This is a genomic window from Pseudomonas bohemica (assembly GCF_002934685.1).
GTDB lineage: Bacteria > Pseudomonadota > Gammaproteobacteria > Pseudomonadales > Pseudomonadaceae > Aquipseudomonas > Aquipseudomonas bohemica.
Genome location: NZ_NKHL01000115.1, coordinates 56,710 through 170,700, shown reverse-complemented (window position 1 = coordinate 170,700; position 113,991 = coordinate 56,710). Strand labels below are relative to the sequence as shown.

Sequence of the window (113,991 nt, the reverse complement as noted above, 5' to 3'; positions counted from 1 at the left end):
TCGCTGTGTTCTCGCAGATGGCCTACGCCGAGCTTAAGTTTCCGGCGTTGAGCGGCCGGGTGGTCGATACCGCCGATATGATCGACAACCCGAGCCGGGAGCATCTGGCGCAGATGCTTCGGGCTCACGAGGAGCTGACTACCGAGCAGGTCGTGGTGGTCACCGTGCCCAATCTGCAAGGCAGCACGATCGAGGACTATGGCTACCAGCTCGGGCGCTTTTGGGGCATCGGTCAGCAGGGCAAGGACAACGGCGCGCTGCTGATCATCGCCAGGGAAGAGCGCAAGGTACGCATCGAAGTGGGCTACGGCCTGGAAGATCGCCTCACGGATGCGCAGTCTTCGGTGATCGTCAATCAGATCATCATCCCGTCATTCAAGCAGGGCGATTTCGTCGGCGGCATTAATAAAGGCACCGAGGCGATTGTGCAGGTGCTTGGTGGCGATCCGTTGGCCGAGCCAGTGATCGGGGCGTCGGGAGGGGATGATGTCACTGACTGGCGGATGAGCCTGCTGTTTCTCGTGCTGTTCGTTGTCGCTGCATACATCAGCGTGCGCTGGGGCGGCGGCATCGGCTTCATCGGCTCGGGAGGTTCTGGAGGCGTCGGAAGCTCGGGCGGCTTTGGCTCGGGCGGGTCGCGTTCAGGCGGCATGAGCGGTGGCGGTGGCAGTTTTGGCGGCGGCGGTGCCTCTGGTGGCTGGTAAGTCGATGGCTCAATAAGGGATGTAACAATGGCATTACTCACTGAAGACGAACAGCGACAGGTGGCCCAGGCCATCGAAGCCGTCGAGCGTAGTACCGACGCCGAACTGGTGACAGTGCTGGCGGCCAGCGCCGATGACTACGCTTACGCGCCGTTGATCTGGGCCGGCTTGGTGGCGCTGTTAATGCCGGGGCTGATCAATTTTTATCCTGGCTGGCTCAACGCCAATGAATTGCTGCTGACCCAGATCGCGACGTTCATTGCGGTGGCGCTGTTGTGCAGGCTCCCTGCGATCAGTACGCGCCTGGTCCCGGCTTCGGTTCGGCACTGGCGAGCCGGGAGCCTGGCGCGACGGCAGTTTCTGGAGCAGAACCTCCACGCGACGGTAAACGGCACTGGTGTGTTGATCTTTGTCAGCGAGGCCGAGCGCTACGTCGAAATCATCGTCGACGACGGCATCGCCCGTAACGTGGACGACATGGTGTGGCGATCAATGGTCGACGTGTTCACCCGACAAGTCAGCGAGGGCAGGATTCTCGAAGGGTTTCTCGGTTGCATCCGGTCGTGCGGCGAGGTGCTGAGCAATCAGGTACCCCTGACGCAGCCGCGCAATGAGTTGCCGAATCGGTTGGTGGTGTTGGAGTAAAGGAATCCGATCTACGGGATTGTGGTAGTAAATATTTATGTCCACCTCAACCCCGCAACCCGCCTAAAATATCGCCCTCGCATTTTCCGCTGCCCGAGGCTTCACCCGATGTCCGCCACTGCACCCGCCGCCCCGTCAGCGCAGGATCACCGCGCCCAGTTCCTGAGCCTGCTCGACACCTGCCTGACGCAGAACTCGCTGATCAAGCTGGTACTGGCCAAATATGTCGGCAGCGAAGCGGAGCTGCAGCGGATCATCATCAAGCCCACCACGATCAAGAACCAGCCGTGCCTGTCCTTCGTGTACCGCTACAAGACGCGCGACATCACCAAGAATCATCCCCTCGCCCAGGCACAGGAGCTGATCGCCAGTCTGTTGCCCGAATCCTTCAAGAACGCCCATTTGCTCTCGCTCACCGACGAAGTGCAGCTGGAGTTCGGCAAGAAGGGCAAAAGCACGCTGTTCCGCAATAAATCACAGCAGGAGCGTGAAGCGCCCTCGGCCGGGCATGATCGAGAGAAAAAACGCTATCTGGAGTTGAGCCGCCCATTCCTCACCGATCTGGGCGTGACCAACCAGCAGCATGAGCTGATTCCGGCCATGTCGCGCAAGTGGAAGCAGATCAATAAATTCATTGAAGTGTTTTCGCACGCCCTGGCGACTTCGCCCATCAAGCTCGACAAGCCAGTGACCGTCGCAGACTTTGGCTCGGGCAAGGGCTATCTGACTTTCGCCATTCACGACTACCTGCGCAACACCCTGCAGGCCGAGGGCAATGTGACCGGCGTCGAACTGCGTGAGGACATGGTCACCCTGTGCAACAGCGCGGCGGGGCGGCTGGAGCATCCGGGGCTGGTGTTCAAATGCGGCGATGTGCGTTCGGTGGCGCCCAGTGAACTTGACGTGATGATCGCGCTTCATGCATGCGATATCGCCACGGACTACGCCATTCATACCGGTATTCGTTCCGGGGCCTCGATCATCATGTGCTCGCCGTGCTGCCACAAACAGATACGTTTGCAGATCCAGAGCCCGACGCTGCTCAAGCCGATGCTGCAATATGGTCTGCACATGGGCCAGCAGGCGGAAATGGTCACCGATGCCTTGCGCGCGCTGCTGCTGGAAGCCTGCGGTTACGAGACCAAGGTGTTCGAGTTCATTTCGTTGGAGCACACCAACAAGAACAAGATGATCCTGGCGGTGAAACGTGCAACACCAGCCGATCCTGCCGAGTTGCTGGCGAAGATCCAGGAACTGAAAGTCTTCTACAACATTCAGGAACAGTGCCTGGAGACGTTGCTTCAGGCAGATGGGCTTCTCGGTTAGGTCCGCGTTGCCACGACGGGCTTGGGGGCGATGACTGCAGTCTTGCGGCCGATGGCCAGCGTCACCACGACCGCTGCGGCAAAGATCCAGGTGATCGGGTCGATATGTTCGCCGAAGAACAGCGCCGAAAACGCCATGGTGAAGAACAACTGCACCAACTGGATTTGACTGACCCGCGCGATCCCGCCCAACGCCAGCCCTGCATACCAGGCGAAGAAGCCGATGAACTGGGAAAACAGCGAGACATATGCGAACGCCCACCAGGCGCTCGCGGAAATCGGCCCTTGGTGCTGGGAGGCCAGATAAACGACCGGGATGATCAGCACCGGAGCCGAAAGCACCAGTGCCCAGCAGATCACCTGCCAGCCACCCATCAGCTTCGCCAGCCTGCCGCCCTCGGCATAGCCCAGTCCGCCCACCGCCACTGCACCGACCATCAGCAGGTCACCGGCCTGCAGATTGCCCGCGCCGCTGATCAGTGCGTACCCAAGGACCAACACGCTGCCCATTGCCGCACATAGCCAGAATGCCCTGGAAGGACGTTCGTGGGACAACCATGCCGCATAGATCGCCACTAGCAAAGGTTGCAGCCCGTTGACCAGTGCGCCGTGGGAAGCCGGCAGGGTTTTCATTGCCCAGGCTGAGAGCACCGGAAAGCCGATGATCACGCCCAGTGCCACGACCATCAGCGCCTTGAACTGCGCCCGGGTTGGCCGCTTCTCGCGACGCCACAGCAACAGCGCTGCCGCAGGAATCGCCGCGAACAACGCCCGGCCCAGACCGTTGAGCAGTGGGTGGATCTCCTGAACGACGATGCGGGTCATGGGCAGGGTCAGGCTGAAGATCACCACCCCGATCAGTCCGAGGGCCATGCCGGTATTTTCGCGAGAGGCCATGTTCAATCGTGCCTTGTTGTTATGGATGGAAAGAGGGCATTCATTCAGCCACAGATTGCTGGACATGCCCCTTAACAGCTACCGATAGAATCAACCGTACACTTTGCTTTCAGGGGGGAAACGCCGTTTCCGAGGATTTTTTTGCAACGCGTGATTTGCTCACAGATGTTGGTGCGGAACTTGAATGCCATCTTCCTGCAACAGTTTGAAGGTCAAATTGCTGCCATCGCATTCAGCCAGGAGAACTATCATGTCGGTCATTGGAAAGTGGGCGTTGCAAGGTGTCGTTGTGTTCGTTTTCGCGTGGCTGGCGACCGTAGCGGCTCAGTGGTCGACGAGCGTGGTCAGATCGACCAGCAGCGAGCGTCTTGCTTCCCTCAGCAGCGTCCGGCTGTCGACTGAATCGGCGACTTCCGACGTCAGCAAGACAGCGGGGCGCGACAAGGTCGTGGTGGGGGCGTTGGCGGAAAGTAACGAGTAAAAACGGTGGGTTGGGAAGATTGGAAGCGTCAGAAAGCTGAAAGGAGTCTGGGTTCTTCGATTGAGGTTGATCCGGCAGCGCAGCCGGGCGATGCAAGTTCTGCCAGTTGCCGATAAAAGCCGCCTTCACGCGGCTTTGCTATAAGTGGAGGGCTCAACCCTTCTTCTGCTCCACCGTCTCCTTCAATCGCGCCACCGATACTGACAACGTCGGATCCCCGAGCGGATGGGTCGTAGCATCGAAGAACTTCAGCTCGATATTCTGCCCCTCGAACAGCGCGCTGTAATGTCGCTTGCGGTGCTGAATGAACGCTTCGCTACGGGGCAGAACGGAGATGGCCAGCGTCTTCGGTCGCGCCTGGAGCACGGCGTTCAGAATATGTCGATCCTGTTTACCCAGCCCGTGGCCAAAGACACACAGGGCACCCTGGTGCTGTGCCAGCTGCGCATGGCAGAACGACAAGTAGTCCGAGCTGCGGATGATCTTCATCTTGTCCTCGCTGCGGCCTTCGCAGACGAACAGCGGAACATCTTCCAGCGCGTTGACGGCGAAACTGCCCAGCAGAGTGCTTGCCGATGACTGCAGCTTGCGCGCAGTACCGTCGAAGTTTTTCACCAGATGCATGCCGCCGTGCAGATAAAGGATGCGCGTCGCGTGACTAGCGGTGCGATGCAGGTTGAATTCAGCATCTTCGTCGAACAGATCGTCGAACGGCTGCGCACCGTGCATCACGGCCCAGTAGGCAAGCAGATCGTAATTGGTCGAATAGACCGTCGCGTACTGGCTCAGCGCTTTGCTGATGTGGGCGATGCTCGACGCCTCCATCAATCGCCAGGGAATGTGCGCCGAGCGGATGCCATGAATCAAGGCTTCCTTGATGGCGAAATAGCGATTGCGCGGCGACGAGGAACTGATGGTCAATGCTGCATTCACCCGCATCGCAACCTTCAAGCCGCTGAGCACCGGCTCGAAGTTCTCGGTGTCCATCGACTTGAACAGCGCAAGCTCGGTCGGGCTCAGCGGCTTGTTGCGAGTGGTTTGCGCCAGTTCGAACAGCGAGTCGTAGGCGAAGTTTTTCCAAACCGCCAGGCTTGCGCCATTGCCCAACAGCAACCCGGAGCAGGGGTGGGTCGTCTGCAGCAGGTTCCAGTCGGCAAGTTCGGTATCAAAGTCAGTGAATTCCATCATCTCGCTTCGCTTTCAGGTGAAGGTACTGACCGAGGCCAGAACGCAGTGGACTTATAGAAACACGGGCTGGGCTTGTCAACGACACGTCCTGCGATCCACCGCCCGGCAGATATTTCGAACCCGTGGGACACCTCCTTCTCTAATCCATGAACCCTAAAATCCGGTTCGCTGAGAGGTGCATATGACAACCGAGCCAGTGAATACCCCCGCCGCGCAAAGCCCCGGCCCCAATCCAAATCCCATGGAAACCACGCGCGGCCGCGTTGCCGAGCGTCAGGCGCAAGAGTTCCAGCGGGTCGAAAACTCTGCGGACGAGGATCCCGAAACCCCGCCGCCCCAGACCTGGAAACACCCGGACGACGGCAAAAGCCTGTCCGAGAAAGACGAAGAAATACCTCTGAAACCTTGAGTACCTTCTGTCCACCGGTCATTCACATGACCGTTATCGGGTGTAAGGTTTTCGAGGAAACAACCCATAACACTCTCTTTAATGAGAGGGGAGGTACCCATGCACAACGCGATGCTCAGCAAAACGCATCTCAATGGCTACGACGTGATCAACGTCAACAACGGCCCATGGCGGGTCTGTACCCATCACGACCGACTTGGTTCGTTCCAGACGCGCGAGGAGGCCATGGCATTTGCTGCGTCACTTCCTGCTTATAAGGAGCGTACGGCGATGAGAGCGGCAGGTGGTGACACATCGGCGCAGAAGAACGTGCCTGATGTGAACGCGAAAACCAGGCATTGAGCCACAGACGCCACGCAGGCCTTGCCGCTGTCGGTTGCCGTGAAGAGCGATACTGATGACGGCGCGCCAAGCGCAGCGCCTGGGTTGTCACCTGCCTTTACCTGTTCTGATCTGATGCCTGCAAAACGAATGCGCGTGCGTCCGGCCCAAATGCCAGGCGCACGCGTAGTCTTGTGATTGATCATTGCCAGGCTTAATCTCAAAAAGAAATGACCAGCCAGGCTGGTCATCACTATTTGAAATAGCAGGTATAGCAATGGACGTGATCGATCTCAAAGTCATCGACGCCGTAGCCCGGCACGGCAGCATGAACAAAGCCGCCGTTGAGCTTAATACGGTGCAGTCCAATGTCTCCTCGAGGATCCGCTCGCTGGAAGACGAACTCGGTGTTTCATTGTTTCAGCGCAGCGCAAAGGGCGTGCAGATCACCCCGGCCGGCAGACGCGTCCTGCCTTACGCCGCAAGGCTCTCCAAACTCCTTTCAGACGCATCGGCCGCTGCCCGCGATGATGGGAAACCCTCTGGCGTGCTGGAAATCGGCACCTTGGAAACCACGCTCGCACTTCGCCTGCCGCTGCTGATCGCGCGCTTCGCCCAAGCATACCCCGACGTTCGCCCCCTGGTACGCACCGGCACCACCAGCAGCCTGATTCAGGGGGTTGTCGAGTGTAAGCTCGAAGGCGCGTTCGTCGCCGGGCCCGTCAGCCATCCCGAGTTGCAAGTCGAAACCGTGTTCCATGAAGAACTGGTCCTGGTGACCTCCCGCGCCGTTCGCGCGCTGGAAGCGGTAAAGGCGATTACTCAGCTGAAGACTGTGGTGTTTCGCGTGGGCTGTTCTTATCGTCAGCGTCTGGATGCGCTGTTGGCGAGCTTGGGTATGCTCGCACCCGAGCCGCTGGAGTTCGGATCTATCGATGCAATCATCGCCTGTGTCTCGGCGGGTGTCGGCGTCACGCTGCTGCCCAGAGGCGTCGTCGCCACTGCCTGGCGGGAAGGACTGATCGCCGTTCACGAAATCCCGTCGGTGTTTGCCCAGGTCGAAACGGTTTTCGTGCGACGCATCGATGGCCATTTCTCCAGTGCCCTGGCGACCTTTCTCGACAGCGTGCATGCAGAAAGCGAGGCCCGGTCCCTTAACGTCAGGCAGCTGGCTTGAGTCAGGCGGCGGACTTGTCCGAATGCTTTGCTGCAACCAGGTCGATCAGAAAAGCCAACGCGATTGCCCCGGTGCCGATCATGAACAGCAGCCCATAATTGCCGCCACTGAACGAAAACAGATACGAAAACCCGTACGCCGCCGTCGCCTGGAACAGCGCAAAACCAACCGTTGCCTTGCGCCATGCGGCGCTTTGCTGAACCGGGTGATGCGCCAGTAATTCCTGAACCCGGCCGAGCACCAATGGCACCGTCCCGGTCACGAACGCGCCGACCACAATGCTCGACATTATCAACCATGGGGTGCCAACACCGAGCGCCGGAATGCACACGCACATTCCCTCCAGAATGAACGATAGGCGCAGTGCGAGCCCGAAACCTACCCGATCCGCCAGCACCCCGGCCAGCAACGGTCCCAAGGTCGCCCCGACGCCGAACAGCACCCAATACTGTGCCCCAACCTCAAGCCCTTTGCCCAATCCATGAGCAACGAACGCCACAAGAAAAATCATGTGCGGCACCCAGCCCGCCGCGTTCAGCGCGTACTCGGCATACAGGGCTTTTAGCGTGTGATTCTTCGATTTGCGCGGATGCTGGCTCGCCTGCGCTGGCGCGGCCGCCTGCTTCGGCCAACCCTTCCAGGCAATCGCGGTAAACAATAGGGAAATCACACCCAGGCCCAGCCACGTCTGCCGCAGACCCTGTTGCAACAACAGCGGGACCAGCGTGCCCGACGCCGCGATACCGACCCCCACACCCATAAAAATCACCCCACCCGCCAAGCCTCTTTTCGACGGCGAGACGTACGCCAACACCGCAGGCGCGGCGAGCACCATCAAAGCGCCTCCCGAAATCCCCGAGAGCAGACGCCAGAAAAAGAACCACAGGTAGGAGACCGGAAAAGCACAGGCCAGAAATGCCACGCTCGCCAGCAGCATCATGGCTCTCAACGTCAACGCCGTAGACGACTTCTGAGCCATTACCTGACCCGCCAAGGCACCCACCAGATACCCCGCCAGATTCGCTGCGCCCAGATACGCCGCTTTCGACGAATCGAACCAGTCTGCATCGACGATCGCCGGCAGCAACGGTGTATATGCAAACCGCGCCAGCCCAATGCCGACAAGACTCGCGGAAAACCCTGACACGATGCCCCATCTGGTGTTGTGGGATTGGATTTGAGGTGCGGGGTGGTGAGTGGTTGAGTGGGCCTTTTCCATCTTCATCGCCGAGTGATTTCAGGTGGGTCTACGCTACGCGCGTATGGGATATCTGAAGAAGCGAAAAGAAGTGATCGGGGGTATCTCGATAAAAGCTAGCAGGGCTGGTAGCTCGTTATCGATCTGATTTCTGGTGCTGGTCAAAAGCCAGTCTTTCGGTCACGGTATACATCGCCGAATTATGCTCAGGGAGCATTACCGATCATTAAACTCATCGCACTTGTAGGGATACTCTGCCTCGTCGGCTGCAGCGCCTATTCGCAGCCCGGCCCCTATCGACCGGTAAAAACCGGGCCGGATTTCAACTGCTCGATGGACCCACCCAACCAGCCTGACTGCCCATGAAGGACGTGGCGGCCGCATTTGTCGATTGAATGAAAGAAGATAAATGAGCGGAAAACGCCCGAGACAAATCCATGCACGCAACAGGCCTGGCGTTTATCGATCGGGAAGGGATTTGTTCAGAAGGGAGGGGCTGGAGCGGGTGAAGGGAATCGAACCCTCGTTATCAGCTTGGGAAGCTGGAGTAATGCCATTATACGACACCCGCTTTTGACGCTTTCAGCGGCTGACGTTGTACCAGATGCGGGCGGTGAATTGAAGCGTTAAATGTCGCGCGGGGGAATTCGAGGGTTACAGAAAGGCTTGGGATTCATTCGCCGGTGGCTTTGGGCGGCCCGAGGGCGAATGAATCCGTTCCTTGAGACCATCACGGTCAGATTGCAAATGCATGGTGCGTCTGTACCTGTCGATAGCGGGTTCGGCTGGGTTCGGGCGTGGGGGTAAGGAAGTTCATCAGGGCGTTGCGCGAGTCCAGGCATGCGGTCTTGTGTTCCATGTCCAGGAAGTGTCCGGCGCTTTTGATGGTGGTGAAGCGGCAATCACGGATGTGGTTGCTGAACAGCCGGGCGTCGGGGGCGGCGGTGTATTCATCCCATTCGCCGTTCATGAATAGCACCGGCACGTTGATGCGTTTGGCGGCCTTCAACTGGTTCTGCGTGGTGATGTCCAGCACATGGTTGATGTGGTGGTGCATCTGCGCGTATTCGTGCAGGTCCAGGGAGCTGACGTGTTTGTAGTTGAAGCGCTTGAACAGCGACGGCAGGTGTTTGCCGATGGTGTTGTTGATCAGCGTGCCCACTTCGTACCGATCGAACGCCCCAAGGTGCCGCTGACCTTGGACGAGGTAGTCGTGCATGTGCTCGTTGATGACGGGGGAGAACGAGCTGATCACGGCTTTCTCGATACGCTTTGGCCTGTGTGCCAGCGCGACCAGCGCCGCCGCGCCACCCCATGAAAACGACATGATGTGTTCGGCGTTGAAGTGGTCGATCAGCTCCAGCAGGATCTGGCCTTCGACTTCCTTGGTCAGCGGTTTTTCGTGAACGTTGTGCGGCTTGGATTTACCCGCGTAGGGTTGGTCGTAGAGCACTACGTTGAATTTGGGGTGCAGGTTGCGGACGGTCTGGGCGAAAGATGCTGTCGTGGCCAGTGAGCCGTTGACCAGGACGATGGTCTTTTCTGCGGCATCTGCGCGATAGAACTCCGTGTAAACCCGAAACTGACCCTGTATATCAAGCACAGCTATTTCTGGCCTCATATTCCATGTCTCCTGACGTTAAAACAGGTGTGCGCACAACCACGTTGCACGAGTTTCGTGACAGGTAGGCAATGCCTGAGAAGGGGGCCCATGTCGGTCCGGGACGATCTGTCCGACAGGTGTTGTTATTGGCGGGCGCTCTACCGCCCCACCGCCAGAGGCGCCTGGGAGCGACAGAAAATTTCTTGAAATGCGAGCGTGACTTTCCGGTCACTTGTGGACCGACGTTTGGATTCAAGCAGGCGATCCGGGAACCCGCAAGTGCCATTCGTGAATTGCCTGGATGATCTGCCGGGCGGTCGGACGACGTCAGATGCGGTGGATTTCTTCAGGCGTCAGCGGACGGTATTGACCCGGTTCAAGCGCAGGATCCAGCACCAGCGGACCCATGCTTTCGCGATGCAGGCGCAGTACTTTGTTGTCGAAGAAGCCGAACATGCGTTTGACCTGGTGGTAGCGACCTTCGACGATGCTCAGGCGCGCGTGATGGCTGTCGAGGATAGTCAGTTGTGCGGGCAGGGTGGTGAGCTCTTCGAAGGCGAAGTAGAAGCCTTCGGTGAATTTCTCGAGGTAATGCTCGCCGATTTCCTGCTCGGTTTCGACGTGGTAGACCTTGGGCAGTTTGGTGGTCGGCTGAGTCAGGCGGCGCGACCACTGGCCGTCGTTGGTGATCAGCATCAGGCCCGAGGTGTTGAAGTCCAGGCGTCCGGCGATGTGCAGTTCGTGCTTGTCTGGCTCCTGCAATAGATCGAGAACGGTCGGGTGTTGCGGGTCGGTTGTTGCGCTGACGCAGCCGGGCGGCTTGTGCAACATGAAGTATCGGGCGGGTTTGCCGGTTTGCAGGATCTCGTTGTCGACCATGATTTGGCTGAACTCACGGACTTCATGCAGCGGGTCTTTGAGCGTCTGACCATCGACGCTGACACGACCCGCGAGCAGGGCCAGACGCACGTCCTTGCGGCTGAAGCGCGGCAGATTACTGAGGAAGCGGTCCAGGCGCATGGCAGGTCAGCCTGGACGCTGGTTGGACGTTATTTCGGCGTGGTCCACCAGCCCCGCACATCGCGGGCACAGACAGGCTTTATCGCGCAACGCTTCTGGCAATGTGGCAAGCACGGCAGGGTCAATGGTTTCAGTGAAGCACCAGCAAGGCCGATCGACAGTACGTGGATCGGCCAATGTGCAGCGGTTGCTCTGGCCGCAGACGGGGCAGATGTCGGGGCCGTTCGAGGAAGTCGTCATGCAGGTTCTGCCATTTCCGTACAGACCCGATTGCGGCCGTTCTGCTTGGCGCTATAGAGCGCCTGGTCGGCACGGGCAATCAGGCTTTGCAGGGTGTCGCCGGGGTGCAGCTCGGTCAAGCCCAGGCTGACAGTTACCTGTAGGGCAGAGCCTGTGAACACGTAGGTGTGCTGCTCGGCCAGCAGGCGAATCTTCTCGGCGACGCGTCGGGCACCGCTGCTGTTGGTGTCCTTGAGCAGGATGATGAACTCCTCTCCGCCCCACCGGCAAATGATGTCGCTTTCCCGCAGACAGCGCCTGACATCGTCGGCAAACCCCGTGAGCACTTGATCGCCCGCGAGGTGGCCGTAGGTATCGTTCAGGCGCTTGAAATGATCCAGGTCAAGCAGCATCGCCGATAACGCCTTGTGGTCGCGACGTGACTCGACGATGGCGTTCATCGCGATCCGGTCGAAGCCGCGACGATTGGGCAGACCGGTCAGGCTGTCGACCATCGCCTGGGTTTCGATGCGCAGCTGGAAGCGCCGGATCACCCGGTGGAGCAGAACCAACACCAGCACCATTACCGCCAGGCAGATCGACAGGTTGACGTACAACGATTGACGAATCTCGCTCAGGGCTCCGTCTTCGCGCTTGTCGACGAACAGGTACCAGTTCAGCTCCGGGATGTAGCGTACGTTGAGAAAGTGCGCGTTGCCCAAGGACTCGTATTGATAGCTGCCACTCTGCGGTTTGGGCATCTGCGCTTGCAGGTCTTTGAGGTCGGGTAGCTCGCGCAACACTTGGCCAATCTTTGCGCCTTCCGGGCCGCCACCGGCACCGGTCAGCACCAGTCGCCCGAATCCATCGACGAAATACACGCTGCGTTGGTAGCGTTCCTGATAGCGGTCCATCAGTTTGATGACGGCGTTGACGGTCAGCCCGACACCCGACGCACCGATGAAGTTGTCGTCGTAATCGAAAACCTTGTAGTTGATGAAGAAGGTCAGTTTGTCCTTGTTCGCCAGATCCGGATCGACGTTGATTTCGTACGGGACGGTCATGTCGCGCACGCGGTAATACCAGGTATCGCGCGGCTCATCCGGGCGGATCTTTTTCAGCACGCCTTTGGCCTGGTAATAGGTCAGGCTGTGGTTGGACACGAAGAACGAGGTGTAGGTCCCGTAATGATCCATGACCTCCTTGAGGTAGCGGGTCATCTGCTGTGGATCGTTTTCGCCGGCCACCACCCAGTCGCGCACGAAGGTGTCGCGGGCCATCATCGAGGCGATCAGCACCGGGCGGACCAGGTCTTTCTGGATTTCCGAATAGACCGTGTCCGACGTCAGCGGCAGTTCGGTGTTGACGATGCTGTCGCGAATGGCATTGCGCGAAGCGAAATAGCTGAGCAAGGATGTCGCAAGAAAGCCGCTCCCCAGGAGAATCACCAACGTCAACAGCAGGGAGCGTTGTGAATGGAGCGTGGAACGAAGGAGCATGACCAGTCCGCTTGAATGAATAATCCATTGATCGAGACATGCTAGCCTGATGCCACCCAGTTGCGCCATGAGCGTCTGCAGTTTGCGGCTGACCGGTCAGCGCAAATCCGAGGGCGACGGCTTGCGCACACATCGCCCTCGCGGTCAGTTGCGTCAACCAGACACGTCCAACGCCTGCAGTACCACCACTCTTTGTCCCGCGCGTACTGCCGAACCCGGTTGCACGCGAACTTCGCGGACAACACCTGCCATGGGCGCAAGCACTGGGATTTCCATTTTCATCGACTCCAGAATCACCAGCGTCTCGCCGGCCTCGACCTGTTGACCGACGCTGACCTGCACTTGCCAGAGGTTCCCGGCAATGTGGCTGTCAACGCTGGTCTGGCCACTTTGCAGGGCGGACTCTTCAGAGGCTTCGACGACGGCCTCATCGCTCTCGAACGTCGCCTGACCGCTGGCAATCCAGCGTTCGCGCTCGGCGTTGAACGCGCCCTGTTGCTGGGCACGAAAGGCGGCGATGCTCTGGGCCTCGTTCGCCAGGAAGGTCTGGTAATCGGCGAGGTTCAGCGTGCTGTGTTCGATCTGCAGCGTGTAACGCCCGAGGGGAAAATCGCGACGGATCTTCAGCAGTTCGTCAGCGCTGACCGCGTGGAAACGGATCTGGTCGAAAAACCGCAGCAGCCACGGTTTGCCGTCGAAAGCCTCGACGGCGCGGTAGCGGTTCCACATCTGCAAGGTGCGCCCCACGAACTGATAGCCGCCGGGGCCTTCCATGCCGTAGACGCACATATAGGCGCCGCCGATGCCCACCGAGTTTTCCGCGGTCCAGGTGCGCGCCGGGTTGTATTTGGTGGTGACCAGACGATGGCGCGGGTCCAGCGGCGTGGCGACTGGCGCGCCGAGGTAGACATCTCCCAGGCCCATCACCAGGTAGCTGGCGTCGAATACCGTGCGCTGCACTTGCTCCAGGTTCGGCAGGTCGTTTATGCGCCGGATGAACTCCAGATTGCTCGGGCACCAGGGCGCGTCCTTGCGCACGGTGGTCATGTATTTTTCGATCGCCAGCTGACAGGCCGGGTCGTCCCAGGACAGCGGCAGATGGACGATGCGCGACGGCACTTCAAGGTTCTTGCGGGCGCAAACTTCATCCCATTCACCAGAGACGATCTGCAACAGATCAGCCAGCGGTAGTCGTTCCGGCTGGTAGTGCACTTGCAGAGAACGAATGCCGGGAGTGAGGTCGATCACGCCTTGCAGCTGTTTGCTTTCCAGCGCCTGCATCAGGGCGTGACCGCGAAAGCGCAGCACCAGATCCAGTTCAGGGGCGCCGATTTCCAGAAGCAGATGGGTGTCGCCGGACAGGCGGGCGACAAGGCGGGTGCGGTTTTCCCCGATATCAAGAACGATGGGCGACTTCACGAGCGCGCTTGCCTGCGAGGGCGGTGTTTCGGGCGGTGAAGATGCAGCGGGCGTACCGACCTCATCGCGGGCCAGCGCGCTCCTGCAAAACGCGCTGCGGGCGGTTTCGAGGCTGACCGGCCGAAACCGCACTTTATCCCCTGCCTTGAGCTGCCCCAGTTGCCACAGGTCCGCCTCGATGATTGTCACCGGGCACACGAATCCGCCCAGACTCGGCCCATCCGGCCCGAGGATCACGGGCATATCGCCGGTGAAATCCACAGCGCCGATCGCATACGGATTGTCGTGAATGTTCGAAGGATGCAGCCCGGCCTCGCCCCCGTCAGCCCGCGCCCATTCCGGCTTCGGCCCGATCAGGCGCACGCCTGTGCGGCTGGAGTTGAAATGCACTTCCCAGTCAGTGGCGAAGAAGGTTTCGATGTAGTGTTCCGTGAAGTATTCCGGGGCGCCGTGGGGACCGTAGATCACGCGGATATCACGCACTTCAGTCAACGCCGCAAGCTGTTCGACCGGCACTTGCCGACCAGCGCTTCGATCGGTCAATGCTGCCATGTGCAACACATCCCCGGCGCGCAATGCCCGCCCGCCATGACCGCCAAACTGTCCCAGCGTGAACGTACTTTTGCTGCCCAGGTAATCCGGCACATCCAGCCCGCCGCGCAGGCACAGGTAACTGCGCGCACCCGCCCCGACGAGGGTGCCAAGCGTCAGGGTCGAACCGGCGAGCACCAACAGCGCCTGATTCATCGGCTGCGCCTTGCCGTCCAGCGTCACCGGAATGACTGCCCCGGTCACCGCGATCACTGCATCGGTATTGAAGCGCAGCGTTGGCCCGCTCATGGTGATTTCCAGCGCGGCGCAACCTTCCGGATTGCCCAGCAACCGATTACCCACTCGCAACGAGCGACTGTCCATCGGCCCGGAAGGCGGCACGCCCACAGCCCAATAACCCAGACGGCCCGGATAATCCTGCACGCTGGTCTGTGTGCCGCCGCTCAGCACTTCGAAGGTGTCGGCGCGGTACACCAGGCCCTCCAGGCAGCGCGTCCACGGCTGGCCGCTGGCGAACGGTACATCTTTGATGATCTGCCGCAAGTAATCGCGATTGGTTTCCACCCCGTACAAACGGGTTTGGCCCAGCGCCTGCTCCAGCCGTCGAGCAGCAGACGTTCGGTCCGGCGCCCAGCTGATCACCTTGGCAATCATCGGGTCGAAGAACGGCGCAATTTCGCAACCCGCCTCCACCCAAGTGTCGATGCGCAGGTGTCTGTCGTCGGCAGCAGGGAAGTGCACCGAGGTCAGCAATCCCGGACTTGGCTGGAAATCCCGGCCCGGATCCTCCGCATACAAGCGCGCCTGAATCGCATGGCCCTCGGGCTTCAGGTCCGCCTCAAGCTCATGCAACGGCGGCAGATCACCTGCAGCCAGCTGCACCATCCAGCTCACCAGATCCACGCCCCAGACCTGCTCGGTTACGCCGTGCTCGACCTGCAGGCGTGTGTTCACTTCCAGGAAATAGAAGCGCTGATCGTCGCTGTCGAATACGAACTCCACTGTTCCCGCACTTCGATAGCTGACGGCCTTGGCCAGCTTGATCGCCGCTGCGCACAACTCATCGGCCATGCCCTGGGGCAAATTTGGCGCAGGGGTTTCCTCGATGACTTTCTGGTTGCGACGCTGTACCGAGCAGTCGCGAACGCCCAGAGCGATGACGTCGCCACGACCATCGCCAAACACCTGTACTTCCAGATGCCGAGCGCGCTGGATGTACTTCTCGATGAACACACCAGCGTCGCTGAAATTGTTCTGTCCCAGGCGCTTCACCGCTTCGAATGATTCGCTCAGTTCGCTGGCGCTGCGGCACACGCGCATGCCGATCCCGCCGCCGCCTGCGGTGCTTTTCAGCATCACTGGGTAGCCGATGGATTGGGCAGCGGTCAGCGCCGCTTCAACGCTGTCGAGCAGTTCGGTGCCTTCGAGCATCGGCACGCCATGCTGTTTGGCCAGTGCGCGGGCCGTATGCTTGAGGCCGAAGACCCGCAGTTGCGCAGGCGTCGGCCCCACAAAGGCGATGTCTGCATCTTCGCAGGCCTGGGCGAACGCTGCGTTTTCGGAGAGAAATCCGTAGCCAGGATGAATGGCCTTCGCACCTGTGGACCGGGCGATGGCAAGCATCTTGTCCACCGCCAGATAGGTGCCGGCCGCGCCACCTTCACCGAGGCTGTGGGCCTGATCGGCTTCGAGGATGTGCAGGCTGGCGGCATCAGCTTCGGAGTAGACCGCCACGCCTTGCACGTTCAACGCGCGCAAGGTGCGCAGGATGCGGCAGGCGATGGCGCCGCGGTTGGCGATCAGCAGTGTGTCGAACATGTTTTTACCCCAGGGATCGACGTTCATCGATCCCGAACCGGGTAGCGGGCCGTCCCGCTGTTGTACGCGTTGCGCGTAGGCCGTCCTGCGCGCCAAACATCAATTCAGTAAGAAGTGGCGCTCAGTCCCAAACCCGCAATTCTGCCGGGGTCGGGTTATAGCCGTTGCACGGATTGTTCAGTTGCGGGCAGTTGGAGATCAGCACGATCACGTCCATTTCCGCGCGCAGTTCGACGTATTTCCCGGCCCCGGAAATGCCGTCTTCGAAGGTCAGACCACCGTCTGCCGTCACCGGCACGTTCATGAAGAAGTTGATGTTCGGGCTGATGTCGCGCTTGCCCAGCCGACCATCGTGCACGCAGGCGCGCAGATAGTTGTCGCGGCAGCTGTGCATGTGGCGATTTTCAAGGGCGTAGCGCACGGTGTTGCTCTCTTGGGCGCAGGCGCCGCCGAGAGTGTCGTGACGCCCGCAGGTGTCTTCGACGATGGTCAGCATCAGCTTGCCGAGGTTGGAATACAGCACGCTGCCTTTGCTCAGATAGACGTTGTTCTGGCGCCGCAGGGTGCGTTGCACGTCGTAGCGCTCACGCGGGTTGGCCAGGCTGTAGAACAGCGTGTCGACCGCCTGATTGCCTTGCAGATCGAGCAGACGCAGGGTTTGCCCGGCTTTGAGTTCGGTCAGGGACGGCTCGCCTGCCGGTATGTGGGTGATGGAAACGGGAGCGTTCATTTCTACAGTGCTCATAAAGGCATCCTCAAGCGAACAGGCGATCGGTGTTGATGAAGCCGCGCACGTTTTCTTCGCGGGACGTGCGGCAGTGTTCGGCAACGCTGGGGTCGGCCTTCATCCAGCTCAGTTTCACCGGCTGCGGCGCATACTCGGGATTGGGGTCCATCGGATGTTGCAGCGCGGTCAGCACTACCAGCGTGTCCATCGGTGCGTACAGCTCGATGTAGTCGCCGGCTTTGGAGTTGTGGGCGACGAAGCCCAGCGCGCCGTGGTCGTCGACGTTGACCCGGCTGAACAGGTTCAAAGTCATCAGTAAATCAGACAACCCCAGCCCCCATTTGCCCATTTCTACCAACAGGTTGTCGGCACCGTTGCGGAAGAAACCGTTGCGCAATTCCTGATAGCGGCCCTGGCCATATTTTTCGCTGACCTCTTCGGCACACAACACGCCGCCGATGCTGTCGCTCCAGCCGCAGGTGTCGGCGGTGATCGCCGCCAGCACACGACCCATGTCCGAGTACAGGCAATGGCCGCTGGTGAGCTTGGCCGTGTGTTGGCATTTGAGGCTGTCGGGCAGGTTCAGGCGCTCGGTTTTCTCGTGGGCGTTGAACAGCGTCAGGCTGACGTTGGCATTGCCGTTGAGGTCGGTCAGGCGCAGCAGTTCGCCGCGCTTGAGCACGAACGACAAGTGGCCGCCGCCGGGCAGCAGTTCTTCGGCGAATACCGGAAATACAAAGGTTGAATCAGTCATGGGGAAAATCCTTCAAGCCGTTTGCAGCGATTCAATGGCCGCGCGTGCGGCGCGACGATCACTGTTCAGGGGAATGTCGTAAGTGATGCGGGCGCCATAGGCACCGGGGGCGTGCGGGTCGAGGCGAACCTTGTCGAACACCAGCAGGCGCGTGCCGAGGTTGAAGCCTTCGCAGAGGTCATGAGTGACCATGAACACCGTGAGTTTCGTCTCGCGCCACAGTTCAAGCAGCAGGACGTGCATGTCCTTGCGGATGCCGGGATCCAGCGCACCGAAGGGTTCGTCGAGCAGCAGCACGCGGGGTTTCATGATCAGCGCTTGGGCGATGGCCAGACGTTGTTGCATGCCGCCGGACAGTTGCGTCGGGTACTTGTCCAGCGCGTGACCCAGCCCGACCTTGTGCAACAGCGCCGACGCCTGCTCACGTGCCTCGCGTTTCGCCTTGCCGAACAGACGACCGAGCAAGGCCGAACGCGGCAGTTCAAGGCCCAGCGCGACGTTGTCCAGCACCGACAGGTGCGGGAACACCGAATAACGTTGAAACACCACGCCACGGCTGGCATCCGGTTCGTTGGCGATGGGCTGTTCGTCGAGCAGAATCACACCTTTGCTTGGCACCTCCTGGCCGAGCAACAGGCGCAGAAAGGTCGATTTGCCGCAGCCGGACGCGCCGACCAGGGTGCAGAACTCGCCCTCGGCGATGCTCAGGTTCAAGCCTTCGAGCACCACTTGATCGTCGTATTGCTGCCAGACGTTATTCACCGAAATGAAGCTCATGGGCGCACTCCCTCGTACCAGGGAAAGGCTTTGCGGGTCAGCGCCTTGAGGCCCCAGTCCATCAGCCAGGCGAGCAGGGTGATCCACGCCACGTAGGGCAGGATCATGTCCATCGCCAGGTAACGTCGCACCAGGAAAATCCGGTAGCCCAGCCCGTCCGTGGAGGCGATGGCTTCGGCTGCGATCAGGAACAGCCACGCCGACCCCAGCACCAGCCGCAGCGAGATCAACAGGCGCGGCAGCAGTTGCGGCAATACCACGCGCAGGATCAGCGTCCAGGTCGAGGCGCCCAGCGTCTGCGCCTTGATCAGCAGCTCCACGGGGATTTCCCGAGCGCGCTGTTCCAGATCACGGGCCAGCACCGGGGTGATGCCGATCACGATCAGCATCACCTTCGACAGCTCGCCCAGACCGAAGACGATGAACAGAATCGGCAGAACCGCCAGCGGCGGCACCATCGACAGTACCGTCAGCAGTGGCGACAACGGCGCACCGAACAGCGGCAGCACGCCCGAGGCGATGCCCACGCACAGGCCGACCACCGCGCTGATCGCAAGACCCATGGCCAGGCGTTGCAGACTCGACGCGGTGTCCTGCCAGAGCAGGTATTCGCCGGTGCGTTGATCGGGAATGATCGCCACACGTTTGATCGCATCGGTCATCTGCACCGCGCTGGGCAGCAGCTTGTCGTTGGGGTTTTCCGTCAGCCGCGTGGCCGAGCCTGTGAAATAGGCAAACAGCAACAGGGCGAACGGCAGGATCACCAGAATCAAACGACTGGCGCGATCCGGGCGGCGGTTAATCAAGCGCATAGCTAGAACCCTTGTAGCGAAGCGTGATTTACAACTTGCCGTCGGCAGCCATTTGCACGTAGCTCGGGTCGAAGTGCAGCTTGAGGTTGCCTTTGTCGCCTTCGGTCACGCTGTTGGCAAAGCTCATGCCCACGGCGCTGGCGTCTTTGGCGCCTTCACCAAGCAGCCCGTGCTCGAACGAGAAGCCGGCGACCTTGCGCATGGTGGTTGGCAGTTGTTTGCTGGTAGCGAAATCCAGCGCTTCCTTGGGCGTGGCGAACAGCTTGGTGGTGTCGAGTTGCGACTGAAAACCCGGCAAATCCGTGCCCGAGGCCTTGGCCATGTGTTCCAGGGCCTTGGTCGATTCGGCGGACTTGGCGTTCATCAGCGCCACGACTTCGAACCAGGCGCCGGTCAGTGCTTTGCCGAGCGCCGGATTGTCTTTGAGGGTTTGGGTGTTGACCACCATCATGTCCATGATCTCGCCGGGGATCTTGCTGGAGTCGAACACTTCAGTAACGCCGGGCTTGGCCTTGATTTCCGAGAGCATCGGGTTCCAGGTGGTGACGGCCTTGACCTCACTGGTGTTGAAGGCCGCTGCGATGTCGGCATCGGAGGTGTTGACGACTTTCAAGTCCTTCTCGGTCAGATCAACGGAGTCCAGCGCACGGGCCAGCAGATAGTGGGAAACCGACAACTCGACCAGGTTGACGTCCATGCCTTTCAGGTCCGTGACTTTCTTGCCGTCGCCCTTGATGACGATGCCGTCGTTGCCGTTGGAGAAGTCACTGACAACGAGCGCGGTGCTTTCCACGCCGCCGGCTGCGGGGATGGTCAGGGCGTCCATGTTGGTCATGGTGCAGCCGTCGAACTGGCCAGCGGTGTACTGGTTGATCGATTCAACGTAGTCGTTGAGCTGGGTGACCTTGATGTCGATGCCGTACTTCTTGGCCCACTTGTCGACGATGCCCTGGGTGCCGGCGTATTCCCACGGCATCCAGCCGGCGTAGATCGTCCAGCAGACGTTGAAGTCTTTCTTCGGGGCGGCGGTGGCCGAGAGGCTGAGGGCGGCGATGAGGCTTGCGGCGAACAGGGCGCAAAGACGGGACTTCTGCATGGATAAAACCTCCAGTAGCGAAAAAAGGCGGTCAGGAGTACGGCGACACCACTGGTGTCCTGTCTCCCGGGCTTTTATCCCGCCGTGTAACCTCTACTGGAGGTCGCCGACTCTCGGACCAGCCACTCGCTTTCACGCGAGCCGGAACCCTAGTCAGCTATTGCAAATTGTGGTGCCGCGAACCTGAGTTGACTCCTGCACCAGGTTTGTCTAGCCAGAGTTGTGCCAAGTCGGCTGGGGCCTTGTATCGTCGGCGCGCGAACGTAAATACCGGTTTTGAAAGGCGAGGCGCGTGCACCTTTGGGGGGCGCCGTCCGGCGGTTGAGGCTTGGCTTGGGGCACTGGTCGAGCATCTTGCAGTCTGACCTTATGTTCTCGGCAGTTACGGGAACGCCGACCAGCGCCGCTGGTTCGAGCTCTATCGCGGTCCAGGAGGCCGCCATGTATCGACGAAGCTTGCTTACCCTTCTGATGACGTTGTCTCTGGCAGGTTGCTATGGAGGCTATTACGAACAAGAGACCTACACGCAGCCGATTTACAGTGGCGGCTACGTGGATGACGGCTATCGCCCTTACGCGCCGGCAGCGGTCTATGGCTCATCGGTTTACTACTCATCGCCGCGTTATTACTCATCGCCCGGCTATTACCCGGCGCCACGCTATTACTCACCACCTCGGTATTACGCACCGCCCCCTCGTTATTACGGTCCGGGTCCGGGTTACGGCGGACGCCCCGGTTACGGCGGCGGCCACTGGAATGGCGGCGCAGGTGGCTATCACGGGGGCGGCAATGGCTATCGTCCGCCACCTCCCGGCCCTGGACCTGGCGGCGGCGGGCCGAGGCCGGGCTGGAATGGTAATCACGGAGGGGGTGGCCCCGGCCCGGGCAGGCCATCGGGAGGCAACTTCCAGCGCGGCGGCGGCTTCGGTCGCGGCGGCCACGACAGCCAAAGCGGCGGCAATCGCTGAGAACCGGCCATAAGTGGCCAGTGTAAGCGTCAGGCTCGGTATGGAGTTCACCCTGCTTTCTCTTGCAGCTTGAAACTCGGAGCTTGGCGCTGCTTCATGTCAGTACTCTGACAAATCGGCCAACGGATGCCGTCCTTCCCAGGCCTTCTCGAAATGCGCATCCACCACTGCGAGCGGAATCGCCGCGATGTCCTGCCAGTGCCAGTGCGGGGTGTGATCCTTGTCGATGAGCCGCGCGCGAACGCCTTCACTGAACTCGGGATGACGGCAGCAATTGAGGCTCATGCTGTATTCCATCTGGAACACTTCGGCCAGCGACATGTGCCGCGCGCGAGTGATCTGCTCCCAGACCAGCAACGCGGTCAGCGGGCAGCCCTCGGTGAGAGTTTTCGCGGCCTTGGCCAGCAATGGGTCCTGCGAATGCAGTTGATGTTTGAGGGCATTCCACGCGCAGGCTGCATCGGCGACATCCAACAACTCATCGATCTGCTGACGGCGGGGCAGCCACTGCGCTGGCGGCATTTGTTCGAGCGCTTCCTGCTGCAACGCCTTGAACAGGCTGTTTAGCTGGACGGCGGTCTGTTCCTGCCAGTTGAGTTGCAGGAGGCGGTCGATCAGCTCTTCCTGCTGATCGTCGCGCAAGAAGCGATCGGCCAGATTCAGGTCAAGCGCGTCACGGCCGTTGATGTGAGATCCGGTCAAGCCAAGGAATAACCCCAACTTGCCTGGCAAGCGCGAAAGAAACCAGCTGGCACCGACATCCGGGTACAAGCCGATACTGATTTCAGGCATCGCCAGCCGACTGCTCGGCGTGACCACGCGGATGCCTGCGGCTTGCAGCAGTCCCATTCCGCCGCCGAGCACATAACCCTGGCCCCAGCAGATCAGCGGTTTGGGGTAAGTGTGCAACGTGTAGTCGAGGCGGTATTCGGCGGCGAAGAACTGCGCCGCCAGCGGGGGTACGGTTCCAGGTTTGCTGCGCCCGGCCTCTACCAGCGCTCGCACGTCGCGGCCTGCACAAAACGCTTTCTCGCCCTTGCCCCGCAGCAGCACGCAGACGATCTGCGGATCGCCGGCCCAGGCCTCGAGGCGATCCTGCAGCGCCAGAATCATTGGCAGGGATAACGCATTCAGGGATTTTTCGGCGTCCAGCGTAGCAATGCCCAGGCGGGCACCGTCGGTTCCTGTGAGCTCTTCGAATTGCAGATTCATCGTGACCTCGTGTGCGTGGGACAGGCATCTATCAAGGGTGTGAGTCCCCTGAATGCCGGGAAGTTGCAAACGGCTGTTGCACAGGAGTGTAGGAAGACCACAACGTGCTGCGCTGGAAATAATTGGCCACAGCCCCTAAAGTCCGCGCATTGTTTTTCCGGATATGACCATGACTGACGACAATCGCATCAAACTTGAGCCCAGTTGGAAACAGGCCCTTCGCGAGGAGTTTGAAAAGCCTTACATGGGTGAGCTGCGCCAGTTCTTGCGCCAGGAACATGCGGCAGGCAAGGAGATCTACCCGCCGGGCCCGCTGATTTTCAATGCGCTGAATTCGACGCCGCTGGATAACGTGAAAGTCGTCATTCTCGGCCAGGATCCCTACCACGGCCCGAATCAGGCCCACGGCCTGTGCTTTTCGGTGCAGCCGGGCATACCGGCGCCACCGTCCCTGGTCAACATCTATAAAGAACTCAAGCGCGACCTGAACATCGACATCCCCAATCACGGCTATCTGCAGTCGTGGGCCGATCAGGGCGTGCTAATGCTCAACACCACCCTGACCGTCGAACGGGCCAACGCGGCGTCTCACGCCGGCAAGGGCTGGCAGCATTTCACCGACAAGATCATCGAAACCGTCAGCGCCCATCAGCCGCATCTGGTGTTCCTGCTGTGGGGTTCGCACGCCCAGAGCAAGAAGAAGCTGATCGATGCTTCCAAGCACCTGATTCTGACTTCCGTCCACCCCTCGCCACTGTCGGCCTATAAAGGCTTTTTGGGTTGTGGGCATTTCGGCCTTGCGAACAAGTATCTGCAGCAGAACGGGTTGAAGCCGATCGATTGGCAGTTGCCAGCCAGCGTCTGACATAGGGTTGCAGCTGGAACGGGACCCTTGCAGGAGCGCTTGTCCGCGATTGCGGTGGATCTGTGCCATTCACGTGACTGACACAGCGCCATCGCGGGCAAGCTCGCTGCTACCGGTTCGTATTGCCAGGAGGTTGCCGATTCCAGTACCGAAACAACGGCTCGGCCAGAAACAACACAAACAACAGCCGCATCACCTGCATCGCCGTCACCAGTGGCACCGACAGTTGCAGGACTTCCGCAGTCAGGCTCATTTCGGCGATGCCACCGGGCATCATCCCCAGCGTCAATGAACGCAGATCCAGATGAGTCGCGGTACTCAAGGCCAGCGCGCACAGTGCCGCGATGCTCATGGTCAATGCCGTCCCGACCAGCGTACGCCCTATAAAGGAAGGCGCGCGACGGAAGAAGGCGCGATTGAAGTGACACCCCAGCGCACTGCCAATCAACCATTGCCCCATCTGACTGCCGCCGTTGGGCAAACCGATGTGCAAATCGAAGCTGATGCTGATCACCGCACTGACCAGCAAAGGTCCGAACAGCCACGGATTGGGTTGCTTAAATCGCTGCCAGCCCCAGGCGACCAACGCCCCAACTGGAAATAACAGCATCAGCCACCACCAGTCTACGACCGTCCCGTGTACAGGCGCGCCGCCACTGCCCATCAGGTACTTGAAGATCGCCGGCACGCACAGCACCACTGCCAGCACGCGCAGGCTTTGACCCGCCGCGACGTTGCTGAGAATTGCGCCATTGCGCGCGCCTAGATTGACCATCTCTCCCGACCCGCCCGGCATGCTGGAGAAGAACGCCGTGGCGCGGTCCTCGCCGGTACGCAGCATCAGCCACACGCCGACAACGCTGGAGACGCTGGTCACCAGCGCGCCGATGAAGATCAGGCCGAAATGCGAGAGCACTTGTTCGATGACAACCGGGGTGAAGTGCAGGCCGATACCGATGCCGATTACCCATTGGCCGCATTTGCGGCCGCCGGGGATTTCAGCCAGCTGCCACGGGGTCAGGCAGCGGACCAGGATGATCGCCAGCAATGAGCCGACCATCCAGGGCAGGGGCCAGCCCACCTGACTGGCGAGGTAGCCTCCCAGCAGACCGACCAGCGGTGTTCCCCACCATGTTTTGAAGGGCCGGTCAGACATCGGCCAGTGCGCGGCGCTGGACCGAACGCTTGCGCCAGATGCGGATCAGCGGCAGCACCAACATGAGCGCGGTCACCACCCAGACGCCGAGGGTAATCGGGCTGGACCAGAGGATGTCCATCGAGCCGTTGGAGATCGACAGCGCGCGACGCAGGTTCTGCTCCATCAACCCGCCGAGGATGAAGCCCAGCAGAATCGGCGACAGCGGGAAGTCCAGCTTGCGCAGGATGTAGCCGAAGATGCCGATGCCGACCATCAGGAACAGGTCGAAAGTGGTGGCGTGCACTGCGTAGACACCGATCCCGGTAATGATCGCGATCACCGGCACCAACGCCCAGTTCGGCACCGCCAGAATGCGGGTGAAGATGCGGATCATCGGGATGTTGAGGATCACCAGCATGATGTTGGCGATGAATAACGAGGCGATCAGGCCCCAGACGATGTCCGGTTGCTGTTGGAACAGCAGCGGACCGGGGGTGATGTTGTACAGCGACAAGGCGCCGATCATTACCGCGGTGGTGCCCGAACCCGGAACCCCCAGCGTCAGCATAGGCACCAACGCGCCGCAGGCAGTCGCGCCGATGGCGGTTTCCGGGGCTGCCAGACCACGCATGTCGCCTTGTCCGAATTTACCGCTCGCCCCTGCGATACGCTTCTCGGTCATGTAGGTCACGGCGCTCGCCAACGTCGCACCGGCGCCCGGCAACACACCCATGATGAAGCCCATCAGCCCGCAGCGAATGTTGACCAGGAACACCGAGCTGGCTTCCTTGAAGTTGAACATCATGCGGCCGGTGGCCTTGACTGCTTCCTGGCCACGGTGGGTTTTCTCCAGCAACAGCAGAATCTCGCTGATGGAGAACAGACCCAGCACCAGCACCACGAACTGAATGCCATCGGCCAGATGGATGTTGTCGCCGGTGAAACGATACACCCCGCTGTTGGCGTCGATACCGATGCTCGACAGGAACAGGCCGATCAGTGCCGCCACAAATGTCTTCAACGGTCGATCACCGGCCATGCCGCCGAGGCAGACGATCGCGAAAACCATCAACACGAAATATTCCGCAGGTCCGAAGGCAATCGCCCATTTGGCCAGCAGCGGGGCGAACATCACCATGCCGCAGGTGGCGATGAACGCACCGATGAACGAACTCCACGCCGACAGCGACAATGCCACGCCGGCCAGGCCCTGGCGGGCCATCGGGTAGCCATCCAGCGCGGTCATCACAGTGGACGCTTCGCCCGGAATGTTGAGCAGGATCGAGCTGATGCGTCCGCCGTATTCGCACCCCAGGTACACCGCCGCCAACAGAATCAGCGCCGACTCTGGCGGCAGGCCGAGGGCAAAGGCGATCGGGATCAGCAGCGCCACGCCGTTGATCGGGCCCAGGCCCGGCAGCAGGCCGACGACGGTGCCGATCAAAGTGCCGGAAAGGGCAGTGACCAGGTTGTATGGGGTCAGCGCGACGCCAAAGCCCTGGCCGAGATAGCCGAGAGTGTCCATATCAGTTCTCCAGAACGTCGAGCAGGCCGAGGGGCAAAGGCACATCCATCACTTTGTCGAAGAGCACGTACAGCAGGATGCTCATCACGGTGGTGATGACGATGCTCGGCAGCCACCGGCCGCCATACAGCCGGGCCATGGGAATGCCGATCAGGATGCTGCTGAGTACGAAGCCCAGCGGCTCGAACAAGCCGGCGAACACCAGCAACAACAGGATGCAGGTGCCGATCTTGATCAGGGTTGGGCGATCCAGCGGCGGCTCGTCTTCGGAGTGCTTGATCGGCGTCGGGCGAAGCATCATGTACAGCAGTGAAATACCCATCAGCGCCAGCATCAGCAGCGGAAAGGCGCGCGGGCCGACGGGTTCGTAGGAAAAGGGGGCCTGATAAGGCCACGCCATCAGCGCAAGGCCAATACAGGCCAGCAGCAGCACGAAGGCGAAAAGTCGTTGCAAGACCATGGAAAGCTCCTAGGGTCACGCCACCGCGCAGGTGGCGCAACCCTTAGTCAATCAATCGAGAGCCAGTCAATCGAGATCATTCACTGAATCAGGCCGAATTCCTTGGCCAGCGTTTTGTATTCGGCAACCTGTTTCTTCACGTATGTGTCCAACTCCGGGCCGGTCATGGCGAACGGGAACAGCTCACGCTGATCGCGCAACTTGGCGAAGTCTTCCGACGCCAGCAGCTTGTCGAAGGCGTCTTTCCACCAGTTGTATTGCTCGTCGGTGACTTTCGGGCCGAGATAGAAGCCGCGCACCACCGGCCAGACAATGTCGTAGCCTTGCTCTTTGGCGGTTGGGATGTTCTTCATTTCCGGCTCGTCCAGACGCTTGTCGGAGAACACGGCCAGCAGGCGCATGTCGCCGCTGAGGATATGCGGCATGGAGTCGGCGATGTCGGTTGAGCCGACTTGAATGTGACCGCCCAGCAGCGCCGTGGCGATTTCACCGCCGCCTTCCAGTGCTACGTAACGCAGGTCGCGCGGGTTGATACCCGCCGCTTTGGCAACCAGCGCGGTCTGCATCCAATCCTGGCTACCGACGGTGCCGCCGGAGCCGATGACCACTTTGCTCGGGTCGGCTTTCAGGGCTTTGACCAGATCGTCCAGGTTCTTGTAGGGCGAGTCGGCTTTGACTGCGATGGCGCCATAACTGGTGCCAACGGCCGCCAGCCAGCGTACGGCGTTTTCGTCGAATTTACCGAACTTGCCTTGGGCCAGGTTGAGCAGCGAACCGCTGGACCAGGCGACCAGCGTGCCCGCATCGGCAGGACGCTGAGCCACCACCGCGTTGTACGCCACCGCGCCTACGCCGCCAGGCATGTAGGTCACGCGCATCGGCTTGCTCAGCAGCTTCTCGTTGACCAGCGCGCTTTGCGCCAGTTTGCAGGTCAGGTCGAAGCCACCACCTGGAGAGGCCGGCGCGATGCATTCAGGGCGGTTGGGCTCGGCCGCCCACAATTGAGTGGCCACCAACATGCAGCTGGCAGCAACGCTGATACGGCGCAACGATAGATTCATGGTCGGTCTCCGATGGAGTTGTTGTTTTTGGATGCGTTTGGGGTATGGATCAGGCTGTGGCTCCACGGCGTTGCAAGCCCGGGGTGAGCATTTCCATTACAGAAAAACGGGACGTGACGATGCACTGCGCTGCGGGGCGAAGTGTACTCAAAACAGGATGGGATTCAGGCGGCGCTATGGCCGGGATTTGCAGTGATGGCATCACCGATGACTCCGATATTGTTTTTATTGTTGAAAACGCATCGAGGCGTTTTTCGTCACGATCCTAAACGTCACGGATGCCACACGGTGGGCAATCGTAACCAGTCGTGCCCGGATCCTAATCAGCGAAGCTTTCATCAACCTTTCAACTACCTTTCATCAAGCTTTCAATGAGGACTTTCGAAGTTTAACGGCGGGTTTTCAGCTGTTTCAGCCTTCACAGGCGGCGTCGCGCCTGTAAACTCCGCGTCCACCCAACGCCTCAATCGGGAGAATCCGATGCGTGTCCTGCTTGTCGAAGATCATCTGCAACTGGCTGAAAGCGTCGCGCTGGCGCTCAAGGGCAGCGGGCTGACCGTGGATATTCTGCATGATGGCGTGGCCGCTGACCTGGCCCTGAGCAGCGAAGAATATGCCGTGGCGATTCTCGATGTCGGCCTGCCGCGCATGGACGGTTTCGAGGTGTTGGCCAAACTGCGTACGCGGGGCAAGAACATACCTGTGCTGATGCTGACCGCGCGCAGTGACGTCAAGGATCGCGTTCATGGCCTGAATCTGGGGGCCGACGATTACCTGGCAAAACCTTTCGAGTTGTCCGAACTAGAAGCGCGGGTCAAGGCGCTGTTGCGCCGCAGCGTGCTGGGCGGCGAACGTCAACAGCGTTGTGGGGCGCTGGTCTACGATCTGGACACGCGTCGTTTCACTCTTGGCGACGAGGCGTTGATCCTGACTTCTCGCGAGCAATCGGTGCTCGAAGCGCTGATCGCTCGCCCTGGCCGGGTCATGAGCAAGGAACAACTGGCGGCGCAGGTCTTTGGCCTGGACGAGGAAGCCAGCGCCGATGCCATCGAAATCTACGTGCATCGCCTGCGCAAGAAACTCGACGGACATCCCATCGCCATCGTGACGTTCCGGGGGCTGGGTTACCTGCTGGAAAGCCGGGATGCTTAACCCGTTCCCCTCAGCGGAAAACAGCCTGCGCTGGCGGCTGCTGTGGAACCTGGGTTTGCTGCTGGTGGTGCTGATGATCGCCAGCGGCATGAGCGCGTACTGGAACGGCCGGGAAGCCGCCGACACTGCTTACGACCGAACCCTGCTGGCCTCGGCGCGGACCATTGCCGCAGGCTTGTCCGAACGAGACGGCACCCTTAGCGCGGATGTGCCCTATGTCGCCCTCGACACCTTCGCCTACGACAGCGCCGGGCGCATTTACTACCAGGTCAACGACATCAATCAAAAGCTGATTTCCGGCTATGAAAATTTGCCAGCACCGCCGCCAGGAACCCCACGCACCGACGATTACCCGGCGCTGGCCAAGTTCTACAGCGCCCGCTATCAGGGCCAGGATGTGCGTGTGGTGAGCCTGCTCAAGGCGGTCAGCGAGCCGAACATGAACGGCATCGCCGAAATTCGCGTGGCTGAAACCGAGGAGCAACGGGTGAACATGGCCCGTGGGCTGATGGCCGACACCTTGCTGCGTCTGGGCATGCTTGGCAGCGGGGCGTTGCTGCTGGTGTGGTTTACCGTCAGTGCCGCTTTGCGTCCGCTGGATCGTCTGCGCACCGCCGTCGAAGAGCGCCAACCCGATGACCTGCGTTCGCTGCCGCTGGTGGAGGTTCAGCATGAATTGCGTCCGTTGGTGAGTTCGCTGAACCACTTCACCGAGCGCCTTCGCATGCAGTTCGAGCGTCAGGCCCAGTTCATCGCCGACGCGTCCCACGAACTGCGCACACCGCTGGCGGCATTAAAAGCGCGGCTGGAGCTGGGGCTGCGCGATCAGGACCCTGCAGCCTGGCGCAGCACGCTGGAAAGCGCAGCAGTCGGCACCGATAAACTGACCCATCTGGCCAACCAGTTGCTGTCGCTGGCGCGTATTGAAAACGGCGCGCGTGCGATTGCCGAGGGCGGTGCGCAGTCACTGGACCTCAGCCAACTCGCCCGGGAACTGGGCATGGCGATGGCACCGTTGGCGCATGCAAGGGGTGTGGCATTGGCGCTGGAGGCGGACGAACCGATATGGATGCGCGGCGAGCCGACCTTGCTCAATGAGCTGCTGAGCAATCTTGTCGATAACGCACTGGCGCACACGCCGCCCGGTGGCAATGTCGTGCTGCGGGTGCATTCGCCTTGTGTGCTGGAGGTCGAGGACGACGGCCCTGGCATTCCGCTGCATGAGCGTGACCGGGTGTTCGAGCGATTCTACCGACGCCATCAGCAGAGCTCAGGGGCGGGGTTGGGGCTGGCGATCGTTGGGGAAATCTGCAGGGCGCATCTGGCGCGAATTACGCTGCACGATGGAGCCGAGCGTGGCCTTATGGTCCGTGTCAGTTTCATTGCGGGGCAGGGCGAAAGCGTTTGACGTATTCAACGCCAGGCCGGTAGCTGCACGGCCAGGTCGTAGTCTCGGTTTTCAATACAACAGCGTCATCGCCTCATTCATCTTCCCGATCAACTCGCCATTGGCCATGTTCAACCCCAACTGCCTGACCGCTGGCATCCCCTGCACGTCGAGGTTTGGATAAGGCCGGCCGGTAGCTTCATGCACATGCACGGTCGCGACCTGCACCAGATCCACATAATCGGCCTGTTCGGAAACTCGGTCGAAGTTCTGGAACTGTCGCGGCACGATCGCAAGCGCATCCGGAAAATCCCATGAACGCAGCAGTCGTTCGCCGATGATCGGATGAATGCGATCGATCACGTGATTGAGGCTCACGGCGTCAGCCAGCAACTCGAAATTGTCCTCGGCGTAGGTCAGGATCGGCAGCACGCCGATAAGGTGAATCAAACCCGCCAGTGTCGCCTTGTCGCCTTTGAGGTGGCCGCGCTGATAGCTGAGCAGATTGCTCACGCCCGCCACTTGCAGACTGAGCTTCCAGATGTCGCGCATCTTGGTTTCGATCACATATGATTTGGCGTGAAACATCTGCTCCACCACCAGGCCAATCGCCAGGTTGCAGGTGTAATTCACCCCCAGCCGGCGAACCGCAGTCAGCACATCGCTGACCTCGAAATTGGGCCGTAACAGCGGGCTGTTCACCACTTTGATCAGGCGAGCCGAAAGGGCGGTATCGCTACCGATGACTTTGCTCAGGGCAATGATGCTGATTTCCGAGTCTTCGGCGGCCAGACGAATTTTCATCGCAACTTCAGGCAGTGTCGGCAGAAACAGGGCGTCCTTGTCGATCGCCTTGATCAGATCCCTCTGCACCTCATCAGCCATACTACTCATATCGAATCTCTGGATAGTGCATTCCGATCAGCACCCCCGGCCGCGCGGCGGCAGGGGGCAGGCAACGAAGGCTCAACGCTGTGTCTCGAGTTTGGCATCCAAAGTGTACGGTAGTTCGAGCAGTTTCAAGGCCGGGCCATCTGCCGTGCCCTGATGAATGTTGCCGTCTTCGACTGCGTCGGCCTGCAACACGGCCAGCAACTCGACGCCTGAATCGCCACGGGCGGCCACCACCACGTTGCCGACAGCGCTGGCGTGGACCGGGGAGAACAGCGCTACGCCGGGCTCCGGGACGTCACTGCCTTCCAGAGAAAGGCGATACTGGCGGCGCTTGAGCTTGCCCAGATACTGCATGCGCGCGACGATTTCCTGGCCGGTGTAGCAGCCTTTCTTGAAACTGACGCCGCCCACGGCCTGCAAGTTGATCATCTGCGGAATGAATTCCTCGCGGGTTTGCGCGAAGACCTGACCGATCCCGGCTCGGATCTGTCCCAGCAGCCAGTCGTTGAGCGAGCCTTGCGGTAACTGCGCGGCCAAACGGCTTTGCACGTCCGCCGCCTGAGCGACGCGAACCCAGACTTCGGTGCGGGCAGGGGAGACGCGGACCGCGATCAGGTCGTTGGCGCGGACCACCGAATCCGTTTCCTGTGGCAGGTCCAGTCCCAGGCCGAGCAACGTGCTATCGGCGTTGTTCAGGCCAAAGCGCACCCAGGACGCACTTTCGTCGGTCAATTTGGATTTGGAGAAGACGGCGTACTTTTTCAGGTCCAGCAACTGTGGCTCGATCAGCTCATGGGCCATCGCCAGCAGCACGCCGTCGCCTTCCAGCAGAATGCGAAAGCTGGACTGCATGCGGCCTTTCTGGGTGCAACGGGCGCCGAGCGTGGCCTTGGCGTCGCTCAGATAATCCATGTGGCAGGTCAGTTGGCCTTGCAGGAATTTGCTGGCGTCCACGCCGCGAACGGCAAGCACACCTTCGTGAGAGAGCGGGCAGAAGAAAGCTGAATCGGCCATGGGTCATCGCAGGGGTAAAAGTCTGGGGCACCATCATAGTGCCCAGCTTGGGTTATGGGTATATCCACGTCTCGATAATGGATATGCGTAAAAGCCTGCGACTAAGTGCGGGTACGCCCGATGGCGATGCCCCTGTATACTCGCCGCCAAATTCGAGGAGCGCTCCATGGTCGAAGAAATTGAACTCAACCGCCTCTTTTGGCACAGCCGTCGCGGCATGCTCGAGCTGGATGTTCTGCTGGTGCCGTTTGTCAGAGAGGTCTATCCATCGCTCAACGACGTTGACCGCGCGCTGTACGTTCGTCTGCTGACCTGCGAAGACCAGGACATGTTCGTCTGGTTCATGCAGCGCGGCGAGTCGGAAGATCCCGAGCTTCAGCGCATGGTTCGCATGATCCTGGATCGTGTCCAGCCGAAATGATCGTTTCGAATGCCGTTGGCAGCGCTCCCGCGCCCTGCTGACGGCATATGTCGGCGCCCAGGCGCTGGCTCTGATCTCGCTTGTCCTCCTTGAAATTCCCCTCTGGGCCAAAGCGGTCGGCGTGTTGTTGTGCCTGCTTCATGGCTTGCACTCGCTGCCCCGGTCAATTTTGTTGAGTCACGATGATGCCTTTACCGGCCTGCGGCGAGACGGCTCCGGCTGGCAGTTGTGGAGCCGACGTGTCGGCTGGCAGCCTGTGCAACTGCGCCCCGACAGCATGGCGCTGCCGCGCATCGTGGTGCTCAGGTTCCGGCTGACGAGCGGCAGTTGGCTGAGTCGGTGCTGGGTCAGAAGCGCCTGCATTCCAGGCGACGCCATGACGCCGGACCTGCACCGACGCTTGCGTTTACGCCTGAAGTTCAGCCGACGTAGGTGGGCGGCTCCAGAATAGTATCGATGGCGTCAGGCAGCATTTCGGGGTAATCCAGCGTGTAATGCAGCCCGCGGCTTTCCTTTCGCGCCATGGCCGAGGCAATCATCAACTCAGCGACCTGGGCCAGATTGCGCAGCTCGATCAGATCGCGACTGACCTTATAGTTGCTGTAGAACTCGTCGATCTCATCCAGCAACAGTCGCACTCGATGCTGAGCACGCTGCAAGCGCTTGTTGGTGCGCACGATCCCGACGTAGTCCCACATGAAACGCCGCAGTTCGTCCCAGTTATGAGCGATGATCACGTCTTCGTCCGAATCGGTCACCTGGCTGGCGTCCCAGAATGGCAGATCCCTGGGCTGAGAGATTTCGGACAGTTGCGAGACGATATCGGCAGCGGCCGAGCGGGCATAGACGAAGCATTCAAGCAGCGAGTTGCTGGCCATGCGGTTCGCGCCGTGCAGCCCGGTAAAACTGGTTTCGCCGATGGCATACAGCCCCGGCACATCGGTGCGGCCATGCTGATCGACGACCACGCCACCACAGGTGTAATGCGCGGCGGGAACCACAGGGATCGGCTGGCGAGTGATGTCGATGCCGAACTCAAGGCAGCGCTCATACACCGTCGGAAAATGGGTTTTGACGAACGCTTCAGGCTTGTGGCTGATGTCCAGATAAACGCAATCGACCCCCAGGCGCTTCATTTCATGGTCGATTGCCCTAGCCACGATATCCCGAGGAGCAAGTTCTGCCCGCTCATCGAAGCGTTGCATGAAGCGCTCGCCGTTCGGCAGCTTTAGATAAGCACCTTCGCCACGCAGCGCTTCGGTCACCAGGAAGCTCTTGGCTTGCGGGTGGTACAGGCAGGTGGGATGGAACTGGTTGAATTCCAGATTGCCGACCCGACAGCCCGAGCGCCAGGCCATGGCAATGCCGTCGCCACACGCGCCGTCGGGGTTGCTGGTGTAGAGATAAACCTTGGCCGCGCCGCCCGAAGCCAGAATGGTGAAACGCGCGCTGTGGGTGTCGACTTCGCCGGTTGCGCGGTCCAGCACGTAGGCGCCGAGGCAACGTTCACCGCCCAGCCCCAGTCGGCGTTCGGTGATCAGGTCGACCGCGACGCGTTGCTCCAGCAGTTCGATGTTCGGCCGGGCCCTGGCCTGGGCCAGCAAGGTGCGAAAAATCGCCGCACCGGTTGCGTCCGCAGCGTGAATGATTCGCCGATGACTGTGGCCGCCTTCGCGGGTCAGATGAAATTCGAATCCGCCGTCTTCGACCATCGAGCGATCATCTCGGGTAAACGGCACGCCCATGTCGATCAGCCATTGAATCGCTTCGCGGCTGTGCTCGACGGTGAAGCGCACCGCTTCTTCATTACACAAACCGCCACCGGCATTAAGCGTGTCTTCGACGTGAGACTGAACGGTGTCGGTGTTATCCAGTACCGCTGCAACGCCACCCTGCGCCCAGAACGTCGAGCCGTTGGCCAGATCGCCCTTGCTCAGGACCGCAATGCGCAAATGGTCGGGCAACGTCAACGCCAGACTCAACCCGGCGGCACCGCTGCCGACCACCAAAACGTCGTGATGAATGTGTCGACTCATTGCTTGTTATCTCGGCTTCTATATGGCCACTAGTATGTAAGGAGTGGTAACGGCACAATGGCCGGGATTTATGGCAATTGTGAATCACGGCGGGGGCGGATTGTGCGCTACTCCGCGGCATCGTGCATACCGTTTGGCAGGCAATCCCGTGTCGAAGTCACTTCGAATTGGATCCTACAAACCTCATGATGCGTGTCTTACGCTCTCCAGCGAAATGTGGGAACTTTTCATAAAGCCCCACGTTCAATAGAGGGTTGCCGATAAAGGGACAGCGTCGGCGCTGTGCGAAGGTGGTTCAAACATCCGCGCAAGCGCTTTCGACGACAAGATTATTCACGCAGCCGACCTGGTTCGAGCTGCGTTTTTCGTGCGGGCCAGCGACGCTCGCCGGAAACTTGCTTGAAGGGGGGAGAACTTTTGCGAAAAGCCCGAGTCTATGTTTGCAAGCCTGTGAAGCAGCCTCTGCGACACTCCCTTGAGCTCTATGAGGAGTGTTCATGCTAACCCAGGAAGAGGATCAGCAACTGGTCGAACGCGTACAGCGCGGCGACAAGCGAGCCTTTGATCTGCTAGTGGTGAAATATCAGCACAAGATTCTTGGGTTGATCGTGAGATTCGTCCACGACACCCATGAAGCCCAGGATGTCGCGCAAGAGGCTTTTATCAAGGCTTACCGTGCACTTGGGAATTTCCGCGGCGACAGCGCGTTTTATACGTGGCTTTACCGCATCGCCATCAACACGGCGAAAAACTATCTGGTGTCGCGAGGTCGGCGACCGCCGGACAGCGATGTCAGGTCTGAAGACGCGGAGTTCTACGACGGCGATCATGGCCTCAAGGACATCGAGTCGCCGGAACGTGCATTGTTAAGGGATGAGATCGAAGGCACCGTCCATCGGACCATCCAGCTACTGCCGGAAGATTTGCGCACAGCTCTAACTTTGCGCGAGTTCGACGGTCTGAGTTACGAAGACATTGCGAGCGTTATGCAGTGTCCGGTTGGTACCGTGCGCTCTCGCATTTTCCGCGCTCGGGAAGCCATTGATAAAGCCCTGCAGCCTTTGTTGCAGGAAACCTGAGACAGCGGCGATAGCCATATGAGAGGAACCGCCATGAGTCGTGAAGCCCTGCAGGAATCGCTGTCCGCGGTGATGGATAACGAAGCGGACGAATTGGAATTACGTCGAGTGCTCAATGCAATCGACGATGCGGATACACGTGCCACATGGTCGCGTTATCAAATTGCTCGTGCAGCAATGCATAAAGAACTGCTGATGCCCCATCTGGACATCTCGGCTGCCGTATCTGCCGCGATCGCCGACGAAGTCAGCCCGCTCAAGGCCGGTCGCGGTCCTTGGCGCACGCTGGGGCGTCTGGCCGTGGCTGCCTCGGTCACGGTGGCTGTTCTAGCGGGTGTACGCCTGTACAACCAGGACGAAATCGCTGGTGCCCAACTGGCTCAGCAATCGGCACAGCCTGCCAATGTAGCCATGCCTCAGGTTAAAGGCCCAGCGGTTCTGGCCGGCTACACTGAAAGCGAGCAAGCGCCAGGCCCTATGGCCAGCGGCGTACTGCAGAACCAGGCTGGCTGGCACGATCAGCGTCTGCCGGGTTACCTGCGTCAACATGCTCAGCAAGCTGCGTTGAAAGGTACTGAAAGCGCGTTGCCATATGCTCGCGCCGCCAGCCTGGAAAACCGTTAAGGAGGATCATGCGCGCCATCCCTCTAGTGCCGCTTCTGCTTGGTGGATGGCTGGTCCTTCCAGTTCATGCCGATGATGCGCAAGACCAGTTGAAGCGTCTTGCGCAGGCAGAACAGCAGCAAAGTTTCCAGGGCACCTTCGTCTACGAACGCAACGGAAGTTTTTCCACTCATCGAATCTGGCATCGCGTTGTCGATGGCAAGGTTCGTGAGCATTTGCTTCAGCTTGATGGCTCCGCTCAGGAAGTACTGCGTGTCGATGGGTTAACCCAATGCGTCAGCGGTACTCTTGAAGCCGGTGTCTCGAATATCCCAGACTCTCCTGCACACGCCTTCGATGCTGCCAAGCTATCGAAGTGGTATGACATGAAGGTCGGGGGCAGTTCACGGGTGGCTGGACGTCCGGCAACGGTGGTGACACTGACCCCACGCGATCAGCATCGGTATGGCATCGAACTGCACCTGGACAATCAGACCGGGCTGCCGTTGAAGTCGCTGTTGCTTAGCGATAAAGGCCAGTTGCTCGAACGCTTCCAGTTCACTGAACTCAATACCAGCGACCCGACCGATCAGATGCTCCAACCCAGCGCTGATTGCAAGTCAGTGGATGTGGTCAAGGGCAAGGCCGAGCCGCAGAAGCAGCAGGTTTCCTGGCATTCCGACTGGTTACCGGCGGGCTTTGAGCTTAGCACCGCAGCGGCGCGCAAGGATCCGGACTCCAGGGCTCTGGTCACCAGCCTTATGTATGATGATGGCTTGGCGCGTTTTTCGGTGTTCATCGAGCCCGTGAGCGGTGCCGCTGTCACTGACATCCGGACTCAGCTTGGACCGACGGTTGCGGTATCTCGCCGCCTCAACACGCCCAAGGGCGATGCGATGGTGACGGTGGTTGGTGAAATCCCGATCGGGACTGCCGAACGCATCGCGCTGTCCATGCGTGACGATGCTGCAGCGCCGGCGTCTGGCGGCAAAGCGCCCGCAGCGGCCAGCAACAACTAATCTGACGACCGGGGAATGCCCACTATGAAAAAGGTTTCATATTGGGCGTTTCCACCCGCCGGCCAAGCAAATGCTGGCCTCGATCGAGATGCTGAAATGTTTGGTCAGCTTTGCAGGTTGCAAATACCCTCTTTTTTTTCTATAGGTCACAGCTTCGCAGCTCTGGCCTTTTTTTGTTTCAGCTTTCAGAAAGCTGGGAGAGAATAAAATGGCCCAGAGCGACGCACTGAGCAAGACTGCAATGTGTAGATGCTCCTCGAACCTCTGGGTTCGTACCGCTTAACCATGCTCGTTGTGAACGGGAGCCGTATGTCGATACCTCGCTTGAAAACTTATCTGTCCTGGATGGCCGCCGTGCTGATGCTCGGTCAGGTCCTCACTGCGCAGGCCGAAGCCCTGCCGGACTTCACGTCGTTGGTGGAGCAGGCATCGCCCGCCGTCGTTAACATCAGTACGCGCCAGAAACTGCCGGATCGTTCGGTGGCTCAGGGACAGATGCCCGACCTCGAAGGTCTGCCACCTATGCTGCGCGAATTCCTCGAACGCAGCACGCCGCCGGGCTCACGTCCGCCAGGTTCGGGTTCGGGCAAAGGTGATCGTCAGCGTGAAGCGCAATCCCTGGGCTCGGGCTTCATCATCTCTGCCGACGGTTTCATCCTGACCAACAACCACGTGATCGACGGCGCAGACGAGATCCTCGTGCGACTCTCCGATCGCAGTGAAATGAAAGCCAAGCTGATCGGCACCGACCCGCGCACTGACGTGGCAGTCCTAAAGATCGACGGCAAGGACCTGCCTACGGTCAAGCTGGGCAACTCCGACAAGCTGAAAGTCGGCGAGTGGGTGCTGGCCATTGGTTCGCCTTTCGGCTTCGACCACTCGGTGACCAAAGGTATCGTCAGCGCCAAGGGGCGCAGCCTGCCGAACGACACTTATGTGCCATTCATTCAGACTGACGTCGCGATCAACCCGGGCAACTCCGGTGGCCCGCTGTTCAACATGGCCGGTGAAGTCGTGGGTATCAACTCGCAGATTTTCACTCGCTCCGGTGGTTTCATGGGCCTGTCGTTCGCCATCCCGATCGACGTGGCGATGGACGTCGCCAATCAGCTGAAGGCTAACGGCAAGGTCAATCGTGGCTGGCTGGGCGTCGTGATTCAGGAAGTGAACAAGGACCTGGCCGAGTCGTTCGGTCTGGACAAGCCAGCCGGTGCTCTGGTGGCGCAGGTTCTGGACGACGGTCCGGCAGCCAAGGGCGGTTTGCAGGTCGGCGACGTGATTCTCAGCGCCAATGGCACGCCAATCATCATGTCTGCTGATCTGCCGCATCTTATTGGCAACCTTAAAGATGGCAGCAAAGCTGAACTGGAAGTGATTCGCGACGGCAAGCGTCAGAAGCTGACCGTGACGGTTGGCGCGTTGCCAGCTGAAGGTGAGGAGATGGGCGCGGCCGACGCCGGTGTCGAGCGCAACAGCAATCGTCTGGGCGTTTCGGTCACTGACCTGACCGCCGAGCAGATGAAGTCGCTGGACCTCAAAGGCGGCGTGATCATCAAGGACGTCCAGGACGGTCCCGCATCGTTGATCGGCCTGCAAACCGGCGATGTCATCACTCACCTGAACAACCAGCCGATCACGTCGGCCAAGCAGTTCACTGAAGTGGCCAAGGGCCTGCCGAAGAATCGCTCGGTATCGATGCGGGTTCTGCGTCAGGGACGTGCTACGTTCATCACCTTCAAACTGGCGGAATAATCAGCCAGACAGGGAAAAGGAGCGGCCAGGCCGCTCCTTTTTTGTATCCGATTGACTGTCGGCTCTCTGTCCTCGCGCGTGAACGTGACGCCCCAGCCTTCCTTCAGGTACAATTCCCGGCTATTTTTCGGCGGGCAGTCTGCCTGCAACCTTTTTCGAGTGTGATCCGTGAGTGATTTGAGTCATATCCGCAATTTCTCCATCATCGCCCACATTGACCATGGCAAGTCGACGCTGGCTGACCGTTTCATTCAAATGTGCGGTGGTCTGACCGAGCGTGAGATGGAGGCTCAGGTACTTGATTCCATGGACCTGGAGCGTGAGCGCGGGATCACGATCAAGGCCCACAGCGTCACCCTTTATTACAAGGCGAACGACGGCATCACCTATCAGCTGAACTTCATCGACACCCCAGGTCACGTCGACTTCACCTATGAGGTCAGCCGTTCGCTGGCCGCATGTGAGGGTGCGTTGCTGGTGGTCGATGCCGGTCAGGGCGTGGAAGCGCAGTCGGTCGCCAACTGCTACACCGCCATCGAACAGGGCCTGGAAGTCATGCCGGTCCTGAACAAGATGGACTTGCCGCAGGCCGATCCGGACCGCGTCAAGGAAGAGATCGAGAAGATCATCGGGATCGATGCCACCGACGCCGTGGCTTGTAGCGCCAAGAGCGGCATGGGCGTCGACGAGGTGCTGGAGCGTCTGGTCAAGACCATCCCGGCGCCAACCGGCAACATCGAGGACCCGCTGCAAGCGCTGATCATCGACTCCTGGTTCGACAACTATCTGGGCGTCGTCTCCCTGGTGCGTGTGCGTCACGGTCGGGTGAAGAAGGGCGACAAGATCCTGGTCAAGTCCACCGGCAAGATCCACCTGGTGGACAGCGTCGGTGTATTCAACCCCAAGCACACCGCCACAGCTGACCTGAAAGCGGGCGAGGTGGGCTTCATCATCGCTGGCATCAAGGACATTCACGGTGCGCCGGTGGGTGACACCCTGACCCTGAGTTCGACGCCGGACGTGGAGGTGCTGCCCGGCTTCAAACGCATTCAGCCGCAGGTCTACGCCGGTCTGTTCCCGGTCAGTTCCGACGACTTCGAAGATTTCCGCGAAGCGTTGCAGAAGCTCACCCTCAATGACTCATCGTTGCAGTACACCCCGGAAAGCTCCGACGCGCTGGGCTTCGGCTTCCGTTGCGGCTTCCTCGGCATGCTGCATATGGAAATCATCCAGGAGCGCCTCGAGCGTGAGTACGACCTGGATCTGATCACCACGGCGCCAACCGTAATCTTCGAGCTGCTGCTCAAGACTGGTGAAACCATTTACGTCGACAACCCGTCGAAGCTGCCAGACCTCTCGACCATCGAGGACATGCGCGAGCCGATCGTGCGGGCGAACATCCTTGTGCCTCAAGAGCACCTGGGCAACGTCATTACGCTGTGCATCGAGAAGCGCGGTATCCAGCACGACATGCTGTTCCTCGGCACTCAGGTCCAGGTGACCTACGATCTGCCGATGAACGAGGTGGTTCTGGACTTCTTCGATCGTCTGAAGTCCACCAGTCGCGGTTATGCATCGCTGGACTATCATTTCGATCGCTACCAGTCGGCGAACCTGGTGAAGTTGGATGTTCTGATCAACGGTGACAAGGTCGACGCCCTGGCATTGATCGTGCACCGTGACAACGCGGCCTACAAAGGCCGGGCGTTGACCGAAAAGATGAAAGAACTGATTCCTCGTCAGATGTTCGACGTGGCAATTCAGGCCGCCATCGGCGGCCAGATTATCGCGCGTACAACCGTCAAGGCGCTCAGAAAGAACGTACTGGCCAAATGTTACGGTGGTGACGTCAGCCGTAAACGCAAACTGCTTGAAAAGCAGAAGGCCGGTAAGAAACGCATGAAGCAGGTCGGCAACGTGGAAATTCCACAGGAAGCCTTCCTTGCAGTGCTCAGGTTGGAATAGTCAGGCCCTATGTCACTAAATTTCCCGCTGTTGTTGGTCATTGCCGTATTCGTATGCGGTCTGTTGGCCTTGTTCGATCTGATCATACTGGCGCCGCGTCGGCGGACCGCGATAGCGAATTATCAGGGCAGCGTGAGCCAGCCTGATATCGCTGTCGTCGAGCAGTTGAACAAGGAGCCGTTGCTCGTCGAGTACGGCAAATCGTTTTTTCCGGTGCTGTTCATCGTATTGGTGCTGCGCTCGTTTCTGGTCGAGCCATTCCAGATCCCGTCGGGTTCGATGAAGCCGACGCTGGATGTGGGCGATTTCATTCTGGTCAACAAGTTCTCCTACGGCATTCGCCTGCCGGTGATCGACCTCAAGGTCATCCCGGTCAGTGACCCGCAGCGCGGTGATGTGATGGTGTTTCGCTACCCAAGCGACCCAAACGTCAACTACATCAAGCGCGTCATCGGCTTGCCGGGCGACGTCATTCGCTACACCAATGACAAGCAGCTGTTCATCAATGGACAACTGGTCGCCAGGCAACTGATCGGTTCGGAGCCGGGTACCCTTGGCAGCGCCGAGTTGTATGACGAGAAGTTGGGTGAGGTCGAGCACCAGATCCGCCAGGAAATGAGCCGCTATCGCGCGCCGCCCGACCATGAGTGGACGGTCCCGGCCGCTCACTACTTCATGATGGGTGACAACCGCGACAATTCCAACGACAGCCGTTACTGGGATGACCCCAATATTCCCAAGGACGAGCTGGGCATGGTCCCCGACAGAAACATCGTCGGCAAGGCGTTCGCGGTCTGGATGAGCTGGCCGGAGCCGAAGCTGAGTCATCTGCCGAACTTCTCGCGAGTCGGACTGATCAAGTAACGCCAATGCGGCGCTGTCTGATACAGCGCCGTATGTCATTTCGGCGGGCTATGGTGCAAGGCTGACCTTGCACGCAGCAGAGAAAGACTATTCTTGAGGGCACACATGACATCTGCCGGTTCGCAAAAAGGCTTGTCGTTCATTGGATGGCTGGTAGCGCTGGCCGTCGTTGCATTTATCGTGAGTACCGCAGCCAAAGTGGTGCCGCATTACCTCGACTACATGTCGCTGAAGAAGATCATCGAGGCGGCCGGTACGGACCGGAACGCCAATATCAGCGACAGTAGTGAGTTTCATGACTATGTGGCCAAGGGCATGCAGGTCAATAACATTCGGGATGTAGATTTGAACAAGGCGTTAAGCGTGACGACGGAGAACGATAGGTTCCTCGCTCATTTGAAATACGAGCAACGCGAGCCACTGATCCAAAACATCGATCTGGTGGTCAAGTTCGACCGCGAATTCAGCGTGGGTAAACCGTGAGCGTGTCATTGAGTCGCCTGGAGCGTCAGCTCGGCTATACCTTCAAGGATCAGGAGCTGATGGTTCTGGCCTTGACCCATCGCAGTTTCGCCGGGCGCAATAACGAGCGTCTGGAATTTCTCGGTGATGCCATCCTCAATTTTGTGGCCGGAGAGGCGCTGTTCGAGCGTTTTCCCCAGGCCCGCGAAGGCCAGTTATCACGCCTGCGCGCACGTCTGGTGAAGGGTGAAACCCTGGCACTATTGGCCCGTGGTTTCGATCTGGGTGAATACCTGCGACTGGGGTCCGGTGAACTGAAAAGCGGCGGTTTCCGTCGCGAGTCGATTCTGGCCGATGCCCTGGAAGCGTTGATCGGTGCGATCTATCTGGATTCCGGCATGGAGGTCGCCCGAGATCGCGTGTTGTCCTGGCTGGCCACCGAGTTCGACAGCCTGACGCTGGTCGACACCAACAAGGATCCGAAAACCCGACTGCAGGAATTCCTTCAGTCCCGCGCTTGTGAGTTGCCGCGCTACGAAGTGGTGGACATTCAGGGCGAGCCGCATTGCCGGACGTTTTTCGTTGAATGCGAGATCACCTTACTGAACGAAAAAAGCCGGGGACAAGGTGTCAGCCGTCGCATTGCCGAACAGGTAGCCGCGGCCGCAGCCCTCATCGCCCTGGGTGTGGAGAATGGCAATGACTGATTCAACTGCAACACGCTGTGGCTATGTCGCCATCGTCGGCCGGCCAAACGTGGGCAAGTCGACGCTGTTGAACCACATCCTTGGCCAGAAGCTGGCGATCACTTCGCGCAAGCCGCAGACCACCCGTCACAACATGCTGGGCATCAAGACCGAGGGCGACGTGCAGGCGATCTACGTCGACACCCCCGGCATGCACAAGAACAGTGACAAGGCGCTGAACCGCTACATGAACAAGACCGCTTCGGCAGCGTTGAAAGACGTCGACGTAGTGATTTTCGTCGTGGACCGCACCAAGTGGACCGAAGAAGACCAGATGGTGCTGGAGCGCGTGCAGTACGTGACCGGCCCACTGATCGTCGCGTTGAACAAGACCGACCGCATCGAGGACAAGGCCGAGCTGATGCCGCACCTGTCCTGGTTGCAGGAGCAACTGCCAAACGCGCAGATCATTCCGATCTCGGCGCAGCAGGGGCACAACCTCGAAGCGCTGGAGAAAGTGATCGCCGAGCACCTGCCGGAAAACGATCATTTCTTCCCGGAAGACCAGATCACCGACCGCAGCAGCCGGTTCCTGGCCGCCGAGCTGGTTCGTGAGAAAATCATGCGTCAGCTGGGCGCCGAGCTTCCGTATCAGATCACGGTCGAGATCGAAGAATTCAAACAGCAGGGCAAGACCCTGCACATTCACGCGCTGATCCTGGTCGAGCGTGATGGGCAGAAGAAAATCATCATTGGGGACAAGGGTGAGCGCATCAAGCGTATCGGTAGTGATGCCCGCCGTGACATGGAAGTGCTGTTCGACTCCAAGGTGATGCTCAATCTGTGGGTCAAGGTCAAAGGCGGCTGGTCCGATGACGAGCGCGCCCTGCGTTCGTTGGGTTACGGCGACCTTTAAGACGCTGGTACATTGATTCCTGTGGGAGCGAGCTTGCTCGCGAAGAGGGTTTAGCATTCAGCATTGATGTTGACTGTGACACCGCGTTCGTCCGGTCGCGGCCCGCAGTAAACTCGCTCCCACAGTGGTCTTTGGTTGTGTCTGACATCGAGCTCTTCCATTGAGATTCAAATGCCCCAGACGCCCCCCACACCCCAACTTGCCTATGTCCTGCACTCCCGGGCCTACCGCGAGAACAGCGCCCTGGTCGATTTCATCACGCCTCAAGGCAGGCTTCGGGCAGTGTTGCGCAGCGCTCGTGGCAAGGCCGGTTCGCTGGCACGGCCGTTCGTGCCGCTGGAAGTCGAGTTTCGTGGCAAGGGCGAGCTGAAGAATGTTGGCCGGATGGAAAGCGCGGGCATCGCGGCCTGGCTCGAAGGCGAGGCGTTGTTCAGCGGTCTGTATCTCAATGAATTGCTGATTCGCCTGCTGCCCGCCGAAGATCCTCATCCCGGTGTATTCGAGCATTACGCCGCGACCCTGATGGCGTTGGCCGAAGGGCGTGCGCTGGAGCCGTTATTGCGATCTTTCGAGTGGCGCCTGCTGGATGACCTGGGTTACGGTTTCGCCCTCGATGTCGACATCAATAGCGACCCGCTGGCGGCGGACGGCATGTATCGCTTGCAGGTAGACGCCGGGCTCGAGCGCGTATATCTGTTGCAACCGGGTCTGTTTCAAGGCGCTGAGCTGTTGGCCATGTCCGAAGCGGACTGGAGCGCGCCGGGCGCCCTGTCGGCCGCCAAGCGGCTGATGCGTCAGGCGCTGGCCGTGCATCTGGGCGGCCGTCCTCTGGTGAGCCGGGAATTGTTTCGCAAGCCTTAATCGCAGAACCTTGTCAGTCAGCGCCGGCGCACGTCGCCGGTCAGATCAAGTATCCAGGAGAACAAAGTGACCCACAGCCCCCGTATTCTGCTCGGCGTGAACATCGACCACGTGGCGACGCTGCGTCAGGCCCGTGGTACCCGCTATCCCGATCCGGTGAAGGCCGCGCTGGACGCTGAAGAAGCGGGCGCCGATGGCATTACCGTGCACCTGCGTGAGGATCGCCGTCACATTCAGGAACGCGATGTGCTGCTGCTCAAGGATGTGCTGCAAACGCGTATGAACTTCGAAATGGGCGTCACCGAAGAGATGATGGCCTTCGCCGAGCGTATTCGTCCGGCGCACATCTGCCTGGTCCCGGAAACTCGCCAGGAACTGACCACCGAAGGCGGACTAGATGTCGCCGGGCAGGAAGCGCGGATCAAGGCTGCAGTCGAGCGTCTGTCCGCGATCGGCAGCGAAGTGTCGCTGTTCATCGATGCCGACGAGCGTCAGATCGAAGCGTCGGCGCGCATCGGTGCGCCTGCCATCGAGTTGCACACCGGGCGTTATGCCGATGCCGAAACACCGACCGAAGTGGCCGAAGAACTCAAGCGCATTGCCGATGGTGTCGCTTACGGTCTGGGCCGGGGCCTGATCGTCAATGCCGGTCATGGCCTGCATTACCATAACGTCGAAGCGGTCGCGGCGATCAACGGCATCAATGAGCTGAACATCGGCCACGCGCTGGTGGCGCATGCCTTGTTCGTGGGCTTCAAGTCGGCGGTGTCGGAGATGAAGGCATTGATTCTGGCAGCGGCTGCAAAGCCCTGATATCAGCCCTCGCGGTGGGTCAGCTATCCGATATTGTCTGACACACCGCGATACCTTGTAGGAGCGTGCTTGCCCGCGATTGCATTCGGTCAGTTGATGAAAGTTAGCCTGACACACCGAAATCGCGGGCAAGCGCGTTCCTACGGTCGATTTCGGTGTGGCGAATATCGGTTTAGGGCTTGCGACCTACAATGACCGCGCGCCTTGGCGCAGGTAGGCCTTCCACGGTTCTGCTGTGATCCTCGGGATCGAGGAAGTCACTCAGCGACTGATAACGCATCCAGTCGGTGCTGCGTTGTTCTTCGATCGTGGTGGTGCTGACATCTACGCAACGTACGTCGACGAACCCGGCGCGGCGCAGCCATAGTTCCAGCGCCGGTACTGACGGCAGGAACCACACATTGCGCATCTGCGAATAACGGTCTTCGGGCACCAGCACCTGATGCACATCGCCTTCGACCACCATGGTCTCCAGCACCAACTCGCCGCCCTTCACCAGACAGTCTTTGAGCGCCAGCAAGTGATCGATCGGCGATTTGCGGTGATACAACACACCCATGGAAAACACCGTATCAAAACCTTCCAACCGCGCAGGCAGATCCTCCAGGGCGAACGGCAGATGCCAGGCAGGCAGATCGGGCAGATAACGCTGCATTGCCTGGAACTGGCAGAAGAACAGCCAGTTCGGGTCGACGCCGATCACGCTGTCGGCCCCGGCTCCCAGCATGCGCCACTGGTAATACCCGTTGCCGCAGCCGACATCCAGCACGCGTTTGCCGACCAGATTCAGATGTTTTGATACCCGCGACCATTTCCAGTCCGAGCGCCATTCGGTGTCGATGTGCACGCCGAACACATCGAACGGACCTTTGCGCCAGGGCGACAGGCCCATCAGCGCCGCGCGCGTCTGTTCGCGGGTGGCATCGTCGCATTCGGCATCGAGGATGAAGTCGTCTCTGAGCTCAACCCGGCTGGGCATCAGCCCGGGCAACGCGTTCAAGGCGCCTTGCCAGCGCTCCAGATCGCCATGGCCTTTTTCCATCTTCGCGTCGAGTTGCGCCTGCAGACCTTGGGCCCAGGTATAAAGAGGGGTGCCCGCCAAGCGGCGGACCAGAGGAGCGAGATCAATCATGGCAGGGCAATCAGCGAGGCGAAATTAAGGCACTGGAACCAGGGCACGACTTTGGAGAAACCGGCGGCCAGCAGGCGTTCGCGGTGCTGCTCCAGGCTGTCGGGCTTCATCACGTTTTCGATGGCGCTGCGCTTTTGGGCGATCTCCAGTTCGCTGTAGCCATTGGCGCGCTTGAAAGCCACATGCAGGTCGGTCAGCAGGGCGTGCTCTTCGGCGTCGTCGAAACGTAACTTCTCGGAGAGGATCAGCGCGCCACCCGGCAGCAGCGACTGACGGATACGGCCCAGCAGCGACAGACGTTGATCGGGGGCGATGAATTGCAGGGTGAAATTCAGCGCCACTACCGACGCAGGCTGGAACTTGAGCGCAAGAATGTCGCCTTCGATCACTTCAACCGGCAACAACTCCTGAAACATCGAATCCTGCCCGTTCAGGTACTCGCGGCAGCGCTCGACCATGGCGGCCGAGTTGTCGATGGCGATCACCCGGCAATCTTCGGTGCGCACATGGCGACGCAACGCCTGAGTGACCGCGCCCAGCGAGCTGCCGAGGTCATACAGGACGCTGTGGGGTTGCGCGAACTGCGCCGCCAGCACGCCAAGGTTCTCGACGATGGTCGGATAACCCGGCACCGAACGCTTGATCATGTCCGGGAACACCCGCACCACGTCCTCGTTGAAGGCGAAGTCGGGCACCTGTGACAAGGGTTGGGCGAATATGCGGTCAGGTTCTTGGCTCACGGCGATTCCGATGGATAGACGAGATGGATGAAACGCAAAGTCCGGCATTTTAGCCATTGTGCCGCGATGCCGAAACCTCATCTCATCATTCGCCGATTCTGAATCGCAGACCGCACCGACCAAGGCGCGAATCCGAGCATCAGTGGCGCCAGGATCCGTGTTCTACTTCGACATCCCGCTGCGCTTCGGCCAGCGCTTGCTTCAGACCCTGGATGTTCAGCCGGACACAATACGCAGGCTTGGCACGCTCCAAGCGCCAGCTATCATCCAGGCCGCCTGCGTCGACGACATCGAAGCCGAGTTGATCGAGCAGGTTCGCAACCTTCTGAGTGGCCGCAGGGTCATCGCTGGCGATGGGCAAAGCGCGGCGATCGTCTGCGCCACTTGGGTGTCCATCGGTCAACAGGTCGGCCGCCAGGATCGCATTGAACGCTTTCACCACCGTCGATTGCGTCAGATGCTCGGCGAGCAGCCGACTGGTGGTGGTCTCGTGCTGATCGAGCGCTGTGATGTGGCCGTCGCGGTCGGGGTAATAATTGTTGGCGTCGAGCACGATCTTGCCCTTGAGCAGCTCGGCCGGAAGGCTGCGGTAATGTTCCAGCGGAATCGCCACCAGCACCATGTCGCCGAATTCCGCGGCTTGCTCAAGCGTGCCGATCTGCGAGCCGCGAATGCCCGCGGCCACGCTGGTCAGGGTTTTCGGTCCTCTGGAATTGCTGAGCATCACTTCGTGCCTGGCTTGCAGCAGAATTTGTGCGACGGCGCGTCCGATGTAGCCTGCTCCGATAATGCCAATCTTCATGTCGATTCTCCTTGGGCGAGGGGAGTGGCTATGATGATTGCCAACCGCCGGCAGATAAATTGCCATTCAGGAGTTTGTCTCGCCACCAGGAGGAGCGAATGATTGATCGTTTGAGCAGCATGAACGCCTTTGTCGTGGCGACTGAAGAAGGTTCCTACGCTGCTGCCGCGCGGCGTCTGGAGATTTCTCCGCAAATGGTCGCCAAGCATGTCGCAGCACTGGAAGATCGGCTCGGAGCGCGCCTGCTCAACCGCACAACCCGTAGACAAAGCCTGACCGAGGTGGGTAGCGCGTACTATGAACGTTGTAAACATATTCTGACCGAGGCTCAGGCAGCGGACTCCTTGGCTCAGGTCATGAATGCGTCACCACGGGGGAAGCTGCGCATCAGTGCGCCGGTGACGTTCGGTTCCTGGGGATTGATGCCTTTCATTACCGGCTTTCTGCGGCGCTACCCCGAGGTGGAGATCGATCTGCACCTGACCGATCGTTACGTTGATCTGGTCGAGGAGGGGTATGAAGCCGCGTTTCGTCTCGGTCCTGTCGCTACGTCCACGCTGGTGGCAAGGCCGTTGGCGCCTTACCGGTTGCTGATCTGTGCGGCGCCTTCGTATCTCAAGGCGAGGGGCGTTCCGCTGGTTCCCGCCGACCTGACCGGTCACGAATGCCTGGGCTACGCATACTGGTCGCGCCCGCCAGACAGCCAGTGGCTGTTTTACGAGGATGGCAAGTTGCTGAGCATTCAGGTGGGTGGCCGCTTGCGGGTCAATGAGAGCAAGGCATTGTTGTCGGCGGCTATCGATGGATTCGGAGTGTTGCAAGGCCCGGCAGACTTCGTGCAGCCCGCCGTGGCGGCGGGCGATCTGGTGCCGTTATTGACCGAATTCGAGATTCCGGGGCGCCAGATGCACCTGTTGTATCCGGCGGATCGTCAGCGAACCGCCAAGCTCAGGAGTTTCATTGATGCGGCGGTGGAGTATTTCGCGCCGCCGTAGCCGTTGGAGTGCCTTACTTCACGGTGATCGCGCAGTCGAACGTGCGCTCTGGCCGCACTTCCGGTGCCCAAGGCTGCTGGTAGACCATCATCAAATGGCCGCTGCCTGCATTGGTAGCCTTATAGCGCCAGACCGATTGGCCCGAAGTGCCGACCACACCGACCTCTTCCGGGGTGCTGAACACTTCTGGACCGAGGGCGCTGAGAATCGAGGGCGCGGGGTTCTGCATCAGCCAGCGGTGCCCGGTCGTGGGGTTGCTGGGCAGCATGAGCATCAGGGTCTGACCGGCCTTGAGGGTAATCGGGCAGTCTTTCTGATCTTCAAGGGAAACGATCTGTTTGGGTTGCTGGGCGCAAGCGGCCAGCAGGGCAAGGCTCAGCGGGACGAGCAGGCGGGCAGGGGTCATGACGGCTCCGATTTAAAGCAAGGTGGGCCGAGCATAGCCGAAGAATCTGGCGATGAAACCAAAAAAAGAAAGAGGGGCGACTCGAATTGTAAGTCGATTGCCCCCTCTTTCAGAGAGTACTGATAGTGGCTGACGCTCTTATACAACCGCTGCGAAGTTGCTATTTACGAGGTTTTGATTTTTACAAAGGCATTTGCGACGTCTTTCAGGATATTGGCGTCCATGTCATCCAGAGCGCCGTCCAGATTAATGTCTTGGTCGTAATAAACAGTGTTGAAATCCGTGTCCATTTTTCCTTTCACGATTGCGCTCGCGTTACGCACGAAGCGTGTGCGCCTGCGGCCTGTGTCGGGATGGACCGAGGTCTTCAGGGAGCCGAAGTCGATATAGACTTCTCGTTCATTGAGCGTAGGAGACTCGATCAATGAAAGAAAAATACCGTCTTTAGTCAGTTGAAGTGTCATTGTTAATAATCCCTTAAATTTTAAGACTCATTCGTTGAGCGACTAGGAAAAGCGTTTGAAGTTAGCACGTGTGTCGCTTGATAACTCTAATGGAGTTCGCCGTAAGTGAAAGGAAAGAGCTGCGATGAGAGGCGTAGGAAGACACGTCACGTTGCGTAAGTGTAGATATGACAATGCCAGGGCATTTCTACGTATTACTCGGTTATGACTTGCTCGCGCGCGCGTCAAGCCCAAAGGCCGATAGCGCTCAGGGCACGCCCCGAGCGCGAGCATTTCCGGCATGCTGGCTGCCGAGCCTGACAGGCCCGGTCTTGCTCAGCCCCTAGAACAACACCTTCGCCACATCCGAGAAGCGCTTGGCGAAGTGCACAGTGATGCCTTCTTTCAGGTAATCGGGCAGTTCTTCGAAGTTGCCACGGTTCGGCTCGGGCAGGATCAGTTCGAAGATCTTCTGCCGACGCGCCGCGATGACTTTTTCCCGTACGCCGCCAATCGGCAACACATGCCCGGTGAGGGTCAACTCGCCAGTCATGGCCACGCCTTTTTTCGGCGCCTGGTTGCGCGCCAGAGAGAGCAGGGCGCTGGCCATGGTCACGCCAGCGCTCGGGCCGTCTTTGGGCGTCGCGCCTTCCGGCACGTGAAGGTGAACGAAGGCTTCATCGAAGAACCCTTTGTCGCCGCCAAACTTCGCCAGATTCGAACTGATGTAGCTGTAGGCGATTTCTGCGGACTCCTTCATCACATCGCCCAGTTGACCGGTGAGTTTGAAGCCGCGGTTGAGGGTGTGAATCCGCGTCGCTTCGATCGGCAGGGTGGCCCCGCCCATGCTGGTCCAGGCCAGCCCCGTGATCACGCCAGTACCGGACAGCACCTGCTCGCTGCGGAAGACCGGCATGCCGAGGGAGGCTTCCAGGTCTTTAGGGCCGATCTTGACCACTGTATCGGGGTTATCCAGCAGCTTGACCACAGCCTTGCGCACCAGTTTGCCCAGTTGTTTTTCCAACTGCCGCACACCGGCTTCTCGGGCATAGCCTTCGATGACGGCACGAAGTGCGCTGTCGCTGATGGTCAGGCTGTTTTTCGACACGCCGGCCTTGTCCAGCTGCTTGGGCCACAGGTGACGCTTGGCGATGGCGAGTTTTTCTTCGGTGATATACCCGGACAGGCGAATCACTTCCATCCTGTCAAGCAGCGGGCCGGGGATCGAGTCCAGGGTGTTGGCGGTGCAGACGAACAGCACTTTCGACAGGTCCAGGCGCAGGTCCAGGTAGTGGTCAAGGAACTCGACGTTCTGCTCCGGGTCCAGGGTTTCCAGCAGCGCCGAGGCGGGGTCGCCCTGGTAGCTCTGACCCATCTTGTCGATTTCGTCGAGCATGATGACCGGGTTCATCACTTCCATGTCTTTCAGCGCCTGCACCAGCTTGCCCGGTTGGGCGCCAATGTAGGTGCGACGGTGGCCCTTGATCTCGGCCTCATCGCGCATGCCGCCGACGCTGAAACGATAGAACGGACGGCCCAGGGACTCGGCGATGGATTTGCCGACACTGGTTTTACCCACGCCCGGCGGGCCGACCAGCAACACGATGGAGCCAGCGATTTCGCCTTTGTAGGCGCCTACCGCAAGGAATTCGAGGATGCGGCTCTTGATGTCGTCGAGCCCGGCGTGGTGCTGATCGAGCACCTTGCGCGCGTGTTTCAGGTCCAGCTTGTCTTCGCCATACACGCCCCACGGCACCGAACTTGCCCAGTCCAGGTAGTTGCGGGTGACGGCGTATTCCGGCGAGCCGGTTTCCAGTACCGAAAGCTTGTTGATCTCTTCGTCGATACGCTTGCGCGCCTGCGGCGGCAAGGTCTTGCCTTCCAGGCGCTGTTCGAACTGTTCGATGTCAGCGCTGCGGTCGTCCTTGGTAAGGCCGAGCTCTTGCTGAATGACCTTGAGCTGTTCCTTGAGAAAGAATTCGCGCTGATGCTCGCCGATCTTGCGGTTCACCTCGGCGGAGATTTCTTTCTGCAAGCGCGCGACTTCGACTTCCTTGCGCAGCATCGGCAACACTTTTTCCATGCGCCTGAGCATCGGCACGCAATCGAGCACTTCCTGCAGTTCGACGCCAGTGGCGGAGGTCAGGGCGGCGGCGAAATCGGTCAGCGGCGATGGATCGTTAGGGCTGAAGCGATTGAGGTAGTTTTTCAGCTCTTCGCTGTACAGCGGGTTGAGCGGCAGCAGCTCCTTGATCGCATTGATCAGCGCCATCCCGTAGGCCTTGACCTCGTCGGTCGGCTCGTTGGGCTGGTGCGGGTATTCGACTTCCACCAGAAACGGCGGCCGATGGTGCTTGAGCCAGGTCTTGATTCGCACGCGGCTCAGGCCTTGGGCGACGAATTGAAGCTTGCCGTTTTCGCGGCTGGCGTGATGCACCTTCACCAGCGTGCCGTACTCAGGCAGGGCCTTGGTGTCGAAATGGCGGGGGTCGTCGGGCGGCGTGTCCATGAAGAACAGCGCCAGGGAGTGGTGATCGGATTTGCTCACCAGCTCCAGGGTTTCGGCCCAGGGTTCTTCATTAACGATGACCGGCAAGACTTGAGCCGGGAAGAATGGGCGGTTGTGAATCGGGATGATGTAGACCTGATCCGGGAGATTCTGGCCAGGCAGGGCAAGGCGTTTGTGGTCTGAGCCGATGACTTCGTGTTCGTGATCGCCGTCATCGGACGGGTAGGTGGAGTCTGCTTGCTGGTCGCTCATGGGGCACCTGCATAAATGGAGATGAGGCTTAGATGGGGCAAACCGGCCCAGGTTTCAATAGTCGCGGTCAATAGCCATGCACATCGGCGTTGATTGAGGACAGGCATGACCTGCGGGCAATAAAAAAGGCGGCCACCTCTCGATGACCGCCTTTTTGCTACCGCATGGCTTCATGCATCAGCGCGACCGAATCACTCTGGCAGCTTGTAAGCAATGATGTAATCGCCCATCCGGGTGCCCAGCGAGCCGTGGCCGCCAGCGACGATCAGCACATACTGCTTGCCGTCCTTGCCGGTGTAGGTCATCGGAGTCGCTTGGCCACCCGCTGGCAGACGCCCGGCGAACAGCTCTTTACCGGTTTTCACGTCATAGGCCCGCAGGTATTGGTCCAGGGTACCGGCCAGGAAGCCGACGCCGCCTGCGGTGACCATCGAACCACCCATGCTCGGCACACCGACCGGCAGGCCGATAGGCACTGGAGTGTTGTCGCGGCTGGTGCCGTTCTTGTGCTTCCACACCACCTGATTGGTGGTCAGGTCGACAGCGGCAACGTTACCCCACGAAGGCGCCTGGCAAGGCATGCCGATCTGCGACATCAATGGGTGCATGATCACGGCGTATGGCGCCCCGGTGTTTGGCTGCACGCCACTGGTTTCGCTTTCACGCTTGCTGTCGGCAGCCACTTTGGCGCGTGGCACCAACTTGGAAACGAAGGCCATGTAGTTCGGGCTGGTGAACATCAGCTGACGGACCGGATCGACCGAAACGGCGCCCCAGTTGAACACGCCGACGTTCCCCGGATAGATGATGCTGCCCTGTTCGGACGGAGGCGTGTACTGACCCTCGTAACGCAGCTCCTTGAACTGGATGCGGCACAGCATCTGGTCGAACGCGGTGGCGCCCCACATGGATTTTTCGGTCAGCTCAGGTGGCAGCATGTTCAGTTGCGAACGCGCCTGGGTCGGCGAGGTGTGGTCGCCTTGCGCAGCACCGGTCGGCGCAGGGACTTCGTCGATCGGCACGATCGGCGTGCCGTCGCGACGGTCCAACACGTACAGGCTGCCTTGCTTGGTCGGCTGAATCACGGCCGGCTTCACGCCGTCCCTGGTTTTCAGGTTGATCAGCGTTGGTTGGCTCGGCACGTCCATGTCCCACAGGTCGTGGTGAGTGAACTGATAGTTCCAGCGCACCTTACCGGTGTTCACGTCCAGCGCCACCAGACCTGCGCTGAATTTCTCGGCGCCAGGGGTGCGGTCGCCGCCGTATTGGTCCGGCATCTGGTTGCCCAAAGGCAGGAACACCAGGCCCAGCTTCTCGTCGACGCTGGCCAGCGACCACATGTTCGGCGCGTTGCGCGAGTAAAACTGGTCAGCAGCGATCGGCGCGGTAGCGTCCGGGTTGTTCGGGTCCCAGTTCCACACCAGGCGACCGTCATGCACGTCATAAGCGCGGATCACGCCCGATGGCTCGTTGGTCGATTCGTTATCGGTGACGTGGCCACCGATGATGATCAGGTTGCGCGTGATCGCCGCTGGCGAGGTGGCGTAGTAGCCGCCTGCCGTAAACGGACCGATGTTGGCACGCAGGTCGATAGCGCCCTTGTTGGCGAAGTCTTCGCAGACTTTACCGGTGTCGGCGTTCAGCGCGATCAGGCGAGCATCGGCGGTCGGCAGATACAGGCGACGTGGGCAGGACGAGGCGATGGCTTTGCCTGCGTCGGACAGATCGGCAGCCGGCGCGCCGACGTCGGATTTGGCGTAGGCGGCTTCGTCGTAGTACGAGACGCCACGGCAGGTCATGTGCGCCCAGCCAGTGAAGTTCTTCGCGCCTTCCTTGGAGATCTGCGGGTCGTAGGACCAGTTCGTCTTGCCCGTGTCAGGGTCCAGCGCCAGCACCTTGCTGTGTGGGGTGCAGGCGTAAACCATGCCGTTGACCTTCAGCGGCGTGTTCTCGTTGGTCAGCTCGACCGGGTCTTCGGCAGTCGGCAGATCGCCGGTGCGGATGCGCCAGGCTTCTTGCAGCTTGCCGACGTTCTGCGGCGTGATCTGCTTCAGCGGCGAGTAGCGATTGCCATGCTCGGAGCGGCCATAAGCCTGCCAGTCGCCATCGGGCATTGGCTGGGGATCGTAAGCCACGCCCGCGTCATCGCGATCCAGCGTGCCTTTGATTTCACCGGGGCTGGTGAACTGGCTGGCAATCGCGGTCAGACCGGCCAGTACCACGGCGATGCTCAGCGCAACGGTCGGCAGACCGCCAGGCTGGCCACGCAGCACAGGGCGGCGGAACCAAGGCAGCAGCATGACGATGCCCAGTACGAACCATAGCGACAGACGTGGCACCAATTGCCACCAGTCCAGACCGACTTCCCACAAGGCCCACACCGTGCTCGCGAACAGCACCAGCGCGAACAGACCCAGTGCCGAACGACGGCCCATGATCAACAGCACACCGGTGATGACGAAGCCGATACCGGTCAGCAGGTAATACAGCGATCCGCCCAGTGTCAGCAGTTTGATGCCACCGGCCAGCAACGCCAGGCCCATGATCAGAATCACTATCCCGAGCAAGCTCGGTAGCAGGCGACCCTTATTGAAAGCACCGTCAGTGCTCATAATGTCGTACTCCGTAACGATTAAGTGGTTGACGCTTTGTTCTTTTCAATCGGCAACTCGAACCGTTTGAATCCCCTTCATGAACGCTAGTTCCTGAAAATGGACACAGAAAGGCGAAATAAACCGATCAGAACGAGGATTGAATCTTAAGCCCGGCTACCAGCGCGTCATCGACCTGATTCACGCCGCCTGGATGACGGATGAATTGCAGGTTCGGACGCACAGTCAGCCAGTTGGCGACGTGGACCCCGTAATACAGCTCCGCGTTGTATTCGGTGTCCTGCACAGGCAGGAAGGCGGGGTCGTTGTAGTCGCTGACGGCGTTGGCCTGATTGCGCAAGTTGATGTTCTTGCGATACGCCGGATTGACGTGGATGCGACTGATGCCCAGGCCGATGTCGTCTTTCGGACGTGCGTCGAACGGTCCGGTATAGGTCGCGCCCAGGGCGACAAAGTTATCGATCATATTGGTTTTCTTGTCGTGCAGGGTGCCGTTGGCGAACAGGCTCAGGCCTCGGCTGTTGTCGCTGGCCTGGCGGGTGACTTGCTGGCGCAGGGTCAGCCACATGCCGTGTTTGCTCGACGAGGAGCTGTAATCTTCGCCGCTCAGTGCGGCATAGCGACCATTGCTGTCCTTGTCGACGTCGCTGCTGTCAGCGGTGCTGTAGTAGTAACCAAGGCGGTATTCGCCCGGCAGGTCGTTGACCCTCGGAGTCCAGACCAGCTCGACGGGCAATACTGCGCCCTTGTTGCCACTGCCGCTGAGTTTGAAGGCGTTGTCGTTCTCCAGGTTCGACGGGTTCTGCTCAAAGGCCCCGACCTGCACGAACAGTTCAGGGTTGAGCTGATATTTGACGCGCATCGCCCACTGGCTGATAGGCCAGTTGTACCAGATGCCGCCGCCCCAGTTGCCGACCTGTGAGCCACACAGCGCCAGGTTCTGGAAATCGCAGGGGAAGGTGTTGAAATCTTCGCCTTCGTTGAAACGGCCGACCTTGATGCTCAGTTTCTGATCCAGAAATTTTTGCTGATACCACAGGTCGGTCAGGCGGGAGACGTTGCCACGGCCCCAGACTTCCTGGGACGAGGAGAGGGTGCCAACGCGCGGGTCGCCAATGCGATCGTTACTGATGTTGTCGCCGTTGCGATTGGTCAGCGTCAGCTGAAACTCGGCGTCGTGCCAGCCGAGTATCTTCTGCAGATCCATGTGCGCACCCAGAGCGAACTGATCGCTGTAGCGGGTCGACTTGTCGTGGTCATAACCGCCGTGCAGATTCGAACCGACTTCCACCACTGTGTCGAGCTTGAAGTCATATCCCTGTTTCGACAGCTCGCTACGCTTGCCTCCCCAATCCCCCAGCATCCACGGCGATTCACTGTCAAACGCTGGCGCTGCCTGGGCGCAGGTTGTCAGGCCCATTGCGGCGAAACTCAGCGCGGCAAGACCCAGCGCGCTTTTCGCACCAGGCATTCTGGAAGTCGTGAACACGGGACGTTTCGGATGATTAGGCATAAGGCAGTGAGTTCTTTTCGAGTTATGTAAAGGCAACGGACAATGCTGCTGGCTGCGCTTCTGACGAGCACGGCAAGGGTCTGAATAAAAGACGAATTAAACGTTTCAGCGTTTAGGGCGGCGATGATAGGGCCCTAACGATTTTTTAAAAAGCCGGGATTGCGATATGAATAGTTGCGGTCCTGGTAATAGTCGCGCAAAAGTGGGGTAGCGCTATCCCCCAATGTTTATGGGGGGATAAGCGAATTTTTCGATTTGGCGGGGAGGGAAACCGTTGCACGCGTTGCAGAGATAGGAGTACGGGTAATGACCCCTCCTTTGATGGCGGCAATACCCCGTGCAGTGAACTTGCTCACGAATGCATTGGATCAGGCGATGCATATGCGTTGGAGGTTCGCCAACTCGTGAGCATGCTCACTCCCACAGCTGAGGCGGTGCTGCCGATGTTATGTGTCAGACATCAGAACGTCGTCCGCAAGCCCACCTCGATGCTGCGTCCCTGAGCCGGTGCAATGTCGCGCAGGATCGAACTGGCGTAGCGCATGGTCTGGTTAGTCAGGTTCTCGCCATTGACGAAGGCCAGCCACTGACTGCCACCGACGTTGAACTTGTAGCCGGCGCTGGCGCCCAGGGTGGTGTAGCCGTCGGTGCCGGTTTCGTTATCCGGGACGCGGCCCTGAGACGCTGCGTGTTCGACATCGAGTCGCGCCTGCCATTTGTCCAGTTCCCACAGCAGCCCGCTGTTCAAGCGCAGCGGGGCAATGCGTGGCAAGGCTTCGCCAGTGTCCAGATTCCTGGCGCGGGTGTAATCGCCCGACACCTCCAGGGCGAATTTTCCATATCTGCCTTCGCCCAGTTTCCAGCGGTCCTGTGCTTCGAATCCTGCAAAGCGCGCACGCACGCCGGAGTAGGTGTATTCCGGGATGCCGTTCGGGTCTTGTTCGGCGTCATCGTTCAGCGTACGGCCTGTTCCCACCAGGCCGATGTAATGGGAGAAGTGGCTGTAGAACACGCCGAAGCTGCCTTTGTGCGTGCCATTGTCGAAACGCAAGGCCAGATCGCTTGAGACGGCTTTTTCTTTCGACAGGCTCGCATCGCCCACTTCATAGGTGCCGGTGGCCACGTGGGCACCGTTGGCGTACAGCTCATAAAACGTCGGGGCGCGTTCGGTGTAGCCCAGCGTCGCGGCGAGGGACCAGACCGGCGTCAGGGTATACACAGCGCCCGACGAAAGACTTGCGGCGGTAAAGCTGCTGGAGCGATCGGCATCGACGAAGCGCTCGTTGCCTCTGCCGTCCGGGTCGACGGTAGTGTGTTCCAGGCGGCCGCCCAGACTCAGTTTCAAGCGGTCAGTTGCCTGCAGCTCTTCGAGAATGAACAGCGCGCCGGCTTCGGTATCGGTCTGAGGCACGAAAGCTTCTTCACCCAACGCCGAGAATTGACTGCGCGTCACTTGCGCGCCGATCACCCCGTTGAGCGGGCCAATGGGCTGATGCCGCGCTTCGATCCGAGCCTCGTAGCCCTTGTTCTTGAAGGTGGTGCCGACTTCGCCGTCCTCGATCTCCATGTGTTTGTATTCGGTGTATCCGGCATCGAGTTTTACCGAGCTGAACGGGCCCGAGAGGTTGCCGATTTCCGAGGCGAAGGCGTAGTGATCCTGCTTCATGCGGATGCGCACGTCCTGCTCGGCGGGCGATCCGTAATTGGAATCGTAGCTGCTGTACGACAGCCCGGCGTAGCCGTCCTCCCAGGTGTACGAACCGCCGATGGCGCCGCCGTCCTGACGCCCGTCGCTGTTGCCCAGGCGATGCTTTTTGTCATCACCATCCGGGTCGCGAGCGCGCTCGTCGGCGGTGCGCGCGTAGCCGGGGATTTTCAGGTCGTTGAACTCGCGGGCGTTGGCGTCCAGGTGCAGGGCGAAGGTGCCGTTGCCCGCTTCCAGCCTGCCTGCGCTGCTGCGCGTGGTGTCTGCACCGCCGTAGCGCAACTCGCCGGCACCGTGGATGCCTTCGATGGCCTCGGTGGGGATGCGGTTGTCGAAGGTGTTGACCACGCCGCCGATGGCGCTGCCGCCATAGAGCAGGGCGGCGGGGCCGCGAACGATTTCGATGCGGTCGACGTTGACCGGGTCGAGCGGCACGGCGTGATCGTAGGAAAGCGACGAAGCATCCAGTGCGCCCACGCCATTGCGCAGCAGGCGAATACGGTCACCGTCCAGACCGCGAATGATCGGGCGACTGGCGCCCGGTCCGAAATACGAGGAGGACACGCCGGGTTGCCTGGTCAGAGTTTCACCGAGGCTGCCTTTTTGCTGAAGCGTGAGGTCGTCACCGGTCAGCACCGTGCTGGGCGATGCCAACTGATCGCTGCCCAGCGGGTTGGCGGTAATGGTTTGTTGTTCGAGTTCGATGGCGTAAGCGGGAGAGGCGATCAGCAAAGCAGCCGCCAGTGGTTTCAGGTGCCGGATTCGGGAGTTGGATGGACGAGACATGCAGCATTTTCCTTGGCAGGGTGAACTCAGAGATTCGGTATTGTGATGTTATAACATAGCAATAAAAATGCAATCATTTTGGAATGTTCCGCAGGCGCTATGCTTTTCAAACCGGAGGAGCGCGCTGCGGTCTTGCAGCGACAGAAGAGTTGACTGGGCATACTGAAACCGCGGGCACGCGCGCTCCTGCAGTTCATGCAACCCTTCACACCTCTGCGTACCTCCGCTAAGGTGCGCACCTTGCGAGAGCGTCCCTCTTCATCAGTTGCAAAAGGCCCGGCATGACCACACCCAACGACAACCCGCTGCATGGCGTGACCCTGGAGCAGATCCTCAACGCGCTGGTCGAGCACTACGAGTGGTCGGGGCTGGCAGAGCGCATCGACATCCGCTGCTTCAAGAGCGATCCGAGCATCAAGTCGAGCCTGACCTTCCTGCGCAAGACGCCCTGGGCGCGGGAGAAGGTCGAGGCTTTGTACGTGAAGCTCGCCCGCACCAAACGCTGGTGACCGCGCCTCGTTTCAACATCATCAAGGATCGAGCGCAATGCCCCGCCAGACGCCGCAATTGACGCCCGGCCACCAGCGATACGCGACCGTCGGCGCGCTGCTGGGCTGGTTCGCGCTGGCGGTGCAGCTGTACCTGATTCTCTGGGGGCGCTGGATCGATCAGGCCAGCGTGGTGGGCGGGCTGGTGAGGTTTTTCAGTTTCTTCACGGTAGTGACCAATACCCTGGTGGCCGTGGCGTTGAGCTGCGCGATCACTGGCCGGCATTCGGCCGGCCATCGGTTCTTCCGGTCACCCGTGGTCTGCGCCGGCATTACCACCAGCATCGTGCTGGTCAGCGTTGCCTACAACTTGCTGCTGCGGCATTTGTGGAGTCCGGAAGGCTGGCAGCACCTGGCCGATGAACTGCTGCACGATGTCATGCCCCTGCTGTTTTTAGGCTACTGGTGGCGGTTCGTGAGCAACGGCGAGTTGCGGCTGAAACATGTGCTGGCATGGATGCTTTACCCGACGCTGTACTTCGGTTATCTGCTGTTTCGCGGCAATCTGTTTGGCGATTACCTGTACCCGTTTCTGGATATCGGGACCATTGGGGTACAGAGCGCGTTGATCAATGCGTTCGGGGTGCTGGCGGGGTTTGTGGGGATTGGGTTGGTGATTGTGCTGATCGACAGATTTCGCGGCTCGAAAACCTGACCCTTCTCGAACTGCCACATCCAACTATGGCAGCCCGCCTTGCCGGCGAGGCGCCTACAGGATCGCGACCGCCGGCAAGCCGGGCTGCTACAGGGTATGTTTTGGTCGTGGTTATTCCTCGTCCGTGCTATCCAGACGCCAATATCCGGCTGCCTTGACCGCCGCTTCATCGAGCTTGAACTCATCGAGCAGCACCCGGCGAACCTTGCGCGACAGCGCCGATTCAGTTGCCACCCACGCATACAGCTCGCCTTCAGGCAGGGTCAATTGACGGGTCACGTCCAGCAGATCCTGTTGGCCACGCAGCACCCAGATCACATCGACCTGCGCCTTGCTGGTCAGCGACTGACGCTCGGCGTTGTCTTCGATCTCGACCACCACCAACGCACGACGATTACCGGCAAGTTCCTCCAGACGGCGGGCGATGGCGGGCAGGGCGGTTTCGTCGCCGATCAGCAGGTAACTGTCGAATATGTCTGGCACGATCATCGAGCCGCGTGGCCCGGCGATATGCAGAAACTGTCCGGCCTGAGCCTGCGCCGCCCAGGTCGCTGCCGGGCCATCGCCGTGCAACACGAAATCGATGTCCAGCTCGCCGGACTCGGCGTCATAGCGGCGCGGGGTGTAGTCGCGCATTGCCGGGCGCGGGCCTTCGGCGTTGGGGCCGGGCACGAAGTTGTCGAGCGCGGCCTGCTCCTCTGGCGTGGTGGCGAACAGCAGTTTCACGTGGTCGTCGGTGCCCAGGCTGATGAAGCCGCTCAGTTCCGGACCGTGCAGGGTTATGCGGCGCATGCGTGGGGTGATGTCGGTGACACGCAGCACTTGCAGCTTGCGACGTTTGATTTCGTGGCTGACGCGGTGGATCGATTGCTGTGAATTCATACGGACTTCTCCGACGGATTGTGTGGGCCATCGACGACGGCTTTGGCGGTTTCATTCAGCAGGTCGCGCACGCGGATGATTTCTTCCGGGCTCCAGCGGCCGTGATGCATCTGCAGGGCATGGCGCAGGTTGTGCACCGCCTCGTGGATTTCCGGCGGACGATCATGGCCGCGCAACGAGCGTTTGCTGACGTCGATACGCATCTTCACGCCGTCCAGGGCCACGGCCTGCTCGATCAGAAATTGCCGACCGGCAGCGGTGATCCGGTAGCGCTTCTTGCCGCCTTCGGCATCGCCAGCGATCAGCTCACTTTCTTCCAGGAAGGTCAGGGTCGGATAAATCACACCGGGACTCGGGCTGTAGGCGCCGTCGAACAAGCCCTCGATCTGACGGATCAGGTCGTAGCCGTGGCAAGGCTGGTCGGCAATCAGGGCCAGAAGCAGCAGTTTGAGGTCGCCGGGGGCAAACACGCGGGGCCCGCGTCCACCGCGTTCCCGACCTGTGCGTTTTTCAAAACCATCGCGGCCGTCGCCGTGGTCACCGAAGTGAGGGCGGTGGTGATGGGGGTGATCGTGTGAGTGGTCTCTCATCTTTCTTCATCTCTCGTTACAAGTTAGATATACCTTAAGATATATCTTAATGTGTCTGCAAGAGGCGTTAAGACGAACGGTTCGCGTTTGGATACGCTATTCAGGGCGCGCAGATAGGCCCTGACCTGAACGCCGGACCTGTGGACCTGTGAGAGTGGGTTTGCTAACCAGAGCGTTGGTGCGTTGAGCATCTTCAGTGACTGAAGGTCAGTCTTCGTGAGCGTGCTCACTCCCACAGGGATCTCAGAGGCTGATCTATCTGTTTACGGTCAACGAACACTCGCCACTTGCGTCGACGCCGGAGCCTTACACTGGCTGTACGTTCCCGGCTCCAGATAGCGATTGAGAATCGGCGCCATGCCCTTGAGCACCTGAACAGGCAACGCCGAGGTGAATTTGAAGGTCTCTGCCGCGCGCCCCGGCACATAGGCAGTCAGCGTGCCGAAGTGGTTGTCGCCGATGTAAAACACGAACGTCGCAGTCCGGTTGATCGCCTTGGACGCCAGAATCCGTCCGCCTGAGCCGAAACTTTCGATACGGTTGTCCCCGGTCCCGGTCTTTCCGCCCATGGCCAACACGGTGCCATCCTGAGTCTTGAAGCTGCCGGACACACGCCGCGCAGTCCCGGCGTCCACCACCTGCGACAGCGCCTCGCGCATGGCCGCGGCGACTTCCGAGGGCAGCACGCGTCTGCCCAATTCAGGGTTGTTGTTCAGCAGGGTTTCGTAAGGCGTGTCTGCGGCGAAGTGCAGGCTGTCGATGCGCAGCACCGGCTGCCGAATGCCGTCGTTCTGAATGATCCCGATCAGTTCGGCCAACGCTGCCGGGCGGTCCCCCGAGCTGCCGATCGCAGTGGCCAGCGAGGGCACCAGATGGTCGAACGGATAGCCCAGTTTTTGCCAGCGTTGATGAATATCAAGGAATGCCTCGATCTCCAGCATCGTGCGAATGCGGCTGTCGCGCGCACTCTTATGCCGGCTCTTGAACAGCCAGCTGTACACCTCCTGACGCTCAAAACGACTGGCGGCCACCGCTTCCTTGAACCTGGCATCGGGGTTTTGCAGCAGATAGCCCACCAGCCACAGGTCCAGCGGATGAACCCGGGCGATATACCCTTGATCGGGCAGGTCGAACTTGCCCGGTCCATAGGCGTAATACAGCTCGTCCAAACGCTTTTCTGTCAGCGGCGGCTGGCTCTTGTTGTCCGCGACGTGAGCACGAACGAAAGCGTTGAACGCGCTTTGGCTGGCATCCGGGAACAGATAGCGATGCACCGCGGCCAGGCGACTGGCGGAAGGATGGACGCCGTCGAGGAAAGTGTCGAGGCGATCCTGCGTGCTCTTGTTTTTATAGCGTTTCCAGAAGCGCAGCAGGAACGACGTGCCTTCGCGGTCAGCAAAATCGGCGAGGTATTCCTGACGCCGTGGATCGCTGTCGTCCTTCATCAACACCGCACTGTTGTTCGGGCCCTGATACGTGACGTAACGCACCAGATCGCGCATCAGCCGAATGAACGGCAGGTTGATCGATTCACGCAGGGCTTCGCGCAGCGTCGGGTTGCGCTCATTGTCTTCGCGACGGAAATTATTGAAATGATGCATGCCTCCACCGGTGAAGAAGTTCTCGCCGGGGCTGGCTGAATACTTGCGATCCAGCGCGGCAGTGAGCATTTTCGACAGATCGCGGTCGGGGTTGTGCATCAGGTAATCCAGCGCCCAGCGACTCAGGCGGTCAGGCTCCTCGACCGGCGCCTTCTTCAGCTCGGCGTTGCTCATGCCGGCGTACTGGTCGTGCAGCTCGGCGATGATTTGCAGGTAGGTGGTCAGTACACGCATTTTCGCGGTGGAGCCCAGTTCCAGCTTACTGCCTTCGTTGATGTCGAACGGCTGATCGGTGCTGTCGGTCTGCACCCGCACGCGCGAGCCGTCGCTGTCGCGCTCGAACAGCGTGAAGCTGTAACGGACCGCCTTGGTGCTGGTCGGCGTCAGCAAATGTTCGCCGAGCAGCCCCAGCTTGCCGGCAAACGCCGGATCGGCCAGGTCGTGAAGGTACTGACCGACGCTGACCTGAAGATCGTTTTGCAGCGTAGTAGTGGCCGATAGGTCGAGGCGGTCCAGATCGTACAGCGGCCGGTCGAGCATGTTGGAAAGGCGCGTGCGCGCAACGGTGATGCCCTTGTTGGTCTCGATGGGTTGCACGGTCGGCTGCTGCACCCAGTCGCGATAAGTCACGGTGGCGCCGAGCGCGGCATCCGCCAACGGCTGTTCGATCACTTTGTTCTGCGCCAGCAGTCGGATGTGGCTGTCGGTGAGGTCCGCCAGTTCCTTGCGGCCTTTGGCCAGATAATGCGACGGACGCCGCTGGGCGATGACCAGCGACAGCACCTCACGCAGGGCCAGCCCCTGGGCGGCGAGCGTCTTTGCGTCCCGGGCGGGGGAGGCGAGCAGCTGGTTGGTGCGATCGAAGTCGGCGCCGTACCAGACACGCAACCCTTCAGCCATGCCATGCACTTCGCCATGTCCCGGCACTGCCGAGAGCGGCACACTGTTGAGGTAATCGCGCACCACGCGCTGGCGGGCCTCAAGCGTCTGCGGGCCAGGCTGGTAGGCTCGTACGCTGGCGGACACCATCTGGCGGATTTTCTCACCACCGGACTGGGTCAGGCCGTCAGGGGAGTGGCGATATTTCTCCAGTTGCGTCGCCAGCGTGCTGCCGCCCGCCGATTGACCGGGCAAGCCCACCAGTTTCGCCACTTGCGATACCGCAGCCTTGAGAAAACGCGGCCAGTCCACGGCTGGATTGGCCAGCGGTTGTCGTGGGTCGAGCAAATCGCGGTTCTCGATGAACAACAGGCTGTTGACCACCACTGGCGGGATCGAGGCGAAAGTGGGATACAGCTGCTGCGGGTAGATGAACTGATAAAGCGCGTCGCCACGACAATCGGCGATGGTCAGGCCGGATTGGCTTTTCTCTTGATAGGGGACGAAAAAGCCACGTTTCACGTAAGAAATCAGCTCGGGAGAAAAGCGCGATTGTTCGGTGATCCGATAGTCGCGCTTGAGCAACCTTGGCAGGAACTCACCCAGCGATGAGTAGCCCAGGCGTTTGTCGAAGGGGCCATCGCCGGGATACAGAATCTCATCGCTGGCGCCGGGCGCAACGGAGTAATTGAGATCATGGGCAAGCTGGCTGAACTCGCGGGCTTGTAGCTTTGAACTGCGAACCTCCGACGAAACGGCAAATCCCAGGATCACCAGCCCTATCAGCACCAATATCAGCAAAATCCACCAGACATAACGCCTATGCCCTGTGCGTGCAGATATTGGAACCTCCCGCTGACTGTCAGCCTTGACCGCAGCCTTGTTCCCATCGGAATGCCACAAAGCGCCCATATCGTTGGCCCGGTTAAACCTGTTAATCGCACCTGATCATTAGCTTAGCCGCTGGACGGGAATGACGAAGAAATTGTGAAGACAAGACTGTTCCGCCGATGCTCATCGCGTCATTACCGTGCGGTCTCTGGTGGGGACAGCGTGATGAGTTGGGGCGCATCTACCTGCCGGCTCCTTTGGCGAATCCTTGACCAGGATTTATTAACGTTAAAACCGCGCCGGGTTGAACTCGAAAAGCTCGGCCAGCGTCGGCTGGCCAAACTTCCGCAGTTTTAGACTATCTCTGATATGGATGGGTTCTGTGTCTCCACCTGTGTCGTTTCTTGTGCTTGTGCTTGTGCTTGTGCTTGTGCTTGTATCTGTGCGTGCTGATGTATCTGACTTCTCCAGGCTTCAGACATATCCTCACTGCGCAATATCGCGCGGTAGTCAAAGCTTTCTGCGAGACTGCCGGGTTTCAAATGCTGAAACGGCGAAAATTCAGACTTGTCGTATTTTGCGATGAAATTAACGAGCTCAACAAATCCCCTGGCACTTCTTTCGAGGCTATGACATTGTTCGAGTCGTCGTCTCAGAGAGCATTGATCGTCAGAGGTAAGATTCCGGCCGGGATCAAGTATATTGATACGCCCCCGGCTATCGATCGAAAAGCCGAAATCCTTTTCGGCTAATTCAGGGGCGTCTTTAGCAAGATCATTTTCGAAGCTGTCGTAGGACCACTTCATCGTTTTTAGCCTTAAACATGCGATTGTATGCAGGGTCGACAGGTAGTCTTTCATGTCTTTTACACCCTCAAGGCCGGGATGGTTTTTCAGCCAGGGTTTCCCAACGTTGATGTCGTTCTCAGCTGCAGCAGTTTCAGCATTCTGTATGTTTTCGGACATGGTCCGGTTTTTCTCAAGAGGGCCGTAGGGTGTTGTCGGCCACGTAGGCCGTGTCATCAGGGGTGTGACTTGCATCTTCCATTCCTCGCCGGTTTGTTCACACTTACATATAACGGCCCTTTGCGAAAAAGCTTTGCCTGACAACTGCGTAGGAGTTTTCCGAAGATAACGCTTAATGAGACGCCGTTCTCATATCTGCGTCACCCGCGGTAGGTTCACAATTGTAGGATTTTTCTCTTTCGAACGCTTCGGGGTTGACGGAAGGTGACGCGGTTGGTTACGTCCAACTATCGATAACAAAAGCAATGATGAATTCTTCCGTTAGAAGGTGTGGTTTATGAATAAATGCAAAACTTCTTATTTGAGCGCGCTTGCACGTTCCATTTTCCTGGCACTTTGTTCCCTGTCTGCGGTTGAGGCTGGTGCACAGGTAGAGGAGGGCAGAAAAGTTGACAGTGCGCAGGCGTCTGGAAATATATCTGAGACGCATGGGGACGGAGAGGTCATTCTTACCGTTCTCACTGATCAAGTGCATACGCTAAAAGCAATCCTGAAAAGTGATACTGCAAACCACTATTACGGCTTTAAGGTAGTCAGAGGTCAGAAGGTGCTGCTGTCCGCGCCGGACAGTGAAGCGTTTATTGATATCGAATACCTTGACGGTGAGCAGTGGAGGCGCTCACCAGCGGGTGGGCTTGCGTTCTCGGGCTTAAAGCCGGGGAGTGAAATAATGGTGAGAGTGAGCCATAAAAAGACTGTGCCTTTTACTTCACGGTCATACGAACTCATCTTTGGATCGTATCCTGTTCTGAAGAAATTTCAGTTGCACGATGAGATGGGTGTCAATCGAATGCCCCCTGGGCATACCGAACCCCGATTTTTGTGGACTCAAGGCTACACCGGGGCCAACCTGGAGGCTTATTTCACGGACACAACCGGCGCACCTTTGAAGGGGGCGGTAGGGCGATTTAACCTGAATTTAGAACAGTCGCGCCTATCTACTGTACACGCTATATTAACCAGCGATAGCGCAGGTAGAGTGGTGAAAAATATCAAGTTCAGGCGCTGCTCTGGAGGACGCGAAGCACGGGACCATGTGAGTTATTACCGTGGAAGTAACACGTGGAGAAGTAACTATTATTCAGGTACATACACCTTTTCCAATCACTTGCTGGGTGACGTTGCAGAGCTGGAAGCGGCTAAAGCTAGCCGCACCTTTGGGCATATCTGCAAGCAAAGACTTATCAAAAGCGTGCCTGGGCCAGCTTAGGTTTTGAAAAGTTCGGCCAGCGTCGGGCTGGCCGAACTTCCGCAGTGTTAGACCACCTCTGATATGGATGGGCTTTGTGTCTGCGCTTGTATCTCTGTCTGCCTCTGCGTCTGTACTTGTGTCTGTGCATGCTGATGTAGCTGACTTCTCCAGGTCTGAGCCATATCCTCACTGCGAAATATCGCGCGATAGTCCAGGCTTTCCGCGAGGGCACCAGGGTTTAAATTTTGATACTGACCGAATTCCGCCTTGTCGTATTTTGCGATAAGTTTGATTATCTGTGTGATTTCACGGGCGCCACGTTGAAGTCCGTCACATTGTTCGAGTCGTTGCGTCAGACATGATACTTCTTCTTCGGACAGGTTCTCATCTGGGTCAAGAATATTGATGCGCCCGCTTCTATCGATCGAAAATCCAAAATTCTTTTCAGCTAACTCAGGATTCTCTTTCGCTAGATCGTTGTCAAAACTATCGTAAGACCATTTCATCATCTGTAGCTCGAGATATGCGAATATTCGTAGTCCCGATAGATAATCTCTCATGTTATCGATACCTGTATAGCCGGGTTCTTTCAACCACGGTTTTTCCAGGGTTACGTCTTTTTCTGTCGTAGCTATTTCAGGGGGATTTATGTTTTCAGACACGGTGAGGTCTTTGTCAAGCGCGCCATAACGTGTAGTAGGCCACGTGGGCCCTGTCATCAAGGGTGTGACTTGCATCTTCCATTCCTCGCTGGTTTGTTCACACTTACATATAACGGCACTTTGCGAAAAAGCTTTGCCTGACAACCGCGTAGGAGTTTTCCGAAGATAACGCTTAATGAGACGCCGTTCTCAAACTTGCGCCACCTGTGCGGCCTTTGCCCGCCCAAGCCGCTTGTTCAGCTCTAGCCAGTTGGATAACAGCAGCATGATTCCCAGCCCCAGTAACGCGGTGATGACACGCATCTGCCATGCATCATCGGATAGCGCGTTAACCATGTCCGCCAGCGGAGCGAGCAACACGCCCAGGCAAAAGATTTCCAGTGAATAACGGCCCATGCGGCAGGTTTGCTGAGCGGGCCAGTTGTCGAGCCAGGCGTGAGAGGACGGGAGAATTTTCGCCACGACGTACACCAGCGCCACGAAGTGCAGCAGACGCAGCGGCGAAAGGTCAGTCTTGCTGATCGGGTAGATCAGATCGGTAAACGCCTTGGGCAGCAGCGCGTCGTGGACGGCGGGGAATTTCCACAGGAAGGTGATGGTTCCGGCGCCGAGCATGTACACCACTGTAAGCAGGAACAGCGGTTGCTGCCAGGCGGGGCGAGGGTTGGCAGCAGGCGTGGCAGGGCGTTGCGTATACATGGCAAAGGCGCCACCGAGCACGAAAATCAGTTGCCAGGCCACCGGGTTGAAATACCAATAGCCGCCGCCTTCGTAGGCGCGCAGGTTCCAGCCGAACAACGGCACCATCATGTACAGCGCAATCGACAGGCCGACCGCGACGGTCGCGTTGCGCAGCATGATCGGCAGCACCAGCGGCAAAGCGCCCATCAACAGGATGTACAGCGGCAACGGGTCGGTGAGGTTGGGTTTGAAGCGCAGCAGCAACTCGTCCGCCAGCGCTTGCTGGGGGTTGCCGACGAAATATTCCAGGCCCATTTCGCGCACCATGTCGCGGGTTTCGACATGGTTGTTGGCGACGAAGACAATGCCCATCAGCAGCGTCAACAGGAAAATGTGCGCGACGTACAACACCCAGGTACGGCGCAAGATGCGCACGCAGGCGACGATATAGCCGTCACGTTGCGCGACGCGGCCGTACGCCAGGACCGCGGCGTAACCTGCCAGGAACACGAACACCTCTGCGGCATCGCTGAAGCCGAAATTGCGTAGGGTCAGTTGAGCGAGGGGATTATCCGGTACGTGATCCCAAAAAATGAAGATCAGCGCCAGACCTCGAAAGAAGTCGATTCGATGGTCGCGTCCGTTCGTCATGACGGTGAGCTCTTTGAAAGTCTGTATAGAGAAGAGGGTCATATCTGACCTTGGTTCAACGCCACCAGAGGGGGCGGATCGGCGGCGCGCAGGGTGGCGCTTTCGTAACAAAAATGCAAAGGAGGGGTATTACAGAATGTCTCCAGCTGCGAGCAGGCGGACACAGACCCAAGTTCTGGCGCTCGTTGCGACCCGACAGGTGGTCATGCACAAGCCAACTGCGCGAACTTAACTTCTACCAAGGACGTTATGACCCGGCGCCGAACCGGGTCAGCAGTTGACCAAGAGGGTCACCGACAAGGATTGTCGATCATGACATTGCTTCATGAGTTCGCCCGCTATTGCATAGTGGGATTGATCAATACCGGTTTCCATGCCGTGGTCTTCCTGCTGATTCACTCGCTCTGGGGCGTGTCCCAGACTATTAGCAATCTGGCCGGGTTTGTCGCGGCCGTCTCGCTTTCCTTCTATCTCAACGCGCGTTTTACCTTCCAGAGCTACCGATCCTGGCGCCGCTACTGGACCTATTGCGCGTTCATGGGGCTGGTGAGCCTTGGCGTTGGCGCACTTGGGGATACGCTGGCGTGGGCGCCGATCGTGACGCTGCTGGTATTCACCGCTTTGAGCCTGATACTGGGCTACACCTTCGCCAGGCGCGTGGTATTTCGGGGAACGGCATCGTGAAGGTCTCACTGGTGGTGCCTCTCTACAACGAAGAACAGGCCGTGGAAATGTTCCATCGGGCCATCCGTGACGATCCACAGTTGCAGCGCTGGTCGATCGAGATCGTCTTCGTCGATGACGGCAGCCAAGACGCGACCAACCGGATCGCCAAGTCCATCGTGGCTGCAGATCGCCATGTCGCGCTACTGACCTTTTCGCGAAATTTTGGCAAGGAAGCAGCCCTGCTCGCTGGACTGGAATACGCCACGGGCGATGCGGTGATCCCCGTGGATGTCGATCTTCAGGACCCGATCAGTGTAATCGCGCAGCTCATCGAGGCTTGGTGCGAAGGCGCCGATATCGTTCTGGCCAAGCGTCGGCATCGCAGCGAAGACGGCTTCTTCAAGCGTCATTCGGCGGGGTTGTTCTACAAGCTTCTGCGGCAGATATCGGCTACCCGGATCGAAGAAAACGTCGGCGACTTCCGGTTGCTGGACCGCAAGGTTGTGGAGGTCCTCAAGGACATGCCCGAGCAGCAGATGTTCATGAAGGGCATGTTGTCATGGGCGGGATTCGATGCGGTGACCATTGAATACGACCGTGCCCCCAGAGCAGCGGGCAGCAGCAAGTTCAGCGCGTGGAAACTGTGGAATCTGGCCCTGGACGGGATCACCTCGTTCAGCACTGTGCCCTTGCGCGTATGGACTTACATCGGCGGCACCCTCTCTTTTTTGACCCTGATGTACGCCACGTTCCTGATGCTGCAATACGCCATCAACGGCAACCCGGTGCCCGGCTACTCCTCGCTGATGGTGTCGGTGCTGTTTCTGGGCGGCACGCAATTGATCGGCATCGGCATCATGGGGGAATACATCGGCAGGATTTACCTGGAGAGCAAGCATCGGCCACGGTATGTGGTGAAGCAGGTCCTCAGGCACGCACAACAGGATGAATAACATCTTGGAACCGGCCTCGACCAAGGACCTGCTTGCCCGATGGTGGTGGGTGCCGATCCTGCTCTTGGCCGCAGCCGTGCGGTTCTATCGGCTGACTTGGGCTGTGCTTTGGGCAGATGAGGCGTTCAGTTTGGTGATGAGCACTCACTCTCCCGCGAAGTTATTGGCAGTTGCTGTCGTCGATGTGCATCCCCCGCTGTATTACCTCATGCTCAGCGGATGGACGAGGTTGTTTGGGACCGACCTTTTTTCCATCCGTGCCCTGAGCGCTTGTGTAGGCGTGGTTACGGTGGGGCTGGGGATCTGGCTGACCGCGCTCATCGCCAATCGTCGTGCGGCTATCATCGCGGGGGTATCGCTGGCGCTATTGCCGATTGCCGTTCGCTACGGTCAAGAGGTTCGAATGTATGCGCTGCTGGGGATGTGGATGACCGGTGCCACGATCGCCTTGGTGTACTGGATCAGACACCCTCGCCAACACACGCCACTGGCGGCCTATGCTTTGCTGGTCGCGGCCGGACTTTACACCCACTACCTGGCAATCACGGGAGTTGCTGCGCACTGGTTATACCTGGCGACAATCACTGTGCCCTCGGCTAAGGCGCGGTGGCGATACATTCTTGATCCTAAGTGGTGGATGGCCAATTCGCTGATCGGGATGTTGTTCGTGCCGTGGTTACCTTCGTTCATCGAGCAATTGGGCCACGCCTCCAACCTGAGCTGGATTCAGCCCGTCACGCTGCATTCCGTGCCTGCAGTGTTGTGGCAATACCTGACGCTTGATAGGCAACCGGACTTATCGGCGATTGTTTTCTGGGGAATCGTGCCAGCCATCCTGGCGCTCTGTGCGTACTGCATCTTGAGCGACAGGCAGTGGCCGCATCTTTCCTGGCTGCTGGTGATTTATTGTGTAATGCCACCACTGATCGTATTCGGGGTGTCATTGGCAATGCCGCTCTTCATGGCGCGTTACCTGCTGTTTTCAGCCATTGGTCTGCCGATATTGTTAGGTGTGGCGCTGGACAGACTGGCGCGTTACCGATGCTGGCTGGCCGTTTCGATCTTCATTCTTGTTTTAGGTATCGAGTGGGCAGGGCTTGGAAACCTCCACCGGACACCGGAGACCAACAACTCGGACGCGGGTCCGACGCAGGAACGAGCGGACGAGATCGCCGACGTCATTGCCAGGCGTTATACCCCAGGTGATCAGATCATGGTGCTGAACCTTTTTTATTACCCGAGCCTGGAGTACTACAATCGCAGCCCGGTTCGTCCCTATCTTTACTGGCGCGGAGGTTCTGCGCAGTTCTCGATAAAAAGCGGGATATCGGGTTCTTTCAACGCCCCGTACGGCCTTGACCTGGCAGAAGTGCAGATTCCACGCCTCGACAGCCTGCCGCCTCAGACCCGCCGCGTATGGCTGGTGGACCATGTTGGCGATGCCAACATCGGGTTGGAGATTCCCTGCTACTGGCGACTTCAAAGCACGCTGGCGACGGGCGATAACCGATTACGCCTGTATGACACGGACCTGGGGCAAGCTGTCCCGGACGCAGCGGCCTGTCCGACGCATTAAGTGGACCGGATGAACGCCATCATTTCGCACAGCGTCTGCAAGGCGCGATGGGGTGAAAACGAGGTGCAGTGTTCGCCGGAATCCCGCGTGCGCCGCGCTCTTGTTCGGCAAGACTTTCTGCGCTCAAACACTTTGCGCCTGAAGAAAAATCGAAAACAACTCTGACTGCGATTTGATCCCCAGCTTGCTGTAGATATGTTTCTTGTGTACGCGCACGGTCTCGGCAGAAATGTCCAGTTTGCGCGCGATCTCCTTGCTCGAGCAGCCGCTGAGCATCAGCCGTCCGACATCAAGCTCCCGCGCCGTCAACTGAGCGCCACGGCTTTGCTGAACCGACGCTTCGAGCTGCGTGCGCCAGTCCGTTGCCGGGAGTTGCAGACTGGCCGGTTCGTTTTCGGACATTGGCTCTGCCAGTTCGAAAGGCAGTCGTTGACGGAGCAGGGCGGTCACCCACGGTTGAATCATCGACAGCAAGGCAATCTGCTCGGCGCTGAAACGCTGCGTCGAACCCAGCGACAGGCAGAGAGTTCGGTCGTTGTCGAGCTGGCAATTGAACTGGATTTCATCGGCCACGACATTCAGACAAAAGTATCGCTGGTAGTACTCGGTCAGTTCGAAGTGCTCGGGCGCCACTTCGGCCAGGCGAAACAGGCCGCTTTGCGAACGCTCGCGACTGGCGATATAGAAAGGGTCGAGCAGGTACAGGCCCTTGAGGTAGTCCTGAAACAGCTGGTCGGGACTGCCATCCTCGCCCGGGCATTCGGCGAAGACTTGAGGGCGCTGGCCGGAGCTGAATTGCAGTGCGACCCAGCTATCGAAAGTGACGAATTGATTGAGCAGGCGCACCAATTGGGCCCAGAAATTCGGCCGGTCCAGCGCTTCGATCAACTGCGCGACCGAGCGATGCCAGGCGATGTCCCCAAGTGCGATTGTCATTGATCTACCCCTATTGGGTTACTACAGCTGCGTAATACCCCGTAACACTTGCTGATGCGCATACTGCCCGCAGAGCCAATGATCAGGCCAGCATTTTGTGCCTGATTGGCAACGTGACTCGATAAGGAGAACCCATGAAGGTCGAATTCGCGCAACTGGCAGGCCGTGACAGCGATACCGCTTATAACCTGCAACGCGCGCTCGCAGCGATTGCCGCCTGCGACAGTGACACCCAACTGGTCGTATTCCCGGAAACCTATCTGATGGGCTTTCCTACCGTCGACACGGTAGCCGCTGTTGCAGAACCGGAGGACGGCCCCACCATACAGGCCGTGCAGCATGCCGCTCGTGAGCGAAACCTCGCTGTGGCCATTGGCTTTGCCGAAAACGACGGCGGCCGGTTTTACAACACCACGCTGTTGATCACCCCCGAAGGCATCGCCCTTCGTTATCGCAAGACACACCTGTGGCCTTCGGAGCGCGGCGTATTTGAGCCTGGTGATCGGTTCGCCACCTGCGAGTGGAACGGTGTGCGCGTCGGCCTGCTGATCTGCTACGACATCGAATTCCCGGAGACGGCGCGCGCGCTTGCCCAACTGGGCGCCGATTTGCTCATCGTCACCAACGGCAACATGGACCCCTACGGGCCCACCCATCGCACCGCAATCATGGCCCGAGCCCAGGAAAACCAGGCCCTGGCGGTGATGGTCAACCGGGTTGGCGCAGGCACGGGCAGCCTGGTATTCGCTGGCGGCAGCGCGCTGGTAGACCCATTCGGCACCCTGTTGCATGAAGCCGGACGCGACGAATCCCGTTTCAGCGTCGAGCTTGATTTCAGCCAGTTACAGGCGGCGCGGCAGGACTACCGCTACCTGAACGATCAACGCGTCCGACTGCCAGGGGATGTCATCGAACATGCCGACGGCCTGCGCGAGCTGTTGATCCCCTGATCGCTACTCAATGATCGTTCCCGCACAAGGCGTGGGTGCGGTCAGCCCTGTACCCATAAAAACAAGGTTTTGTTCTGCCGAAGTTTTCTCTGCCATAAGATCAATAATTCCGGAGTAAATAGCTCATGGCTCGTCTGCAACGCACTCTTTCATTGGGGGCGGTGGTGCTGTTCGGCATCGCCTATATGACCCCTACGGTGGTTCTCGCAACATTCGGTATTCTCGCTACATCCACCAATGGCATGGTTCCCGCGGCGTATCTGGCGGCTCTGGTGCCAATGTTCTTTACCGCATTGAGCTATGGGCATATGGCGGCGGCGTTCCCCGTGGCTGGCTCAGCCTATAGCTACGTTCGAAAGGCCATCAGCCCGAAACTGGGCTTCCTGGCTGGCTGGGCGGTGCTGCTCGACTATCTGTTCCTTCCGATGGCTATTTGGCTGATCGGCGCGGCTTATCTGGGATCGGCCTTTCCTTCGATACCGCAGCCGGTCTGGGTGCTCGCGTTCATCATAATCACCAGCGTCATCAACATCGTCGGCCTTAAGTTGGCGAACAAGGTCAGTGCCTTGTTGATGCTCATTCAAATGCTGGTTCTGGTGGCGTTCGTGGTCCTATGCATTCATTACATCGGTGGGGATGCGAGCACGCCGCTGTGGACGTTGAAGCCGTTTTTCTCGGGTGACATGAAGCTGCCTATGATCATGGGCGGTTCAGCGATTGCCTGCTATTCGTTCCTGGGTTTCGATGCGGTCAGTACCATGACCGAGGAGACACGAGATCCGGTTCGCACCATTCCCCGGGCCATCATGCTGATTACACTGATTGGCGGCCTGACCTTCATCGTCGTATCTTATTTCGTGCAGCTGGCCCATCCCTCGATCGTGTTCGAGAACTCGGATTCTGCTGCCTATGAAATTGCAAAAAACATAGGCGGTGACCTGTTCGTGAGCTTCTTCATGATTGGCATGGTCGTTGGCCAGTTTGCTTCGGGTCTGGCGGCACAGGCCAGCGGATCGCGATTGCTCTACGCGATGGGTCGCGATGGCGTGCTGTCGACGTCGTTCTTCGGGCGCGTGAGTGAGCGATTCGGTACCCCGGTCAACAGCATCGTGCTGTGCGGGGTGGTGGCATTGATGGCGCTGAAGCTGGACGTCACGACCTCGACCTCGTTCATCAACTTCGGTGCGTTCCTGGCTTTCACGCTGGTCAACGTGTCCGTGATCTTTCATTACTGGATCGGCGCCAAGAATCGCGGATTGCGCGAAGCGGTGCTGTTTCTGATCTTTCCTCTCATCGGGGCAGCAGCCTGCCTGTGGTTGATGGCCAGTCTGGACAAGATGGCTATCACCCTTGGCCTGGGCTGGCTGGCCATTGGCTGTGTCTACCTGGCCTGGCTCACCGGTGGTTTCCGTCGTCAACCGCCCGAGATGGATTTTCAGGAAGCGGCATGACGTAGAGCGAGGCGCGCTGCAATGGCGCGCCTCGTTGCTTCAAGGGCCTCGCCTGTCAGATCGATGGACATTAACCATCGGACTGCTCGCCGCCGATTACCGAAGGTCCGGCCGGGGCTTGCGCTCCTGGATTTGGGTGATCATGCGCGAGATGTCCTCTTGTCCTTCTTCGGTGCAGCAGCGGATGAGGTGCAACATGTCACGCTCTTTGGGCGACAGGGCGATGTAACCCCATTCGCATGCCTTGAGCTGAAACGCTTCGTGCCCGCTCACTGGGCGTGCGTCGTCGGCGGCGTCATTGAGAGCCTCTACCAATGGCTCCATCTTCTCTTCCAGCAGTTCGCTGTCGACCGGGCCGTCTATGCTCTGAATGAAGCGCTCGAGGTAATTCAATGCGCTTCGGGCATCGACCAGCCGCATGTGGCCGGGAAGGGTCATTTCGTAGCGATCTATCAACTGCATTGCACAACCTCCTGGTGATATTTTTTTATTCCATTCCCGATGGGCATCGGGTGGCGCTTTTGTCGGCGGCGCGAACGTTAGCGATCCTGGCGTCGCCAGCAAAGTCGAAAGTTGTAACGGTTACAAAAAAGTCGGCGGTTGAACTTTTTCAATTCGTTACGGTATAACGTATTACATGATTACTTAAATCTGGAGAGCACCATGAAAGCCAATATCCATCCCGAGTACCGTCAGGTTCTGTTTCATGACACCGCGGCTGACGTGTTTTTTCTGATCGGGTCGACGGTTGATACCGATCGCACACAGAAGCATAGCGATGGCAATACGTATCCGTATGTCGCGTTGGATGTGTCCAGTGCGTCGCATCCGATGTATACGGGGCAGCAGCGCAAGACGACTACCGAAGGTCGTATCGCGGGGTTCAATAAGCGTTTTGCCACTTTTGGGTCTGGCGCGAAAAAGGACTGATGCTCACGAAATATCTGAGGGTTGACGCAATCCCTGTGTGAGACGTCGGAGGTTACGACGTCTCACACACGGGTCAGATCCGCCTGCCGCTTCTGCGTTCACGCTTGATCTTGCTGTTGCTTTTGCTCTTATAACGCGACAGCCCAGACGACCCAGATCGCGAGTGGGTGCAGGCCAAACCGGGAGCAAGCCCTCTTGGTTACTTGGGGGCTTTTCCAAGTGACCAGCTGAAAAGCGCAACCGTGATCAGCAACACCACCCATGGCGGATATACATAAAAGTCCCCGTGCCCCACGGCGCTCCTCTGCATTCCGTCAACCCAATGCCCTTGGGGCTGGACTAACGACGCAAATTGCTTTTAGCTCTGCGACCTGAAATCCAGGAGCCTTCCACTTTGAAAAAGTCAGTCGCCATCGTTTTCGGTGGGCAATCCTCCGAGCATGAAGTGTCGTTGCAATCGGCGCGCAACGTGATCAACGCGATTGATCGCAACAACTACTACATCACCCTGATCGGCATCGACAAACTGGGCCGCTGGCTGCGTTTCGACGAACGCGACTACGTGCACAACGCCAATGACCCCGCGCATATCAAGCTCAGCGAATCGGGCGGTCTGCTGTCGCTGATGCCGGGCGCCACCGGGCCGCAATTCGTCGAGGTGGACACCGGTCTGGAAGTCCCGCGCATCGACGTGGTCTTCCCGCTGATTCACGGCAGCTCCGGCGAGGATGGTTCGTTGCAGGGGCTGCTGCGTCTGCTCGACATCCCGTGCGTAGGCCCCGATGTGCTGGGCTCTGCGGTGTGTATGGACAAGGACGTCACCAAGCGTCTGTTGCGCGACGCCGGGATTGCCGTGGCGCCGTTCGCGGTGTTGCACCGTGGAGAAACGGTGGATTTCGTCAGCGTTTCCGCGCAACTGGGCCTGCCGTTGTTCGTCAAACCGGCCAGCCAGGGCTCATCGGTCGGCGTGAGCAAAGTCACTGACGAAGCCAGCTATGCCGCGGCATTGAAGCTGGCGTTCGATTACGACAACAAGGTGTTGCTGGAGCAGGGGATCGTCGGTCGTGAAGTGGAGTGCGCGGTGTTGGGCAACCACCAACCGCAGGTCAGCGTCTGTGGTGAAGTGGTCGCCAATGACGAGTTCTACGCCTATGACACCAAGTACCTGAACGACGGCCAGGCGCGCATTGCGATCCCGGCCGAGTTGCCCGCCGATTTGAGCGACGAAGTCCGTGAGGTGGCGCTGCAGGCCTATCGCGTGCTGGGTTGCGCCGGTCTGTCGCGGGTGGATTTTTTCGTCACCGAGGCGCGGGAAATCATCGTCAACGAGGTCAACACGCTCCCTGGCTTCACCTCCATCAGCATGTACCCGAAACTCTGGCAGGCCAGCGGCTTGAGCTATCCGGAGTTGATCGATCGCCTGATCGCGCTGGCACTGGAGCGCGCCGCAGAAACTCGTGCGCTGAAAACCGAGGTGGTGCTGTGAAGGTGATTCGTATCGCCGCCGCATTGCTGATCGGGGCGGATGGGCGGACCTTGCTGGTGCGCAAGCGCGGCACTCAGGCGTTCATGCAGCCGGGCGGCAAGATCGATGCGGGTGAGTCGCCTGCCCAGGCGCTGGCTCGCGAACTGCACGAAGAGTTGGGGTTGCTGATCGAGCCGGAGCAGGCGCAGTTTCTCGGCGAGTTTTGCGCCGCTGCAGCCAATGAGCCGGGATTCGAGGTGAATTGCCAGTTGTATCGGCTAGACGTTGGGCAGGACGTCGTGCCAGCGGCAGAGATCGAGGAGGTCGTCTGGGTCGATGCCGGGGGCGTTGATCATCTGCATCTGGCACCATTGACGCGGGATTCGATCTTGCCGTTGTATCGCCAGTTGATTGCCTGAACCTGTAGCTGCGCGGGTTGCCGGCGGTAGGTATCCTTGGAATCGCCACCGCCGGCAAGCCGTGCAGCTAGAAGGGACAACGGAACCTCAACGAACCGCACTCACTCCATCCAGCGTCGAAAATGACGTGTCCTTGGCCGTCAGCAGGAAATCGCGCATGTACGGCGCATCCAGCATGTCGGCGCGGATCGCTGCGTACAGTGTTGCAAACAGACCTTTCTCACCCAGGCGCTTGGCTTTCACGTAACCCCGTGAGCTGTATTCATGCAGTGCCCAGTGCGGCATCCCACACACGCCACGGCCACTGGCGACAAGCTGCATCATCATCACCGTCAGCTCAGACGTGCGTACCTGCGCGGGTTCGATGTCGGCCGGCTCCAGAAAACGCGTGAAGATATCCAGTCGATCCCGCTCCACCGGATAGGTGATCAACGTCTCGCTGGCCAGGTCTTCGGGCACGACGAACGGCTTGCCCGCCAACGGATGTTGATTGGCGACGGCGAGCATCGCTTCGTAGGTGAACAGCGGCACATAGGTAATGCCCGGCAGATCCACCGGGTCGGACGTTACCACCAGATCCAGGTCGCCACGGGCCAAAGCGGGAAGGGGGGCGAAGGCGAAGCCGGAGGCCAGGTCCAGTTCCACTTCGGGCCAGGCATCGCGGAATTGGTCGATGGTCGGCATCAGCCACTGAAAGCAGCTGTGGCATTCGATCGCCATGTGCAGACGCCCGGCCACGCCCCCGACCAGGCGCGAAATGTCACGCTCGGCGCTGCGCAGCTGCGGCAGTACTGAGTCAGCCAGTTGCAACAGGCGCAAACCCGCGCTGGTGAAGCGCACCGGCTTGGTCTTGCGCACGAACAGCGGCATGCCCATGCGCTCCTCCAGTTCCTTGAACTGGTGGGACAGCGCGGACTGAGTCAGATGCAACCGGTCGGCGGCATCCACCAAACTGTCAGCCTCGCGCAGCGCATGCAAAGTTTTCAGGTGGCGTATTTCCAGCACCTTGGCGCTCCATGAATGAATTTTGTGATCAACACGAACACAATGAGTTTGTCTCATGTCTGATGCGGTGTCGACAATGCCGGCCTATTTTGAACGGAGTAGTCGTCATGGCCCTGGCCCATAATCTTGGATTCCCGCGCATCGGCGCTGATCGTGAACTGAAGAAGGCGCTTGAGGCCTACTGGAAAGGCGATATCGACCAGGCCGCCCTGCGAGCCGTAGGACGCGACCTGCGCGCCACTCACTGGCAGCTGCAGAAAGACGCCGGTATCGACCTGCTGCCTGTAGGCGATTTCGCCTGGTACGACCAGGTCCTGACCCACTCCCTGACCTTCGGCGTGATCCCGGAGCGGTTCGCCCAAGTGCGCAACGACAAAGCTCTGCCGAACCTCGACACCCTGTTCGCTATGGCCCGCGGCGCCAGCGACACCTGCTGCGGCGGCAGCCATGGCAAGGCGCAGTACGCTCAGGAACTGACCAAGTGGTTCGATACCAACTACCACTACCTGGTCCCGGAATTCACCCGGGAGCAGCGCTTCAAACTGAGCTGGGAACAGCTGTTCGACGAAGTGGAAGAAGCGCGTGCGTTGGGCCACAAGGTCAAGCCAGTGATCATCGGGCCATTGACTTATCTCTGGCTGGGCAAGGCCAAGGGGGACAGTTTCGACAAGTTGGAACTGCTTGATCGCTTGTTGCCGATCTACGGCGAAATCCTTGGCCGGCTGGCGGGGCAGGGTGTGGAATGGGTGCAGATCGATGAGCCGATTCTGTGCCTGGATCTGCCCCAAGACTGGAAAAACGCTTTCGAGCGCGCTTATCACAGCCTGCAGTACTCGCCGTTGAAAAAGCTCATCGCAACCTATTTCGGCGGTCTGGAAGACAATCTCGGTCTGGCGGTTGCCCTGCCCGTGGATGGTCTGCATGTCGACCTGGTGCGCGCTCCTGAGCAACTGCCAGCGTTACTTGATCGCCTGCCGACGTACAAAGTGTTGTCGCTGGGTGTGATCAATGGCCGTAACGTCTGGCGTTGCGATCTCGACGCCGCTTGCGAGCTTTTGATCGAGGCTCAGCTGCGTTTTGCCGACAATCTGTGGGTCGCCGCGTCGTGCTCGCTGCTGCACAGCCCGGTCAACCTGGAGCGGGAAGACAAGCTCGATGCCGAACTGAAAAGCTGGCTGGCCTTTGCCAGGCAGAAGTGCGCCGAGATCTCGGTGCTCACGGCAGCGCTCAATGACCCAGAGGCGCCTGGTGTACAAAACGCGCTGGCCGAAAGCCGCGCTGTCCAACAGAGCCGCAAGCAGTCTCCACGCATCCACAAACCTGAAGTGCAGGCGCGTCTGGCGGCCATCACGGCGGTGGACAGTCAGCGCCAGTCGGTATTTGCAGAACGTATTGAAGTGCAGCGCGCGCGTCTGAATCTGCCGGCATTTCCGACCACAACGATCGGCTCATTCCCACAAACAGCGTCGATTCGTCTGGCGCGTCAGTCCTGGAAACAGGGCAAGTTGTCGGCCAACGACTACAACGATGCGATGCGCGCCGAGATTCGCCACGCGGTGGAAATCCAGGAGCGTCTGGGGCTGGATGTGCTGGTGCATGGTGAGGCCGAGCGCAACGACATGGTCGAATACTTCGCCGAGCAGCTGGACGGCTACGTCTTCAGCCGCTTCGGCTGGGTGCAGAGCTACGGTTCGCGTTGCGTGAAACCGGCGGTGATCTTCGGCGACCTGAGCCGTCCGAAGGCGATGACGGTCAACTGGATCGAGTACGCCCAGAGCCTGACCGACAAAGTGATGAAGGGCATGCTGACTGGCCCGGTGACCATGCTGATGTGGTCCTTCCCGCGTGAAGACGTGTCGCGCAAGGTGCAAGCCCAGCAGTTGGCGCTGGCGATTCGTGATGAAGTGGTGGACCTGGAAAATGCCGGGATCAAGATCGTACAAATCGACGAAGCGGCCTTCCGTGAAGGGTTGCCATTGCGTCGTGCGCAGTGGAATGAGTACCTGGACTGGGCGGTGGAAGCCTTCCGTCTCTGCGCCTCTGGTGTGCGGGACGAAACACAGATCCACACCCACATGTGCTACAGCGAATTCAACGATGTAATTGAGTCCATTGCGGCGATGGATGCTGACGTGATCACCATCGAAACCTCACGCTCGGACATGGAATTGCTGGAGGCCTTCAAGGCCTTCGATTACCCGAACGACATTGGCCCCGGCGTCTATGACATCCACTCGCCGCGGGTGCCGGACACGGCCGAGATGGTTAAGTTGATGAGCAAGGCTGTGCAGCGCATTGCGGCTGACCGTCTATGGGTCAACCCCGACTGCGGCCTGAAAACCCGTGCCTGGCCGGAAACCGAGGCGGCGTTGGTGAACATGGTGGCGGCGGCTCGGCAGTTGCGTAGCGAACTGGCGTAACACGTAACCCTGTAGGCGCGCGTTTGCCGCGATCGCGAGAGACCAGACGCAGCGATGTTGTCTGACACGACGCAATCGCGGGCAAGCGCGCTCCTGCAGTTGCTTTCCTGCAGCTTTGAGGCTCGCTACTCAAGGCTTACATCGGCCGCCTTCATCAGAAGGCATGCAAGGCGCTCCCGATGGCAGCGGTATTGCTGTAGCTGCGTGAGCATCGCGAGCACGCTTCCCACGTCGCCCAACTCTTGGGAAGCAGCGTCGAACAGCAAGCTTCAAGCCTTAAGCTGAATGTCGTTCAACTCGCGATTGGCCTGAAGCTCGAAACTGACCGTTTGAAACTGCCGAGACCATACGCCGGCTCATGCACCCACCGCGTATCCCCTTCGTCTCTGCTTCAGCGTATCGTGCATTTTTCCCTCTTTCGTACGAGGCTGCCATGAGCACTCCACTGAAAATCGACTTCATCTCCGACGTTTCCTGCCCCTGGTGCATCATCGGCTTGCGCGCCCTGGATCAGGCGCTTGAGCATCTGGGTGATGAAGTGCACGCGCAGATTCACTTTCAGCCGTTCGAGTTGAATCCACAAATGGGCGCGGAAGGTCAGGAGATCTTCGAGCACATCGCCGAAAAATACGGCTCGACCCGCGAGCAATTTCAGGCCAATGCCGAACATATCCGCGAGCGCGGCGCTGAACTGGGATTCGTGTTCAGCTCCGGCGAGCGGCGAATCTACAACACTTTTGACGCCCATCGGCTGCTGCATTGGGTTGATGTAGCGGGCGGTGAATTGGAAGGCAAACAGCAGCCCTTGAAAGAAGCACTGTTCACGGCGTATTTCAGCCAGCACGCCGATGTTTCCAGCCACACAGTCCTGGCCGATATCGCACAGAAAGTCGGACTGGACCGCACGCGCGCCGAAGCGGTGTTGGCCTCTGGTGAATACGCCGCAGAGGTGCGAGAACTGGAGCGACTCTGGGTCTCCCGAGGCGTCAGCTCGGTGCCTACTATGGTCTTCAACGATCAATACGCCGTGTCTGGCGGGCAACCGGTGGATGTCTTCGTCAGCGCCATTCGTCAGATCATCGACGAACAATCCAGCGTGGTGAATCCCGCTGAGTGAACGGCAGTGTCCTCCCGGCGAACCGCGAGCAAGCTCAGCTGCTACGGTTTCAACCGCGTCAGCGCAGCTGAGCTTGTCCGTAATGCAACGTGATAGACGTAACAACTGTTCGATTGCGATTTAAAAATAGCTTGCTCCCGCCAACCATTTTCGGATATCAATTTGTACATGATTAGACAGGTTCGATTTGACAAGAAAACACGCGTGGTCGACGAGCTTGCCCGGCGCATAGAAACCGGTCAGATGGGCTCGGGAGAGTTGCTGCCAGGTGAGAACCTGTTGGCTCAGGAATTCAATGTCAGTCGCGGCACGCTGCGAGAGGCGCTGTCCGAACTCAAGCGCCGCAATTACATCGCGACCCAGACCGGCGTCGGTTCGATCGTGACCTACGACGGCATTTCACTGGATCAGCGCGCAGGCTGGGCCCAGGCATTGGCCGACACGGGCGCCAAAGTCAGCACCGAAATTCTGCGGCTGGAAGCGGTGCAGCGTCCCGATCTGGCAGGGCGATTCGGCGCAGCGGATTTCATCGCGCTGGATCGCTGCCGTACAGCCGCTGACGGCAGCGTGGTGTCACTGGAGCGGGTATTGGTTCCAGCGGTCGATGGCCTGGAAAACCTGCCGCGCGACGGGTTGATCGACGATTCGCTGACGGTGACCATGGCCGCGCACGGCTACGTGGGTGACCGCGGTGATCAATGGATCGGCGCCGAACCGCTGAACAACGACGACGCCGCGCTGATGCTGCGCGAGCCAGGCACGGTATTTCTCAAGGCGATCCGAACCACCTTCGATCGCCGCGAACGTTTCATGGAGCACGTGGAAAGTCTTCTGGACCCCGTGCATTTTCGTCTGCATTTGGCATTTGGATCGACTACATGACCGCATTGATCGATATTCTTGACCGCGCCATGGCCGCTTTTTATGGCCTGGCCCTTGGCGACGCGCTGGGCATGCCCACGCAATCGCTCAGTCGCGAGCAGATCGAGCAGCGCTTCGACCGAATCACTACCCTGACCGCCGCCGACGCCGACCAGCCGATTGCGCCGAACATGCCCGCCGGGTCGATCACCGATGACACCGAGCAGGCCGTGCTGGTCGCGGAACTGCTGGTCGCCGGCGGGGGGCTGATTCAGCCTTCGGATCTGGCGCAAAGCCTGATCGACTGGGAAGCGGTGATGCAGGCCAAGGGTTCGCAGGATTTGCTTGGCCCATCGACCAAACGTGCGATTGAAATGATTCTGGCAGGCCACACTCCTGAGGAAGCCGGACGCTTCGGCACCACCAATGGTGCGGCCATGCGCATCACGCCGGTGGGTATCGCGGCGAACGTCCTCAACGAGCAGCAGTTCATTGAGTCGGTCATGCAGGCCTGTCAGGTGACGCACAACACCACGCTCGGGATTTCCAGCGCGGCAGCCGTCGCGGCCGTAGTCTCGGCCGGCCTCAACGGCGTCAACCTCAGCGACGCGTTGGACATCGGCGCCCGTATCGCTGTTCGCGCCGAACGTCATGGCCACTGGATCGCCGGTGCGCGGATCTCGGCGCGGATCGTCTGGGCAAAGCAACTCTGCGCTGGCGTCAGCAATGAACGGTTGCCCGATTTGATCTACGACGTGATCGGCACATCGGTGGCATCGCAGGAATCGGTCATTGCAGCGTTCGCTCTCGCGCATCAGGTTGCGTCCGGCCAGTTGTCGGCCTTCGATGCGCTGTGCATGGCGGCCAGTCTCGGCGGAGACACGGACACCATCGCGGCGATTCTCGGCGCGATGCTGGGGGCTTCTCAGGGCATGTCAGTGTGGCCCGTCGAGCTGATCGAACAGATCCAGACCGTCAATAGCCTGGAGCTTTCCCCGCTGGTCGAGCAGTTGCTGTCTTTGCGTACGGTCTGACCGACGCCGGCGCCCTGGCGTGCCGAATCGAATAAAAAAGATCCACACATCGCCCCGGTAAACGTGGTGATCCGGGGTTCGTTTGCTCCGTGAAGAGAACGAGCACCCCATCCGACACGGAAGTCGCTTGCTTTGCGTACTGCCCACAACCAGAACAAACGGCAACAGGAGCATTCACATGACGTCATCCAACACCACTCACGGTGCAGGACAGCTTGAAACACGCGGCATCGAGCCGGTTCCGGAAAACGAGTGCAACGGTCATCCGCTGCAGCTGTTCTGGGTGTGGTTCGCGGCCAATATCAGCATTCTCGGTCTTCCCCTTGGCGCTACTTTGGTGGCCTTTCGCGGGCTGTCGATCGGGCAAGCCATCCTCGTGGCAATTCTCGGAGCGGCGGGCTCTTTCGCCGTGGTCGGGGTGATTTCCATTGCCGGCCGTCGAGGTCGTGCGCCGAGTCTGACACTCTCCCGCGCCATTTTCGGGGTGCGCGGCAACATCGGTCCGACCATCGTCTCGCTGATGTCGCGCCTGGGTTGGGAAACGGTCAACACCACCACGGCGGCCTTCGTGTTGCTGTCGTTGTGTTCGATCCTGTTCGGCACTCCGGTCGAAGCCAAGAGCGCGCCAGCGCTCACGCTGGTATTCATCGCTATCTTCGTGCTGATGACCCTTACCGTTTCCGGCCTGGGGCACGCAACTTTGCTGGTCATCCAGAAATGGGCGACCTACATTTTCGGCGCGCTGAACGTCGTGGTCGGCGGCTTCCTCATTGCCCACATCGATTGGAGTGCGGTATTCAACGCAACCCCGGCTCCTTTGAGCGCGATGATCATCGGCGTTGGCACCATGGCGGCGGGCACGGGCATCGGTTGGGCCAACGCAGGCGCCGACATGTCGCGCTACCAGCACCGCAGCGTGAAGGCCGCAGGGCTGGTGGCTTCGGCGGCATTCGGGGCGGGCATTCCGCTGGTGCTGCTGATCACCCTCGGTGGTCTGTTGTCCGTGGGCAACGATCATCTGGCATCGGCCACCGACCCAATCATTGCCATTCGCGAGCTGCTGCCGACCTGGATGGCCGTGCCGTATCTGATCACGGCTTTCGGCGGCCTGCTGCTGTCGAACAATCTGTCCGTTTATTCGGCGGGCCTGACCACCTTGACCCTGGGCCTGAAGATCAAGCGCGTGCATGCGGTCATCGTTGACATCGTGGCGATCTTCGCCGGCTCGATTTACTTCATGCTGATCGCCGACAGCTTCTACGGTCCGTTCATTACCTTCATCTCGATGCTCGCGGTGCCGATCACGGCGTGGGTCGGGATCTTCGTGGTCGACCTGATTCATCGCCATGTCTATTCCGCCATGGACTTGATGGACGTCTCACCGCGCAGCGCCTATTGGTACAGCGGCGGTATCGAGTGGCGTGCGCTGGGTGCCTGGGCGCTGGCCATCGTGCTCGGCTTCAGCTTCACCACCGTCGCCACCACGCCGGAAAACGTGTTGTTCAAAGGCTTCCTGTCTGACTCCTGGTTCGGTCATAACGGCTTGGGCTGGATCGTGACCTTCGTGGTTGCTGGCGGCCTGTATGCCATTCTCGGCGGTTCCCGCGACCGTCGCGTCGTTACCGAAGAGGCTGCTCATGCCCGCTAGATTGCTGTACACCGGTCAGGTCGTGGTTGATCTGGTCATGGGGCTCGACGCCTTGCCACGCTCGGGGGGCGATGTACTCGCAAGCTCGGCAACGTTCGAGGCCGGCGGTGGCTTCAATGTGATGGCCGCTGCCTGCCGCAACGGCATGCAGACGGTCTACCTCGGTCGTCATGGCAAGGGTCGCTTCGGCGATCTGGCGCGTGAGGCGATGGCGGCTGAAGGCATCGACGTCGCGACGCCTGGCTCGGAAGATCAGGATACGGGCCTGTCGGTCGCATTGATCGAACCGTCTGCCGAGCGCTCGTTCATTTCCTACGTCGGCTCAGAGGGCGGCTTGTCCCGCGATGACCTGCACAGCGTCAGGGTCCGTCCCGAAGACTATGTGTTCGTCAGTGGCTACAGTCTGTTGCACAAGCGCAAGGTGTCGGCGCTGCTGGAATGGCTGGGTGAGTTGCCCGAAGGGGCGGGCGTGGTGTTCGATCCGGGGCCGCTGGTGAACTCGCCGGACAGTGCCGAGATGCAGGCCGTGCTGCCGCTGATCACGCTGTGGACCAGCAATTGCGAAGAGGCTTTGCGCTTCACCGGCTGCGAAGCGATGGCCGATGCGCTTGAGCGTCTGGCGCATTGGTTGAGCAGCCAGGCGCTGATCGTCGTGCGTGACGGGCCGCAGGGCTGCTGGATCAGGCAGGGCGGTAACACGCAGCAGGTGCGCGGCTTTCCGGTCACCGCCATCGACACCAATGGCGCGGGCGATGCCCATGCGGGAGTGTTGCTGGCAGGCTTGGCGGCAGGGCTGCCGGCGGAGCAAGCGGCGTTGCGGGCCAATGCGGCAGCAGCAATTGCCGTCACCCGCTGGGGGCCTGCGACAGCGCCCAAAATCGATGAAGTCGATGCGCTGATCAAGGCGGACGAGAGGTAAACCTGTGGAGTGAGCTTGCTCACGAATGCTGAAGTTCATCCACCAGATGCAGTGAATGCACTGGCCCTTTCGTGAGCAAGCTCACTCCCACAGGTATCGCGTGAATCATCGAAGCGGCAGTTAGATGCCATATCGTGTGGGGGTCTGCGACGGCGCCGCTGGCGACCGAAGTGGATGCGCTGATCAAGGCAGATGCGGATTGAACCTGTGGGAGTGAGCTTGCTCACGAATGCTGAGGTTCATCCACCAGATGCAGTGAATGCCCTGGCCCTTTCGTGAGCAAGCTCACTCCCACAGGTATCGCGTGAATCATCGAAGCGGCGGTTAGGTGCCATATGGTGTGGGGGCCTGCGACGGTGCCGTTGGCGACCGAAGTGGAGGTGCGGATCAAGGCGGATGAGGATTGAACCTGTGGGAGTGAGCTTGCTCACGAATATTGAGGTTCATCCACAGCAGATGCAGTGAATGCCCTGGCCCTTTCGTGAGCAAGCTCACTCCCACAGGTATCGCGTGAATCATCGAAGCGGCAGTTAGATGTCATATCGCGTGAATCATCTAAGCGGCGGTTAGGTGCCATATGGTGTGGGGGTCTGCGACGGTGCCGTTGGCGACCGAAGTGGATGCGCGGGTCAAGGCAGATGCGGATTGAACCTGTGGGAGTGAGCTTGCTCACGAATACTGAGGTTCATCCACAGCAGATGCAGTGAATGCACTGGCCCTTTCGTGAGCAAGCTCACTCCCACAGGTATCGTGTGAATCATCGAAGCGGCGGTTAGATGCCATATCGCGTGAATCATCGACGCGGCGCTTAGATGTCATATCCTGTCTACAACGAATCAGCCCAGCCCGTACTTTTTCACCTTGTCGAACAAGGTGGTCTTGGCCATGCCCAATTCCTGGCTGGCCTGGCTCAGATTGCCGCCACTGCGCTGCAACGCCTCACTGAGCAAATTCTTTTCGAATGCTTCCACAGCCTCGGAAAACCCCAGGCTCTGGGCGCTGACCGTCGCTCCGGATTTCTTGAACGCAGGCAGACCCAGCGCGTAACGCTCGGCGACGTTGCGCAGTTCGCGCACGTTGCCTGGCCAGTCGTGGCTCATCAGCGATGACAAGGTCTGCGCGTCCAGCTGTGGCGGCTCACGATCGAAACGCAGCGACGACAACTGCAGAAAGTGTTCGAAGAGTTGCAGGATATCTTCGCGACGCTCGCGCAACGGCGGCAATTCCAGCGTGACGACGTTGAGGCGGTAATACAGGTCGCTGCGGAACTGGCTGGCCTTGCTCATCTCGTCGAGGTCGGATTTGGTGGCCGCGATCACGCGGCAATCCACCGCCACACTCTGGTTGGAACCCAATCGCTCAAGGGTGCGCTCCTGCAACACCCTCAGCAGTTTGATTTGCAGGTTGATCGGCATGCTTTCCACTTCGTCGAGGAACAGCGTGCCGTTGTGGGCGTGCTCGATCTTGCCGATGCGACGCTTGCCGGCACCGGTGAAGGCGTTGGCTTCGTGGCCGAAGATTTCGCTTTCGAACAGATTCTCCGGCAGACCGCCGCAGTTCAACGCGACGAACTGATTGGCGTGACGACGGCTGAAGTCGTGCAGGCAGCGGGCGACCAGTTCCTTGCCAGTGCCGGTTTCGCCTTCGATCAGCACGTTGGCGGAGGTGTCGGCGACATTGGCGATCAGGGCGCGCAGATTCTGCATCGCCGCCGAACGACCGATGATCTTGCCTTCCAGCGAGTCGCGTTCGGCCAGTTGCCGACGCAGCGACCAAACCTCCCGCGCCAGCCCACGCTGCTCCAACGCACGTCGGGCGACATCCACCAGGCGTTCGGGAGAGAAGGGCTTTTCCATAAAGTCGTAAGCGCCGTCGCGCATGGCCCCGACCGCCATCGATACATCGCCGTGTCCGGTGATCAGCACCACTGGCAACGACCGATCCCGCTCCTTGAGCCGCTTGAGCAATTGCAGCCCGTCGATGCCTGGCAGGCGAATGTCGCTGATGACGATCCCGGCGAAATTGTCGCCCACTATCGCCAGCGCCTCCTCGGCATTGCCCACGCCCTCACTGTGAATGTCCTCCAGCGCCAGCGCCTGCTGGCAGCCAAGCAGGACATGGGGGTCATCTTCGACGATGAGGACGGTCAATTCAGTGTTCATGTGCAGGCCTCACGCGTAGTTGTAGGAACGCGCTTGCCCGCGATTGCAGTACGTCAAACACCAAGGATGTTGCATTGGCCGACCTCATCGCGGGCAAGCGCGCTCCTGCAGGACGGAGGTTGACAGGACAATTCACAGGGGGATGCCGGGAGAGGTCATCAACGGCAAAACCAGCACAAACATCGTGCCGCCTTCGGCCGGGTCCTCTGCGTTCAGGCTGCCACCCGCTGCTGCGGCAAGGCTGGCGGACAAGGTCAGCCCCAGGCCCAGCCCCTGCTCGCCGGGCTTGGTGGTGAAAAACGGCTCGAACAGATGCTTGCGCGCTTCGGCGTCGATGCCGTGGCCGTTGTCGCGCACAAGCAGGCGATAGCGGCCTTCGAACACATCGCCTTGCAGCCAGAGCACCGGCAGCGGTTGCGCCTGCATCGCGTCCAGGGCGTTGCCGATCAGGTTGACCAGGATCTGCTCCAGTCGCGTCTGATCGATCGCCAGCTTGACATCATCGAACCCCTGATGAAGCTCCAGCGCGCTGTGTTCCAGGCGGCCTGCCAACAGCTGCAGCGCCGCGTCCACGGCCTTGGTCAGCGACGCCTGGCCCTTGTCTTCACCGCGCCGGGCGAATGCACGCAGGCTTGCAGTGATACGGCCCATGCGATCCACCAGATCATTGATGGTTCGCAGATTGGTGCTCGCCGTGTCCAGCGCGCCGCGTTCGATGAAACGCACGGTATTGCCGGAGAGCGTGCGCAATGCCGCCAGCGGCTGATTGAGTTCATGGGCAATGCTGGTCGACATCTGCCCGATGGCGGCCAGTTTGCCGGCCTGAACCAGTTCATCCTGGGCCTGGCGCAATGTCTCTTCGGCCTGGCGTCGCTCGCGAATCTGCCCCTTGAGGCGTTCGTTGCTGGCGCGCAGGTCGGCCGTGCGTTCGGTAATCCGACGTTCGAGTTCGTTGTTGGCTTCTTCCAGCGCTTCGCGGGCGGCCAGACGTGTCGAAATCACCTTGCGCCGCTCGTTCCAGGCGATCAGCAAGAACATCGCCAGCGCACAGGCTACCGCCACCAGCATGCCCTGATTGGCGGCTTCGCGACGCAGGTCTTCCAGCGGCGTGAGCAAGGTCAGGTGCCATGGCGTGTCGGCCAGATCGCGGGTCTGCGCCAGGTAACTGACCACGGTGTGTTCATGGTCGACGCTGCTGTTGGCCGGAAAGGTCAGCTTCTCGACGCCCTCGGCAATCGACTCGCGTTCCAACGGCACCAGCTCGTTGAGCGGCCACCAGTAATACTGCAGGCTGCGGGCCAGACGTTCCTTGATTTGCGGCGTCAGCGGGCGCACCGATTTCAGGCGCCGCGTCGGATCGCTGGACAGAATGATGATGCCGTTTTCGTCACTGACGAAGGCCTCCAGACGGGCCCGTTGCCAGCGCTCTTCAAGGGCCTCCAGGCGGACCTTGATCACCGCGACACCGATGATCTTGCCTTTCTCTTCAAGCCCGTGGGCCAGGTAATAACCCGGCTCGCCGGTGGTGCTGCCGATACCGTAGAAACGGCCAGGCAGCCCGCGGATCGCATCCTGGTAATAGGCGCGGAAGGACAGGTCTTCGCCCAGATAACTGTCGGCATCGCGCCAGTTACTGGTGGCCAGCACGCGGCCGGTGGTGTCGAGCACGTAAATGGCACGGCTGCGGCTGCGGCGGTTCAGACCTTCGAGGTAGTCATTGACCTTGCCGCGCAATTCCGGCGACGGGTCGTTGAGCAACTCGGAGACATTGGATTCGAGCTCCAGCACGCTGGGCAGGTAGTTGTATTTATTGATTTCGCTTTCGACGGTACGGGCGTGCAGCTCAAGCTGTCGCTCGCCGTTTTCGCCAAGGGCCTTGATGCCGTTGTTTTCGCTGTACAGGTAGGTGACGTAGCCCAGCGCGATCATCAGCAGGATGACCAGCGGCGGCAGAAACAGATGGCGGATCAGGCGGGGTTTCACGGCAAGTGATGGCGGCGCGCTAAGAGGTGGATCGCATTTCATCACAGTCGTCCTGGACCGACCAGCCGCTCGTGTCATTGATGTCGACACGAGTAGCCAGCGGTTTTGCGCCCTTGTGAGGCATTGAATCAGTTAGTGCTGCAGGATTTTGTTCAGGAAGTGCTGAGCACGCTCGGAACGGGCGCTGACGTCGCCGAAAAACTCTTCCTTGACGCAATCTTCAATGATTTGTCCCTTGTCCATGAAGATCACCCGATCAGCCACTTTGCGGGCAAAACCCATTTCGTGGGTTACGCACATCATCGTCATGCCTTCGTGGGCCAGTTGCACCATCACGTCGAGCACTTCGTTGACCATTTCAGGGTCCAGCGCCGAAGTCGGTTCGTCGAACAGCATCACCACCGGGTCCATCGCCAGGGCGCGGGCAATTGCCACACGCTGCTGCTGACCGCCGGACAGTTGGCCGGGATGCTTATGTGCATGGGCGGAAAGCCCGACGCGCTCCAGCAATTGCAGGCCTTTGTTGGTGGCCTCTTCCTTACTGCGGCCCAGCACCTTGATCTGCGCGATGGTGAGGTTCTCGGTGATGGTCAGGTGCGGAAACAGCTCGAAATGCTGGAACACCATTCCGACGCGCGAACGCAGTTTCGGCAGGTTGGTCTTGGGGTCGGCAATCGAAGTGCCATCGACCACGATGTCGCCTTTCTGGAATGGCTCCAGCGCGTTGACGCATTTGATCAGCGTCGATTTACCCGAGCCGGACGGCCCGCATACCACGATCACTTCGCCTTTCTTGACCTCGGTGCTGCAATCGGTCAGCACCTGGAAGTCCCCATACCACTTGTTGATATTTTTGATGGAAATCATACGGCTAACCTTTTTTGCATGAGCTTGACCAGGCGCGAGGCAGCGAAGCTGATCGTGAAGTACACCAGACCCGCCACGATCAGGAATTCATTGGAGCGGCCAATGATGTCGCCGCTGGAGCGGGCCGAGTTGAGGAAGTCGACCAGACCGACCGTGTAGACCAGCGAGGTGTCCTGGAACAGGATGATGCTCTGCTGCAGCAGCAGCGGGGTCATCTTGCGGAATGCCTGCGGCAGGATGATCAGACGCATCATCTGCCCGTAGGTCATGCCCAGCGCTTGCGCCGCACCCATCTGGCCACGGGAGATCGACTGCACACCGGCGCGGACGATTTCGCAGAAGTACGCTGCCTCGAACATCATGAAGGCCACGACGCAGGAGGTGAACGCGCCGACCGGTGTGTCTTGCCCGGTGATCCAGCGCAGCACGAACGGCACCGCCAGGTAGAACCAGGTGATCACCAGCAGCAGCGGGATCGAGCGGAAATAGTTAACGTAGGCACCGGCGATGCGCGACAGCCATTTGCTCGGCGACAGGCGCATTAATGCCAGCAGCGTACCGAGCACGATACCGCCGACGACGCCCATGACCATCAACTGCAAGGTCATGATCATGCCGTTCCACAGGCCGGGAATGGCCGGAATGACTCCAGAGAAGTCCATCATTTACCTCCCACGGAAATCAGGCCCGGGACCGCGACTTTCTTCTCGATCAGACGCATGAACAGCATCAGGCTCATGTTCAGGGTGAAATAAATCAGGGTAGCGAGGGTGAACGCTTCGAACAGGTTCGCGGAAAATTCGGCGGTCTGTTTGGTCTGCGCCAGCAACTCCATCAGGCCGATCAACGACGCCACCGACGAGTTCTTGAACACGTTGAGGAATTCGGAGGTGAGCGGCGGAATGATGATCCGGTAAGCCTGCGGCAGCAGCACGTTCCAGTAGATCTGCGGCAGTTTGAAACCCATGGCCCGCGCGGCGGATTCCTGGCCGCGAGGCAGCGCCTGGATACCGGTACGCACTTGTTCGCAAACCCGTGCGGCGGTGAAAAGACCCAGGCACACGACAACGCTCAGAAAGGCCGAGGTGGTCGGGTTCAGGTCTTGCTTGTACCACTCCTGCAAATTGTCGGGCAGCAGATCCGGCACCAGGAAGTACCAGATGAACAGCTGCACCAGCAGTGGCACATTACGGAAAGTTTCCACGTAGACCGTGGCGATTGTAGACACGATGCGATTGGGCACCGTACGCATCACCCCGAGCACCGAGCCCAGGATTAACGCGATGATCCAGGCGACGATGGAGATGCCGATGGTCCAGCCCAGACCGGAAATGTACCAGTCCAGATAGGTCTCGCTGCCAACGCCGGTGGACTTGAAGAACACGCTCCAGTCCCAGTTGTAATTCATCAGGGTCTCCCCTCTGATCGATCGTTATGCACGCACACACTTGGTAGCGGCTCCCGGAGAAGCAGGACTTCTCCGGGAATCAGGCTTTCACGCTTTAAGGTTGGAGCGAAGGACTCAGGCCTTCTTGTCCGGCGCCGGCTTGTCGGTAGGATTGGCGATCAGTGCCTTGAGCTCGTCGCTCATCGGGAACATCAGGTTCAGGCCTTTTGGAGGAATCGGCTGGGTGAACCATTTGTCGTAGATCTTGTTGATCTCGCCCGACTTGTAGAGGCCTACGATGGCGTCATCCACGGCCTTCTTGAACGCAGGGTCATCCTTGCGAACCATGCAGCCATAGATTTCGTAAGACTGAGGAGTACCCGTCACGGCCCAATCGGTAGGCTTCTTGGCCTTGGCCATTTCGCCTGCCAGCAGCGCATCGTCCATCATGAAGGCAACGGCCCGGCCCGATTCCAGCATCTGGAAGGACTCGCCGTGATCCTTGGCCGAGATGACATTCATGCCCATCTGCTTGTCGGCGTTCATGGCCTTGATGATGCGCTCGGACGTGGTGCCCGCAGTGGTCACGACGTTCTTGCCCTTGAGGTTATCGAAGTCTTTGTACTCGGAGTCTTTCTTGCTCAGCAGACGAGTGCCGATTTCGAAGATGCCGACCGAGAAGTCGACTTGCTGCGCGCGCTCGGCGTTATTGGTGGTCGAGCCACATTCGACGTCGACGGTGCCGTTCTGAACCAGAGGGATACGGGTCTGCGAGGTAACCAGATTGTACTTGACGTTCAGGTCCGGCTTGTTCAGGTCTTTCTTGATGGCTTCGACGATCGCCAGCTGGATGTCGTGGGAGTAGCCAACCGGTTTGCCGGAAGCGTCAGCAATGTAGGAGAACGGAATCGACGAGTCGCGGTGACCGAGGGTGATGGTGCCGGAATCGTTGATTTTCTTCAGGGTTCCGGTCAGCTCGGCGGCGGACACTGGGGTGCCGATCAAAACGGCTGCAGCAATGGCTGCGCCCAGAATGTGGGGAACGATACGCATCTTTTAATCCTCGACTTTGTTTTTTTTATGGGGCCGGTGTTGGGGTCGGCCCTATCGTTTCAGAACGCTACAACGGCGGCTCAATAAGGCGGCACGCTACATCGGAGCAATCGTGAATCAGTGTAGAGCATGAGTCATGCCAAGCGCGTGACAACGATTAACCAATTGAAACTAAACGGAATTTAGTCTTTGAATGGTACGGGGAGAGGATTCATGCGTCCGGGATGCCGAATCGGCAACGGAAGGGCGTTCGGAAAACCGAATGTAGGATGGGAAATCGAACTGATCATTGTAGGCGCGCGCTTGCCCGCGATTGCGGTTTGTCATGTTCGACCATATGACTGACATACCGCCATTGCGGGCAAGCGTGCTCCTTCAGCGTATTTCGGTGAATCAGGCCGCTTCTATCGCGCTTTTAATACGCGCCACCTTGTCAAGGTACGCCTGCACGTTTCGCTGTTCTTTAGCCGTGGTGAACAACCCCAACTTGGTGCGACGCCAGAGGATGTCGTCGGCCTTGGTCGCCCATTCCTCGCTGCACAGATAATCCACCTCACGGCTGTACAGCCCGCCACCCAGGTGTTCGCCCAGATCAGCCAGACCCTGTGCGCCCTCGACGATGCGCCAGCTGCGCGAACCGTAGGTGATCGCCCAACGTTTTGCCGTCTCGACCGGTAACCACGTGCAGCGTTGCTGCAACTCGGCGGCCAGGGCTGCTGGGGTGGTCATCTTCTCGCCCCCTGGCAAGCTCGCCTTGGCGGTCCAGCTCGGTTTCATCTGTGTAAAGAATGGAGCCAGTTGCTGCATCGCTGATTCAGCGAGCTTGCGGTAAGTAGTCAGCTTGCCGCCGAACACCGAAAGAATCGGCGCCTCGCCCGCACTGCCCGACAACGACAGGGTGTAGTCGCGAGTGATCGCCGACGGGTTATCCGATTCATCATTGCACAGCGGACGCACGCCAGAGTAAGTACGAATGATGTCGTCACGGCTGAGTTGCTTCTTGAAGTGTTCATTGACGATTTTCAGTAGGTAATCGGTTTCACCCTCAGTGATCGCAACCTCCGACGGATCGCCGGTGTACTCCCGGTCGGTGGTGCCGATGATGGTGAAGCGCTCCAGATACGGGATGGCGAAAACGATGCGCTGATCTTCGTTCTGCAGAATGAACGCATTCTCGCCCTCGTACAGTTTCGGCACGATCAGGTGGCTGCCCTGAATCAGGCGAATGCCATACTGCGACTCCAGCTTCAGGTCTTCGCGAATGAACTTGGCTACCCAAGGGCCAGCTGCGTTAACCAGCGCCTTGGCACGAAGGGAAAAAAGGGTGCCGTCGGCACGTTCCATGTTCAGATGCCACAGTTCGGCGCTGCGACGTGCGCTCAGGCAGCGGGTCTGGGTATGGATATGCGCGCCTTTTTCCCGAGCTGCCATGGCGTTGAGCACCACCAGACGCGCATCATCGACCCAACAGTCGGAGTATTCGAAACCACGGGCGATGTTCGCCTTCAACGGGCTGTTGGCACCGAAGCGCAGGCTTTTCGAAGCCGGCAGCTTTTCACGTTTGCCCAGGTGGTCATAGAGAAACAGGCCGGCACGGATCATCCAGGCCGGGCGCAGGTGCGGGCGATGGGGCAGCACGAAGCGCATGGGTTTGACGATGTGCGGCGCTTTTTCCAACAGCACTTCACGCTCGGCCAGCGCTTCGCGCACCAGGCGGAATTCGTAATGTTCGAGATAGCGCAGACCGCCGTGGATCAGCTTGCTGCTGGCTGACGAGGTGTGGCTGGCCAAGTCGTCTTTTTCGCAAAGGAACACCGAAAGACCGCGCCCCGAAGCATCCGCAGCGATCCCGACACCATTGATGCCCCCGCCGATGACGGCAATGTCGTAAACCTCGGAGAGGGGTGGGGTTGGCAAGGCGGAATGGGCCATCGGGGCCTCCTGTCAGGTATCTGAGTTCGCCTCCATTGTGAAAGGGTCCTAAAGGCGAATTCGAACATTTATGTTCATTTCCGAAAATAGTAACGCAATAACGCGCACCTCACCACTCGGTATTGATTGAAAATACTGATGGGAGGGAGAGGAAAGGAACAAAAACGAACATCGAGAGGAGGGGTAAAAGATGATTTATGCTCGTCGCTGAGCCTGTACGAGCGCGCTTGCCCGCGATTGCGTTCTGCCAGGCGACATTTCCTGAGCCGACACCCGCAATCGTGAGCAAGCGTGCTCTTACACCGGAAATGCGTTCAAACCACTTCCAACCGAATCTTGTTCTGCGTCAGTAACTGCGCCAGCGCAGGCACCGGTGCCTGATCGGTGACCAGGCAATCGATCAGGGTGATCGGGCCCAGGCGCACCATGGCGTTGCGACCGAATTTGCTGGAGTCCGCAGCCAGAATCACCTGCCGCGCATTGGCAATGATCGCTTGGGAAACACGCACTTCCTGATAATCGAAATCCAGCAGGCTGCCATCTTCATCGATGCCGCTGATCCCCACGAGTGCGAAGTCGACCTTGAACTGGGTGATGAAGTCCACGCTTGCCTGACCGACCACGCCGCCGTCACGGCGCACGTTGCCCCCGGCCAGCAGTACTTCGAAGTCATCCTTGCCGCTGAGGATCGAGGCCACATGCAGGTTGTTGGTGATGATTTTCAGATGGTTATGATTAAGCAGCGCGCGGGCGATGGATTCGGTGGTGGTGCCGATATTGATGAACAGTGAAGCATGATCGGGAATCTGCGCGGCAATCGCCTCGGCAATCCGCAGTTTTTCATCGCGCATCTGATCGGCACGCATGGCGTACGCGGTGTTCTCGATGCTGGAATCGTAGGCAGCGCCGCCGTGGTAGCGACGCAGCAGATTCATCTCTGCCAACTGGTTGATGTCGCGCCGGATGGTTTGCGGGGTCACGACGAACGATTGGGCCATTTCCTCGATGCTGACATAGCCGCGCTCACGGACCAGCTCGAGGATCTGCTGTTGACGGGGTGGCAGATTCATTTTTCTTCCTTCGGGCAAGAGCGCCCATGATGCCGCAGGCACCCATTACCTGTCAGCCGGAAAAAATAGCTGCCAATCGGGTAGCGATCAGAGTCAGCGCGCTCTTTCAGTACTGACACGCTGCATGATGTAGCACCCTCGCAACTGTGTGGGACATCAGCTTGCTCACGAAGACTGATTGTCAGACGACAAGGCAACCATGAAATGTCCAGGCCCCTTCGTGAGCAAGCTCACTCCTACAATTGATTAGCGTTCCCGGTTACTCCGCGTCTTCGTGCGGCTCCCAGTCCCGCGTGCGGTCGACCGCCTTGCGCCAGCCGGCGTAAAGCTTTTCCTTTTCTGCCTCATCGCATTGGGGTTCGAATTTGCGCTCGATCACGGCCTTGTCCTTGAGCTCATTCAGCCCGCTCCAGAAGCCGATCGCCAGACCTGCCAGATAGGCCGCACCCAACGCGGTGGTTTCGCGCATTTTCGGGCGTTCCACCTGAGTGCCGAGGATGTCCGCCTGAAACTGCATGAGGAAGTTGTTGGCCACCGCGCCGCCGTCCACACGCAGCGCCTTGAGCGGTTCGGCGGCGTCCTGCTGCATGGCGTCGAGCACGTCGCGGGTCTGGTAGGCGATCGACTCCAGCGCGGCGCGGATGATGTGGTCGACTTTCACGCCACGGGTCAGTCCGAACAGCGCGCCTCGGGCGTAAGGGTCCCAATAAGGCGCACCAAGACCGGTGAAGGCGGGGACCAAGTACACGCCGTTGCTGTTCTTCACCTTGGTGGCGAAATATTCGGTGTCCATGGAGTCGTTGACGATCTTCAGCTCGTCACGCAGCCACTGCACGGTCGATCCGCCGTTGAACACCGCGCCCTCCAGCGCATAGGCCACCTCGCCACGCGGGCCGCAGCCGATGGTGGTGAGCAGGCCATGATTGGATTTGACTGCCTTCTTGCCAGTGTTCATCAGCAGGAAACAGCCGGTGCCGTAGGTGTTCTTGGCCTGGCCGGGTTCCACGCACATCTGCCCGAACAGCGCCGATTGCTGATCGCCCGCAATACCGGCGATGGCGATGCCGCTTTTGCTGTGGCCGTAAACCTCGGACGAGGATTTCACCTCCGGCAGCATTTCCCGTGGCACGTCGAGCACGTCCAGCATCCGCTGGTCCCATTCGAGGGTATGGATGTTGAACATCATGGTGCGCGACGCGTTGGTGTAGTCGGTGACATGAACCTTGCCGCCGGTGAATTTCCAGATCAGCCAGCTATCGACCGTGCCAAACAGTAGTTCACCACGGCGCGCGCGTTCGCGGCTGCCTTCGACGTGATCGAGAATCCACTTCAGTTTGCTGCCGGAGAAATACGGGTCGATCACCAGCCCGGTGGTCTCCCGGATGTACTCCTCAAGGCCGTCGCGCTTGAGCTGCTGGCAGATTTCTGTACTGCGACGGCACTGCCAGACCACGGCGTTGTAGATCGGCCGACCGGTGTCCTTCTCCCAGACCACCGTGGTCTCACGCTGGTTGGTGATGCCGATGGCGGCGATCTGGTTGTGATGCAGGTTGGCCTGGGCCAGTACCTTGGTCATGCAGGCGGTCTGGGTGGCGAAGATCTCCATCGGGTCATGTTCGACCCAACCAGGCTGCGGATAATGCTGAACGAACTCGCTCTGAGCGCTACTCACCACGTTGGCATCTCGGTCGAAGATGATCGCGCGGGAGCTGGTCGTCCCTTGATCGAGGGCGATGATGTAGTTCTTGTTGTCGTTGTCGGTCATGTCGATTGCCTGGTGATAAAGCGGGTATCCGGACTGCCCTCAGTCTACGTGCGAAAACGCGTCAAATGCGCAGATGACATCACGGTTGAAGGCTGAATATTCGTATTCGAAAAAATATAGACGAAAACGAACATTGTCAAAGTCGAAAGTGAACGATGAGAGCATTTCAGCCCGCTGAATGATTTTAGTCTGCTCGGGTCCTGCGGCAGAGGCGTTTCGATGGTAGATGGCCTAAAGTAACGGCAGCTAACGAGAAAATAGCCTGGTCGTCTGGAGTGTTGCATGACCCCCGCATTGGATTTACTGAAAAAGGTTCGCGCCCAATACCGTGTCCACAGTTATGAACATGATCCCAAAGCCGCCTCCTACGGGCTGGAAGCTGCTGAGAAATTGAATCTGCAGCCCGCTCAAGTGTTCAAGACGTTGCTGGCGAGCACTGAAAAGGGTGAGTTGCTGGTGGCCGTGGTGCCGGTCGCGGGGTCTCTGGACCTCAAGGCGTTGGCGCAAGCGGCTGGTGCGAAGAAAGCGGAAATGGCCGACCCGGCGGCTGCGCAACGTGCGACCGGTTATTTGCTCGGCGGCATCAGCCCGTTGGGCCAGAAGAAAAGACTGCGAACTTTCATTGACCAGTCCGCTCAACCGTTCGCGACGATTTTTGTCAGCGCCGGTCGACGCGGACTGGAGGTCGAACTATCGGCCGCGGTACTTGCGCAACATACCAGCGGGACTTTTGCGCAGATTGGCCGTGAATGATCTGGATACATCGTCATAAATGCCTGAGCCGTTCATGCAGCGAATACGTGCAGCCGCTATCGATTTCAGCCAGGTAGGGCGCTGCCGAACAATAACGATTGGGGACGCCTTCCATGCAGCTTGAATTTCATCAGGTCGACGCTTTCAGTGAGCGACCGTTCGCAGGTAATCCGGCGATGGTCTATCGCCTTAATGCCTGGCTGTCGGATGAGCTGATGCAGCGTATCGCGACGGAACACAATCTCTCTGAAACCGCTTTTGTCGTGCGCGAAGCGCAGGGCTGGCATATCCGCTGGTTCACCCCCAGCAGTGAGGTGCCGCTGTGTGGGCACGCTACCCTGGCGAGTGCGTTTGTGTTGTTTGAAAAGTACGGCGAGACGTCCGACGTCCTTGAGTTCTTCAGTAAATCGGGTGCATTGAGCGTCACGCGAGAAAATGGTCGGCTGCTGCTGGATTTCCCCGCCATGCCACCCAGTGAGGTGGGGGTGACGGTTGATATCGAACGCGCATTGAATACTGAAGTGGTCGACGTATTGGGTTCAGCGGAGCTGCTGGTGGTGCTGGAATCCGAACAGGCGGTGCGTGACTGCAAACCCGATTTCGCCGCCATTGCCCGCTTGCCCTGGCCTGGCGTGATCGTGACCGCCAAGGGCGATGGTGAACGCTATGATTTCGTCTCGCGCTATTTCGCCCCGGCGATCGGCATTCCTGAAGACCCAGTGACCGGCTCGACCCATTGCTGCCTGATTCCCTATTGGTCTGCGCGGTTGAACAAGTTCAGCCTTACGGCGCATCAGAGCTCGGCCCGCGGCGGGGAGCTGTTCTGTCGCTTGGAGGGGGATCGGGTGAAGATCGGCGGCTATGCGACGTTGGTGGCGAGCGGGATGTTGACGCTGGGCTGAGCCGCATATTTACCAGCCACCTTGTGACGTCGCCGGGCACTCATCCCTGTGGGATTGCATTTGAACCGAGCTGGCAGGTACGAGGTGACAGGTAGTTGTCAGGCTGCGGTATCGATCTGCGAAGGAAACACCACCAGCCGCTCTGTCGCCACACGAATCCCTACTTCGTCTCCAGCGCGCAGGTCGGCGTGGCTGGGAAACGACGCTTCCAACTGCACGCCGCTCGGCAACCGCAGGCGATAAAGTGTCGTAGCGCCCTGGAACGTCTTGCTCGTGACGTTGGCTTTCAGCGGGCTGTCCGGCGCATAGGCGATATCGTCGGGCCGCAACAGTACATTCACCAAAGTCTCGGCAATGCCTGCGTCATAGCGACTGACCCGCAACATACCCAGCTCTGTCTGCACCGATTCGCCATCGATCAAATGCCCATGAATGAAATAGCCCTGACCGACGAAACTGGCGACGTAAGGTGTGGCGGGTTGGTGATACAGGTTGTAGGGCGTATCCCACTGCTCCAGGCGACCTTCCTTGAACACACCCACGTGATCGCTGACCGCGAAGGCTTCTTCCTGATCGTGGGTCACCAGAATGGCGCTGGTGCCACGGGCCTTGAGAATGTCGCGCACTTCATGGCTCAAGCGCCGACGCAATTCGCCATCGAGGTTGGAAAAAGGCTCGTCCAGCAGCAGCAATTGCGGCTCTGGTGCCAATGCCCGAGCCAGCGCCACGCGCTGCTGCTGTCCGCCGGAAAGCTCATGGGGATGACGTTTGCCCAGTGCACCCAGGTTGACCAGTTCAAGCATCTCTTCGACCACCTGCGTCAGGCGCGGATGATTGCGGATACCGAAAGCGATGTTGTCGGCCACTGTCAGGTGCGGGAACAGCGCGTAATCCTGAAACACCATGCCGATCCGGCGTTTCTCCGGCGCAAGGGTAAAACCTGGTCGGGAAATGACTTCACCCGCCAGCACGATCTCGCCTTCATGCACCGGCTCGAAACCGGCGATGGCACGTAGCGTCGTGGTTTTGCCGCAGCCTGAAGAGCCGAGCAGGCAGCCGATATCTCCAGCGTTCAGATGCAGATTCAGGCTCTGCACCACGCGTTGATCCTGATAACCGCAGGCCAGGCCCTGCAGTTTCAGCAGCGTCGACTCATTCATGCGGGCTGATAGGCTGGCGCGACGAGGAATTCCAGTAGGGCCTTCTGCGCATGCAGGCGGTTTTCCGCTTGATCCCAGGCGACTGAACGTTGGTCGTCGAGCAGGTCTTCGCTGATCTCTTCGCCACGGTGCGCCGGCAGGCAGTGCATGAACAATACGTCGTCGGCGGCCAGGTCGAGCAGTTCGCGGGTGACCTGGAACGGCTTGAACAGCGCGATGCGCTTGGCCGCTTCTTCTTCCTGGCCCATGGAGGTCCAGACGTCAGTGCTGATCAAGTGTGCACCCTTGACGGCCTCACGCGGATCACGAGTCAGCGTCACGCGATCGCCGGCCAACGCGAGGAAATCCGGGCTGGGTTCATAGCCTTGCGGGCAGGCGACGCGCAGTTGGAAGTCGAACTGAATGGCTGCTTCTATATAGCTGTTGCACATGTTATTGCCGTCGCCGATCCAGGCCACGGTCTTGCCCTTGATCGAGCCACGGTGCTCGAGGAAGGTCTGCATGTCCGCCAGCAGCTGGCATGGGTGCAGATCGTCGGACAAGCCGTTGATAACAGGCACGCGAGAGTGGGCGGCAAATTCGGTGAGGTTACTGTGAGCAAAGGTGCGGATCATGACCGCATCGACCATGCGCGACATCACGCGCGCGCCGTCGGCAATCGGCTCGCCGCGGCCCAATTGGGTGTCTCGAGGCGAGAGAAAAATGGCTTGGCCGCCGAGCTGAATCATTCCGGCTTCGAACGAAACTCGGGTCCGAGTCGAAGATTTCTCGAAGATCATGGCCAGCACCCGACCTCTCAGCGGCTCGAACAGCACGCCGCGATTTCGCAGGTCCTTCAGCTCAATGCCTCGGCGGATTACGCCGCCCAGTTCATCTGGCGTGTAATCCATCATCGAGAGAAAGTGCCTTGCGCTCATCATTAACTACCTTGTCTGCAACAGACCGCAGATCCTCAAAGCCGGGTTTTATCGGGAAAACGGGCGAGACCTGCGGCAAAAGCCGCACGGGGCGACGAATAGGGAAGGCGCGAGGGTATAAGAAAATGTCGCCTCGTGCCAAGGCCCGGCGTGTTTGAAAATGCCCGTCGGACGTCCGGTAGCCTCAAAGTGACGCGTTTGAGACGCTTTTCATGTAACGAAGTGCTACAGTTCCGTACACATCGCAGGCAATTAGCCATCCCTGCGCGGTCAGACGGGCGAAGGTTGTACACCGCCTTGTCGGGCCCAGGCAATTACTGCCGAATCTGCAACAGTTTCAAAATGCTGCCAAGCCTTATGCGACATGCTTCACGCCTCGGAAACCGTGCCGTTTCCTAAACCAGTGGCGTGGGTTATAAAGGCCGCTTATGTCCTCCAGAAGGGGTGGGGAATGGATTCAAAAGAGAAACAACTGACGGAACTGCTCGGGCTCACGGCTCGTACCCTCACGCACCTCACAGCTTCCATGACATCGATGTCGTTCGAGCTGATGCGCAGTGAAGATGAAGTGACGCGCTCGGCAGGCCGTCGCATGATCGACCGCATGGCCACCATCAGTGCCGGTCTGGACGATCACTGGCGTCTGATCGGTGAGCTGACGGGCGTGCAGGTTTCCCAGGAGCAGGTCGAGACCGTGCATGAGATCCAGCTGCAGCACAAGGTCGTCACACCCATTGGTGGCTCGGCCTCCTGATTACCCTTCTTCAGTGTTCGGGTGAGCTATCGGCTCACCTGATGCTGTCCGATTCACGGCACTGACGTTTCTGGCGAAGTGCTGCGACAGGCTCCATAGTTTTGTTTCCGCGATCACGCCGATCGCCATACAAAAACATGAGACTGGCGATGACCAAGACTCTCCACCACCGCGCCTGTCATCTGTGCGAGGCCATCTGCGGCCTGACCATCGAAACCACCCTCGAAGACGATGCCTCGGTGCGCATCAGCTCGATCAAGGGTGATGCACAAGACACGTTCAGCCGCGGGCATATCTGCCCCAAGGCGGTGGCCTTGCAGGACATCCAGAATGATCCCGACCGCCTACGCCAGCCCATGCGGCGGGTGGGCACGCAATGGCAGCCCATCGAATGGCAGGAGGCGTTCGACGTGGTGGCGGAGCGTCTGCTGGGCATTCAGCAGCGTCACGGGCAGAACGCGGTCGCGGTCTATCAGGGCAACCCGAGCGTGCACAACTACGGGCTCATGACCCACAGTAATTACTTCCTTGGCCTGCTCAAGACCCGCAATCGGTTCTCGGCGACGTCGGTGGATCAACTGCCTCATCACCTCACCAGCTATCTGATGTATGGCCACGGCTTGTTGTTGCCGATTGCCGACATCGACCATACCGACTTCATGCTGATCCTTGGCGGCAACCCGCTGGCGTCCAACGGCAGCATCATGACCGTGCCGGATGTGGAAAAGCGGCTGAAGGCGATCCAGGCTCGGGGCGGCAAGGTCGTGGTGGTCGATCCGCGACGCAGCGAAACGGCGGCCATCGCCAATCAGCACGTGTTCATCCGACCCGGTGGCGATGCTGCATTGCTCTTTGGCCTGTTGCACACCCTGTTCGCCGAGGGCCTGACCCGCGACAGTCACTTGCCGGTCGACGGCCTCGAAGAGGTTCGCGCCGCGGTCGCCCACATGAATGCAGAAGCGATGAGCTTGCGTTGTGGCGTGCCCGCCGAGCAGATTCGGCAGCTGGCGCGGGATTTCGCCAGCGCCGAAAGTGCGGTTTGTTATGGGCGCATGGGCATCTCCACGCAAACCTTTGGCACCTTGTGCCATTGGCTGGTGCAGTTGATCAATCTGGTCACCGGCAATCTTGACCGTGTGGGTGGCGCGCTGTGTACAGAGCCGGCGCTGGATCTGGTGGCATCGACTTCCGGCGGTGGATTCAATCGTTGGCAAAGCCGCGTTTCCGGCCTGCCGGAGTACGGCGGCGAATTGCCGGTCTCAGCACTGGCCGAAGAGATGCTCAGCGAAGGGGAAGGGCAGGTCAGGGCGTTGATCACCGTCGCGGGCAATCCGGTGCTCTCGACCCCCAACGGACGCAAGCTGGATGAGGCGCTCGACGGGCTGGAGTTCATGGTCAGCATCGATCTGTACATCAACGAAACCACGCGCCACGCCGACCTGATCCTGCCGTCGACCTCTGCGCTGGAAAACGATCATTACGACACCACCTTCAACATGTTCGCGGTGCGCAACGTTACGCGTTTCAACCGCGCGATCCTCGCCAAGCCCGAGGGCGCTTTGCATGACTGGGAGATCTTCGTCGGCCTGGCCAAGGCGTTTGCCCTGAAAGCCGAGCGGGAACTCAAACCGACCATCGCCCCGGCGCAGATGATCGATCGCGGACTGCGCGCCGGCCTGTATGGCGATGCGTCGGACTTCAAGTTGTCGCTGGAAACGCTGTACGACCATCCCCATGGGCTGGATCTGGGCCCTTTGAAGCCCAACCTGGCATCACGGCTGAGAACTGCCAATCAGCGTGTGCAGGCTGCGCCGGAGGTGATCCTCGCCGATTTGGTGCGTTTCGCTATGGCTGTGCTGCCGCAAGCCGATGAGCTTGTGCTGATCGGACGACGTCATGTGCGCAGCAACAACTCGTGGATGCATAACTACCATCGGCTGGTGAAGGGCAAGCCGCGGCATCAGCTGCTGATGCACCCGGACGACCTTGCGAGCCGCGGCTTGAGCGACGGCCAGCGGGTTCGCGTGAGTTCTCGGGTGGGGATGATCGAGGTGGAAGTGATGGGCAGCAGCGACATGATGCGCGGTGTTGTCAGCCTGCCCCATGGCTGGGGGCATGGCCGACCGGGCGTGCAGATGGACATTGCCCGCGATCAACCGGGGGAGAGCGCCAATGACTTGACCGACGAACGGCAGATGGATGCAGTGTCCGGCAACGCCGCGCTGAACGGGGTGCCGGTGACTGTCGCAGCGGCATGACGCTCATCATATTTATCGGATCGACCAAAGCCAAGTCCGAGCGTTACGCTAGGGAATCGGTTAGAATGCGCCACCGTGTCGACTCATACAGTCGTAAAGTTAAGCCGAGGTGCTCCATGGATATCATCGAAACGATCAAAGACCAGATTGCCAAAAACACCGTTCTGCTTTACATGAAAGGCGCTCCCAATGCCCCGCAGTGCGGCTTCTCGGCCAAGGCGTCGCAGGCATTGATGGCGTGTGGCGAGAAGTTCGCGTACGTCGATATTCTGCAGAACCCGGAAATCCGTGCAAACCTGCCCAAGTACGCAAACTGGCCGACCTTCCCGCAGTTGTGGGTAGATGGTGAGCTGGTGGGTGGTAGCGACATCATTGCCGAGATGCATGCAGCCGGTGAGTTGCAGCCTTTGATCAAGGCAGCTGTTGAGAAAAACGCAACTGCCTGATTTGGGTGGTTCACGAAAAAGCCCCGGTCTTTTGCAGACTCGGGGTTTTTTTATGGGCATGGGGTTTAGCCTACAGCCCACCAGTGATTTACCGCGCACAAAAAAGCCCCACCTGACTCGACGCCAGGCGGGGCTTTTTGGGGAAGAGGCTGAAGTCAGTCTTCTTCACCCATCTGCGATTGCAGGTAGTTCTCGATGCCGACCTTGTCGATCAGGCCCAGCTGAGTTTCCAGCCAGTCGATGTGTTCTTCTTCGGACTCAAGGATATCTTCCAGCAGCTCGCGGCTACCGAAGTCGCCAACGGTTTCGCAATGCGCGATCGCCGCTTTCAGATCCGCATGGCCTTTGCGCTCGATCTTCAGGTCGCAGTCGAGCATTTCTCGGGTGTGTTCACCGATCAGGATCTTGCCCAGGTCCTGCAGGTTTGGCAGGCCTTCCAGAAACAGGATGCGCTTGATCAATTTGTCAGCGTGTTTCATCTCGTCAATGGATTCGTGGTACTCGTGTTTGCCCAGCTTGTTCAGACCCCAGTCCTCATACATGCGCGCATGCAGAAAGTACTGGTTGATCGCGACCAGCTCGTTTCCGAGGATCTTGTTGAGATGCTGGATGACTGTAATGTCGCCTTTCATGATCGAGGTCCTGTAGAAGGTGTTCGTATATATAGGCCGCAAGTCTGAGCTTCGAATAAACAGCTGTCAAACCTAAGTTATTGAATAATAAGTGAAATTAAATAGGAATAAGAATGTTTGTGTTCCGCATCTTATCGCTAAGCGCTTGAATTACGGACATAAAAAAACCGAACACTAAGTCCGGTTCCTTGAAATTCGATGAATCAGGCGGCTGAAAATTCTGCCGGGTAGGCGAGGGCGGCTTGAGAAGTTTGCAGTTCAGTCAGGGTTTCACGCACCACTTCCTTTGCCAGGCAGGCGCATTTGCCACATTTGCTGGCGACACCCAAGGTCTCGCGCACTTCACGATAGCTGCAGCATCCTTCCATGATTGCTTCGCGGATCTGTCCGTCGGTAACACCTTTGCATAGGCAGACATACATAAAAAGGACCGTCGCTGAGTTATTTTCTCAATGTGCGAGGGATACTAATGTTAATGAGAATGCTTGTCAAAACTACTTCCTGAACCTGAGCTCAAGCCCGATGAGTGGTCAAAATCCAGTGGCGATGTGGAGGTGCGTGATGGCTGCTGGAGCAGTCAGTATTACTGGCGGTGACGTTTTTGGGGCGCTGCTGCTGGCAAGTCGGACCGCTACAGATCATGTGGCACTTGAAGCGATTGAATGAAAAAACCGGCCATAAAGACCGGTTTCCGTCAGCGTCTCACCGACCTTAATCGTCGAAGTCGTGCCAGCCGCCCATTTCTTTCCAGCGATTGACAATGCCGCAGAACAGCTCGGCGGTCTTCTCGGTGTCGTAGCGAGCGGAGTGGGCTTCGCGACCATCGAAGTCGATGTCCGCCGACTGGCATGCCTTGGCCAGCACGGTCTGACCATAAGCCAGGCCAGCAAGGGTAGCGGTGTCGAAGCTGGAGAACGGATGAAACGGGTTACGCTTCATGTCCAGCCGCGCCACGGCAGCATTGAGGAAGCCCAGGTCGAAACTGGCGTTGTGTCCGACCAGAATCGCCCGTTTGCAGCCATTGGCCTTCAGCGCCTTGCGCACACCGCGAAAGATGTCGTTCAGCGCCGTCTCTTCGCTCACCGCCATGCGCAGCGGGTGATCGAGTTTGATGCCGGTGAACTCCAGTGCAGCCGCTTCGATGTTGGCACCCTCGAACGGCTCGACGCGGAAGAAGTAGGTGTGCTCAGCGAACACGAAGCCTTTCTCATCCATGCCGATGGTGGTCGCTGCAATTTCCAGCAACGCATCGGTGGCTGAGTTGAAACCTCCGGTTTCTACGTCGACAACGACCGGGAGGTAGCCGCGAAAGCGTGCCGCCATCGGATGCCTGGAGCCTGTACCGCCGCCAGAGCTTTCCTGCTCGTCGTCGTAATGGTCTTCGCTCACGCGTGTTCCTCCAGCAGGCGCCAGCGCAGTTTCTCACCGGCGCGCAGCGGGATTACGGACAGCTCGCCGAATGGCAGGCTGACGGGGGCGGTCCATTCTTCACGAACCAGGGTAATGGTCTCGGTGTTGGCTGGCAGGCCGTAGAACGCAGGGCCATTGAGGCTGGCGAAACCTTCCAGCTTGTCCAGTGCATTGCGCTGTTCGAACGCTTCGGCGTACAGCTCGATCGCCGCAAAGGCGGTGTAGCAGCCGGCGCAACCGCATGCCGCTTCTTTGGCGTGCTGCGCATGAGGCGCCGAATCGGTGCCCAGGAAGAACTTGCGGCTGCCGCTGGTGGCGGCGTCCAGCAAGGCAACCTGATGGGTGTTGCGCTTGAGGATCGGCAGGCAATAGAAGTGCGGACGGATACCGCCAACCAGCATGTGGTTGCGGTTGTAGAGCAGGTGATGCGCGGTGATGGTCGCGCCAACGTTGGCCGAAGCCTCGTCGACGAACTGCACGGCATCGGCCGTGGTGATGTGTTCGAACACCACCTTGAGCGTCGGGAAACGCTCGACCACGCGGCGCATGTGCTCATCGATGAAGATTTTTTCGCGGTCGAACACGTCGATGTCGCCGCGCGTCACTTCGCCGTGGATCAACAGCGGCATACCGACTTCGGCCATCGCTTCGAGCACCGGGAAGATCTTGTCGATGCTGGTCACGCCGGAGTCGGAATTGGTGGTGGCGCCAGCCGGGTACAGCTTGGCGGCATGCACGAAGCCACTAGCCTGGGCGGTGCGGATGTCTTTGGGCTGGGTCACGTCAGTGAGGTAAAGCACCATCAACGGCTCGAAGCGGCTGCCTTGCGGGCGAGCGGCGAGGATGCGCTGACGATAGGCATCGGCTTGCTCCGCGTTGCGTACCGGCGGCACGAGGTTCGGCATGATGATGGCGCGGCCAAAGGTGCGCGCGACGTCAGCGACGGTATGGGGCAAAACATCGCCATCACGAAGATGGATATGCCAGTCGTCGGGGCGCAGGAGGGTCAGGCGGTCGGACATTGGGGATTCCAGGCGGGCAAACTCGCTGGGAATGCTACCGGAAAAGACTCCTCCAGGCACTCGCTATCAAGTTTTGTGGGAAGTAACCGATAGACACGTGTAAGCGATAAATTTGTTACGCGGTGAATTTTTTTGTGGAGCCTCCCGTGCGCCAGCGATATCTAGCCCTGCTCAGCGTGTTTGCCAGCCTGCCGGCCGTGGCTCTCACATTCCAGACGCGTCTGGAAAATATCGAGTGGAAGGTAGAAGGCGATCAGTTCGAATGCCGTCTGAGCCAGCCGGTCACCGATTTCGGTGCCGGTGAGTTCGTGCGTCGCGCGGGTGAGCAGGCCACTTTCCGCCTGAAGGCCAATGGCTACAGCCTGGCCTCGGGTTCGGCGACCTTGTTGGCGGCCGCAGCGCCGTGGCAGCCAGGCCGGGGCGATCTCAACCTGGGTGCGGTGAAAGTCGGCAATGGCGAAATCCCCTTCAATACCAACCAGGCGCAGGCTGGGCGGCTGATCGCCGGATTGATGGAAGGCCGCAGTCCGGTCATTCGGCACGCCTTGCGCGATGGTGGCGGGGCGATGGAGGTCCGCTTGCTGCCGGTCAAATTCACCAAGGCCTACGGCGACTTTCAGCAGTGCACCGCAAAACTGCTACCCATGAACTTCGAGCAGGTCCGTCAGGCCGAGATCGGTTTTCCCGGCGGCGGTATCGATCTGGACGCTCCGGCCAGGCGTCGGCTCGATACGGTGCTGGCTTATATGAAGGCTGATCCGAGCGTCAATCGGGTCGAACTGGACGGGCATTCCGACAACAGCGGCAACCGCCTGACCAATCGTGACCTGTCGCGCCGCCGTGCACTCGCGGTCATGGACTACCTCAAGGCTCAGGGCGTCCCGGAAGAGCAGATAACCGTGCGCTTCCATGGCGAGCAGTATCCGCTGGTGCCCAATACCAATAACGCTAATCGCGCGCGCAACCGTCGGGTGAACATCCATCTGGACCGCGTCGCCGGGCAGACGCCTGTCCCGGCACCAACACCTGCGCCTGCTCCAGCGCCTGCCCCGACTCCGGTTCCAGCGCCGGCCACAGCGCCGGTGCCCACAGCGCCTGCCGGAGCAACGGCGCCAAAGGCCTCCTGAGCGCCATCGACTGGTCGTGTGCTCGACAGATTCTGTCGCTTCGTCGTCAGAAGCTGTCGCGACACTGTAAATCCACGTGTTTGAACGGTAGAATCAGCGGTTTTCCGTACAACGCGTTGGAGTGATGGCATGGCGGACGTTAACAAGGTAGTTCTCGCGTATTCCGGTGGCCTGGATACTTCGGTAATCCTCAAGTGGCTCCAGGATACGTACAACTGCGAAGTGGTGACTTTTACCGCTGACCTGGGTCAGGGCGAAGAAGTCGAGCCAGCACGCGCCAAGGCGCAAGCCATGGGCGTCAAAGAAATCTACATCGACGACCTGCGCGAAGAATTCGTGCGTGATTTCGTGTTCCCGATGTTCCGCGCCAACACCGTCTACGAAGGCGAGTACCTGCTGGGTACCTCCATCGCACGTCCGCTGATCGCCAAGCGCCTGATCGAAATCGCCAATGAAACCGGCGCTGACGCCATTTCCCACGGTGCCACCGGCAAGGGCAACGACCAGGTTCGTTTCGAACTGGGCGCCTATGCCCTCAAGCCAGGCGTGAAAGTGATCGCCCCTTGGCGTGAGTGGGACCTACTGTCCCGTGAAAAACTGATGGACTACGCCGAGAAACACGCGATCCCGATCGAGCGTCATGGCAAGAAGAAATCTCCATACTCAATGGATGCCAACCTGCTGCACATCTCCTATGAAGGCGGCGTGCTGGAAGACACCTGGACCGAGCACGAAGAAGACATGTGGCGCTGGACCGTTTCCCCTGAGAACGCTCCGGACAAACCGCAATATCTGGAACTGACCTACCGCAACGGCGACATCGTCGCGCTGGACGGCGTCGAAATGAGCCCGGCCACTGTGTTGGCGACCCTGAACCGTATCGGCGGAGAGCACGGCATCGGCCGTTTGGACATCGTTGAAAACCGCTATGTAGGCATGAAGTCTCGTGGCTGCTACGAAACCCCGGGCGGTACCATCATGCTCAAGGCGCACCGCGCCATCGAGTCGATCACCCTGGATCGTGAAGTTGCTCACTTGAAAGACGAGTTGATGCCCAAATACGCCAGCCTGATCTACACCGGCTATTGGTGGAGTCCTGAGCGCCTGATGCTGCAACAGATGATCGACGCCTCCCAGGCCCATGTGAACGGTGTCGTTCGCTTGAAGCTGTACAAAGGCAATGTGATCGTTACCGGTCGCAAATCCGACGATTCGCTGTTCGATGCGAACATCGCGACTTTCGAAGAAGACGGTGGCGCTTACAACCAGGCGGATGCAGCAGGCTTCATCAAGCTCAACGCCCTGCGCATGCGCATTGCTGCAAACAAGAACCGCAAGTTGTTCTAATCGCGGTATTGCTCTGCAGATGCCCTCAGGTGCAGCCCCGTCCGGGGCTGCACCGTTGTTAATTATCCTTTTCTACTTCGATCGGTTTGTCCAAGCCTGTACTTTGCGCACGCGAGGCCGTCAGAGTTGGCCGCATTCATTCAAGATTTTTTCCGATCCTGCCCCGTGCATGAATAACTGCGCGAAGCTCTCTCTGTTCTATGTCTGCGGCACGTCGGAAAACGGCGGGACAGAAGAGTCGAAGAAGGGCTCATGCTTGAACTCGAAGCGGTATGCCTTACCGATGTTCCAGACTTCTCGCACACTCAGATCAAGCAATTGGGCGATTTCAGCGACGGTGTAGCCGAGCGTCGAATAGTGCATGGCATGACCCGCAACGGTGTCATCGATCACAGGCGTATCACGGACGCGGGGTAATCGCGATCCCCTCACAGGCCGGCTGTACAGGATCTTCAACCCGTTCTCGTTCGCCAGCCGCTTTATCTCCTTACGGTTCATTCGCAATGAATACTGAAGTGCCGACACCCCCGCGCCCTTTGCCACCAAGCCCTTGAGCTGCTCGATCTTCGCGCGCATGAGCGCGTCCGCGTCCGCCGGGAATGCGTCTTTTTCGGCGTCCAGGGCGGCCTCCCCCGTCTCTCCCTCTGGCACAACATTGATGACCCCGCCTTGGGCGACGTACTCCTCGATGGCCTCGGCCAGTTGAAGGGGTGGGTTACCGATCTCTGAAGAAACCTCTGCTTTTTTAGTCATGGTTTATTCCTTTGAACGTGTTGATATATACGGCCCGCCATCGGGCCGAAGTCC

The 113,991-nt window shown here is 59.4% G+C and carries 104 protein-coding genes, 1 tRNA gene and 1 riboswitch (1 of these 106 only partly in view); of the genes, 49 read left to right on the top strand and 56 right to left on the bottom strand.

All coding sequences use genetic code 11. The features are described 5' to 3' along the window. The 3 genes from CE491_RS20545 to CE491_RS20535 form a co-directional block, all read left to right on the top strand. Window positions 1–704: the 3' portion of a TPM domain-containing protein gene (locus CE491_RS20545; RefSeq protein ID WP_110950168.1), read on the top strand. It extends 49 nt beyond the left edge of the window; only the last 704 of its 753 coding nucleotides appear in the window; its start codon lies beyond the left edge, outside the window; its stop codon occupies window positions 702–704. Window positions 705–731: 27 nt separating this feature from the next. Continuing rightward, the gene (locus CE491_RS20540; protein ID WP_110950167.1) at window positions 732–1,349 is read left to right on the top strand and encodes a TPM domain-containing protein; all 618 of its coding nucleotides are present in this window, start codon (window positions 732–734) and stop codon (window positions 1,347–1,349) included. A gap of 108 nt (window positions 1,350–1,457) precedes the next feature. Next, a complete protein-coding gene (locus CE491_RS20535) occupies window positions 1,458–2,675 on the top strand; it encodes a class I SAM-dependent methyltransferase (RefSeq protein ID WP_110950166.1) in 1,218 nt (405 codons plus the stop codon). Here CE491_RS20535 and CE491_RS20530 read toward each other — a convergent pair. Further along, the gene (locus tag CE491_RS20530; protein ID WP_110950213.1) at window positions 2,672–3,571 is read right to left on the bottom strand and encodes a DMT family transporter; all 900 of its coding nucleotides are present in this window, start codon (window positions 3,569–3,571) and stop codon (window positions 2,672–2,674) included. The two genes, CE491_RS20535 and CE491_RS20530, sit on opposite strands and share 4 nt — an antisense overlap. A 250-nt stretch (window positions 3,572–3,821) precedes the next feature. Here CE491_RS20530 and CE491_RS20525 point away from each other — a divergent pair, with 250 nt between their 5' ends. Further along, window positions 3,822–4,052, top strand: coding sequence for a hypothetical protein (locus CE491_RS20525; protein ID WP_110950165.1), 231 nt, complete (start codon window positions 3,822–3,824; stop codon window positions 4,050–4,052). Window positions 4,053–4,205: 153 nt separating this feature from the next. Here the strand turns inward: CE491_RS20525 and CE491_RS20520 are convergent, their stop codons facing one another. Then, window positions 4,206–5,237, bottom strand: a complete 1,032-nt coding sequence (locus tag CE491_RS20520) for a DUF4917 family protein (RefSeq protein WP_110950212.1) — start codon at window positions 5,235–5,237, stop codon at window positions 4,206–4,208. A gap of 184 nt (window positions 5,238–5,421) precedes the next feature. Between CE491_RS20520 and CE491_RS20515 the strand changes: the two genes are divergently transcribed. The 3 genes from CE491_RS20515 to CE491_RS20505 all read left to right on the top strand — a co-directional run bounded on the left by CE491_RS20515 (window position 5,422) and on the right by CE491_RS20505 (window position 7,147). Next, window positions 5,422–5,649 carry a hypothetical protein gene (locus CE491_RS20515; RefSeq protein WP_110950164.1) on the top strand — a complete coding sequence of 76 codons (228 nt, stop codon included), beginning with the start codon at window positions 5,422–5,424 and terminating at the stop codon, window positions 5,647–5,649. Window positions 5,650–5,748: 99 nt separating this feature from the next. Continuing rightward, a complete protein-coding gene (locus tag CE491_RS20510) occupies window positions 5,749–5,991 on the top strand; it encodes an SPOR domain-containing protein (RefSeq protein WP_110950163.1) in 243 nt (80 codons plus the stop codon). 256 nt (window positions 5,992–6,247) lie between these two features. Beyond that, on the top strand, window positions 6,248–7,147 hold the full coding sequence (locus CE491_RS20505; RefSeq protein ID WP_110950162.1) for a LysR substrate-binding domain-containing protein: 900 nt from the start codon (window positions 6,248–6,250) through the stop codon (window positions 7,145–7,147). A 1-nt stretch (window position 7,148) separates the two neighbouring features. Here CE491_RS20505 and CE491_RS20500 read toward each other — a convergent pair whose 3' ends face one another. From CE491_RS20500 to CE491_RS20445, 12 genes are all read right to left on the bottom strand, one after another. Beyond that, window positions 7,149–8,294 (bottom strand): YbfB/YjiJ family MFS transporter, encoded by a 1,146-nt coding sequence (locus CE491_RS20500; protein WP_324881461.1) that lies wholly within the window; start codon window positions 8,292–8,294, stop codon window positions 7,149–7,151. 548 nt (window positions 8,295–8,842) lie between these two features. Next, window positions 8,843–8,916: transfer RNA gene (locus CE491_RS20495), tRNA-Gly, on the bottom strand. A gap of 165 nt (window positions 8,917–9,081) precedes the next feature. Beyond that, window positions 9,082–9,966, bottom strand: a complete 885-nt coding sequence (locus CE491_RS20490) for an alpha/beta fold hydrolase (RefSeq protein WP_110950161.1) — start codon at window positions 9,964–9,966, stop codon at window positions 9,082–9,084. Between the two features lie 309 nt (window positions 9,967–10,275). Beyond that, window positions 10,276–10,968, bottom strand: a complete 693-nt coding sequence (locus CE491_RS20485; RefSeq protein ID WP_110950160.1) for a pseudouridine synthase — start codon at window positions 10,966–10,968, stop codon at window positions 10,276–10,278. A 6-nt stretch (window positions 10,969–10,974) separates the two neighbouring features. Next, window positions 10,975–11,208, bottom strand: coding sequence for a cysteine-rich CWC family protein (locus tag CE491_RS20480; RefSeq protein ID WP_110950159.1), 234 nt, complete (start codon window positions 11,206–11,208; stop codon window positions 10,975–10,977). Further along, on the bottom strand, window positions 11,205–12,686 hold the full coding sequence (locus tag CE491_RS20475) for a sensor domain-containing diguanylate cyclase (RefSeq protein WP_110950158.1): 1,482 nt from the start codon (window positions 12,684–12,686) through the stop codon (window positions 11,205–11,207). The genes CE491_RS20480 and CE491_RS20475 overlap by 4 nt, the downstream gene beginning before the upstream one ends. A 153-nt stretch (window positions 12,687–12,839) precedes the next feature. Next, window positions 12,840–16,475, bottom strand: coding sequence for an urea carboxylase (uca, locus tag CE491_RS20470; RefSeq protein WP_110950210.1), 3,636 nt, complete (start codon window positions 16,473–16,475; stop codon window positions 12,840–12,842). A 121-nt stretch (window positions 16,476–16,596) separates the two neighbouring features. After that, window positions 16,597–17,220: an urea amidolyase associated protein UAAP2 gene (locus tag CE491_RS20465; RefSeq protein WP_110950157.1), complete on the bottom strand. Its 624-nt coding sequence runs from the start codon at window positions 17,218–17,220 to the stop codon at window positions 16,597–16,599. A gap of 10 nt (window positions 17,221–17,230) precedes the next feature. Beyond that, the gene (locus CE491_RS20460; RefSeq protein WP_110950156.1) at window positions 17,231–17,956 is read right to left on the bottom strand and encodes an urea amidolyase associated protein UAAP1; all 726 of its coding nucleotides are present in this window, start codon (window positions 17,954–17,956) and stop codon (window positions 17,231–17,233) included. Between the two features lie 12 nt (window positions 17,957–17,968). Continuing rightward, window positions 17,969–18,733 carry an ABC transporter ATP-binding protein gene (locus CE491_RS20455; protein WP_110950155.1) on the bottom strand — a complete coding sequence of 255 codons (765 nt, stop codon included), beginning with the start codon at window positions 18,731–18,733 and terminating at the stop codon, window positions 17,969–17,971. Next, window positions 18,730–19,545: an ABC transporter permease gene (locus tag CE491_RS20450; RefSeq protein ID WP_110950154.1), complete on the bottom strand. Its 816-nt coding sequence runs from the start codon at window positions 19,543–19,545 to the stop codon at window positions 18,730–18,732. Before CE491_RS20450 ends, CE491_RS20455 begins: the two co-directional genes overlap by 4 nt. 28 nt (window positions 19,546–19,573) lie before the next feature. Beyond that, window positions 19,574–20,641 carry a putative urea ABC transporter substrate-binding protein gene (locus CE491_RS20445; protein ID WP_110950153.1) on the bottom strand — a complete coding sequence of 356 codons (1,068 nt, stop codon included), beginning with the start codon at window positions 20,639–20,641 and terminating at the stop codon, window positions 19,574–19,576. A 61-nt stretch (window positions 20,642–20,702) separates the two neighbouring features. Then, a riboswitch (guanidine-I (ykkC/yxkD leader) is annotated at window positions 20,703–20,805 on the bottom strand. A 277-nt stretch (window positions 20,806–21,082) separates the two neighbouring features. On the opposite strand from CE491_RS20445, the gene CE491_RS20435 reads away from it, so the two are divergent. Beyond that, window positions 21,083–21,610 (top strand): hypothetical protein, encoded by a 528-nt coding sequence (locus CE491_RS20435; protein WP_110950152.1) that lies wholly within the window; start codon window positions 21,083–21,085, stop codon window positions 21,608–21,610. A gap of 99 nt (window positions 21,611–21,709) precedes the next feature. Here the strand turns inward: CE491_RS20435 and CE491_RS20430 are convergent, their stop codons facing one another. Next, entirely contained in the window at window positions 21,710–22,822 is a 1,113-nt protein-coding gene (locus CE491_RS20430) for an enoyl-CoA hydratase/isomerase family protein (protein WP_110950151.1), read from the bottom strand. A gap of 169 nt (window positions 22,823–22,991) precedes the next feature. Here CE491_RS20430 and ung point away from each other — a divergent pair, with 169 nt between their 5' ends. After that, a complete protein-coding gene (gene ung, locus CE491_RS20425) occupies window positions 22,992–23,687 on the top strand; it encodes a uracil-DNA glycosylase (RefSeq protein ID WP_110950150.1) in 696 nt (231 codons plus the stop codon). A gap of 109 nt (window positions 23,688–23,796) precedes the next feature. On the opposite strand, the gene CE491_RS20420 is transcribed toward ung, so the two are convergent. From CE491_RS20420 to CE491_RS20405, 4 genes are all read right to left on the bottom strand, one after another. Continuing rightward, the gene (locus CE491_RS20420) at window positions 23,797–24,843 is read right to left on the bottom strand and encodes an AbrB family transcriptional regulator (protein ID WP_110950149.1); all 1,047 of its coding nucleotides are present in this window, start codon (window positions 24,841–24,843) and stop codon (window positions 23,797–23,799) included. Continuing rightward, on the bottom strand, window positions 24,836–26,350 hold the full coding sequence (locus tag CE491_RS20415; RefSeq protein WP_110950148.1) for a tripartite tricarboxylate transporter permease: 1,515 nt from the start codon (window positions 26,348–26,350) through the stop codon (window positions 24,836–24,838). The genes CE491_RS20420 and CE491_RS20415 overlap by 8 nt, the downstream gene beginning before the upstream one ends. Window position 26,351: 1 nt before the next feature. Then, on the bottom strand, window positions 26,352–26,810 hold the full coding sequence (locus CE491_RS20410; protein ID WP_110950147.1) for a tripartite tricarboxylate transporter TctB family protein: 459 nt from the start codon (window positions 26,808–26,810) through the stop codon (window positions 26,352–26,354). Window positions 26,811–26,890: 80 nt separating this feature from the next. After that, window positions 26,891–27,871, bottom strand: a complete 981-nt coding sequence (locus CE491_RS20405) for a Bug family tripartite tricarboxylate transporter substrate binding protein (protein ID WP_110950146.1) — start codon at window positions 27,869–27,871, stop codon at window positions 26,891–26,893. Between the two features lie 480 nt (window positions 27,872–28,351). On the opposite strand from CE491_RS20405, the gene CE491_RS20400 reads away from it, so the two are divergent. Together CE491_RS20400 and CE491_RS20395 are read left to right on the top strand one after the other, a co-directional pair. After that, window positions 28,352–29,023: a response regulator gene (locus CE491_RS20400; protein ID WP_110950145.1), complete on the top strand. Its 672-nt coding sequence runs from the start codon at window positions 28,352–28,354 to the stop codon at window positions 29,021–29,023. Next, complete coding sequence (locus CE491_RS20395) at window positions 29,016–30,431, top strand: sensor histidine kinase (RefSeq protein ID WP_110950144.1); 1,416 nt, start codon at window positions 29,016–29,018, stop codon at window positions 30,429–30,431. Before CE491_RS20400 ends, CE491_RS20395 begins: the two co-directional genes overlap by 8 nt. A gap of 51 nt (window positions 30,432–30,482) precedes the next feature. Here the strand turns inward: CE491_RS20395 and CE491_RS20390 are convergent, their stop codons facing one another. Both CE491_RS20390 and ygfZ read right to left on the bottom strand, forming a co-directional pair. Then, a complete protein-coding gene (locus tag CE491_RS20390) occupies window positions 30,483–31,304 on the bottom strand; it encodes an HDOD domain-containing protein (RefSeq protein WP_110950143.1) in 822 nt (273 codons plus the stop codon). 72 nt (window positions 31,305–31,376) lie between these two features. Further along, window positions 31,377–32,318, bottom strand: a complete 942-nt coding sequence (ygfZ, locus tag CE491_RS20385; RefSeq protein WP_110950142.1) for a CAF17-like 4Fe-4S cluster assembly/insertion protein YgfZ — start codon at window positions 32,316–32,318, stop codon at window positions 31,377–31,379. Window positions 32,319–32,484: 166 nt separating this feature from the next. On the opposite strand from ygfZ, the gene CE491_RS20380 reads away from it, so the two are divergent. Further along, a complete protein-coding gene (locus tag CE491_RS20380) occupies window positions 32,485–32,739 on the top strand; it encodes an FAD assembly factor SdhE (RefSeq protein ID WP_110950141.1) in 255 nt (84 codons plus the stop codon). Then, window positions 32,723–33,190, top strand: coding sequence for a protein YgfX (locus CE491_RS20375; RefSeq protein ID WP_110950140.1), 468 nt, complete (start codon window positions 32,723–32,725; stop codon window positions 33,188–33,190). Before CE491_RS20380 ends, CE491_RS20375 begins: the two co-directional genes overlap by 17 nt. On the opposite strand, the gene nadB is transcribed toward CE491_RS20375, so the two are convergent. Then, on the bottom strand, window positions 33,159–34,775 hold the full coding sequence (gene nadB, locus CE491_RS20370) for an L-aspartate oxidase (protein WP_110950139.1): 1,617 nt from the start codon (window positions 34,773–34,775) through the stop codon (window positions 33,159–33,161). The two genes, CE491_RS20375 and nadB, sit on opposite strands and share 32 nt — an antisense overlap. A 497-nt stretch (window positions 34,776–35,272) precedes the next feature. Here nadB and rpoE point away from each other — a divergent pair, with 497 nt between their 5' ends. From rpoE to pdxJ, 11 genes are all read left to right on the top strand, one after another. Further along, entirely contained in the window at window positions 35,273–35,854 is a 582-nt protein-coding gene (rpoE, locus tag CE491_RS20365; RefSeq protein ID WP_037014368.1) for an RNA polymerase sigma factor RpoE, read from the top strand. A gap of 33 nt (window positions 35,855–35,887) precedes the next feature. Then, entirely contained in the window at window positions 35,888–36,478 is a 591-nt protein-coding gene (locus CE491_RS20360; protein WP_110950138.1) for an anti sigma-E factor RseA C-terminal domain-containing protein, read from the top strand. An 8-nt stretch (window positions 36,479–36,486) separates the two neighbouring features. After that, complete coding sequence (locus CE491_RS20355; RefSeq protein ID WP_110950137.1) at window positions 36,487–37,476, top strand: MucB/RseB C-terminal domain-containing protein; 990 nt, start codon at window positions 36,487–36,489, stop codon at window positions 37,474–37,476. A gap of 315 nt (window positions 37,477–37,791) precedes the next feature. Then, on the top strand, window positions 37,792–39,228 hold the full coding sequence (locus CE491_RS20345) for a DegQ family serine endoprotease (RefSeq protein ID WP_199885195.1): 1,437 nt from the start codon (window positions 37,792–37,794) through the stop codon (window positions 39,226–39,228). 168 nt (window positions 39,229–39,396) lie between these two features. Then, window positions 39,397–41,193 carry a translation elongation factor 4 gene (gene lepA / locus CE491_RS20340; RefSeq protein WP_110950134.1) on the top strand — a complete coding sequence of 599 codons (1,797 nt, stop codon included), beginning with the start codon at window positions 39,397–39,399 and terminating at the stop codon, window positions 41,191–41,193. Window positions 41,194–41,202: 9 nt separating this feature from the next. Beyond that, window positions 41,203–42,057, top strand: a complete 855-nt coding sequence (gene lepB / locus CE491_RS20335; RefSeq protein WP_110950133.1) for a signal peptidase I — start codon at window positions 41,203–41,205, stop codon at window positions 42,055–42,057. 105 nt (window positions 42,058–42,162) lie between these two features. Then, a complete protein-coding gene (locus CE491_RS20330) occupies window positions 42,163–42,540 on the top strand; it encodes a DUF4845 domain-containing protein (RefSeq protein ID WP_110950132.1) in 378 nt (125 codons plus the stop codon). Beyond that, a complete protein-coding gene (gene rnc, locus CE491_RS20325) occupies window positions 42,537–43,226 on the top strand; it encodes a ribonuclease III (protein WP_110950131.1) in 690 nt (229 codons plus the stop codon). Before CE491_RS20330 ends, rnc begins: the two co-directional genes overlap by 4 nt. After that, window positions 43,219–44,121: a GTPase Era gene (gene era, locus CE491_RS20320; protein ID WP_110950130.1), complete on the top strand. Its 903-nt coding sequence runs from the start codon at window positions 43,219–43,221 to the stop codon at window positions 44,119–44,121. The genes rnc and era overlap by 8 nt, the downstream gene beginning before the upstream one ends. Window positions 44,122–44,292: 171 nt before the next feature. Further along, window positions 44,293–44,982, top strand: a complete 690-nt coding sequence (gene recO / locus CE491_RS20315; protein ID WP_110950129.1) for a DNA repair protein RecO — start codon at window positions 44,293–44,295, stop codon at window positions 44,980–44,982. A gap of 66 nt (window positions 44,983–45,048) precedes the next feature. Then, window positions 45,049–45,795, top strand: coding sequence for a pyridoxine 5'-phosphate synthase (pdxJ, locus tag CE491_RS20310; protein ID WP_110950128.1), 747 nt, complete (start codon window positions 45,049–45,051; stop codon window positions 45,793–45,795). Between the two features lie 172 nt (window positions 45,796–45,967). Here pdxJ and cmoB read toward each other — a convergent pair whose 3' ends face one another. The 3 genes from cmoB to CE491_RS20295 form a co-directional block, all read right to left on the bottom strand. Then, the gene (gene cmoB / locus CE491_RS20305) at window positions 45,968–46,927 is read right to left on the bottom strand and encodes a tRNA 5-methoxyuridine(34)/uridine 5-oxyacetic acid(34) synthase CmoB (RefSeq protein ID WP_110950127.1); all 960 of its coding nucleotides are present in this window, start codon (window positions 46,925–46,927) and stop codon (window positions 45,968–45,970) included. After that, window positions 46,924–47,715, bottom strand: coding sequence for a carboxy-S-adenosyl-L-methionine synthase CmoA (gene cmoA / locus CE491_RS20300; protein WP_407681354.1), 792 nt, complete (start codon window positions 47,713–47,715; stop codon window positions 46,924–46,926). Before cmoA ends, cmoB begins: the two co-directional genes overlap by 4 nt. Window positions 47,716–47,806: 91 nt before the next feature. Then, complete coding sequence (locus tag CE491_RS20295; protein WP_234407637.1) at window positions 47,807–48,469, bottom strand: NADPH-dependent F420 reductase; 663 nt, start codon at window positions 48,467–48,469, stop codon at window positions 47,807–47,809. A gap of 98 nt (window positions 48,470–48,567) precedes the next feature. On the opposite strand from CE491_RS20295, the gene CE491_RS20290 reads away from it, so the two are divergent. Further along, window positions 48,568–49,464, top strand: coding sequence for a LysR family transcriptional regulator (locus CE491_RS20290; protein ID WP_199885189.1), 897 nt, complete (start codon window positions 48,568–48,570; stop codon window positions 49,462–49,464). A 13-nt stretch (window positions 49,465–49,477) separates the two neighbouring features. Here CE491_RS20290 and CE491_RS20285 read toward each other — a convergent pair whose 3' ends face one another. From CE491_RS20285 to CE491_RS20260, 6 genes are all read right to left on the bottom strand, one after another. After that, window positions 49,478–49,870: a protease inhibitor I42 family protein gene (locus tag CE491_RS20285; RefSeq protein WP_110950125.1), complete on the bottom strand. Its 393-nt coding sequence runs from the start codon at window positions 49,868–49,870 to the stop codon at window positions 49,478–49,480. Window positions 49,871–50,034: 164 nt separating this feature from the next. Beyond that, complete coding sequence (locus CE491_RS20280) at window positions 50,035–50,334, bottom strand: hypothetical protein (RefSeq protein WP_110950124.1); 300 nt, start codon at window positions 50,332–50,334, stop codon at window positions 50,035–50,037. A 322-nt stretch (window positions 50,335–50,656) separates the two neighbouring features. Continuing rightward, window positions 50,657–53,074 (bottom strand): endopeptidase La, encoded by a 2,418-nt coding sequence (gene lon / locus CE491_RS20275; RefSeq protein ID WP_110950123.1) that lies wholly within the window; start codon window positions 53,072–53,074, stop codon window positions 50,657–50,659. Window positions 53,075–53,265: 191 nt separating this feature from the next. Beyond that, the gene (locus CE491_RS20270; protein ID WP_110950122.1) at window positions 53,266–55,686 is read right to left on the bottom strand and encodes a glucose/quinate/shikimate family membrane-bound PQQ-dependent dehydrogenase; all 2,421 of its coding nucleotides are present in this window, start codon (window positions 55,684–55,686) and stop codon (window positions 53,266–53,268) included. A gap of 127 nt (window positions 55,687–55,813) precedes the next feature. Beyond that, complete coding sequence (locus tag CE491_RS20265; RefSeq protein WP_199885188.1) at window positions 55,814–57,157, bottom strand: carbohydrate porin; 1,344 nt, start codon at window positions 57,155–57,157, stop codon at window positions 55,814–55,816. Between the two features lie 502 nt (window positions 57,158–57,659). Then, window positions 57,660–59,690: a TonB-dependent receptor gene (locus CE491_RS20260; protein WP_110950120.1), complete on the bottom strand. Its 2,031-nt coding sequence runs from the start codon at window positions 59,688–59,690 to the stop codon at window positions 57,660–57,662. Window positions 59,691–59,971: 281 nt separating this feature from the next. On the opposite strand from CE491_RS20260, the gene CE491_RS20255 reads away from it, so the two are divergent. Both CE491_RS20255 and CE491_RS20250 read left to right on the top strand, forming a co-directional pair. Then, window positions 59,972–60,199, top strand: coding sequence for a VF530 family protein (locus CE491_RS20255; protein ID WP_110950119.1), 228 nt, complete (start codon window positions 59,972–59,974; stop codon window positions 60,197–60,199). A 37-nt stretch (window positions 60,200–60,236) separates the two neighbouring features. Then, window positions 60,237–60,893 (top strand): Pr6Pr family membrane protein, encoded by a 657-nt coding sequence (locus CE491_RS20250; RefSeq protein WP_110950118.1) that lies wholly within the window; start codon window positions 60,237–60,239, stop codon window positions 60,891–60,893. 111 nt (window positions 60,894–61,004) lie between these two features. Here the strand turns inward: CE491_RS20250 and CE491_RS20245 are convergent, their stop codons facing one another. The 4 genes from CE491_RS20245 to CE491_RS20230 form a co-directional block, all read right to left on the bottom strand. Next, window positions 61,005–61,775 carry a siderophore-interacting protein gene (locus CE491_RS20245; RefSeq protein WP_110950117.1) on the bottom strand — a complete coding sequence of 257 codons (771 nt, stop codon included), beginning with the start codon at window positions 61,773–61,775 and terminating at the stop codon, window positions 61,005–61,007. Beyond that, window positions 61,772–62,365, bottom strand: coding sequence for a PadR family transcriptional regulator (locus CE491_RS20240; protein ID WP_110950116.1), 594 nt, complete (start codon window positions 62,363–62,365; stop codon window positions 61,772–61,774). Before CE491_RS20240 ends, CE491_RS20245 begins: the two co-directional genes overlap by 4 nt. Before the next feature lie 269 nt (window positions 62,366–62,634). Beyond that, entirely contained in the window at window positions 62,635–65,757 is a 3,123-nt protein-coding gene (locus CE491_RS20235; protein ID WP_110950115.1) for a transglycosylase domain-containing protein, read from the bottom strand. 272 nt (window positions 65,758–66,029) lie between these two features. Then, window positions 66,030–66,716, bottom strand: coding sequence for a hypothetical protein (locus CE491_RS20230; protein ID WP_110950114.1), 687 nt, complete (start codon window positions 66,714–66,716; stop codon window positions 66,030–66,032). A 262-nt stretch (window positions 66,717–66,978) separates the two neighbouring features. Between CE491_RS20230 and CE491_RS20225 the strand changes: the two genes are divergently transcribed. Beyond that, window positions 66,979–67,911, top strand: coding sequence for a hypothetical protein (locus tag CE491_RS20225; protein WP_110950113.1), 933 nt, complete (start codon window positions 66,979–66,981; stop codon window positions 67,909–67,911). 47 nt (window positions 67,912–67,958) lie between these two features. Here the strand turns inward: CE491_RS20225 and CE491_RS20220 are convergent, their stop codons facing one another. Both CE491_RS20220 and CE491_RS20215 read right to left on the bottom strand, forming a co-directional pair. Beyond that, entirely contained in the window at window positions 67,959–68,630 is a 672-nt protein-coding gene (locus tag CE491_RS20220) for a hypothetical protein (RefSeq protein ID WP_110950112.1), read from the bottom strand. A 114-nt stretch (window positions 68,631–68,744) separates the two neighbouring features. Further along, complete coding sequence (locus CE491_RS20215) at window positions 68,745–69,887, bottom strand: OpgC domain-containing protein (protein WP_110950111.1); 1,143 nt, start codon at window positions 69,885–69,887, stop codon at window positions 68,745–68,747. Between the two features lie 312 nt (window positions 69,888–70,199). Between CE491_RS20215 and CE491_RS20210 the strand changes: the two genes are divergently transcribed. From CE491_RS20210 to CE491_RS20200, 3 genes are read left to right on the top strand one after another with little or no spacing between them, the layout of a single operon-like run. Continuing rightward, on the top strand, window positions 70,200–70,571 hold the full coding sequence (locus CE491_RS20210) for a GtrA family protein (RefSeq protein ID WP_199885187.1): 372 nt from the start codon (window positions 70,200–70,202) through the stop codon (window positions 70,569–70,571). Next, on the top strand, window positions 70,568–71,506 hold the full coding sequence (locus CE491_RS20205; RefSeq protein ID WP_110950109.1) for a glycosyltransferase family 2 protein: 939 nt from the start codon (window positions 70,568–70,570) through the stop codon (window positions 71,504–71,506). Before CE491_RS20210 ends, CE491_RS20205 begins: the two co-directional genes overlap by 4 nt. Further along, window positions 71,499–73,082 carry a glycosyltransferase family 39 protein gene (locus CE491_RS20200; RefSeq protein WP_110950108.1) on the top strand — a complete coding sequence of 528 codons (1,584 nt, stop codon included), beginning with the start codon at window positions 71,499–71,501 and terminating at the stop codon, window positions 73,080–73,082. The genes CE491_RS20205 and CE491_RS20200 overlap by 8 nt, the downstream gene beginning before the upstream one ends. Before the next feature lie 123 nt (window positions 73,083–73,205). On the opposite strand, the gene CE491_RS20195 is transcribed toward CE491_RS20200, so the two are convergent. Then, complete coding sequence (locus CE491_RS20195; RefSeq protein ID WP_110950107.1) at window positions 73,206–74,018, bottom strand: helix-turn-helix transcriptional regulator; 813 nt, start codon at window positions 74,016–74,018, stop codon at window positions 73,206–73,208. Between the two features lie 134 nt (window positions 74,019–74,152). Here CE491_RS20195 and CE491_RS20190 point away from each other — a divergent pair, with 134 nt between their 5' ends. Beyond that, window positions 74,153–74,968 (top strand): carbon-nitrogen hydrolase family protein, encoded by an 816-nt coding sequence (locus CE491_RS20190; protein ID WP_110950106.1) that lies wholly within the window; start codon window positions 74,153–74,155, stop codon window positions 74,966–74,968. 125 nt (window positions 74,969–75,093) lie between these two features. Then, a complete protein-coding gene (locus tag CE491_RS20185) occupies window positions 75,094–76,419 on the top strand; it encodes an APC family permease (protein ID WP_110950105.1) in 1,326 nt (441 codons plus the stop codon). Window positions 76,420–76,515: 96 nt separating this feature from the next. Here CE491_RS20185 and CE491_RS20180 read toward each other — a convergent pair whose 3' ends face one another. After that, window positions 76,516–76,881 carry a hypothetical protein gene (locus CE491_RS20180; RefSeq protein WP_110950104.1) on the bottom strand — a complete coding sequence of 122 codons (366 nt, stop codon included), beginning with the start codon at window positions 76,879–76,881 and terminating at the stop codon, window positions 76,516–76,518. A 201-nt stretch (window positions 76,882–77,082) separates the two neighbouring features. Here CE491_RS20180 and CE491_RS20175 point away from each other — a divergent pair, with 201 nt between their 5' ends. From CE491_RS20175 to CE491_RS20165, 3 genes are all read left to right on the top strand, one after another. After that, on the top strand, window positions 77,083–77,349 hold the full coding sequence (locus CE491_RS20175) for a type B 50S ribosomal protein L31 (RefSeq protein ID WP_110950103.1): 267 nt from the start codon (window positions 77,083–77,085) through the stop codon (window positions 77,347–77,349). 394 nt (window positions 77,350–77,743) lie between these two features. Then, the gene (gene ddlA, locus CE491_RS20170) at window positions 77,744–78,835 is read left to right on the top strand and encodes a D-alanine--D-alanine ligase (protein ID WP_110950102.1); all 1,092 of its coding nucleotides are present in this window, start codon (window positions 77,744–77,746) and stop codon (window positions 78,833–78,835) included. Beyond that, the gene (locus tag CE491_RS20165; RefSeq protein ID WP_110950101.1) at window positions 78,832–79,233 is read left to right on the top strand and encodes an NUDIX hydrolase; all 402 of its coding nucleotides are present in this window, start codon (window positions 78,832–78,834) and stop codon (window positions 79,231–79,233) included. The genes ddlA and CE491_RS20165 overlap by 4 nt, the downstream gene beginning before the upstream one ends. Window positions 79,234–79,320: 87 nt before the next feature. Here CE491_RS20165 and metR read toward each other — a convergent pair whose 3' ends face one another. After that, window positions 79,321–80,238 carry a transcriptional regulator MetR gene (gene metR, locus CE491_RS20160; protein ID WP_110950100.1) on the bottom strand — a complete coding sequence of 306 codons (918 nt, stop codon included), beginning with the start codon at window positions 80,236–80,238 and terminating at the stop codon, window positions 79,321–79,323. Between the two features lie 107 nt (window positions 80,239–80,345). Between metR and metE the strand changes: the two genes are divergently transcribed. From metE to CE491_RS20130, 6 genes are all read left to right on the top strand, one after another. Next, a complete protein-coding gene (metE, locus tag CE491_RS20155) occupies window positions 80,346–82,658 on the top strand; it encodes a 5-methyltetrahydropteroyltriglutamate--homocysteine S-methyltransferase (RefSeq protein WP_110950099.1) in 2,313 nt (770 codons plus the stop codon). A 433-nt stretch (window positions 82,659–83,091) separates the two neighbouring features. Further along, window positions 83,092–83,775, top strand: coding sequence for a DsbA family oxidoreductase (locus tag CE491_RS20150; RefSeq protein WP_110950098.1), 684 nt, complete (start codon window positions 83,092–83,094; stop codon window positions 83,773–83,775). Between the two features lie 168 nt (window positions 83,776–83,943). Continuing rightward, window positions 83,944–84,657, top strand: coding sequence for a GntR family transcriptional regulator (locus CE491_RS20145; RefSeq protein WP_199885186.1), 714 nt, complete (start codon window positions 83,944–83,946; stop codon window positions 84,655–84,657). Further along, on the top strand, window positions 84,654–85,670 hold the full coding sequence (locus tag CE491_RS20140) for an ADP-ribosylglycohydrolase family protein (RefSeq protein WP_110950096.1): 1,017 nt from the start codon (window positions 84,654–84,656) through the stop codon (window positions 85,668–85,670). Before CE491_RS20145 ends, CE491_RS20140 begins: the two co-directional genes overlap by 4 nt. A gap of 178 nt (window positions 85,671–85,848) precedes the next feature. Continuing rightward, on the top strand, window positions 85,849–87,318 hold the full coding sequence (locus tag CE491_RS20135; protein WP_110950095.1) for a purine-cytosine permease family protein: 1,470 nt from the start codon (window positions 85,849–85,851) through the stop codon (window positions 87,316–87,318). Further along, window positions 87,308–88,237 carry a PfkB family carbohydrate kinase gene (locus CE491_RS20130; protein ID WP_110950094.1) on the top strand — a complete coding sequence of 310 codons (930 nt, stop codon included), beginning with the start codon at window positions 87,308–87,310 and terminating at the stop codon, window positions 88,235–88,237. The genes CE491_RS20135 and CE491_RS20130 overlap by 11 nt, the downstream gene beginning before the upstream one ends. A gap of 836 nt (window positions 88,238–89,073) precedes the next feature. Here the strand turns inward: CE491_RS20130 and aauR are convergent. The 9 genes from aauR to glpK all read right to left on the bottom strand — a co-directional run bounded on the left by aauR (window position 89,074) and on the right by glpK (window position 100,456). Then, window positions 89,074–90,399 carry a two-component response regulator AauR gene (gene aauR, locus CE491_RS20125; protein WP_110950093.1) on the bottom strand — a complete coding sequence of 442 codons (1,326 nt, stop codon included), beginning with the start codon at window positions 90,397–90,399 and terminating at the stop codon, window positions 89,074–89,076. Window positions 90,400–90,531: 132 nt separating this feature from the next. Next, on the bottom strand, window positions 90,532–92,424 hold the full coding sequence (aauS, locus tag CE491_RS20120; RefSeq protein WP_110950092.1) for a two-component sensor histidine kinase AauS: 1,893 nt from the start codon (window positions 92,422–92,424) through the stop codon (window positions 90,532–90,534). A gap of 90 nt (window positions 92,425–92,514) precedes the next feature. Beyond that, window positions 92,515–93,249 carry an amino acid ABC transporter ATP-binding protein gene (locus tag CE491_RS20115; protein WP_110950091.1) on the bottom strand — a complete coding sequence of 245 codons (735 nt, stop codon included), beginning with the start codon at window positions 93,247–93,249 and terminating at the stop codon, window positions 92,515–92,517. Beyond that, complete coding sequence (locus tag CE491_RS20110; protein ID WP_199885185.1) at window positions 93,246–93,914, bottom strand: amino acid ABC transporter permease; 669 nt, start codon at window positions 93,912–93,914, stop codon at window positions 93,246–93,248. The genes CE491_RS20115 and CE491_RS20110 overlap by 4 nt, the downstream gene beginning before the upstream one ends. Then, on the bottom strand, window positions 93,911–94,657 hold the full coding sequence (locus tag CE491_RS20105; protein WP_110950089.1) for an amino acid ABC transporter permease: 747 nt from the start codon (window positions 94,655–94,657) through the stop codon (window positions 93,911–93,913). Before CE491_RS20105 ends, CE491_RS20110 begins: the two co-directional genes overlap by 4 nt. A gap of 114 nt (window positions 94,658–94,771) precedes the next feature. After that, window positions 94,772–95,689, bottom strand: coding sequence for a glutamate/aspartate ABC transporter substrate-binding protein (locus CE491_RS20100; protein ID WP_110950088.1), 918 nt, complete (start codon window positions 95,687–95,689; stop codon window positions 94,772–94,774). A gap of 393 nt (window positions 95,690–96,082) precedes the next feature. Next, window positions 96,083–97,621: a glycerol-3-phosphate dehydrogenase gene (gene glpD, locus CE491_RS20095; protein WP_110950087.1), complete on the bottom strand. Its 1,539-nt coding sequence runs from the start codon at window positions 97,619–97,621 to the stop codon at window positions 96,083–96,085. Window positions 97,622–97,935: 314 nt separating this feature from the next. Continuing rightward, window positions 97,936–98,691, bottom strand: a complete 756-nt coding sequence (locus CE491_RS20090; RefSeq protein WP_110950086.1) for a DeoR/GlpR family transcriptional regulator — start codon at window positions 98,689–98,691, stop codon at window positions 97,936–97,938. A gap of 259 nt (window positions 98,692–98,950) precedes the next feature. Then, a complete protein-coding gene (gene glpK / locus CE491_RS20085; RefSeq protein ID WP_110950085.1) occupies window positions 98,951–100,456 on the bottom strand; it encodes a glycerol kinase GlpK in 1,506 nt (501 codons plus the stop codon). 282 nt (window positions 100,457–100,738) lie between these two features. Between glpK and ybaK the strand changes: the two genes are divergently transcribed. Both ybaK and CE491_RS20075 read left to right on the top strand, forming a co-directional pair. Next, window positions 100,739–101,209: a Cys-tRNA(Pro) deacylase gene (gene ybaK, locus CE491_RS20080; protein ID WP_110950084.1), complete on the top strand. Its 471-nt coding sequence runs from the start codon at window positions 100,739–100,741 to the stop codon at window positions 101,207–101,209. Window positions 101,210–101,322: 113 nt separating this feature from the next. After that, entirely contained in the window at window positions 101,323–102,111 is a 789-nt protein-coding gene (locus CE491_RS20075) for a PhzF family phenazine biosynthesis protein (protein ID WP_110950083.1), read from the top strand. A 98-nt stretch (window positions 102,112–102,209) separates the two neighbouring features. Here the strand turns inward: CE491_RS20075 and CE491_RS20070 are convergent, their stop codons facing one another. Together CE491_RS20070 and argF are read right to left on the bottom strand one after the other, a co-directional pair. Then, entirely contained in the window at window positions 102,210–103,271 is a 1,062-nt protein-coding gene (locus CE491_RS20070) for an ABC transporter ATP-binding protein (RefSeq protein WP_110950082.1), read from the bottom strand. Continuing rightward, a complete protein-coding gene (gene argF / locus CE491_RS20065; protein ID WP_110950081.1) occupies window positions 103,268–104,188 on the bottom strand; it encodes an ornithine carbamoyltransferase in 921 nt (306 codons plus the stop codon). Before argF ends, CE491_RS20070 begins: the two co-directional genes overlap by 4 nt. Window positions 104,189–104,639: 451 nt before the next feature. Here argF and CE491_RS20060 point away from each other — a divergent pair, with 451 nt between their 5' ends. From CE491_RS20060 to grxD, 3 genes are all read left to right on the top strand, one after another. Further along, window positions 104,640–104,942, top strand: a complete 303-nt coding sequence (locus tag CE491_RS20060) for a hypothetical protein (protein WP_110950080.1) — start codon at window positions 104,640–104,642, stop codon at window positions 104,940–104,942. Window positions 104,943–105,091: 149 nt separating this feature from the next. Continuing rightward, the gene (locus tag CE491_RS20055) at window positions 105,092–107,200 is read left to right on the top strand and encodes a molybdopterin oxidoreductase family protein (protein ID WP_110950079.1); all 2,109 of its coding nucleotides are present in this window, start codon (window positions 105,092–105,094) and stop codon (window positions 107,198–107,200) included. Between the two features lie 116 nt (window positions 107,201–107,316). After that, complete coding sequence (gene grxD, locus CE491_RS20050; protein ID WP_110950078.1) at window positions 107,317–107,646, top strand: Grx4 family monothiol glutaredoxin; 330 nt, start codon at window positions 107,317–107,319, stop codon at window positions 107,644–107,646. Window positions 107,647–107,801: 155 nt separating this feature from the next. Here grxD and bfr read toward each other — a convergent pair whose 3' ends face one another. From bfr to pyrC, 4 genes are all read right to left on the bottom strand, one after another. Beyond that, window positions 107,802–108,278 (bottom strand): bacterioferritin, encoded by a 477-nt coding sequence (gene bfr / locus CE491_RS20045; RefSeq protein ID WP_110950077.1) that lies wholly within the window; start codon window positions 108,276–108,278, stop codon window positions 107,802–107,804. Between the two features lie 203 nt (window positions 108,279–108,481). Next, window positions 108,482–108,700 (bottom strand): bacterioferritin-associated ferredoxin, encoded by a 219-nt coding sequence (locus CE491_RS20040; RefSeq protein ID WP_110950076.1) that lies wholly within the window; start codon window positions 108,698–108,700, stop codon window positions 108,482–108,484. Between the two features lie 289 nt (window positions 108,701–108,989). Continuing rightward, window positions 108,990–109,667 (bottom strand): ribonuclease T, encoded by a 678-nt coding sequence (gene rnt, locus CE491_RS20035; protein ID WP_110950075.1) that lies wholly within the window; start codon window positions 109,665–109,667, stop codon window positions 108,990–108,992. Continuing rightward, on the bottom strand, window positions 109,664–110,710 hold the full coding sequence (pyrC, locus tag CE491_RS20030) for a dihydroorotase (protein ID WP_110950074.1): 1,047 nt from the start codon (window positions 110,708–110,710) through the stop codon (window positions 109,664–109,666). Before pyrC ends, rnt begins: the two co-directional genes overlap by 4 nt. 146 nt (window positions 110,711–110,856) lie before the next feature. On the opposite strand from pyrC, the gene CE491_RS20025 reads away from it, so the two are divergent. Together CE491_RS20025 and CE491_RS20020 are read left to right on the top strand one after the other, a co-directional pair. Beyond that, entirely contained in the window at window positions 110,857–111,837 is a 981-nt protein-coding gene (locus tag CE491_RS20025; RefSeq protein ID WP_110950073.1) for a flagellar protein MotY, read from the top strand. Between the two features lie 129 nt (window positions 111,838–111,966). Next, a complete protein-coding gene (locus tag CE491_RS20020) occupies window positions 111,967–113,184 on the top strand; it encodes an argininosuccinate synthase (protein ID WP_110950072.1) in 1,218 nt (405 codons plus the stop codon). A gap of 198 nt (window positions 113,185–113,382) precedes the next feature. Here CE491_RS20020 and CE491_RS20015 read toward each other — a convergent pair whose 3' ends face one another. After that, the gene (locus CE491_RS20015) at window positions 113,383–113,937 is read right to left on the bottom strand and encodes a hypothetical protein (protein ID WP_234407636.1); all 555 of its coding nucleotides are present in this window, start codon (window positions 113,935–113,937) and stop codon (window positions 113,383–113,385) included. Between the last annotated feature and the right edge of the window lie 54 nt (window positions 113,938–113,991).

What these genes read in the sequence shown, in the direction of transcription:
- CE491_RS20540 (WP_110950167.1), top strand. Translation starts at nt 732, where the DNA reads ATGGCATTACTCACTGAAGACGAACAGCGACAGGTGGCCCAGGCCATC.
- CE491_RS20535 (WP_110950166.1), top strand. Translation starts at nt 1,458, where the DNA reads ATGTCCGCCACTGCACCCGCCGCCCCGTCAGCGCAGGATCACCGCGCC.
- CE491_RS20530 (WP_110950213.1), bottom strand. Translation starts at nt 3,571, where the DNA reads ATGGCCTCTCGCGAAAATACCGGCATGGCCCTCGGACTGATCGGGGTG.
- CE491_RS20525 (WP_110950165.1), top strand. Translation starts at nt 3,822, where the DNA reads ATGTCGGTCATTGGAAAGTGGGCGTTGCAAGGTGTCGTTGTGTTCGTT.
- CE491_RS20520 (WP_110950212.1), bottom strand. Translation starts at nt 5,237, where the DNA reads ATGGAATTCACTGACTTTGATACCGAACTTGCCGACTGGAACCTGCTG.
- CE491_RS20515 (WP_110950164.1), top strand. Translation starts at nt 5,422, where the DNA reads ATGACAACCGAGCCAGTGAATACCCCCGCCGCGCAAAGCCCCGGCCCC.
- CE491_RS20510 (WP_110950163.1), top strand. Translation starts at nt 5,749, where the DNA reads ATGCACAACGCGATGCTCAGCAAAACGCATCTCAATGGCTACGACGTG.
- CE491_RS20505 (WP_110950162.1), top strand. Translation starts at nt 6,248, where the DNA reads ATGGACGTGATCGATCTCAAAGTCATCGACGCCGTAGCCCGGCACGGC.
- CE491_RS20490 (WP_110950161.1), bottom strand. Translation starts at nt 9,966, where the DNA reads ATGAGGCCAGAAATAGCTGTGCTTGATATACAGGGTCAGTTTCGGGTT.
- CE491_RS20485 (WP_110950160.1), bottom strand. Translation starts at nt 10,968, where the DNA reads ATGCGCCTGGACCGCTTCCTCAGTAATCTGCCGCGCTTCAGCCGCAAG.
- CE491_RS20480 (WP_110950159.1), bottom strand. Translation starts at nt 11,208, where the DNA reads ATGACGACTTCCTCGAACGGCCCCGACATCTGCCCCGTCTGCGGCCAG.
- CE491_RS20475 (WP_110950158.1), bottom strand. Translation starts at nt 12,686, where the DNA reads ATGCTCCTTCGTTCCACGCTCCATTCACAACGCTCCCTGCTGTTGACG.
- uca (WP_110950210.1), bottom strand. Translation starts at nt 16,475, where the DNA reads ATGTTCGACACACTGCTGATCGCCAACCGCGGCGCCATCGCCTGCCGC.
- CE491_RS20465 (WP_110950157.1), bottom strand. Translation starts at nt 17,220, where the DNA reads ATGAGCACTGTAGAAATGAACGCTCCCGTTTCCATCACCCACATACCG.
- CE491_RS20460 (WP_110950156.1), bottom strand. Translation starts at nt 17,956, where the DNA reads ATGACTGATTCAACCTTTGTATTTCCGGTATTCGCCGAAGAACTGCTG.
- CE491_RS20455 (WP_110950155.1), bottom strand. Translation starts at nt 18,733, where the DNA reads ATGAGCTTCATTTCGGTGAATAACGTCTGGCAGCAATACGACGATCAA.
- CE491_RS20450 (WP_110950154.1), bottom strand. Translation starts at nt 19,545, where the DNA reads ATGCGCTTGATTAACCGCCGCCCGGATCGCGCCAGTCGTTTGATTCTG.
- CE491_RS20445 (WP_110950153.1), bottom strand. Translation starts at nt 20,641, where the DNA reads ATGCAGAAGTCCCGTCTTTGCGCCCTGTTCGCCGCAAGCCTCATCGCC.
- CE491_RS20435 (WP_110950152.1), top strand. Translation starts at nt 21,083, where the DNA reads ATGTATCGACGAAGCTTGCTTACCCTTCTGATGACGTTGTCTCTGGCA.
- CE491_RS20430 (WP_110950151.1), bottom strand. Translation starts at nt 22,822, where the DNA reads ATGAATCTGCAATTCGAAGAGCTCACAGGAACCGACGGTGCCCGCCTG.
- ung (WP_110950150.1), top strand. Translation starts at nt 22,992, where the DNA reads ATGACTGACGACAATCGCATCAAACTTGAGCCCAGTTGGAAACAGGCC.
- CE491_RS20420 (WP_110950149.1), bottom strand. Translation starts at nt 24,843, where the DNA reads ATGTCTGACCGGCCCTTCAAAACATGGTGGGGAACACCGCTGGTCGGT.
- CE491_RS20415 (WP_110950148.1), bottom strand. Translation starts at nt 26,350, where the DNA reads ATGGACACTCTCGGCTATCTCGGCCAGGGCTTTGGCGTCGCGCTGACC.
- CE491_RS20410 (WP_110950147.1), bottom strand. Translation starts at nt 26,810, where the DNA reads ATGGTCTTGCAACGACTTTTCGCCTTCGTGCTGCTGCTGGCCTGTATT.
- CE491_RS20405 (WP_110950146.1), bottom strand. Translation starts at nt 27,871, where the DNA reads ATGAATCTATCGTTGCGCCGTATCAGCGTTGCTGCCAGCTGCATGTTG.
- CE491_RS20400 (WP_110950145.1), top strand. Translation starts at nt 28,352, where the DNA reads ATGCGTGTCCTGCTTGTCGAAGATCATCTGCAACTGGCTGAAAGCGTC.
- CE491_RS20395 (WP_110950144.1), top strand. Translation starts at nt 29,016, where the DNA reads ATGCTTAACCCGTTCCCCTCAGCGGAAAACAGCCTGCGCTGGCGGCTG.
- CE491_RS20390 (WP_110950143.1), bottom strand. Translation starts at nt 31,304, where the DNA reads ATGAGTAGTATGGCTGATGAGGTGCAGAGGGATCTGATCAAGGCGATC.
- ygfZ (WP_110950142.1), bottom strand. Translation starts at nt 32,318, where the DNA reads ATGGCCGATTCAGCTTTCTTCTGCCCGCTCTCTCACGAAGGTGTGCTT.
- CE491_RS20380 (WP_110950141.1), top strand. Translation starts at nt 32,485, where the DNA reads ATGGTCGAAGAAATTGAACTCAACCGCCTCTTTTGGCACAGCCGTCGC.
- nadB (WP_110950139.1), bottom strand. Translation starts at nt 34,775, where the DNA reads ATGAGTCGACACATTCATCACGACGTTTTGGTGGTCGGCAGCGGTGCC.
- rpoE (WP_037014368.1), top strand. Translation starts at nt 35,273, where the DNA reads ATGCTAACCCAGGAAGAGGATCAGCAACTGGTCGAACGCGTACAGCGC.
- CE491_RS20360 (WP_110950138.1), top strand. Translation starts at nt 35,888, where the DNA reads ATGAGTCGTGAAGCCCTGCAGGAATCGCTGTCCGCGGTGATGGATAAC.
- CE491_RS20355 (WP_110950137.1), top strand. Translation starts at nt 36,487, where the DNA reads ATGCGCGCCATCCCTCTAGTGCCGCTTCTGCTTGGTGGATGGCTGGTC.
- lepB (WP_110950133.1), top strand. Translation starts at nt 41,203, where the DNA reads ATGTCACTAAATTTCCCGCTGTTGTTGGTCATTGCCGTATTCGTATGC.
- CE491_RS20330 (WP_110950132.1), top strand. Translation starts at nt 42,163, where the DNA reads ATGACATCTGCCGGTTCGCAAAAAGGCTTGTCGTTCATTGGATGGCTG.
- era (WP_110950130.1), top strand. Translation starts at nt 43,219, where the DNA reads ATGACTGATTCAACTGCAACACGCTGTGGCTATGTCGCCATCGTCGGC.
- recO (WP_110950129.1), top strand. Translation starts at nt 44,293, where the DNA reads ATGCCCCAGACGCCCCCCACACCCCAACTTGCCTATGTCCTGCACTCC.
- cmoB (WP_110950127.1), bottom strand. Translation starts at nt 46,927, where the DNA reads ATGATTGATCTCGCTCCTCTGGTCCGCCGCTTGGCGGGCACCCCTCTT.
- cmoA (WP_407681354.1), bottom strand. Translation starts at nt 47,715, where the DNA reads ATGCCGGACTTTGCGTTTCATCCATCTCGTCTATCCATCGGAATCGCC.
- CE491_RS20295 (WP_234407637.1), bottom strand. Translation starts at nt 48,469, where the DNA reads ATGAAGATTGGCATTATCGGAGCAGGCTACATCGGACGCGCCGTCGCA.
- CE491_RS20290 (WP_199885189.1), top strand. Translation starts at nt 48,568, where the DNA reads ATGATTGATCGTTTGAGCAGCATGAACGCCTTTGTCGTGGCGACTGAA.
- CE491_RS20285 (WP_110950125.1), bottom strand. Translation starts at nt 49,870, where the DNA reads ATGACCCCTGCCCGCCTGCTCGTCCCGCTGAGCCTTGCCCTGCTGGCC.
- CE491_RS20280 (WP_110950124.1), bottom strand. Translation starts at nt 50,334, where the DNA reads ATGACACTTCAACTGACTAAAGACGGTATTTTTCTTTCATTGATCGAG.
- lon (WP_110950123.1), bottom strand. Translation starts at nt 53,074, where the DNA reads ATGAGCGACCAGCAAGCAGACTCCACCTACCCGTCCGATGACGGCGAT.
- CE491_RS20270 (WP_110950122.1), bottom strand. Translation starts at nt 55,686, where the DNA reads ATGAGCACTGACGGTGCTTTCAATAAGGGTCGCCTGCTACCGAGCTTG.
- CE491_RS20265 (WP_199885188.1), bottom strand. Translation starts at nt 57,157, where the DNA reads ATGCCTGGTGCGAAAAGCGCGCTGGGTCTTGCCGCGCTGAGTTTCGCC.
- CE491_RS20260 (WP_110950120.1), bottom strand. Translation starts at nt 59,690, where the DNA reads ATGTCTCGTCCATCCAACTCCCGAATCCGGCACCTGAAACCACTGGCG.
- CE491_RS20255 (WP_110950119.1), top strand. Translation starts at nt 59,972, where the DNA reads ATGACCACACCCAACGACAACCCGCTGCATGGCGTGACCCTGGAGCAG.
- CE491_RS20250 (WP_110950118.1), top strand. Translation starts at nt 60,237, where the DNA reads ATGCCCCGCCAGACGCCGCAATTGACGCCCGGCCACCAGCGATACGCG.
- CE491_RS20245 (WP_110950117.1), bottom strand. Translation starts at nt 61,775, where the DNA reads ATGAATTCACAGCAATCGATCCACCGCGTCAGCCACGAAATCAAACGT.
- CE491_RS20240 (WP_110950116.1), bottom strand. Translation starts at nt 62,365, where the DNA reads ATGAGAGACCACTCACACGATCACCCCCATCACCACCGCCCTCACTTC.
- CE491_RS20235 (WP_110950115.1), bottom strand. Translation starts at nt 65,757, where the DNA reads ATGGGCGCTTTGTGGCATTCCGATGGGAACAAGGCTGCGGTCAAGGCT.
- CE491_RS20230 (WP_110950114.1), bottom strand. Translation starts at nt 66,716, where the DNA reads ATGCAAGTCACACCCCTGATGACACGGCCTACGTGGCCGACAACACCC.
- CE491_RS20225 (WP_110950113.1), top strand. Translation starts at nt 66,979, where the DNA reads ATGAATAAATGCAAAACTTCTTATTTGAGCGCGCTTGCACGTTCCATT.
- CE491_RS20220 (WP_110950112.1), bottom strand. Translation starts at nt 68,630, where the DNA reads ATGCAAGTCACACCCTTGATGACAGGGCCCACGTGGCCTACTACACGT.
- CE491_RS20215 (WP_110950111.1), bottom strand. Translation starts at nt 69,887, where the DNA reads ATGACGAACGGACGCGACCATCGAATCGACTTCTTTCGAGGTCTGGCG.
- CE491_RS20210 (WP_199885187.1), top strand. Translation starts at nt 70,200, where the DNA reads ATGACATTGCTTCATGAGTTCGCCCGCTATTGCATAGTGGGATTGATC.
- CE491_RS20200 (WP_110950108.1), top strand. Translation starts at nt 71,499, where the DNA reads ATGAATAACATCTTGGAACCGGCCTCGACCAAGGACCTGCTTGCCCGA.
- CE491_RS20195 (WP_110950107.1), bottom strand. Translation starts at nt 74,018, where the DNA reads ATGACAATCGCACTTGGGGACATCGCCTGGCATCGCTCGGTCGCGCAG.
- CE491_RS20190 (WP_110950106.1), top strand. Translation starts at nt 74,153, where the DNA reads ATGAAGGTCGAATTCGCGCAACTGGCAGGCCGTGACAGCGATACCGCT.
- CE491_RS20185 (WP_110950105.1), top strand. Translation starts at nt 75,094, where the DNA reads ATGGCTCGTCTGCAACGCACTCTTTCATTGGGGGCGGTGGTGCTGTTC.
- CE491_RS20180 (WP_110950104.1), bottom strand. Translation starts at nt 76,881, where the DNA reads ATGCAGTTGATAGATCGCTACGAAATGACCCTTCCCGGCCACATGCGG.
- CE491_RS20175 (WP_110950103.1), top strand. Translation starts at nt 77,083, where the DNA reads ATGAAAGCCAATATCCATCCCGAGTACCGTCAGGTTCTGTTTCATGAC.
- metE (WP_110950099.1), top strand. Translation starts at nt 80,346, where the DNA reads ATGGCCCTGGCCCATAATCTTGGATTCCCGCGCATCGGCGCTGATCGT.
- CE491_RS20150 (WP_110950098.1), top strand. Translation starts at nt 83,092, where the DNA reads ATGAGCACTCCACTGAAAATCGACTTCATCTCCGACGTTTCCTGCCCC.
- CE491_RS20145 (WP_199885186.1), top strand. Translation starts at nt 83,944, where the DNA reads ATGATTAGACAGGTTCGATTTGACAAGAAAACACGCGTGGTCGACGAG.
- CE491_RS20140 (WP_110950096.1), top strand. Translation starts at nt 84,654, where the DNA reads ATGACCGCATTGATCGATATTCTTGACCGCGCCATGGCCGCTTTTTAT.
- CE491_RS20135 (WP_110950095.1), top strand. Translation starts at nt 85,849, where the DNA reads ATGACGTCATCCAACACCACTCACGGTGCAGGACAGCTTGAAACACGC.
- CE491_RS20130 (WP_110950094.1), top strand. Translation starts at nt 87,308, where the DNA reads ATGCCCGCTAGATTGCTGTACACCGGTCAGGTCGTGGTTGATCTGGTC.
- aauR (WP_110950093.1), bottom strand. Translation starts at nt 90,399, where the DNA reads ATGAACACTGAATTGACCGTCCTCATCGTCGAAGATGACCCCCATGTC.
- aauS (WP_110950092.1), bottom strand. Translation starts at nt 92,424, where the DNA reads ATGAAATGCGATCCACCTCTTAGCGCGCCGCCATCACTTGCCGTGAAA.
- CE491_RS20115 (WP_110950091.1), bottom strand. Translation starts at nt 93,249, where the DNA reads ATGATTTCCATCAAAAATATCAACAAGTGGTATGGGGACTTCCAGGTG.
- CE491_RS20110 (WP_199885185.1), bottom strand. Translation starts at nt 93,914, where the DNA reads ATGATGGACTTCTCTGGAGTCATTCCGGCCATTCCCGGCCTGTGGAAC.
- CE491_RS20105 (WP_110950089.1), bottom strand. Translation starts at nt 94,657, where the DNA reads ATGAATTACAACTGGGACTGGAGCGTGTTCTTCAAGTCCACCGGCGTT.
- CE491_RS20100 (WP_110950088.1), bottom strand. Translation starts at nt 95,689, where the DNA reads ATGCGTATCGTTCCCCACATTCTGGGCGCAGCCATTGCTGCAGCCGTT.
- glpD (WP_110950087.1), bottom strand. Translation starts at nt 97,621, where the DNA reads ATGGCCCATTCCGCCTTGCCAACCCCACCCCTCTCCGAGGTTTACGAC.
- CE491_RS20090 (WP_110950086.1), bottom strand. Translation starts at nt 98,691, where the DNA reads ATGAATCTGCCACCCCGTCAACAGCAGATCCTCGAGCTGGTCCGTGAG.
- glpK (WP_110950085.1), bottom strand. Translation starts at nt 100,456, where the DNA reads ATGACCGACAACGACAACAAGAACTACATCATCGCCCTCGATCAAGGG.
- ybaK (WP_110950084.1), top strand. Translation starts at nt 100,739, where the DNA reads ATGACCCCCGCATTGGATTTACTGAAAAAGGTTCGCGCCCAATACCGT.
- CE491_RS20075 (WP_110950083.1), top strand. Translation starts at nt 101,323, where the DNA reads ATGCAGCTTGAATTTCATCAGGTCGACGCTTTCAGTGAGCGACCGTTC.
- CE491_RS20070 (WP_110950082.1), bottom strand. Translation starts at nt 103,271, where the DNA reads ATGAATGAGTCGACGCTGCTGAAACTGCAGGGCCTGGCCTGCGGTTAT.
- argF (WP_110950081.1), bottom strand. Translation starts at nt 104,188, where the DNA reads ATGAGCGCAAGGCACTTTCTCTCGATGATGGATTACACGCCAGATGAA.
- CE491_RS20060 (WP_110950080.1), top strand. Translation starts at nt 104,640, where the DNA reads ATGGATTCAAAAGAGAAACAACTGACGGAACTGCTCGGGCTCACGGCT.
- CE491_RS20055 (WP_110950079.1), top strand. Translation starts at nt 105,092, where the DNA reads ATGACCAAGACTCTCCACCACCGCGCCTGTCATCTGTGCGAGGCCATC.
- grxD (WP_110950078.1), top strand. Translation starts at nt 107,317, where the DNA reads ATGGATATCATCGAAACGATCAAAGACCAGATTGCCAAAAACACCGTT.
- bfr (WP_110950077.1), bottom strand. Translation starts at nt 108,278, where the DNA reads ATGAAAGGCGACATTACAGTCATCCAGCATCTCAACAAGATCCTCGGA.
- CE491_RS20040 (WP_110950076.1), bottom strand. Translation starts at nt 108,700, where the DNA reads ATGTATGTCTGCCTATGCAAAGGTGTTACCGACGGACAGATCCGCGAA.
- pyrC (WP_110950074.1), bottom strand. Translation starts at nt 110,710, where the DNA reads ATGTCCGACCGCCTGACCCTCCTGCGCCCCGACGACTGGCATATCCAT.
- CE491_RS20020 (WP_110950072.1), top strand. Translation starts at nt 111,967, where the DNA reads ATGGCGGACGTTAACAAGGTAGTTCTCGCGTATTCCGGTGGCCTGGAT.
- CE491_RS20015 (WP_234407636.1), bottom strand. Translation starts at nt 113,937, where the DNA reads ATGACTAAAAAAGCAGAGGTTTCTTCAGAGATCGGTAACCCACCCCTT.